The sequence below is a fragment of the Streptomyces sp. NPDC094448 genome, from assembly GCF_044763775.1.
Lineage (GTDB): Bacteria > Actinomycetota > Actinomycetes > Streptomycetales > Streptomycetaceae > Streptomyces.
Window position 1 is genome coordinate 85087 of record NZ_JBIWGU010000016.1, and the last position, 80972, is coordinate 166058.

The 80972-nt window shown below is 73.3% G+C and carries 70 protein-coding genes and 2 pseudogenes; 35 read left to right on the plus strand and 37 right to left on the minus strand.

The window, feature by feature from the left end; all coding sequences use genetic code 11:
- Positions 1 to 166: 166 nt before the first annotated feature.
- The 3 genes from ACIQ9E_RS27175 to ACIQ9E_RS27185 form a co-directional block, all read right to left on the minus strand.
- On the minus strand, positions 167 to 1321 hold the full coding sequence (locus ACIQ9E_RS27175; RefSeq protein ID WP_403711391.1) for a chitinase: 1155 nt from the start codon (positions 1319 to 1321) through the stop codon (positions 167 to 169).
- 257 nt (positions 1322 to 1578) lie between these two features.
- The gene (locus tag ACIQ9E_RS27180; RefSeq protein ID WP_403711393.1) at positions 1579 to 2781 is read right to left on the minus strand and encodes an alpha/beta hydrolase family protein; all 1203 of its coding nucleotides are present in this window, start codon (positions 2779 to 2781) and stop codon (positions 1579 to 1581) included.
- A 248-nt stretch (positions 2782 to 3029) separates the two neighbouring features.
- Positions 3030 to 3845: an SAM-dependent methyltransferase gene (locus ACIQ9E_RS27185; protein ID WP_403711395.1), complete on the minus strand. Its 816-nt coding sequence runs from the start codon at positions 3843 to 3845 to the stop codon at positions 3030 to 3032.
- A 264-nt stretch (positions 3846 to 4109) separates the two neighbouring features.
- Here ACIQ9E_RS27185 and ACIQ9E_RS27190 point away from each other — a divergent pair, with 264 nt between their 5' ends.
- A complete protein-coding gene (locus tag ACIQ9E_RS27190) occupies positions 4110 to 6329 on the plus strand; it encodes an NADP-dependent isocitrate dehydrogenase (RefSeq protein WP_403711397.1) in 2220 nt (739 codons plus the stop codon).
- A 464-nt stretch (positions 6330 to 6793) separates the two neighbouring features.
- Here the strand turns inward: ACIQ9E_RS27190 and ACIQ9E_RS27195 are convergent, their stop codons facing one another.
- From ACIQ9E_RS27195 to ACIQ9E_RS27210, 4 genes are all read right to left on the minus strand, one after another.
- Positions 6794 to 7819 carry a hypothetical protein gene (locus ACIQ9E_RS27195; RefSeq protein WP_403711399.1) on the minus strand — a complete coding sequence of 342 codons (1026 nt, stop codon included), beginning with the start codon at positions 7817 to 7819 and terminating at the stop codon, positions 6794 to 6796.
- A 181-nt stretch (positions 7820 to 8000) separates the two neighbouring features.
- Complete coding sequence (locus ACIQ9E_RS27200) at positions 8001 to 8867, minus strand: F510_1955 family glycosylhydrolase (RefSeq protein WP_403711401.1); 867 nt, start codon at positions 8865 to 8867, stop codon at positions 8001 to 8003.
- Between the two features lie 83 nt (positions 8868 to 8950).
- Positions 8951 to 9682, minus strand: coding sequence for a DUF305 domain-containing protein (locus ACIQ9E_RS27205; protein WP_403711403.1), 732 nt, complete (start codon positions 9680 to 9682; stop codon positions 8951 to 8953).
- 110 nt (positions 9683 to 9792) lie between these two features.
- Positions 9793 to 10230, minus strand: coding sequence for a DUF6153 family protein (locus tag ACIQ9E_RS27210; RefSeq protein WP_403711405.1), 438 nt, complete (start codon positions 10228 to 10230; stop codon positions 9793 to 9795).
- Positions 10231 to 10340: 110 nt separating this feature from the next.
- Between ACIQ9E_RS27210 and ACIQ9E_RS27215 the strand changes: the two genes are divergently transcribed.
- From ACIQ9E_RS27215 to ACIQ9E_RS27225, 3 genes are read left to right on the plus strand one after another with little or no spacing between them, the layout of a single operon-like run.
- Complete coding sequence (locus ACIQ9E_RS27215) at positions 10341 to 10955, plus strand: hypothetical protein (RefSeq protein WP_403711407.1); 615 nt, start codon at positions 10341 to 10343, stop codon at positions 10953 to 10955.
- 44 nt (positions 10956 to 10999) lie between these two features.
- A complete protein-coding gene (locus ACIQ9E_RS27220; protein ID WP_403711409.1) occupies positions 11000 to 11368 on the plus strand; it encodes a BlaI/MecI/CopY family transcriptional regulator in 369 nt (122 codons plus the stop codon).
- A complete protein-coding gene (locus tag ACIQ9E_RS27225) occupies positions 11365 to 12267 on the plus strand; it encodes a M56 family metallopeptidase (protein ID WP_403711411.1) in 903 nt (300 codons plus the stop codon). Before ACIQ9E_RS27220 ends, ACIQ9E_RS27225 begins: the two co-directional genes overlap by 4 nt.
- A 310-nt stretch (positions 12268 to 12577) precedes the next feature.
- On the opposite strand, the gene ACIQ9E_RS27230 is transcribed toward ACIQ9E_RS27225, so the two are convergent.
- Positions 12578 to 13018, minus strand: a complete 441-nt coding sequence (locus ACIQ9E_RS27230) for an ATP-binding protein (protein ID WP_403711413.1) — start codon at positions 13016 to 13018, stop codon at positions 12578 to 12580.
- 381 nt (positions 13019 to 13399) lie between these two features.
- Here ACIQ9E_RS27230 and ACIQ9E_RS27235 point away from each other — a divergent pair, with 381 nt between their 5' ends.
- The 3 genes from ACIQ9E_RS27235 to ACIQ9E_RS27245 all read left to right on the plus strand — a co-directional run bounded on the left by ACIQ9E_RS27235 (position 13400) and on the right by ACIQ9E_RS27245 (position 15514).
- A complete protein-coding gene (locus ACIQ9E_RS27235; protein ID WP_403711415.1) occupies positions 13400 to 14233 on the plus strand; it encodes a helix-turn-helix domain-containing protein in 834 nt (277 codons plus the stop codon).
- Positions 14230 to 14460 carry a DUF397 domain-containing protein gene (locus ACIQ9E_RS27240; protein ID WP_403711417.1) on the plus strand — a complete coding sequence of 77 codons (231 nt, stop codon included), beginning with the start codon at positions 14230 to 14232 and terminating at the stop codon, positions 14458 to 14460. The genes ACIQ9E_RS27235 and ACIQ9E_RS27240 overlap by 4 nt, the downstream gene beginning before the upstream one ends.
- A gap of 250 nt (positions 14461 to 14710) precedes the next feature.
- The gene (locus ACIQ9E_RS27245; RefSeq protein WP_403711419.1) at positions 14711 to 15514 is read left to right on the plus strand and encodes an SAM-dependent methyltransferase; all 804 of its coding nucleotides are present in this window, start codon (positions 14711 to 14713) and stop codon (positions 15512 to 15514) included.
- 121 nt (positions 15515 to 15635) lie between these two features.
- Here ACIQ9E_RS27245 and ACIQ9E_RS27250 read toward each other — a convergent pair whose 3' ends face one another.
- A complete protein-coding gene (locus ACIQ9E_RS27250) occupies positions 15636 to 16325 on the minus strand; it encodes an HAD family hydrolase (protein ID WP_403711421.1) in 690 nt (229 codons plus the stop codon).
- Between the two features lie 384 nt (positions 16326 to 16709).
- Between ACIQ9E_RS27250 and ACIQ9E_RS27255 the strand changes: the two genes are divergently transcribed.
- Positions 16710 to 17759, plus strand: coding sequence for a lactonase family protein (locus ACIQ9E_RS27255; protein WP_403711423.1), 1050 nt, complete (start codon positions 16710 to 16712; stop codon positions 17757 to 17759).
- Positions 17760 to 17941: 182 nt separating this feature from the next.
- Here ACIQ9E_RS27255 and ACIQ9E_RS27260 read toward each other — a convergent pair whose 3' ends face one another.
- From ACIQ9E_RS27260 to ACIQ9E_RS27280, 5 genes are all read right to left on the minus strand, one after another.
- Positions 17942 to 18985, minus strand: coding sequence for a sirohydrochlorin chelatase (locus ACIQ9E_RS27260; RefSeq protein WP_403711426.1), 1044 nt, complete (start codon positions 18983 to 18985; stop codon positions 17942 to 17944).
- A gap of 257 nt (positions 18986 to 19242) precedes the next feature.
- A complete protein-coding gene (locus tag ACIQ9E_RS27265) occupies positions 19243 to 20256 on the minus strand; it encodes an N-acetylglucosamine kinase (RefSeq protein ID WP_403711428.1) in 1014 nt (337 codons plus the stop codon).
- On the minus strand, positions 20253 to 20915 hold the full coding sequence (locus tag ACIQ9E_RS27270) for a uracil-DNA glycosylase (protein ID WP_403711430.1): 663 nt from the start codon (positions 20913 to 20915) through the stop codon (positions 20253 to 20255). Before ACIQ9E_RS27270 ends, ACIQ9E_RS27265 begins: the two co-directional genes overlap by 4 nt.
- 388 nt (positions 20916 to 21303) lie before the next feature.
- Positions 21304 to 22692: an FAD-dependent oxidoreductase gene (locus ACIQ9E_RS27275; RefSeq protein ID WP_403711432.1), complete on the minus strand. Its 1389-nt coding sequence runs from the start codon at positions 22690 to 22692 to the stop codon at positions 21304 to 21306.
- Between the two features lie 108 nt (positions 22693 to 22800).
- Positions 22801 to 23499 (minus strand): DUF305 domain-containing protein, encoded by a 699-nt coding sequence (locus ACIQ9E_RS27280; protein WP_403711434.1) that lies wholly within the window; start codon positions 23497 to 23499, stop codon positions 22801 to 22803.
- A gap of 175 nt (positions 23500 to 23674) precedes the next feature.
- Here ACIQ9E_RS27280 and ACIQ9E_RS27285 point away from each other — a divergent pair, with 175 nt between their 5' ends.
- Positions 23675 to 25219 (plus strand): LVIVD repeat-containing protein, encoded by a 1545-nt coding sequence (locus tag ACIQ9E_RS27285; RefSeq protein WP_403711436.1) that lies wholly within the window; start codon positions 23675 to 23677, stop codon positions 25217 to 25219.
- A gap of 67 nt (positions 25220 to 25286) precedes the next feature.
- Here ACIQ9E_RS27285 and ACIQ9E_RS27290 read toward each other — a convergent pair whose 3' ends face one another.
- From ACIQ9E_RS27290 to ACIQ9E_RS27305, 4 genes are all read right to left on the minus strand, one after another.
- Positions 25287 to 25907 (minus strand): TetR/AcrR family transcriptional regulator, encoded by a 621-nt coding sequence (locus ACIQ9E_RS27290; protein WP_403711438.1) that lies wholly within the window; start codon positions 25905 to 25907, stop codon positions 25287 to 25289.
- A 129-nt stretch (positions 25908 to 26036) separates the two neighbouring features.
- Positions 26037 to 26765 carry a phosphatase PAP2 family protein gene (locus ACIQ9E_RS27295; RefSeq protein WP_403711440.1) on the minus strand — a complete coding sequence of 243 codons (729 nt, stop codon included), beginning with the start codon at positions 26763 to 26765 and terminating at the stop codon, positions 26037 to 26039.
- A gap of 169 nt (positions 26766 to 26934) precedes the next feature.
- The gene (locus ACIQ9E_RS27300) at positions 26935 to 27870 is read right to left on the minus strand and encodes a M56 family metallopeptidase (protein WP_403711442.1); all 936 of its coding nucleotides are present in this window, start codon (positions 27868 to 27870) and stop codon (positions 26935 to 26937) included.
- A 101-nt stretch (positions 27871 to 27971) separates the two neighbouring features.
- Positions 27972 to 28523, minus strand: a complete 552-nt coding sequence (locus tag ACIQ9E_RS27305; RefSeq protein WP_403711444.1) for a DUF5134 domain-containing protein — start codon at positions 28521 to 28523, stop codon at positions 27972 to 27974.
- A 210-nt stretch (positions 28524 to 28733) separates the two neighbouring features.
- Between ACIQ9E_RS27305 and ACIQ9E_RS27310 the strand changes: the two genes are divergently transcribed.
- Complete coding sequence (locus ACIQ9E_RS27310; protein ID WP_403711446.1) at positions 28734 to 29288, plus strand: GNAT family N-acetyltransferase; 555 nt, start codon at positions 28734 to 28736, stop codon at positions 29286 to 29288.
- A gap of 60 nt (positions 29289 to 29348) precedes the next feature.
- Here ACIQ9E_RS27310 and ACIQ9E_RS27315 read toward each other — a convergent pair whose 3' ends face one another.
- Complete coding sequence (locus ACIQ9E_RS27315; RefSeq protein WP_403711571.1) at positions 29349 to 29999, minus strand: glycerophosphodiester phosphodiesterase; 651 nt, start codon at positions 29997 to 29999, stop codon at positions 29349 to 29351.
- 334 nt (positions 30000 to 30333) lie between these two features.
- Between ACIQ9E_RS27315 and ACIQ9E_RS27320 the strand changes: the two genes are divergently transcribed.
- The 5 genes from ACIQ9E_RS27320 (at position 30334) to ACIQ9E_RS27340 (ending at position 34960) form a co-directional block, all read left to right on the plus strand.
- A complete protein-coding gene (locus tag ACIQ9E_RS27320) occupies positions 30334 to 31749 on the plus strand; it encodes a DUF6421 family protein (RefSeq protein WP_403711448.1) in 1416 nt (471 codons plus the stop codon).
- A 26-nt stretch (positions 31750 to 31775) separates the two neighbouring features.
- The gene (locus ACIQ9E_RS27325) at positions 31776 to 32528 is read left to right on the plus strand and encodes an SDR family NAD(P)-dependent oxidoreductase (protein WP_403711573.1); all 753 of its coding nucleotides are present in this window, start codon (positions 31776 to 31778) and stop codon (positions 32526 to 32528) included.
- Positions 32507 to 33595 (plus strand): threonine aldolase family protein, encoded by a 1089-nt coding sequence (locus ACIQ9E_RS27330; protein ID WP_403711450.1) that lies wholly within the window; start codon positions 32507 to 32509, stop codon positions 33593 to 33595. The genes ACIQ9E_RS27325 and ACIQ9E_RS27330 overlap by 22 nt, the downstream gene beginning before the upstream one ends.
- Before the next feature lie 79 nt (positions 33596 to 33674).
- Complete coding sequence (locus tag ACIQ9E_RS27335; protein WP_403711452.1) at positions 33675 to 34253, plus strand: transglutaminase domain-containing protein; 579 nt, start codon at positions 33675 to 33677, stop codon at positions 34251 to 34253.
- An 11-nt stretch (positions 34254 to 34264) separates the two neighbouring features.
- Positions 34265 to 34960: a B3/4 domain-containing protein gene (locus tag ACIQ9E_RS27340; RefSeq protein ID WP_403711454.1), complete on the plus strand. Its 696-nt coding sequence runs from the start codon at positions 34265 to 34267 to the stop codon at positions 34958 to 34960.
- Between the two features lie 67 nt (positions 34961 to 35027).
- Here ACIQ9E_RS27340 and ACIQ9E_RS27345 read toward each other — a convergent pair whose 3' ends face one another.
- On the minus strand, positions 35028 to 35756 hold the full coding sequence (locus ACIQ9E_RS27345) for a lysophospholipid acyltransferase family protein (protein ID WP_403711456.1): 729 nt from the start codon (positions 35754 to 35756) through the stop codon (positions 35028 to 35030).
- Between the two features lie 521 nt (positions 35757 to 36277).
- Here ACIQ9E_RS27345 and ACIQ9E_RS27350 point away from each other — a divergent pair.
- The 3 genes from ACIQ9E_RS27350 (at position 36278) to ACIQ9E_RS27360 (ending at position 39679) form a co-directional block, all read left to right on the plus strand.
- Positions 36278 to 37066, plus strand: coding sequence for an electron transfer flavoprotein subunit beta/FixA family protein (locus tag ACIQ9E_RS27350; protein ID WP_403711458.1), 789 nt, complete (start codon positions 36278 to 36280; stop codon positions 37064 to 37066).
- Between the two features lie 66 nt (positions 37067 to 37132).
- Entirely contained in the window at positions 37133 to 38095 is a 963-nt protein-coding gene (locus ACIQ9E_RS27355; RefSeq protein ID WP_403711460.1) for an electron transfer flavoprotein subunit alpha/FixB family protein, read from the plus strand.
- A gap of 279 nt (positions 38096 to 38374) precedes the next feature.
- Positions 38375 to 39679, plus strand: coding sequence for a DUF6986 family protein (locus ACIQ9E_RS27360; RefSeq protein ID WP_403711462.1), 1305 nt, complete (start codon positions 38375 to 38377; stop codon positions 39677 to 39679).
- An 88-nt stretch (positions 39680 to 39767) separates the two neighbouring features.
- On the opposite strand, the gene ACIQ9E_RS27365 is transcribed toward ACIQ9E_RS27360, so the two are convergent.
- Together ACIQ9E_RS27365 and ACIQ9E_RS27370 are read right to left on the minus strand one after the other, a co-directional pair.
- Positions 39768 to 40043, minus strand: a complete 276-nt coding sequence (locus ACIQ9E_RS27365) for a hypothetical protein (RefSeq protein WP_403711464.1) — start codon at positions 40041 to 40043, stop codon at positions 39768 to 39770.
- 374 nt (positions 40044 to 40417) lie between these two features.
- Positions 40418 to 41395, minus strand: coding sequence for a LacI family DNA-binding transcriptional regulator (locus tag ACIQ9E_RS27370; protein WP_403711575.1), 978 nt, complete (start codon positions 41393 to 41395; stop codon positions 40418 to 40420).
- A 216-nt stretch (positions 41396 to 41611) separates the two neighbouring features.
- Here ACIQ9E_RS27370 and ACIQ9E_RS27375 point away from each other — a divergent pair, with 216 nt between their 5' ends.
- On the plus strand, positions 41612 to 42571 hold the full coding sequence (locus ACIQ9E_RS27375) for an ROK family protein (RefSeq protein WP_403711466.1): 960 nt from the start codon (positions 41612 to 41614) through the stop codon (positions 42569 to 42571).
- Positions 42572 to 42835: 264 nt separating this feature from the next.
- On the plus strand, positions 42836 to 43996 hold the full coding sequence (locus tag ACIQ9E_RS27380; protein WP_403711468.1) for an NUDIX domain-containing protein: 1161 nt from the start codon (positions 42836 to 42838) through the stop codon (positions 43994 to 43996).
- A gap of 76 nt (positions 43997 to 44072) precedes the next feature.
- Here ACIQ9E_RS27380 and ACIQ9E_RS27385 read toward each other — a convergent pair whose 3' ends face one another.
- Both ACIQ9E_RS27385 and ACIQ9E_RS27390 read right to left on the minus strand, forming a co-directional pair.
- Positions 44073 to 44471, minus strand: a complete 399-nt coding sequence (locus tag ACIQ9E_RS27385) for a DUF4440 domain-containing protein (protein WP_403711470.1) — start codon at positions 44469 to 44471, stop codon at positions 44073 to 44075.
- A 33-nt stretch (positions 44472 to 44504) separates the two neighbouring features.
- Positions 44505 to 44993 (minus strand): MBL fold metallo-hydrolase, encoded by a 489-nt coding sequence (locus ACIQ9E_RS27390; protein ID WP_403711472.1) that lies wholly within the window; start codon positions 44991 to 44993, stop codon positions 44505 to 44507.
- A gap of 224 nt (positions 44994 to 45217) precedes the next feature.
- Between ACIQ9E_RS27390 and ACIQ9E_RS27395 the strand changes: the two are divergent.
- Positions 45218 to 45721 (plus strand): annotated as a pseudogene (locus ACIQ9E_RS27395) (Uma2 family endonuclease); the annotation flags it as partial.
- A 140-nt stretch (positions 45722 to 45861) separates the two neighbouring features.
- Here ACIQ9E_RS27395 and ACIQ9E_RS27400 read toward each other — a convergent pair.
- On the minus strand, positions 45862 to 47220 hold the full coding sequence (locus ACIQ9E_RS27400; protein WP_403711474.1) for a dipeptidase: 1359 nt from the start codon (positions 47218 to 47220) through the stop codon (positions 45862 to 45864).
- A gap of 94 nt (positions 47221 to 47314) precedes the next feature.
- On the opposite strand from ACIQ9E_RS27400, the gene ACIQ9E_RS27405 reads away from it, so the two are divergent.
- Positions 47315 to 48697, plus strand: a complete 1383-nt coding sequence (locus ACIQ9E_RS27405; RefSeq protein ID WP_403711476.1) for a geranylgeranyl reductase family protein — start codon at positions 47315 to 47317, stop codon at positions 48695 to 48697.
- A 276-nt stretch (positions 48698 to 48973) separates the two neighbouring features.
- On the opposite strand, the gene ACIQ9E_RS27410 is transcribed toward ACIQ9E_RS27405, so the two are convergent.
- A complete protein-coding gene (locus ACIQ9E_RS27410; protein ID WP_403711577.1) occupies positions 48974 to 49366 on the minus strand; it encodes a nitroreductase family deazaflavin-dependent oxidoreductase in 393 nt (130 codons plus the stop codon).
- A gap of 490 nt (positions 49367 to 49856) precedes the next feature.
- Between ACIQ9E_RS27410 and ACIQ9E_RS27415 the strand changes: the two genes are divergently transcribed.
- The 5 genes from ACIQ9E_RS27415 to ACIQ9E_RS27435 all read left to right on the plus strand — a co-directional run bounded on the left by ACIQ9E_RS27415 (position 49857) and on the right by ACIQ9E_RS27435 (position 55006).
- Positions 49857 to 50555 carry a TetR/AcrR family transcriptional regulator gene (locus ACIQ9E_RS27415; protein WP_403711478.1) on the plus strand — a complete coding sequence of 233 codons (699 nt, stop codon included), beginning with the start codon at positions 49857 to 49859 and terminating at the stop codon, positions 50553 to 50555.
- Positions 50556 to 50679: 124 nt separating this feature from the next.
- Positions 50680 to 51918 carry a sensor histidine kinase gene (locus ACIQ9E_RS27420; protein ID WP_403711480.1) on the plus strand — a complete coding sequence of 413 codons (1239 nt, stop codon included), beginning with the start codon at positions 50680 to 50682 and terminating at the stop codon, positions 51916 to 51918.
- Positions 51919 to 51988: 70 nt separating this feature from the next.
- Entirely contained in the window at positions 51989 to 52657 is a 669-nt protein-coding gene (locus ACIQ9E_RS27425; protein WP_403711482.1) for a response regulator, read from the plus strand.
- A gap of 181 nt (positions 52658 to 52838) precedes the next feature.
- Positions 52839 to 54053 carry an ROK family protein gene (locus tag ACIQ9E_RS27430; RefSeq protein ID WP_403711484.1) on the plus strand — a complete coding sequence of 405 codons (1215 nt, stop codon included), beginning with the start codon at positions 52839 to 52841 and terminating at the stop codon, positions 54051 to 54053.
- Positions 54054 to 54127: 74 nt separating this feature from the next.
- Positions 54128 to 55006 carry a YhjD/YihY/BrkB family envelope integrity protein gene (locus tag ACIQ9E_RS27435; protein WP_403711486.1) on the plus strand — a complete coding sequence of 293 codons (879 nt, stop codon included), beginning with the start codon at positions 54128 to 54130 and terminating at the stop codon, positions 55004 to 55006.
- Positions 55007 to 55101: 95 nt separating this feature from the next.
- Here the strand turns inward: ACIQ9E_RS27435 and ACIQ9E_RS27440 are convergent.
- Positions 55102 to 55494 (minus strand): annotated as a pseudogene (locus ACIQ9E_RS27440) (ATP-binding protein); the annotation flags it as partial.
- A gap of 215 nt (positions 55495 to 55709) precedes the next feature.
- A complete protein-coding gene (locus ACIQ9E_RS27445; RefSeq protein ID WP_403711488.1) occupies positions 55710 to 56033 on the minus strand; it encodes a hypothetical protein in 324 nt (107 codons plus the stop codon).
- A gap of 269 nt (positions 56034 to 56302) precedes the next feature.
- Here ACIQ9E_RS27445 and ACIQ9E_RS27450 point away from each other — a divergent pair, with 269 nt between their 5' ends.
- Complete coding sequence (locus tag ACIQ9E_RS27450) at positions 56303 to 57484, plus strand: PLP-dependent cysteine synthase family protein (RefSeq protein WP_403711490.1); 1182 nt, start codon at positions 56303 to 56305, stop codon at positions 57482 to 57484.
- A gap of 57 nt (positions 57485 to 57541) precedes the next feature.
- Here the strand turns inward: ACIQ9E_RS27450 and ACIQ9E_RS27455 are convergent, their stop codons facing one another.
- Positions 57542 to 59527, minus strand: a complete 1986-nt coding sequence (locus ACIQ9E_RS27455; protein WP_403711492.1) for a hypothetical protein — start codon at positions 59525 to 59527, stop codon at positions 57542 to 57544.
- Between the two features lie 181 nt (positions 59528 to 59708).
- Positions 59709 to 60140: an SRPBCC family protein gene (locus ACIQ9E_RS27460; protein WP_403711494.1), complete on the minus strand. Its 432-nt coding sequence runs from the start codon at positions 60138 to 60140 to the stop codon at positions 59709 to 59711.
- 391 nt (positions 60141 to 60531) lie between these two features.
- On the opposite strand from ACIQ9E_RS27460, the gene ACIQ9E_RS27465 reads away from it, so the two are divergent.
- On the plus strand, positions 60532 to 63099 hold the full coding sequence (locus tag ACIQ9E_RS27465; RefSeq protein ID WP_403711496.1) for a hypothetical protein: 2568 nt from the start codon (positions 60532 to 60534) through the stop codon (positions 63097 to 63099).
- Here ACIQ9E_RS27465 and ACIQ9E_RS27470 read toward each other — a convergent pair.
- Together ACIQ9E_RS27470 and ACIQ9E_RS27475 are read right to left on the minus strand one after the other, a co-directional pair.
- Positions 63059 to 65482, minus strand: coding sequence for a right-handed parallel beta-helix repeat-containing protein (locus ACIQ9E_RS27470; RefSeq protein ID WP_403711498.1), 2424 nt, complete (start codon positions 65480 to 65482; stop codon positions 63059 to 63061). The genes ACIQ9E_RS27465 and ACIQ9E_RS27470 overlap by 41 nt on opposite strands.
- A gap of 272 nt (positions 65483 to 65754) precedes the next feature.
- The gene (locus tag ACIQ9E_RS27475) at positions 65755 to 66231 is read right to left on the minus strand and encodes a DUF6643 family protein (RefSeq protein WP_403711500.1); all 477 of its coding nucleotides are present in this window, start codon (positions 66229 to 66231) and stop codon (positions 65755 to 65757) included.
- A gap of 252 nt (positions 66232 to 66483) precedes the next feature.
- Between ACIQ9E_RS27475 and ACIQ9E_RS27480 the strand changes: the two genes are divergently transcribed.
- The gene (locus tag ACIQ9E_RS27480; RefSeq protein ID WP_403711502.1) at positions 66484 to 67767 is read left to right on the plus strand and encodes a TerD family protein; all 1284 of its coding nucleotides are present in this window, start codon (positions 66484 to 66486) and stop codon (positions 67765 to 67767) included.
- A gap of 13 nt (positions 67768 to 67780) precedes the next feature.
- Here ACIQ9E_RS27480 and ACIQ9E_RS27485 read toward each other — a convergent pair whose 3' ends face one another.
- The gene (locus ACIQ9E_RS27485; protein ID WP_403711504.1) at positions 67781 to 68962 is read right to left on the minus strand and encodes a glycosyltransferase; all 1182 of its coding nucleotides are present in this window, start codon (positions 68960 to 68962) and stop codon (positions 67781 to 67783) included.
- Between ACIQ9E_RS27485 and ACIQ9E_RS27490 the strand changes: the two genes are divergently transcribed.
- The 3 genes from ACIQ9E_RS27490 (at position 68961) to ACIQ9E_RS27500 (ending at position 71035) form a co-directional block, all read left to right on the plus strand.
- The gene (locus ACIQ9E_RS27490; protein ID WP_403711506.1) at positions 68961 to 69797 is read left to right on the plus strand and encodes a glutamate racemase; all 837 of its coding nucleotides are present in this window, start codon (positions 68961 to 68963) and stop codon (positions 69795 to 69797) included. The two genes, ACIQ9E_RS27485 and ACIQ9E_RS27490, sit on opposite strands and share 2 nt — an antisense overlap.
- Positions 69798 to 69892: 95 nt before the next feature.
- Entirely contained in the window at positions 69893 to 70468 is a 576-nt protein-coding gene (locus ACIQ9E_RS27495; protein ID WP_403711508.1) for a hypothetical protein, read from the plus strand.
- A gap of 138 nt (positions 70469 to 70606) precedes the next feature.
- On the plus strand, positions 70607 to 71035 hold the full coding sequence (locus ACIQ9E_RS27500) for a hypothetical protein (RefSeq protein WP_403711510.1): 429 nt from the start codon (positions 70607 to 70609) through the stop codon (positions 71033 to 71035).
- A gap of 17 nt (positions 71036 to 71052) precedes the next feature.
- Here ACIQ9E_RS27500 and ACIQ9E_RS27505 read toward each other — a convergent pair whose 3' ends face one another.
- Positions 71053 to 72111, minus strand: coding sequence for an O-antigen ligase family protein (locus ACIQ9E_RS27505; RefSeq protein ID WP_403711512.1), 1059 nt, complete (start codon positions 72109 to 72111; stop codon positions 71053 to 71055).
- Positions 72112 to 72250: 139 nt separating this feature from the next.
- Between ACIQ9E_RS27505 and lnt the strand changes: the two genes are divergently transcribed.
- Positions 72251 to 73843, plus strand: coding sequence for an apolipoprotein N-acyltransferase (gene lnt, locus ACIQ9E_RS27510; protein ID WP_403711514.1), 1593 nt, complete (start codon positions 72251 to 72253; stop codon positions 73841 to 73843).
- Positions 73844 to 73992: 149 nt separating this feature from the next.
- Here lnt and ACIQ9E_RS27515 read toward each other — a convergent pair whose 3' ends face one another.
- The 3 genes from ACIQ9E_RS27515 to ACIQ9E_RS27525 all read right to left on the minus strand — a co-directional run bounded on the left by ACIQ9E_RS27515 (position 73993) and on the right by ACIQ9E_RS27525 (position 78027).
- Positions 73993 to 75423 carry an MFS transporter gene (locus ACIQ9E_RS27515; RefSeq protein WP_403711516.1) on the minus strand — a complete coding sequence of 477 codons (1431 nt, stop codon included), beginning with the start codon at positions 75421 to 75423 and terminating at the stop codon, positions 73993 to 73995.
- Between the two features lie 802 nt (positions 75424 to 76225).
- Positions 76226 to 76777 carry a hypothetical protein gene (locus ACIQ9E_RS27520; RefSeq protein ID WP_403711518.1) on the minus strand — a complete coding sequence of 184 codons (552 nt, stop codon included), beginning with the start codon at positions 76775 to 76777 and terminating at the stop codon, positions 76226 to 76228.
- Positions 76778 to 77103: 326 nt separating this feature from the next.
- Entirely contained in the window at positions 77104 to 78027 is a 924-nt protein-coding gene (locus tag ACIQ9E_RS27525; protein ID WP_403711520.1) for a MurR/RpiR family transcriptional regulator, read from the minus strand.
- Between the two features lie 263 nt (positions 78028 to 78290).
- On the opposite strand from ACIQ9E_RS27525, the gene ACIQ9E_RS27530 reads away from it, so the two are divergent.
- Positions 78291 to 80846 carry a SpoIIE family protein phosphatase gene (locus tag ACIQ9E_RS27530; protein ID WP_403711522.1) on the plus strand — a complete coding sequence of 852 codons (2556 nt, stop codon included), beginning with the start codon at positions 78291 to 78293 and terminating at the stop codon, positions 80844 to 80846.
- Positions 80847 to 80972: the final 126 nt, after the last annotated feature.

An 80972-nucleotide genomic window follows, 5' to 3' on the forward strand; every position in this document is an offset into this window, starting at 1 on the left:
CTGGCCCCGCGCGCCCTCCGGGGGGTTGGGGGGGGGTGGTTGGGGGGGGGGGGGGGGCCCGGCCGGGGGCCGGGGCCGGGCCCCCCCCCCCGGCCCCCCCCCCCCCCCCGGGGGGGCGGGCCCCGCCCGGCCGGTGCCGGGCGCCGGGGAGCCGGACGCGGCCGGATCAGCGTCCCTGGAGCGACTTCACGTTGTTGCCGAAGGTCCAGTTGCGCGAGCCGTCCCAGTTGATGGACCAGGTCATCAGGCCCTTGAGGGCGCCGCTGTAGCTGTTCCACGCCTGGGCGACCAGCGGCGGGGGCATATAGCCGCCGCCCGCGCCCGCCTGGGCCGGCAGGCCGGGCACCTGCTTGTCGTACGGGACCCGGATCGTGGTGCCCTGGATCACCAGGCCCTGGTTGAGGCAGTCGGTCTGGGCGCGGAACCCGGCGACCGTACCGGCCTGGTAGGAGTCGCCGGAGCAGCCGTAGAACGACCCGTTGTAGTACTGCATGTTGAGCCACCACAGGCGGCCGTTGTCCGCGTACTTCTTGATGATGGGCAGATACGCGCCCCAGATGGAGCCGTAGATCACGCTGCCGCCGGTCACATACGCGGTCTCGGGGGCCATCGTCAGGCCGAAGTTCGACGGCATCCGGGCCAGCACGCCGTCGATGATGCGGATGAGGTTGGACTGGGAGGCCGAGAGCTGGTTGATATTGCCGCTGCCGACCAGACCGGTCTCGATGTCGATGTCGATACCGTCGAAGTTGTACCGCTGGAGGATCGGTACGACGGTGGCGACGAACCGGTCCGCGACCGCCGTCGAGCTGAGGTCGATGCCCGCGGTCGCGCCGCCGATGGAGAGCAGGATGGTCAGCCCGTTCGCCTTGGCCGCGCACATCTCGGCCGGGGTGGCGACCTTCACCGTCCGGTCCATGCCGTCCTCCCACAGCACGGTCCCGTCCGAGAGGATCACGGGGAAGGCGGCGTTGATGACGTTGTAGCCGCTGGCGGTGATCCGGGAGTCGGTGATGGGGATCCAGCCGAGGGGCGGGTGGACGCCGTTGGAGGCGCCGTCCCAGTTCTCCCAGTAGCCGTGGAGGACCTTGCCCGCGGGCTTGGACTTCACGGCACACGTCTCGGCCGCGGCGCGCGGTGGTGCCGCGGCGGGGTCGGCGACGGGCCGGTCCGCGGCCCGGTCGGCGAGCTGCGAGGAGAGTTCGAGCGGTGCGGCGGGTGGTGCGGCGGCCTGCCCTGGGGAGGCGGAGGCCAGGAACAGCGGGACGGCGAGGGCCGCGGCGAGGCCTGCCCCGAGAAGCCGGGATCTACGTGCTGCCATGCGTGTTCCCTTCCTGTCTTCACAGGCTCCCGGTGGTCGCCGGCCCGGGGGCCGGCCGGCCGGAGGCGGGACGCGCGGGCGGGGAAGTGGGGGGACACCGGTGGGACACGCTCACCTCCTGGGACTGTGGGGGGCCTGGAGACGTACGTGGGGGTGATGCGCCACAACGTAAGTTGGTCCAGACCATCCGTCAAGAGGTCTGGACCAAAAGGGAGTTGACGGAGTCGGCGAGCGGGCCCCGTGCCCGCGCTCCGGGGTTACGGCAGATGGTGGAATTTCACCTCGGGGTCGGCCGGCCCGGGGCCCGCCAGCAGCGGCTGCGGCTTCCTCTTCAGATGAAGGTCGAAGAAGGCCGCGGCATAGGTGCGCACCACCGCCACGGCACGTCCGGCGGGCAGCGGCGCCCGCGGCAGCCCGAAATGATCTTCGATCAGCGGGAAGTCCGCGAACGCGCCGTGATCGGTACCTGCCACGGTCAGCCAGCGCTTCCAGCCGTCCAGCGTCGGCCACATCCGGTCCCATGAGGTGTCGATCCCACCGGGCCGGTGCACGTGGTCGTCGGTGCCCAACATCATGAACGGACGGCCGTCCAGCCCGGTGGGCGGCAGATCGTCCCAGAACGCCCCGTCCATATTGATCCCGGCCAGCACCCGGCGGTCGTGCACCATCGCGGTGGCCGCCGAGGCCCCGCCGATGGAGTGCCCGGCCATGCCGATCCGCTTGCGGTCGATCATCCCGGAGTGCCTCCACACCGGATGGCGGCCGGTGATCCGGTCGAGGACATAGGACACGTCCTTCGCCCGGGTCGCGGTGACCACCGAGTCGGGCACCCCGTCCACATCGAGTGCCGTACAGGCCTTGCAGGTCAGCAGGCGCCCGCCGGGGACGGAGAGCCCGAACGACTCGTAGGCGTGGTCGACGGAGACGGTCACATAGCCGCGGCTCGCCAGATCCTCCGCGAGCGCGGTCATCGTGTACCGGGGGACGCTGAACCCGGGGGAGACGACCACCAGCGGGAAGCGCCCCCGGGCGGGCCGGGCGCCCGGCCTGCTGTGGGTCCGGGTGGCGGCCAGCAGCTCCGCGGGCACCGCCGTATCGAAACCGATCCCCTTGAGCAGGGCGCGGGCCTCGTCCACGGTGCCGTACGCCGTGGTCCGGGCGCCGGGCGGGCCCGGCCGGGCCGCCGGATAGTGGACGGTCGCCATCAGCTCCCGGGCATCGGCGCCGGGCTCCCAGGGGTCCTTCCGCGAACGGTCGACGAGATGGTGGACGGAGCTGCCGACGGCGTACTGCCCGGTCGGCCGCGGCAGTTCGAGCGCGCTGGACCGGGGAGTGCCGGCGGCCGCCCCGGGGCCGGCCGGGGCCTCCGGCAAGGCTTGGGCCGGGGCCGTCACGGCGACGGGCAGGGCCAGGGCGCAGGCGAGGACGGCGATCACGGCCGTCCGGGTCGCTGAGATCATGCGAACGACCGTAGGGCGGTGCGGGGCACCCGGCGTCACCCTTCAGGAGGTGATCCGGACCCCCGGCCTCAGCCGCAAGGCGGGGAATGCGGTGCATCCGGCCGAAGGCCGCGCGTTTCGCGCCACCCGGGCGCCGCGGCCCGGACTCACCGGGACCGCGGACTCACCGGGACCGGTGACTCACCGGGACCGCGGACGGGCCTCCGGGGAGGGGCGGGACCAGCGGCCGCTCCTCCCCGGGGACGGCCCTACGGCTTGCGGGCCACTCCGCAGTAGGCGTCGACCGACTCGGCCGCCGCACCCTCCGCCGGGCGCCAGTCGGTCACCCGCACCACGCCCGGGTCCACCAGCTCCAGACCGTCGAAGAAGGCGGTGATCTCGGCGACGCTGCGCACGTAGTAGGGGACGGCGCCGCTCTTGTTGTACGCCTCCGACGCGGCGACCATCCCCGGACTGGTCGCCGTCGAGTCGCTGATCACCAGATGGCTGCCCGACGGCAGTCCCGCCATCAGCCCGGCCACCAGTTCCCTGGCCCGCCCGTGGTCGCCGACGTGCCCGAGCACATTGAGCAGCATCAGCGCCACCGGCCGGGACAGGTCGAGGGTCTCACCGGCCTGGTCGAGGATCCGGGCCGGGTTGTAGAGGTCGGCGTCGATGTACGAGGTACGGCCCTCGGGCGTGCTGGTGAGCAGCGCCCGGGCGTGGGCGAGCACCAGCGGGTCGTTGTCGACGTAGACGATCCGGGCGTCCGGAGCGGTGCGCTGGGCGACCTCGTGGGTGTTGTCCGCGGTCGGCAGACCGGTGCCGATGTCGAGGAAGTCACGGATGCCCTGCTCGGCCGCGAGATAGCGCACCGCGCGCCCCAGGAAGAGCCGGCTGGTGCGGGCCACGTCCACCAGCCCCGGGAAGATCTCCTTGATCTCGTCGCCGATCTCCCGGTCGACCTCGTAGTTGTCCTTGCCGCCCACGAAGTAGTTCCAGAAGCGCGCCGAATGCGGCTTGCCCGTGTCGATCCGCGAGCGGATGTCGTCGGCGGACGCGGGCCGGGGATCGGATTCGGACATCAGAGCGCCTCCTCGGGCTGGCCAAAACCTTTGCTTGATCAGTGAATCATGAACGTGATCATCAGGGGAGACCGTGGAGCGCCCGAGGTGGAACGGGCGGCGGACCGCGGCGGGCCTCCGCGCCGCACCGGGAGGCACCACCGGGTTCCGGCCGGTTCGGGCCGGTGCGGCCGGCGTCATAAGGGCCTCTGTCGAGCAGGGCTCCCGTACGAGATATCTTGATGTCAAGCAATGTTGCAGACGTGGAGTGGAGCGGAGCACCCGGTGACTGACTCGACCATCATCTACACGCACACCGACGAGGCCCCGGCCTTGGCGACGTATTCCTTCCTGCCCGTGATCGAGGCGTACGCCTCGACCGCCGGAGTCGCCGTCGAGAGTCGTGATATCTCGCTGGCCGGGCGGATCATCGCCTCCTTCCCGGAGCACCTGGAGGAGGGGCAGCGTATCGACGACGCCCTCGCGGAGCTGGGCGAGCTGGCGAAGACCCCCGGCGCCAACATCATCAAGCTGCCGAACGTCTCGGCGTCCATCCCGCAGCTCAAGGCCGCGATCGCCGAGCTCCAGGGCCAGGGCTACGCGCTGCCGGGCTACCCGGACGACCCGAAGACCGACGAGGAGCGCGAGGTCCGCGCCCGCTACGACAAGATCAAGGGCAGCGCCGTCAACCCCGTGCTGCGCGAGGGCAACTCCGACCGCCGCGCCCCGGCGTCCGTGAAGAACTACGCCAAGGCCCACCCGCACCGGATGGGCGCCTGGTCCACGGACTCGAAGACCAACGTCGCCCATATGACCGCCGACGACTTCCGCTCCACCGAGCGGTCCGCCGTCGTCGCGGACGCCGGTGACCTGCGGATCGAGCTGGTCGCCGAGGACGGCACCACCACCGTGCTGCGCGAGGCCGTCCCCGTGCTCGCCGGCGAGATCGTCGACGCCTCCGTGATGCGCGTCGCCGCGCTGCGGGAGTTCCTGGCGGCCCAGGTCGCCCGCGCCAAGGCCGAGGGCGTGCTGTTCTCCCTCCACCTCAAGGCCACGATGATGAAGGTCTCCGACCCCATCGTCTTCGGCCACGCGGTCCGCGCCTTCTTCCCGAAGACCTTCGCCGAGCACGGCGCCGCGCTCGCCGCCGCCGGCCTCAGCCCCAACGACGGCCTCGGGGGCATCCTCAAGGGTCTGGAGACCCTGCCCGGCGGTGACGCGATCAAGGCGTCCTTCGACGCCGAGCTGGCCGAGGGCCCCGCCCTGGCGATGGTCGACTCCGACCGCGGCATCACCAACCTGCACGTGCCCAGCGATGTCATCGTCGACGCCTCCATGCCCGCGATGATCCGTACCTCCGGCCATATGTGGGGCCCCGACGGCCGCGAGGCCGACACCCTCGCCGTCCTCCCGGACAGCAGCTACGCCGGTATCTACCAGGTCGCCATCGAGGACTGCCGCGCCCACGGCGCCTACGACCCGGCCACCATGGGCTCCGTGCCGAACGTCGGTCTGATGGCCCAGAAGGCCGAGGAGTACGGCAGCCACGACAAGACCTTCGAAATCGCCGCCGCGGGCACCGTCCGCGTGGTCGACGCCTCCGGCACCGCCGTGCTGGAGCAGCAGGTTGCCCCCGGCGACATCTTCCGCATGTGCCAGACCAAGGACCTGCCGGTCCAGGACTGGGTGAAGCTCGCCGTCAGCCGCGCCCGCGCCACCGGCGACCCGGCCGTCTTCTGGCTGGACGAGACCCGCGCCCACGACGCGCAGCTCATCGAGAAGGTCAAGGCGTACCTCCCGGAGCACGACACCGACGGCCTCGTCATCGAGATCAAGGCCCCGGTCGACGCCATCCGCTTCTCCCTGGAGCGGATCCGCCGCGGCGAGAACACCATCTCCGTCACCGGCAACGTCCTGCGCGACTACCTGACGGACCTGTTCCCGATCCTGGAGCTGGGCACCAGCGCCAAGATGCTCTCCGTGGTCCCGCTGATGGCGGGCGGCGGCCTGTTCGAGACCGGCGCCGGCGGCTCCGCGCCCAAGCACGTCCAGCAGCTCGTCAAGGAGAACTACCTCCGCTGGGACAGCCTGGGCGAGTTCCTCGCGCTGGCCGTCAGCTTCGAGCACCTGGCGGCCACCACGGGCAACGCCCGCGCCAAGGTGCTGGGCGAGACCCTCGACCGCGCCACCGGCACCTTCCTCAACGAGGACAAGTCGCCGACCCGCCGCCTCGGCGGAATCGACAACCGCGGCAGCCACTTCTACCTGGCCCTCTACTGGGCCCAGGAGCTGGCCGCGCAGACCGACGACGTCCGGCTGGCCGAGGCGTTCGCGGCGCTCGCCAAGACGCTGACCGAGCAGGAGGAGGCCATCGTTGCCGAGCTGATCGCGGTCCAGGGCACGGCGGTCGACATCGGCGGCTACTACCAGCCCGACCCGGCGAAGGCCGCGGCCGTGATGCGCCCGTCCGCCACGTTCAACCAGGCGATCGCCTCCCTGGGCTGATCCCGCAGGCCCGGCCCGCAGGCCCGGCCCGCAGGCCCGGCCCGGTACCCCCTCCGCCCCGTCCGGCACCTCCGCCGGGCGGGGCGGAGCCCGTGGTACGGCACCCCGCGTCCGTACCGGCCCGGGAGCCGGGGGCGCCGGGCCCGCTCAGCCGGCGGCCGAGGGCATCGGCGAAGGCGTCACGGGCGGCGGGACCGGGTACGGGGGAGGACGTTCCGCCTGGTCTGCGGGGGTGAGCTGGTGTCACCCCGGCAGGCTGGGCGGAACCCCAGAAAACTGGGATGGGAACGCCCGAAGTGCGCACCTACTTTGGTATCCGTGCGGGCGGCCCCTTCCGGCAGCTGACGGACCGCCCCCGGGCGGGCCCGCGCATCACGGGGGGCATGTCCGCCCCGGCCGTACCGCAGGGGTCCCGGAGAATCGGGAGACTCCGGGACCCGCGGTACGGCCCGGGGCGTCCGGCCCTACGGACTGCCTCCCCCGGCTCCGCCGGAGGTTCCGCGTCCATCGCTGTCGCTGTCGCCGCCGGTCCGGTTCCGGCGGGACCGGTGCCGTGACTGCCACCACGCACCCATGGCCACCGACGCCAGCGCCAGCGCCATCGTCACCACCGGCCAGTGGGAGTGTTCGATCCGTACCCCCACCACCAGCACGATCACCGTCAGCACCGCCGGCAGCAGCATCGACACCACGGCCTTGGCGTACGCGGCGGTCAGCCCGGGTGCCGTCCGGCCGGCGTGGCGCGGGGCCGGTTCGCTGAAGTAGAACAGCGCGGCACGGTCCGCGAGCCGCCCCGTCGCCCAGTGGTAGCTGAGCGCCATATACGGCAGCCACACCAGCGGTGCCACCAGACCCACGGCGAACACCGCCGTCACCAGCAGGACCTTCGCCACCGCCACGGCCGTGGCGCGCAGCCTGCCGCGGTCCGGTCTCCGGGACCCGGGTGGGGAGACCAGCCCCAGGAGCCTGGCCATCCGGACGGTGACGGCCCGCAGCGCCGCGGGCCGCAGCAGCGCCCGGCGCGGAACCGTACGCTCCGCAAGGTCCCGGTCCAGGGAGACCAGGGCCCTCCGCGCGGCGCCGGTGTCCGGATGCACCCCCATCAGCACCAGCAGTTCGGCCGCCCGCTCGGGCGAGGTCGGGTCACGGCCGTCGAGCCCGGCGAGTTCGAGGACGGTACGGGCCTGATTGAGCAGCGCCGCGCAGAACGCCACCGGCACCAGCAGCAGAAACGGCCCGCCGACGAAGGCGCCCTCCGCGACCGTGTTCCGCCGCCCCCGGGCCACGACCAGGGCCCGCAGCTCCGCGGGCCCGGCATCCGGATGCTGCTCCCGCACCCGGGCCACCGCCCGGTCCGCCGCGGGCCCCATATGGCGCAGCGCGAACCAGGCGAGGTGCTCGGGCAGATGCTCCGGATCGGCGAGTCCGGCGCGCAGCAGGGAACGCGGCAGCCCCGGTCCGGGCCCGGCACCGGTCCGCGGCTCAGCCATCGGGCACCTCGCCGCGGCCCCCGGCGGCCCGCGGGTCCGCTGCGGTCATGGGGCCTCCGGTCCGTCCGCCGCGAGGAGAGTGGGGGTGCGGGTCCCAGTCAACGACGGACGGGTACGGGACGCATCCCGAACACGCCGCGGGGCCGCCCGGACGGGCCGGGCGGCCCCGCGCCCCGGTACGTCAGTGGCCACCGCCCGAGGTGACGTCGAGCCGCTTGGTGAAGGCGCCGCCGCCGTCCACCGACTCGTACACCCCGTCCTGTGTCGCCACGACCAGCCTCCGGGCGTCGACCGCGGTGAGTGCCTGCGGCCCGCCGCCGGGCGCGGTGCCGGTCGGCCGCCAGGTCTTCCCGCCGTCGGCGCTGACACTGACCTTCCCGGCCGGGTCGACGCCGTACAGCGACTTCTCGTCGGCCCAGTCGAGGAAGGCCATCACGGTTCCGCTCCCGGCCGTGAACGTCTTCCCGCCGTCGGTGCTGCGGGAGATCCCGGATTCGGTGGTGGCCAGCACAGTGCCGGGGTCGGCCGGGCTGACGGCGATATCGAGCGCCTTCAGAGGGCTCCGCTTCTCCCAGTCGGTGCCGTCCTTGCTGACCCGCAGCAGACCGTTGGTGCTGTCGTAGCCGTAGATGGTGTCGTGGGCGTGGTCGAGGGAGTGGAAGTCGACCTCGCCGGTCAGAGAGCGGTCCCGCCAGCTGCGGCCGGTGTCCGTGCTTTCGATCAGTCCGAGGTTGGCGGGGGCGTCCCGGCCGGGCGCGGGGTGGCCGCTGGCGAGGAAGGTGCCGCCCTTGCCGAGGGCGAAGCCCATGAAGTCGTCCTTGCGGTCGCCGACGAGCAGGGGGCGGCCCCCGGCGCCGGGCGTGTAGATGCCGTTGTGGGTGGCGACGTACAGCTTGCCGTCGCCGGGGTGCACCTCGACCCCGTGGATATGGCTGATGGCGGACGGGCCCTGCCCGTCCTTGCCCTGCCCGTCCGCACCGGAACAGGCGGTGAGGGTGAGCGCGAGGACGGCGCCGACGGCGGACAGGGCGGCGGTGTGCTTGTTCATGGGGTCCTGATCTGGGAGTGAGGGGGGAGAGGAGAGGCGGGCGGGCCGGGTGCCGGGCCCGGCGGCCCGGCACCCGGCCTGTCTCAGAGCCGCTTCAGGATCTTCGTGAAGGCGTCGATCTCGGCCTGCTGGGCCCGGATCACCTCACCGGCCAGTGCCTTCGCCGTCGCGTTGCGGCCGTTCTTCCGCTCGTCCTCGGCCATGGTGATCGCACCCTTGTGGTGCTCGATCATGAGCTGGGCGAACTTCCGGTCGAAGTCCGTGCCCTTCGCCGCCTTGAGGGCGGCCATCTCGGCCTCCGACATCATTCCGGCCATTCCGGTCGAATCGCCGGATGATCCGGAGCCGTGGTCCATTCCCGGCATGGAGCCGCCCGACTCGGGTTTGCCCCAGGCCTTGAGCCAGGACTTCATCGTGCGGATCTCGGGGTCCTGGGCGCCGGAGATCACCCGGGCGAGCTTGATGATCTCGGTGTCCTGTGCCCGGCCGTCGGCCAGCGCGGACATCTCCAGCGCCTGCTGGTGGTGGGGGATCATCGCCTGGGCGAACGTCACGTCGGTGTCGTTGAAGGCGCCGGGCGCCGGGCCGGCGCCGCCGGCCGGGGCGGCGGACGCCGAAGCGGAGTCCTTCGCGCCGTGGTCCATGCCGCTCATATCGTCGTCCTTGCCGCAGGCGGCGAGGAGCAGGCCCGCCGCGAGGACGGCGGAGACGGCGGCGGTACGGCGGACGGCCCGGCGCCGCGGACGGCCGCCCGGGCCGGACGCGGAACCGGCCCCGGACGGGGCGGGGGTACGGGTGTGGTCGAAGCCCTGCATGTCACAACCTCGTGCTGTCTGTTCGATGCTGCGGTGGTGTCCGTACGGGCCGTGGGGGCTCCGCACGCGGCGTCTGCGGGCACGGCGAAGCGGCCCGCGGCGGGGACGGCCTAAAGACGCAGGATCGACAGGGAGGCGAGATCGGGGGCGCGCGGCGGCGGGCCGCGGCGGGGTGCGACGAGGAGGCCGCGCAGCCTCACCGGCCGTTCGGTACGGCGGCCGAGGGCCGCCCGCAGGAGCGCGGCGAGCAGCACGCCGCCCAGAACGGCGACGCAGAGGGCGAGCATGTCCATCGACATGCCCGGGTCGGGTTCGGTGGAGCCGCCGTGGCCGCTGTGCGGCCGGTCGGGCGCGGCGGCCCGGTCCGGCTCCGCGACGGAGGGACCGTGGACCGGGGCCGCCACGGCGGCCGTTGCGTCCGCCCGGGACGTAGCCGAGCCGCTGTCCGGATGGCCCACTGTGTGCATGGCGAACACGCCCAGCGCGAGCACGACCAGCAGCAGATGCCCCCAGGCACCCGCAGCCCTGATCGCCCTGCCCGCACTCACCACGTCCACCTCCGGCCCCGACGATACCGAAGGCCGTCCCCGACTGCCGCCGCCCCCCACTTTCTACTAAGCTTCTTCGCATTGCCGGTGGAAGGGTGGAGGAGAGGACGATGGGCGTACGGGCCTGGGCGCCACGGCAGTGGCTGGTTGCGGCGGTGGTCGCGGTGATCGCCGCGGCCGTCGTCGGGGTGCCGACCGGTGTCGTCCCCTCCCCGCTGTACGCGCGGATGACGCCGGTGCTCTGGTGGAACTACCCGGTGTGGATCGTGAGTTCCGTCCTGATGGGCCTGCTGGCCGCCACCTACGCCGCCGGGCCGGGCCGGGCCCGGAAGGGCGCCGGGGCGCGGGAGGGCGCCGGGGCGCGGGAGGCGTCCGGTGCGGATCCCGCCCGGACCGGGCCGCGGGGCGCCCGCGCGATCGCGGCGGGCGCGCTGTCGGTGTTCGCCGTCGGCTGCCCGGTCTGCAACCAACTGGTCGTCCTGGCGCTCGGGACGAGCGGCGCGATGTCCTACTGGGCCCCGGCGCAGCCGGTGCTGGCGGTCGCCTCGGTCGCCCTGCTCGCGCATGCGCTGGTCGGACGGCTGCGCACCGCGGACGCCTGCCCGGTGCCCGCCGGTCCCGCGCCCGCCCCGCCCCCGGCCGCGGATGCCGCGGACGGCACCGCGGACGGCGGGACGGACACCCCGGGGGCCGCCGGTACGACGACTACGATGAGCAGCCACTGAGGACGGGGACGGGGGCGTCGGTGCCGCCGGCGAGAGGAGCGGGCGTGCGACAGTTGGGTGATCTGGAGGCGGAGATCATGGACCGCCTCTGGAACTGGGGTCGTCCGGCCACCGCCCGCGAGGTGCGCGACGATCTCAACCGCAAGCGGCCCATCGCGTACAGCACCGTCAAGACGGTCGCCGACATCCTCTTCACCAAGGGCATGCTGGAGCGCGAGAAGGAGGGCCGGGCCTGGGTCTACCGGGCCACCTGTACCCGCCAGCAGTACACGGCCGCCCGGATGCAGGACGCGCTGGACGGCAATCCCGACCCGGCCGGTGTGCTGCTGAGCTTCGTGGAACAGATCTCCGCCGACGAGGTGCAGGCGCTGCGCTCCGCGCTGCGCGCCGCCAAACGGCGGAGCGGTTCGTGACGACGGGCCTCGCCCTGGCGGCGTACGCCGTCCTGGTCGGCGCCGTCCTGCCCTACGCGCTCTCCGGCGCCCGCTGGACCCATCGCGCCCCCACCGCGGCCGTGCTGGCCTGGCAGGGGCTGAGCCTCACCTTCGTCGTCGCCGTGGCCCTCGCCGTCTACCATCTCGTCCTCGCCGAACAGCACGTCCACGAGGGAATCGCCGGGCTGCTCGGCACCTGCGGGCCGGCCGCCGGCGCGCCGCCCGGTGCCGTCCCGGCCGGTGCCGCGGACATCGGGCTGCTGCTGGCGCCCGCCGCGATCGTGCTGCTGCCGCTCGGCTGGCTGGCCGCCACCTCCTGGCAGGCCCGGCGCGAACGGCAGCGCCACGCCGGACTGCTCGCCGTGATCGGCGCCGAGGCGGCGGACCACGGGGCGACGGTCGTCGAGCACGACGCGCCCGCGGTCTACTGTCTGCCCGGACGCGAACGCCGCGTCGTCGTCACCCGGGGCGCGCTGGACCTCCTGACCGAGGAGCAGCTGCGCGCCGTACTCGCCCATGAGCAGGCCCATCTCCGGGGCCGCCACCATCTGCCGCAGATCGCGGCGAAGGCCTTCGCGCGGGCCTTTCCCGGGCTCCCGCTGGCCCGCCTGGCACAGGAACAGACCGCGCTGCTGCTGGAGATGATCGCGGACGACCGGGCGCTGCGCTCCCACTCCCGCGATGCCCTGGCGACCGCCATGTGCGAGGTCGCGGCGGGCCGCGCGCCGCGTTCCGCGCTGGGCGCCGGAGGCACCGGCGCCCTGATCCGGCTGCGCCGCATCCTCACCCCGGAGGCCCGCCCGCGCCGGGTGACCCGGGCCGGGGTCCTCCTCGCCTCCGCGGCGGCCCCGCTCCTGCCGCTGCTGGTGGCCTGCTGACGGCGGCGGGGGATCCCCGCCGGGCCCTTGTGTCCACGCCGGGTGAGCGGCGGCCCGCTGCGGCGCGGTCCCGACGGTCCCCGGTCCGGGAGCCCTCCCGCTTCCTGTTGGCCGGGCACGGGGCAGTGCGGCCCGGGAGGGCTCCCGGTGGCGAGGTGCCATCGCGAGCATATCGTTAATCCGCTTAGTGCTATAGCTGAGGGGGTGGCCGCGGAGGCGTATCACCACATCTCCACATCGTGCGCGGTCATCGCGCCACAACGGCGGCCGAGTCGTGCGGCGCCGGGCCGGGAAACCGCGGCCCGCGGTTTCAGTGGGCCGCGACGACCGCCCAGACCACCGAACCCGGGCCGTGGTCCCGGCGCCGCATCCCCCAGTCCTTCGACAGGCACTCCACCAACTGGAGCCCCCGCCCGCACTCTTCCTCCGGGGACGGCCGGCGGGACCTGATCAGGGAGTGCGATCCACCCCGGTCCTCCACCTCTATGCGGACCGCGCCCTCCTCCAGCCGGACCCGGCACCGGAACTGGATTCCGGCGGAGTGCCGGACGGCGTTGGTCGCCAACTCGCTGATCAGCAAGGTCACGGAGTGCCGCACATCGTCGCAGTGGACCCGGCTGTCGAGGTACGTCTCGGTGAGCCGCCGGGCGATGGAGACCGAGCGGTGATCCGCCGGGAGGTCGAACAAACACGTACGGACGGTGCTGTCGTCCGGCTGCTGCCGGGGAGGGAGGTCGGCGGCGATCGTCACGGGCAGTCCTATCGGTGGGGGCACGCCCGGCCCGAGCGGTGACCGGAAGGGACGGGCGGGCGCCGGTTGCCGTGGCGCGGTGCCTTCGCGCGCACTCGCGAAGGGGTCAGAGGGACCGCCGGGTGCCGGGCCCCGGTTGTGGTCGAGAACCGGGGCGTCGCCGCGCCTCGTGCACAGCGGCCGGTCTGCCGCGTGAGCCGAGTCACTGCGCCAACTATGTACCGGGTCAGGAAAGTTGGCAAGAACACTCTGCACGGTGCACTGTCGTGTGTGTGTCCTGTGCAGGCTCCTGGACGCATGGCACACTGCTGTGGATGATCCGGTGTTCGAAAGGGGCCCCGTACCGTGAGTGAGCCGAGATCAGCGCCCACGGTTCTGCAGATGGTCCTGGGCAGGCGTCTGCTGCAACTGCGCCAGGCCGCGGGCCTGTCGGCGCAGGACGTGGGCAAACGGCTGCGTCAGTCCCACACCACCATCACCCGCATGGAGCGGGCCGAGGTCACCTTGAAGTGGCTGACCGTGAAGGCGCTGCTGGAGATGTACGGCGTCGGGGAGGACGAGACGGCGGAGTTCCTGGAGCTGACGGATCAGGCCAATGTCTCCGGCTGGTGGCAGGGTTACCGCGATGTGCTGCCCAACTGGTTCGGTGTCCACGTCAGTCTGGAGAGCGGCGCGACACAGGTCCGCTCGTACGAACCCCATGTGGTGCCGGGCCTGCTCCAGACCCCGGAGTACGCGCGGTGCGTCCTGAGCCTCGGACTGCCCCGGGTCACCACCGAGGTGGTGGAGCGCCAGATCGCCCTCCGCCGGGAGAGGCAGACGCTCCTGACCAGAGCGGAACCCGAACCGCCGCATTTCTGGGCCGTGGTCGACGAAACGGTTCTGCGCCGTCCGGTCGGACCGCCGGACGTCATGCGCGGCCAGGTCGAGCATCTGCTCGCGGTGGCCCATCTGCCCTCCGTGACCTTCCAGATCGCCCCCTTCCGGGCCGGACTGCACCCCGGGGGCTTCGGCCCTTTCTCGGTCTTCAGGTTCGAGATTCCCGAACTGCCGGACGTCGTCGGCATCGACAGCCTCAGCCGCGCGACGTACAGCGAGGACCCCGCCGAGGTCGCCCTCTACCGGGAGGCCCTCGACCAGATGAGCACGTACGCACTGTCGAGAAAGGACACGCTGCGCCTCCTCGACGTCATTCGCAAGGAGCTTGACCCATGAGCCACGTCAGCCACGCGGACCTCACGCTGGGAACCTCAGCGTGGACCAAGCCCTGGAGCGGCAGCAACGGGGGCAACTGCGTCGAGGTGAAGCAGCTGGGGAACGGATATGTGGCGGTACGGCAGTCCCAGGACCCCGACGGACCGGCACTGATCTTCACCGCGCAGGACATCGCCGAGGTGGTACGCGGCGCGAAGGCCGGCGAGGCGGACTTCCTGCTCTCCTGAGCCGGCCCGGGCCGAGGCCCGGCCCCGGGCCCGTACGGATGCGCGGCGTACGGCCCGGGGCACCGGGCGACGGCGCGCCGCCACGGGCCCGGTGTGCCGTATGCGGCTTCGCGGACACGGGATCCACCGGCACCGCGGCACCGGCACGAACCGGGTGCGAGCGGTTCCGGAAGCAGTACGGGTACCGGTACGGAACGACCGGTACCGGAACACCAGCACGGGTACGGAACGACCAGCGGAGGACACCTTCATGACCGACCCCGGGGACGACTACACCGCCATCGACACGGCGAAGGCCCATTCGGCCCGGATCTACGACTACATCCTGGGCGGCAAGGACCACTATCCCGTGGACGCCGCCGCGGCCGAGCAGGTACTGAAGGTCCTTCCGGGGGCCCGTCAGGCGGCCCACGCCAACCGGGGCTTCATGCGCCGCGCCGCCCGGCTGCTGGCCCGCAGGGGACTGCGCCAGTTCCTCGACATCGGTACGGGCATCCCGACCCGGCCCAATCTGCACCAGGTCGTCCAGGAGGTGGTCCCCGACGCGCGGATCGCCTACGTGGACTACGATCCGGTCGTGCTGCGCCATGCGGAGGCCCTGCTGCGCGGTACACCCGCCGGGCGCACCGAATACCTCCAGGCCGATGTCCGGGAGCCGGAGAAGATACTGGCCGGGGCGCGCGAGGTGCTCGACTTCGACGAGCCCGTGGTGGTGTCGACGATCGCCCTGCTCCACTTCGTCGGCGACGACGCCGATCCCCGCGGCCTGCTGGAGACGCTGCTGGAGCCGCTGGCCCCGGGCAGTGCCCTGATGCTCTCGCACGGTACGGCGGATTTCGACCCCGCCACCATGGCGGGCATCGTGGAGATCTACCGCGCCAACGGGGTGCTGCTGCGGATGCGGTCGCACGCCGAGATCGGTGAACTGGTCGCGGGGCTCGACCTGCTGGAGCCGGGCCTGGTGCCGCTGGAGAAGTGGCCGCACGAGCCCGAGGAAGAGGCCCTCGACACGGCGGGTACCCCGGTCTACACCTGCGTGGGGTTCAAACGCTGACCCCGGAGCGCGCCGCGGCCCGCCGCCGCGGCGCGCCTTCCGGTCCGTGCCCGGCCCGTGGTGCTCCGACCGCTGCTGTCCCGGCGCGCCCCGCGGCCCGGGACCGCTGCCGCTTCGCCGTCTACGCCCGGCTGCCGAGCACCCAGTCGAAGGCCGCCCGCGCGGTGAACTCCTGCCGGCCGCCCGCGTACAGCAGATCCGCCGCCGCGAACGCCGGGTCGTCCGCGGTCGCCGCCACGTACGGGATCGCGATGCACCGCATCCCGGCGGCGCGGGCAGCGGCGGCCCCGGGCGGCGCGTCCTCCAGCACCACGCAGTCGCCGGGGACCGCCCCCAACCGCCGTGCCGCCTCCAGGAACACATCCGGTGCCGGCTTGCCCCGCGGGACCTCGTCCGCCGAGACGACCGTCGGGAAGAACACGTCGAGTCCGGTGCCGGAGAGCACCGCCGCGATGCTCTCCGGCGACGACCCCGAGGCCACGGCCATCGGCACCCCCCGCTCCCGCAGCAGCTCCACGAACTCCCGCATCTGCGGGAAGACCGCCGTCGACGCCCGGGCCAGCTCCAGATAGTGCCGGTTCTTGCCCGCGAGCAGTTCGTCGAGGGATGCGGAAAGCCCGTGCTCCTCGCGTAGCGCCGCCAGGGTGTCGCGGGTGCTGATGCCGATGAAATCGGTGTGCCGCTCCCAGTCGAAGTCCGTGACGCCGTACTCGGCGAGCAGCCGCCGTCCCGCCTCGTAGTAGTTGGGCTCGCTGTCCACCAGCGTGCCGTCCAGGTCGAAGATCACCGACGGGGTACGTGTAAGGCTCATGCACCCAGCATGCCAGTGCGTCCGCCCTTCCGCGGAACGATTTCCCCGCCCGCCCCGGCGGCCCTGTGCATCCCGTACGGCGCGAGGGCGGGCGCCCGGCGACGGCCGCGCGCCCCGGGCGTACCCCGCGCCACCGCCCCGCCGTACGCCGGTGACCAGCAGCCGGGCATCCGTACCCGTCGTCCGGGGGAAAACCGGTCGCCGCCCGGGGGATAGCCGGACCCCGTTGCCGGGTAGCCACTGCGGAATCCGCCGGGACCACTGTCTCCTGCGGTGAACCGGGCACGGACCCTTGTACAGACACTTGGTCTAGACCGCTGCTACCGTCTGCCCCGGCAGCCGGTGATGAGCCGACCGACAGTGATCAGCGTGGGAGGAAGCGCCGTGGGCGACAGCAGGGCCGGACGGGCATTCATCGGATCGTTCACCTCGGCGGGCGGGCGGGGCGTTATCGCCGCGGACGTCGACGCCGAGACCGGTGCGCTGACCGAGACCGGATCCAGCGACGCGATCGCCGACCCCTCCTATCTGGCCCTCGGCCAGGCGGCCGGCGGCCCGGTGCTGTACGCGGTCTCCGAGACCGCGGAGGGCGCCGTGGCGGCCTTCGACATCCTGGGCGCGGCGCCGAAGGCGCTGGGCGGGCCGGTCCCGGTCTGCGGCGCCGGGCCCACCCATCTCACGGCCGCCGCCGGCCATCTGCTGACCGCGAACTACGGCTCCGGCAGTGTCAGTGTGCTGCCGGTCGGCGACGACGGCCGCCCCGCCGCCGTCAGCGGCGTCCTCCAGTACGACGGCACCGGCCCCGACCCCGACCGCCAGCGCGGCCCCCACGCCCACCAGATCCTGCCCGACCCCGGGGGCCGCTGGGTCCTGGACGTCGACCTCGGCACCGACTCGGTGCACGTCTGCGCCCTCGACCGCACCTCGGGCGAGCTGGTGGAGCACGGTACGACCGCTCTGCGCCCCGGCACCGGACCCCGCCACCTGGCCTTCCACCCGGCGGGAACCCACGCCTACGTCCTCAACGAGCTGGAGCCCACGCTCACCGTCTGCCGCTGGGACGGGGAGACGGGCGTCCTCGAAGCGGTGGGCGAGGTCCCCGTACTGCCGGAGGGCACCGAAGGGCGCTCCTACCCCTCCGAGGTCGTGGTGGCGCCCGGCGGGGACCGGCTCTGGGTCGCCAACCGCGGCCACGACAGCATCTCCGTACTGGACATCGGCCCCGACCGGGAGCGGCTCCGGCTGGTCACCACCGTGCCCTGCGGCGGAAACTGGCCGCGCGATCTGGCCCTCGACCCCACCGGGCGGCGGCTCTACGCCGCCAATGAACGCTCCGGCGACGTCACCTGGTTCGACCTCGACCCGGAGACGGGTGTACCACGGCGGGCGGGCTCCCTGGACGCCCCCGCGGCCTCCTGCATCGTCTTCGCCTGAACAGCGCCCGGGACGGCCCCGGAACGGACGGCCGGGACACGCCGACGGCCCTCGGGCCCGCAAGCGCCGGCCGCCGGTACGGAACGCCGGCGCGCCGGGCGCCGGAGGCGGCGCCGGGCCCCGGCGCGCCGCACGGTCCGGACCCCGGGACGCAACACACCCGGGCCCGGACCGCCCGTGGTTCAGCGGACCGGAGCACCCTGCGGCGCGGGCGTGATGCCGAGGGTGGTGGTGTACTGCGACAGCACCAGCTTGCCGATCGCCGGGTACGCGCCCAGCCCCTCGGCCGCGGGAGCGCCCGCCTCCTTCAGACCGGCGTCCAGCAGTCCGTCGGGCAGTTCGGGGCCGATCAGATACGGGGCCAGGGCGAGCTGCGTCGAACCGGAACCGCGCAGCTGCTCCGCGACCGCGGCGACCGAACCCTCCTGGTCGAGCGCGGCGGCCATCACGGGCACCGCGAGCCGGGCGGCCAGCAGCATGCCGGTGATCCCGGCGGCGCGTACCGCCTCGTCACCCCCCACGGTGGCGAGGACGATGCCGTCGGCGGCCGTGGCCACCGTGAACAGCCGGGCCCGGTCGGCGCGGGCCAGCCCCGCCTCGGAGAGCCGTACGTGCACGGCCTCGGCCAGCAGCGGATGCGGACCCAGCACATCGGCCAGGCCCACCGGTACCGCGCTCCGTTCGACCGCTGCCCGGATCCGCCCCATCAGGACCGCGTCGGGGCCCACCAGCAGCGGTACCACCACGGCCGCCGGACCCTCGGGCTCCGCGACCTCGCGGCCCGCGGCCCGCGCGAACTCGTACCGCTCGGCACGGACCGCAGCGACCCCGGCGAGCACCGTCGCCAGATCCGGGCCGCCGATGTCCGAAGCCTCCGGGGCGGGCGTGTCGGCGGGCTCTCCGGTCTCGTTCGCGACCGGCCCGTCCGCGGCCTCGTCGCCGGCGGTCGTCTCCGCGGATCCGGCGTCGCCCAGGGGCTCCCCGGGGGCGTGGCCGTCGAGGTAGCCGATGCCGACATCGAGGCCGGGGAGTTCGGAACGGGCGATGCTTATGATCTCTTCGGCCAGCGCCCTGACCGCGGGCGTCGGGGCACCGGGTACGGCGAGCACCAGCGCGGGCGCGCCTTCGGGAGCCGCCACGGGCTCCGGGCGGCGGTGCCGACCGGACTGGCGGGGACGCGGCATTCGTACAGGCAGGCCGGGTGCGGGCCCAGTGGGGGAGCTCATGGCGCCGCATGCTACTGGTTTTACCCCCGGGCCTGTTCGGGGAGGGGGGTGTCAGACGTCATCTGTCCGTATTTATCCGATGAGTTTGGCGCGTCTCGTCTGTCCCGGTCTGTCGCCTCGGGGTCCCCGTGTTCCCCGTGTTCCCCGGGTGTCCCGCACCGGGGCGAGCGGACGGCTGCCCCGGTCCGTACACTCCTCCGGGCGTGCCGCACAGGTGTGCGGACGCGCCGGACGGCCGGGCCCGCTCCGGCGTGCCGTCACACCCCGCCGTCCGCCCCGGTGAGGTACAGCATCGCCGGATCGCCCGGGAGTTGCAGCGAACCGGTGGCCAGGGCGGCGGCGATCGCCAGGGCACCCGACAGCGGATCGCCCGCGGGCGGTACCAGCCGGGCCCGTGGCAGACGGTCCGTCAGCTCAGCGTGCAGGGGTACGAGGAGGGGGTCCCCGATCCGCAACAGCCCGCCCGTCAGTGCGATCACCGCATCCCGGCCCGTCTCCCGGGGGCATACCGCCTCCGCGGCGTCGGCGATCCGGCGCGCCGCCTCCGCGAGGATCCCGGCCGCCACCGCGTCGCCCTCCGCCGCGCACCGGGCGACCTCGGGGGCGAACGACGCCAGCACCGCCGGGCGGTCCGTCCGCGGGTACAACCGCCCCGGAAGCCCGGCGGGCGGACCGAACGCGCGCTCCGCCGCGGCCAGCAGCGCCGTGGAGCCGTCCCGCCGCCCGTCATGGGCCCGGAGTGCGGCCTCCAGCCCGGCGCGGCCCAGCCATGCCCCGCCGCCGCAGTCGCCCAGCAGATGACCCCAGCCGTCGGCGCGCCGCCACTCCGTCAGATCCGTGCCGACCGCGACCATCCCGGTGCCCGCGGCGACGACCGCCCCCGGCCGCTGCCCGAGCGCACCGGCGTAGGCGGTCACGGCGTCGGCGGCGAGCGCCAGACCACGGATCCCGAGGGCCGCTTCGAGCGCGCCGGGCAGCTCCGCCCGCAACTGCCCGCCGAGCGTGGCCATGCCCGCGGCCCCCACCGCGACCGCGGCCACCGGCCGGATGCCGCCCGTACCGCCACGGCCCAGGAGTCCGTGGACCATCGGCAGCAACTGCTCCAGCAGCTGCCGGGCGTCGATCCCCGCCTCCCCGGTGCGCACCGGGGTACGGGACACGACGGTCTCCGCCGGGCCCGGGCCCCGGTCCGTCACCTCCGCCAGGGCCACCCGCAGCCCCGAGCCGCCGGAGTCGACCCCGACGACCCAGGACCCGGCGGCGCAGGTCACGGCAGCTTCCACTCGACCGGAGTCGACCCCTGCTGCTCCAGCAGCTCGTTGGCCCGGCTGAACGGCCGGGAGCCGAAGAAGCCCCGGTCCGCCGACATGGGGGAGGGATGCGCCGACTCGATGGCCGGCAGGCTGCCGAGCAGCGGGCGCAGATTGCGCGCGTCCCGCCCCCACAGGATCGACACCAGCGGCTTGCCCCGGTCCACCAGGGCCCGGATCGCCTGTTCGGTGACCTCTTCCCAGCCCTTCCCGCGATGCGCGGCCGGCTTGCGGGGCGCGGTGGTCAGCGACCGGTTCAGCAGCAGCACGCCCTGCTCCGCCCACGGGGTGAGATCGCCGTTCGACGGCCGGGGATGGCCCAGGTCCTGGTGCATCTCCCAGAAGATGTTGTCCAGGCTCTTGGGTACCGGCTGGACGTCCGGCGCCACGGAGAAGCTCAGCCCCACCGCGTGCCCCGGGGTCGGATAGGGGTCCTGGCCGACGATCAGGACGCGTACATCGTCGAAGGGCTGCTGGAAGGCCCGCAGGACATGCGCGCCCGCCGGGAGGTACGTTCTTCCCTCGGCGACCTCCGTCCGCAGGAAGTCCCCCATCGCGGCGATACGGTCCGCCACCGGCTCCAGGGCCTTGGCCCAGCCCGGTTCCACAATTTCGTTCAAAGGCCGTCGTGCAGTCACGGTTCGTCACTCTACTGGTCGAATCACGGCTGTCCCCAGATCCTGTGCCGATTGCCTCCGGTCCCTGCGACAGCCGTCCCGCCGGGCCCGTGGCATCCGCTGCTCAGTCCACGGCCACCGCCCTCGCCCGGAGCACGTCCGGCAGGAAGACCCCCGCGGCGGGCGGTACTCCGGTCATGTCCCCACACCTCCCGACGTCTTCGTCCTGGATACGGAGACCAGTCTGCACCCGCCCACCGACAACGGCCCCGGGCATCGCGTCCTCCCGGGCCGGAAGGGGCGCCGCGCCCCCGGCGGCGGCAGGGGTACCGGTGCGGACGGGTGCACGGGCACCCGGGTGCCGCGGACCGGAGCCGGGCGCCCCGCCCGGTCAGTTCGCCGCGCGCCCGGGGCGGTCCGCCCCGTCCGCCGCCGCCAGCAGCCCTTCCCAGTCGGGGATCTTCACCGACCGCCGCCCCAGCGAAGCGCCCAGGGCGGTCTCCGCCTCCTCGATGGCGAGCCACCCGGGCCACGGCACGGGGCGGTGGCCGGCTGCCCGCAGCAGGGCCACCGGGTCCTCCTCGGCCGGCCGCCGGGCGGCCAGCGCGGGGGCGTCCGCGAGCAGCGACTCCACGGTCTCGCGGGCGCACGGCCGGTTGGTGCCGATGACGCCCGTCGGACCGCGTTTGATCCACCCCGCCACGTACTCGCCGGGCGACGGCAGCCCGTCGCGGAGCACCCGCCCGGCGGTGTGCGGGACCGTGCCCGCGCGATCGTCGAACGGCAGCCCCGGCAGCGGTTCGCCCCGGTAGCCCACGGCCCGCAGCACCAGCTGGGCCGGGATGTCCTCGTAGCGGTCCGTACCCCGGACTCCGCCTGCGCCGTCCGGGGCGGTCCGTTCGAACCGTACGGCGGCGACCCGGCCGTCCCGTTCCAGCAGCTCCACCGGGCGGAGGAAGAACCGCAGGGCGATCCGCCGCCCCGCCTCCCGGGCCCCGTCCGCCGCCCAGCCGCGCAGCACCTCCAGATTCCGCCGCTGGACCACGGGGAGCCCGGCCGCCGCGGCCGGGGAGCCGTATACGGGGTCCAGCGCCAGCTCCGCCGGATCGACGACCGCCGCCGCCGACGGCAGCGCCCCCAGCTCCCGCAGCTCCTTGGTGGTGAACCGGGCCTGGGACGGGCCGCGCCTGCCCACCATGTGCACCTCTCGCACGGAGCTGACGGCGAGAGCCCCCAGCGCCCCCTGCGGCACATCGGTGGGGCGCAGCTCGTCGGCGCCCCGGGCGAGGATCCGGGCCACGTCGACGGCGACATTGCCGACCCCGATCACGACGGCGCTGCGGGCGGTGAGCGCCCGGCCGGTGAAATCACCGGCCGGTGCGTCGGGATGGGCGCTGTACCAGGAGACGAAGTCGGTCGCGGAGTGGCTGCCGGGCAGCTCCTCGCCCGGGATGCCGAGCCTGCGGTCCCGGGACGCGCCGACGCAGTACACGACGGCGTGGTACAGCTCCAGCAGGTCTGCGGGCGCCAGGCCCGGCGCCCCGGCCTCCAGATTCCCGAGGAAGGTGATCCGCTCGTCGGTGAGCACGCCCCGGAGGTTGTGCTGCAGTGACTTGATCTTCTCGTGGTCGGGGGCGACCCCGTAGCGCACCAGTCCGTAGGGGCAGGGCAGCCGGTCCAGGACGTGTACCCGGACTCCGGGCACCCGGGTCTGCCGGACCAGCCCCTGCGCGGTGTAGACCCCGCTGGGGCCCGATCCGACGACGGCGATACGAAGCACGCGCGCGCTCCTTCCCGCAGGGGCTTCCAGCATGGCACCGCCGGACGTCCCCCGGGAGCCCCGGCGCCGGGAAGGCCGTGCCTCCCGGCCACCGTGCGGACCGGCGGGTCACATCTTGCGCATCCGGCCGATCTCCGCCGACTGCTGCGAGATGACGTCGTTGGCCATCTCCTGGACCAGGGTGTTCCGGCCGTCCGAGAGGGCGTCGGCGGCCATGCTGACCGCACCGTCGTGATGGGTGATCATCAGCTTCAGGAAGAGCTGGTCGAAGGCCTTGCCCTTCGCCGCCCGCAACTGCGCCAACTGGGCGTCGGTCGCCATTCCGGGCATCGTCGCCGGGTCGCCGTGGCCGTGACCGTGTCCGCCGCTGCCCTTCGGGCGCTTGTCGGCGAATCGCTTCAGCCAGCCGTTCATCGCGTCGATCTCCGGCTTCTGCGCCGCCGAGATCCGGTCCGCCACGCCCTTGACCTGCTTGGACTCGGCCCGCTCCGGTACCAGGGCGGTCATCGTGAGCGCCTGGGCGTGGTGCACGACCATCATCTCGACATAGGAGAAGTCGGCGGCGTTGGGGCTGTCGTCGGGCAGGGCCTTCGCCGCCTGTTCGGGCGAGAGGGTCTTCGCCGGTTCGCCCGGCTTGCCCGGTGCCACGACGGAACCGGTCGCCGTGCCCGAACCGGCCGGTTTCTTCGCCGCGTCGGAGCCACCGCCGTCCGACTCGCAGGCACTCAGGGCGAGTACGGCGGCCAGGACGGTCGCCGCGAGGAGAACGGGTCTGCGGCTGCCCGCTGCCGGACGGTGGGTGAACACGGGGACCTCCAGGGGTTCGGGGTGGTGCGGGGGGTCGTTCCGGAACAGTTCCCCGACCTAATGATCAAAAACTTTCATGACGTGTGTGTTTCCATCTATTGAAATGCGCATGCTAGGCACAATACTTCCGTGGTGTCTGAACCGTTCGAAGCGAACGGAGACGAGGGAGGACGCAGTGACCCTGTTGCACACCACACGAGTGCGGCGCAGACGTCTGGGCGTGGCGGCGGCCGCGGCCGGGCTGATGGCGGCTCTGCTGACGGCGGCACCCGCCGCCGCCACACCCGACCCCGGGGACGCCCCCGTTCACCAGAAGGAGACCACGAACAGCCAGGAGGCCGAGCTTCGTTCGGCCATCCGGAGCGGTGACATACCCGGCGTGGACGAGATCGTCCGCAGCTCCAACGTCGAGCATCTGGCGAATATCCCCAAGGACACCCTCAAGGGTACGAACTCGGACATCGCGTTCCAGGGGAAGTACGCCTACGCCGGTAACTACGACGGGTTCCGGATCTTCGACATATCCAACCCGAGGTCCCCGAAGACCGTCGCCCAGGTGCTCTGCCCGGGCAGCCAGAACGACATCTCCGTCTCCGGGAACCTGCTCATCCTGTCCACCGACTCCTCGCGCAGCGACAACTCGTGCAACAGCACGTCGCAGTCGCAGGCCATCAAGGCCTCGTGGGAGGGCATCAAGGTCTTCGACATCAGCGACAAGCGCAACCCGAAGTACGTCGCCGCCGTCGAGACCGCCTGCGGTTCGCACACCAACACCCTGGTGCCGGACGGCCGCAACCTCTACGTGTACGTCTCCTCGTACTCGCCGAACGCGGCCTACCCCGACTGCCAGCCGCCGCACGACGGCATCTCGGTCGTCAAGGTGCCCTACAAGGCGCCCCAGCAGGCGAAGCTCGTCGGTTTCCCGGTGCTCTTCCCCGGTGAGGGCCCGGACGGCGGCGGCAACCCCGGTGGTCCGACCAACCCGGGCGTCTCCAAGACGACCGGCTGCCACGACATCACCGTGCTGCCGTCGAAGGACCTCGCGGCCGGTGCCTGCATGGGTGACGGCATCATCTTCTCCATCAAGGACCCGGAGAAGCCGAAGGTCATCGACCGTGTCCAGGACAATGTGAACTTCGCGTTCTGGCACTCGGCCACCTTCAACCAGGACACGGACAAGGTCGTCTTCACGGACGAGCTGGGCGGCGGCGGCTCGGCCACCTGCAACGCGGAGATCGGCCCCAACCGCGGCGCGAACGGCATCTACGACCTCGTCGGCAAGGGCGACAAGCGCAAGCTCGTCTTCCGCAGCTACTACAAGATCCCGCGCCACCAGGCCGGCAACGAGAACTGCGTGGCCCACAACGGGTCGATCATCCCGGTCAAGGGCCGCGACATCATGGTCCAGTCCTGGTACCAGGGCGGTGTCTCCTTCTGGGACTTCACCGACTCGTCGAAGCCGAAGGAGATCGGCTACTTCGAGCGCGGACCGCTCTCGGCCACCGACTTCATCGGCGGGGGTACCTGGTCGGCGTACTACTACAACGGCTACGTCTACTCCAACGACATGGTCAAGGGCCTGGACGTCCTGAAGATCAACGACAGGCGTACGGACCCGGCGAAGAAGATCAGGCTGGACGAGCTGAACGTCCAGACCCAGCCGGACTACTTCGACGATGACGACGACGATGACGACGACGACCACGGCCACGACGACTGAACTCTGACGGTCGAACTCCGCTGACCACCGGGGCCCGTAACCGCGGGCCCCGGTGATCGAAGAGAGGTCAGGGGGTGTCCCGCCGGGGCGGCCGCGCATCCGGCGGGACACCCAGTCCCCACTCCAGCCCGTAGCGCTGGAACAGTTCCGACCGCAGCAGCTCGGCCGCCATCGGCGCGCCCGGCAGCACGATCGCGAAGACCGCGCCCATCAACTGGGCCCGCAGCAGCCGGTAGTCGACCCCGACCGCCGTCGAGCCGTACCGCTCCACGGCACCGCTCAGCAGCACCGCGAGCCGCTGCTGTTCGGGACACTGGACGAAACCCTCCGCCTGTAGCACCCCCGACATATGCGCCCGCATCAGTACGGGACGGTCCACGGCCAGCCCGATGACAGCGTCGATGGCCCGCGCCAGCAGCTCCCGGCCGTCCTCCGTACGCGGTTCGCGCAGGAGCGCCGCCTCCAGCGTCCGGTGCATCAGCCGGTGCACCGCCGACTGGAGCAACTGGTGCTTGCCGGGGAAGTAGTAGGAGACCAGACCCCGGGCCGAACCGGCCCGGTCCGCGATATCGGCCAGCGTCGTGGTCTCGTAACCTCGTTCGCCGACCAGCTCGACCGTGGCCTCCAGCAGTCTTTCGCGCGAGCGTCGGCGCAGCTCTTCATTGACCGACGCGCTCCGCGGGCTCATGCAGGACTCCTGCGTTGACTGGCTCTCGGCCAATATACTCAGCGCAGCCCGCCGGACGGCCGTGAGGTCACCGCCGGAGGGGGCCGGACCGGGCGACACGGGGGATCGCCCGGCCCGGTCGCCGTACCGTCAGCCCGCGCGTCCCGCACCGCCGTCGACGGCATCCGACGAGCCGCGGGTACGGCTCTTGATCCGCTCCTCGACCCAGGGGTAGGCCGCCACGGCGAGCAGCGCCCAGCCGGTCCCCATCAGCCAGCCCGCGAGGACATCGGTGGGCCAGTGCACCCCGAGATAGAGCCGGGTCAGCCCGACTCCGACGACCGAGACCGCTGCGGCGGTCACCGCGGCCGTCCAGGCCCGGCCCCGGAGGCCGTGCCGCCGCAGCAGCCACAGCAGCAGAACGCAGACCACGGCCGCGACCATGGCATGCCCGGACGGGAACGCGGCGAAGTGCGCCGAATCCACCGGGTCGGGCCACTGCGGCCGCTTCCGTCCGACGCCGGCCTTCAGCGACTGCTGGATTCCCCAGCCGATGAGCACGGCCGCCGTGGTGTACAGGCTCAGCAGCCGTTCGCGGCGGAACCAGAGCCCGAGCACGGCCGCCGCGATCAGCAGCCGCATGGTCCAGGGGTCCCAGACCCAGTCCGTCAGGATCCGGTTGACCTGGACCAGATCGGGTTCTCGTACCGCCCGGCGGTGCAGGGCGCGGGCCACCGACCGGTCGAAGGAGAGCAGGGGCGACCAGGCGGCGGCGACCAGCCAGAGCAGTACGGCCGAGAGGGCGGCCAGAACGAGACCGGTGCGGCCCGCCGCGCGCTCACCGGGCCCGGCAGCCGGCCGGGCAGGTCCGGGAGGCACGGAGGTACCGGAGGAGCCGGACGGGCCTGGGGGTGCAGATCCGGGGAAAGGCATGGGAACGATCTTCCCCGGCGGACGCCGCCACGGCCATCCCGGGGCCCGGATTCCGGCCGTCGGGTGCGGTGTCCGCCGCCGCCTCCGGGCGCGGTACCGGCGCCCGGAGGCAGGTTCAGCCGAGGGCCCGCAGGCCCGGGACGAACGCGACCAGGACGGGGACCACCGGCACCAGGGCCGCGGCGGCGGTCAGCTTCAGCCGGTGCACCGGAGCGAGCCGGGGGGCCGCCGCCAGCAGCCGGTTCACCCGCTGGGGGAGATGGGCGTGGTGCGGCGGGCAGGGCCCGAACACCCCCCGCTCCTCGTTGAGTTCGACCAGGGCCAGCGCGATCGTCAGCCTGCCGAACCGCTTGGAGGCCATATCGTCGGCGGACAGCTCCACCAGCCGGTGCATCTCGTCGCGGAACACCGCGAAGACCGGAATCCGGGAGAATCCGGCGGCCAGTGCCCCGGAGATGTGCAGCAGCCAGTCGTGCCGGGCGCGGGCATGGCCCTGCTCGTGCGCCAGCACGGCATCGAGCTGCCGGCCCTTCAGCCTCCGCAACGCGGCTGTGGTGATGACCAGTTGGGGTGCCGAACCGGGCAGCCACCAGGCGTCGGGGCGCTCGCCCTCCAGCACCACGAGCCGCTCGCCCGCGGTCTCCTCGCCGGGCATCAGCGGAGCCCGTACCAGCAGATCCCGGCGGCGGCGCCGGCGCTGTGCGCGGGCGGTGCGGATCTCCCGGGTCAGCATCGCGGCCGACCAGAGGCCGCCGCAGGCCAGGATCACGGCGAGCCCGGCCGCCCACGGCCCGCCGACCCCGAGGGCGTAGGCCTCCACCACGGCCTGCGGCGCGGGGGCGAAGACATGTCCCCTGACGAGCTGCCAGGCGGCGGCGGCGCTGAAGGTCATCGACAGGGCGAACGACAGCAGCACCGCCGCGACCACGCACTGCCACACCCAGAGGGCGACGATCGGTTCGCGTTCCGACCAGTGGGCCCTTGCCACCAGCCTGGGCGCCAGAACAGCGGCCAACGCGCCGAGCAACAGCAGCACCAGGGAGACCAGCATGCCCCAACCCTATCCAGCGCCCGGCACCGGCGGGACGGCCCCGGACGGCAAGAGTGACGCACGCCACGGTTTCTCCGCCGTTCCCGTCCGCCCGCCGCCGGTCACAGGGCGATCAGCATGGCCAGCATTCCGAGGGCCATCACCAGCCGGCAGGCCGGAACCAGTTCCGGTACCGGCCCGCCCGCCGGTCCGGGCCCCGGACCGGCGGAAGGGGCGAGCCGGGCGCCGGAGCGGAGCACGTACACCGCGTAGTAGACGAGCAGGAGAGCGGTCAGCAGGGGGATGCCGGACGGGGACGCCGAGCCGTGTCCGGAGTGGCCCGCGGCGGGCGGGTCCGCCATCAGGACCGCCATGTACGCCATCGCCAGCGAGCCCACGGCGTGGTGGAGGTGGTGGCCGCCGCGCCGGACCGCCGCCAGGGCCGGCAGCGCCGCTCCGCCGAAGACCGCTGCACCGGCGGCCCAGGTCCAGCCCGGGGGGTCCAGAACGGCGGCGGGCACCGCCATGGCCGCCATCCCGAACCCCATCAGGGCCTCGCCGCCCGCCGCCCGGCGGGCCCCACCGGAACAGGAGCGCATCCGGGCCAGGCAGTATGCGCCGGTTGCTGCCGACAGGGCGGCGAGCAGCCAGCCGGACACCACCGGTCCGTGCACGGGGCACCTCCCCTGGGGACGGCCGCGGGCCCCGGGCGGCCATCGGGCCGGACGGGATCTCGCCGGTCTCGACCGGAGGATGCCCGGCCGCCGTGGCGCACACCCGAGCGCACAGGGGTGCGCGGGGAGCGCGGCCCCGGGCGCGGCGCGTACGCTGACGCGCACCTCGTAACCGGCCATCTTCAGCAATGAGACGGGAGAGACCACTCCATGAGCACCGCACCACCTCGCCCCTCCGGTGACCTGACCTACCGCGATGCCGCCGATGCCGATGTTCCCGCCCTGGTGGTACTGGTCCAGTCCGCCTACCGCGGCGACGGGAACGAACGCGGCTGGACCACCGAGTCCCATCTCATCGGCGGCCGGCGGATCGACGAGAGCGGTATCCGGGAAGTGATGACGGCCGAGAACAGCAGGCTGATCGTCGTCACGGGCGACGACGGCGACGTCGTCGCCTGCTTCCAGCTCGAACGGCGTGCCGACCGGGCCTACTTCGGCCTCTTCGCGGTCCGCCCGGGACTCCAGGGCAACGGCCTGGGGCGCCGGGTGATCGGCGAGGCCGAGCGGCTGGCGGTACAGAGCTGGGGAGCGACCGCGATGGAGATGACGGTGATCTCCGTACGCGCCGACCTGATCGCCTGGTACGAGCGCCGGGGCTACCGGCGTACGGGCAGCCTCTCGCCGTTCCCGTACGGCAGCGAGCGCCACGGTACGCCGAAGCGCGACGACCTGGTCTTCGAGCAGCTCGTCAAGGATCTGGGCTGACGGAGCGGCCGGGCGGGAGCCGTCCCCGCCCGGCCGTGTGCCCCGCCCGGCAAGGCGGCGCTACGCCGTGAACCTGCCGGTGCGCCGGATCTCGGGGAAGTCGGTCGTGACACCGTCGAGCTCCAGCGCGCGGGCCAGCCTGAGCTGGGTCTGGGTGTTCACCACCCAGCCCAGCACCCGCAGCCCCTCGCCGTGCGCCCGCTCCGTGGTCTCCAGGGTGAGCCGCCGGATGTTCAGGGCCAGCCAGTCCGCCCCGACCGCCTTCGCCCGGTCCACGACGTCCCCGCCCCAGCGGCTCGCGATCAGCACCGTCCGTACCCCGGGCACCAGGGCCGCGATCTCCGCGACGGCGTCGTCGTGGAAGGAGGAGACCGTGACCCGCCGGACCAGATCGCGGCGGAGCAGCACATCGGCGAGGGCGCGAGCCGCCGCGATGTCCTTGATCTCGGCCTGGAGCGGGCACTGCACCGCATCCACCACCTCTTCGAAGACCGGCACCCGCTCCCCGCCGCCCGCGTCCAGCTCCCGCAGCTCGGCGAGGGTCTTCTCGGCCACGGGCCCGGTGCCGTCGGTCGTACGGTCCACGTCCTCGTCGTGCATGACGACGAGCGCGCCGTCCTTGCTCAGATGGAGGTCCAGCTCGACGGCGTCCATTCCGGACCGTTCCGCCCGGATGAAGGAGCGCAGGGTGTTCTCCGGCGCCACGCCCATGACTCCGCGATGACCGATGGTGAGGAACGACAAGATTCTCTCCGCTTCCGTCGACGGCGGCTCCCGCGCAACTGCCCCACGGGCAGCGGCGGCCCGGCAGGGCGCAGCCTAATGGTCCGTACCCCGGAGGGGACCGTCCGTGCACGCATCAGTCCCCCGTACCCCTCCTGTGGGTGTTCAGGCCGACGGAAGTCGGCGTTCGTCCGGTCACGGGCTGTAAACCTTCCGGTGATCGTGAAATCGTGCAGGATAATTTGCTTAGGGGTCACTTGTCTCAAAGAAGGTGGCCTGGATACGGTGTCTTGACGCGAGGTTCTCCTGTGAAGGAAGTGGCATGACGGAAATTCTTGTGCAGGACGCTGCCGTAGCGACCGGATCCACCGCGGAGCGGGTGATCGACCACCCGGCCTGGCCGCGGCTCAAGAGCGCCGTCGAGGAGATCCGCCCCTGGCAGTCGAAGGACGGTTCCCTCGACTTCGACGCCGAGGGCGCCCCCAGCCGGGCCGACGCCGAGAGCGCCGTGGAGCGGATAGCCGGCGCGGTGGCGGAGCTGTCCCCGCTGCTGCCGCACGACGCCGACTACCACCGCGCGCTCACCGCGGACCTGCGCAAGTGGTCCGACGACGCCTTCGGCGTCCCGGACTTCCTCGACTCCCTGCTGGCCTTCCAGCCCGCCGCGCACCGCGCCGACGGCCTCCAGCACCTCGTGGTCTTCCCCATGTACACCCAGAACGGCAACCCGGACCGCAATCTGGAGGCCGTCGTCCTGCGCATGGTGTGGCCCGAGTGGCTCGCCGAGCTGGAGCGCACCCGCTACGACAACCCGCTGTTCTGCGGTATCACCTTCGAGGACTTCACCGCCGGATACGACACCAACTCCGCCGTCCTCTTCCCCGAGACCATCGCCGTCCGCGAGGCCCCCGAGCGGTTCACCTGGGGCGGGATCTTCTGCGACCGGGAAGCCGCGCGCTTCCGCGCCGTGACCAACGAGGCCGTTTCCGTACTCGGCCTGGACCTGCCCGGCGACATCCGGGCCATGGTCGAGGACCAGCAGCGCTGCCAGGAGGCCTTCGTCCTGTGGGACATGGTCCACGACCGCACCCACAGCCACGGCGATCTGCCGTTCGACCCCTTTATGATCAAGCAGCGCCAGCCGTTCTGGATGTACGGACTGGAGGAGCTGCGCTGCGACCTCACCGCCTTCAAGGAGGCCGTGCGGCTGGAGGCCGACGGCTTCCCGCAGGGCCGTGACGTCCAGTTCGCCGTCCTCTTCGACCGAATGTTCCGCTTCCCCGTCACCGGCGAGCGCGTCCGCAACTACGACGGACTCGGCGGCCAGCTCCTCTTCGCCTACCTCCACCAGCACGATGTGCTGCGCTGGACCGACAACACCCTGAAGATCGACTGGGAGCGGGCGCCGCAGATCACCAACCAGCTCTGCGCCGAGATCGAGAAGCTCTACCGCGACGGTATCGACCGCCCCAAGCTGGTCCACTGGTTCGCCGCGTACGAGCTGGTCTCCACCTACCTCGCCCCCCACCCCGGCTCCCGCTGGGCCAAGGGCCCCGACGCCCTCGACCTGTCCCAGCCGCCGCGTAAGCTCGTCGACGACGTGCTTCCGGACGAGTTTCCGCTCAGCATGTTCTATGAGGCGCTGTCCAAGAAGCTCAAGCGCGTGATCGCCACCACCAAGGGGATCACCGCGAACGGTCCGGTGGCCGACGGCACCGCGTCCGGGGCAGCCGCGTGACCATCCGTACCGAGGAGGCGACCGAGATGAAGAACTCCAACGGCCCGCTGGAAGGGGCCGTCGTCGCGGTCGCCGGCGCGGCGGGCCCCGCCGGGCGCGCCACCCTGCTCCGCCTCGCGGAGGCGGGCGCCACCGTCGTCGGAGCCGACGCCGACCCCGAGCGCCTCGCCGCCGCCGTCGACGCCGCCCGCTACGCCCACGGCGGCGCCACCGTCACCGGTGACACGGTCGACCTGCTCGATCTCGATGCCACCCGCGAGTGGGCCGTCAAGACCGAGAAGGAGTTCGGCCGGATCGACGGGCTGGTGCATCTCGTCGGCGGCTGGCGCGGCAGCGCCTCCTTCGCCGAGACCAAGCTCTCCGACTGGGACCTGCTGGAGAAGCTGCTGATCCGCACCGTCCAGCACACCTCCCTCGCCTTCCAGGACGGGCTGCTCCGCAGCGACCGCGGCCGCTATCTGCTGATCAGCGCCGCCGGAGCGAGTGCCCCCACCGCGGGCAACGCCGCCTACGCCGCCTCCAAGGCGGCCGCCGAGGCCTGGACCCTTGCCCTGGCCGACGCCTTCCGCAAGGCGGGGGGCGAGGACGGTCCCAGGACGGCGGCTGCGATCCTGGTGGTGAAGGCTCTGGTGCACGACGCCATGCGCGCCGAGCGCCCGAACGCGAAGTTCGCGGGCTTCACGGACGTCTCGGAACTGGCCGATGCCATCGCCGGAGTCTGGGACCGGCCCGCCGGTGAAGTGAATGGACAGCGCCTGTGGCTGACGCCCCGCCCGTGAAGACCCACCCGACGGCCGCCCGGCGCCATCACGACCCCGCGGTACGGGGCTTCGCCAGCGACAACTACGCGGGCGTCCACCCCGAGGTGCTCGCCGCCGTCGCCCTCGCCAACGGAGGACACCAGGTCTCCTACGGCGAGGACGACTACACCGACCACCTCCAGCGCATCATGCACAGCCACTTCGGCCCCACCGCCGAAGCCTTCCCGGTCTTCAACGGCACCGGCGCCAACGTCACGGCCCTCCAGGCCATGACCGACCGCTGGGGCGCGGTGATCTGCGCCGAGAGCGCCCATATCAACGTCGACGAGGGCGGCGCGCCCGAGCGTATGGGCGGACTGAAGCTGCTGACCGTACCGACCCCGGACGGCAAGCTCACCCCCGAGCTGATCGACCGGCAGGCCTGGGGCTGGGAGGACGAGCACCGGGCGATGCCCCAGGTCGTGTCCATCACCCAGAACACCGAACTGGGCACGGTCTACACCGCCGGCGAGATCCGCGAGATCGTCGAACACGCCCACGAGCGGGGGATGAAGGTCCACCTCGACGGCGCCCGCATATCCAACGCGGCCGCTTCGCTCGACGTCCCCATGCGGACCTTCACCAACGCCGTCGGCGTCGACGTGGTCACCTTCGGCGGCACCAAGAACGGCATGATGTTCGGCGAGGCGGTCATCGTCCTCGACCCGGGCGCCGTCAGCCATATGAAGCACATACGCAAGATGTCCATGCAGCTCGCGTCGAAGATGCGCTTCGTCTCCGTCCAGCTGGAGGCACTGCTCGCCCGCGATCTGTGGCTGCGCAACGCCCGCCACTCCAACGCCATGGCCCGGCGGCTCGCCGACGGCGTCCGGCAGGTCGACGGCGTCGAGATCCTCTACCCGGTGCAGGCCAACGCCGTCTTCGCCCGGCTCCCGCACGAGGTGACCGTCCGGCTCCAGGCCCGCTTCCGCTTCTACTTCTGGGACGAGGCCGCGGGCGATGTCCGCTGGATGTGCTCCTTCGACACCACCGAAGAGGACGTCGACACCTTCGTCCAGGCACTGAAGGAAGAGATGGCCCGCTAGCGGACCAGGAATCCTGCATGAATATGCGGCCGACCGGAAATCCATTGACCCGGTCGGCCGCTCTTCCTATCGTCGAGGCATGCAACTCATCCAGCAGACGGACGATATCGCCGCCTATCTGGCCGCCGACGACACCATCGACCACGGCCACCCGCTGGTCCGGGAGACCGCCGCCCGTCTGCGGCGCGACGCCCCCGGCGCCCACGCCTACGCCCGAGCCGCCTTCGAGTTCGTCCGCGACACCGTGACGCACTCCATCGACGCCGACGACCCCCGGGTCACCCGGCGCGCTTCCGAGGTCCTGGAGCAGCGCACCGGCATCTGCTACGCCAAGGCCCACGCCCTGGCCGCCCTGCTGCGCGCCGAATCGATTCCCGCCGCCCTCTGCTACCAGAACCTCGGCGTTCTGCACGGACTGGTGGCGCTGAAGCTGCCGGGGCGCGAGAACTGGTCCCGGATCGACCCCCGGGGCAACAAGCCCGGCGTGGACGCGCAGTTCTCCCTCGACGAGGAGCGGCTGGCCTTTCCTGTCGACCCCGAGTCCAATGAAGAGGACTATCCGATGCTATATGCTGCACCACATCCGGCGGTGCTCGCCGTGCTCAGGTCGGCACCCGACCGCGAAACCCTCTGCAAGACGCTCCCCACTGCACTGTGACGAGGAACCGCATGGCGCTCACGCTCACCGTCGCCGACGAGGTCACCGCCCTGGCCCCCGGCTTCACCCACCTTGCGATCGAGGCGTACGGGCTGGTCAACGGCCCCAGCGACGACCACAGTTCCGCGCTCCTCGACGATGCCGCGCGCCGCCTCGCCGGCCGTCTGGGCGGGCGCGCCCCGCACGAGGACCCGCATATGGCCGCCTGGCGCGAGGTCTACACCGCCTTCGGCGCCAAACCGTCCCGGACCCGCAACTCCGCCGAGGCGCTCGCCAAACGTGCCCTCGCCGACGGCGGACTGCCCCGGATCAACCGTCTCGTCGACGTCTACAACGCCATCAGCGTCGCCCATCTGATCCCCGTCGGCGGCGAGGACCTCGACCGGATCAGCGGCGGTATGCGTCTGGTGCGCGCCACGGGCGACGAGCCGTTCACGACCGTCGCGGCGGGCGCGGAGACCGTCGAGCATCCGGAGCCCGGCGAAGTCGTGTGGTGCGACGGCGAGGGCGTCACCTGCCGCCGCTGGAACTGGCGGCAGGGGCCGCGCACCCGCCTCACGGAGGAGTCGGTGAACGCCCTCTTCCTGCTGGAGTCCCTCGCGCCGATGGCCGGCGGCGAACTCCGGGCCGCGGCCGCCGAACTTGCCGAATCCCTGGAGAAGCTGAGCCCCGGCGCCCGGATCACGGTCCGCGAACCGGGCCGCTGACCTCCGATCCGTACCGGGACCGGAGACTTCTCCGCCGGTCCCGGTACGGATACGCGGGGGGCGCGGTTCAGCGTGCCTCGCGCACCTGTACCTCGGCCGGGGTGGGTGCGGTACCCCCGAGATGGGCCGGCACCCACCAGGTGTCCGCAGCGTCCTTCGGCCGTACGGGATAGGCCCGCTGGGCCGATTCGAGCAGCTCCTGCACCCGGTCGCGCAACCGCCGTGTGATCGCCCCCGCGTACTGGTCCGTGGGGGCTTCCACCGGCTCGCCCACCCGGATGGTGATCGGGATGTGGCTGCGCTTCAGATTGCGCGGACGGCCCTTCGTCCACAGCCGCTGCGTCCCCCACAGCGCCACCGGGATCAGCGGAACCCCGGCCTCCTGGGCGAGGCGCGCGGCGCCGGACTTGAACGACTTCAGGGCGAACGACTGGGAGATCGTGGCCTCCGGGAACACCCCGACGATCTCACCCGAGCGCAGGGCGTCGAGAGCGTGGCGGTAGGCGTCCTCGCCTTTGGCCCGGTCGACGGGGATGTGCTTCATCCCGCGCATCAGGGGGCCGCCGATCCGGTGCCGGAAGACCGACTCCTTCGCCATAAAGCGGACCAGCCGCTTCTGGGGGAGCGCGGCCAGGCCCGCGAAGATGAAGTCCAGGTAGCCGATGTGATTGCTCACCAGCACGGCCCCACCCGTCTTCGGGATGTTCTGCGCCCCCTGGATGTCGATCTTCAGGTCCAGGGCTTTGAACAGGACGCAGGCGGCGCCGACGATCGGCCGGTAGACGAGCTCAGCCATCCGGAGAGGACCCTTCTGTCGTGCCCGGGGAGGGGTCTCCGGGTGGAAGTTACGCAGCCGTAGGTTTTAGGGCGCTGGGCAGATCGTGCCCCATACGGGCCGGTCTGGCCAGTCCCGGCGTGTCCGCCCTGCGAGATTCTCATCACGCCCGGGTGGTCGGTCCATTGACTCATACCGGTATTTCCCGGCATGCGGTGGGCCGCCCATGGGCATCCGTGGCTGGCGCGCGGCATCCGGGAGGCGGGGGAGTGCCTCCGCCGGGCCGGGGGAGGTGCGGGGAAAGGGTGGAGAGAGTCCTGGGAAGGCGTTGGGAGGACGTTGGGAAGGTCACAGTGCCAAGCGCTTGCTCAGGGGTAGGGTGAGGAGCGTACTGGTGAGTAATATCTGGTCCGGAGCGTCGCTCGCCGAGGGCCGGAAACCCCGCCTCGGGGCACCTATGCTGCCTGGCAGAACGAACCACCCCCCGGCACGGCGCGCACGGGGACACCACGGAAGTGGCCACTGCAAGGAGGAGAGCCGGCGTGAGCTTGAGGATCGTTGTCTGTGTGAAGTACGTGCCCGATGCGAGTGGCGATCGTGGGTTCGCGGATGATCTGACGGTGGATCGTGAGGGTGTGGACGGTCTGTTGTCGGAGCTGGACGAGTATGCGGTGGAGCAGGCGCTGCGGATCTCGGAGGCGGCTGGTGGGGATGCGTCGGTGACGGTGTTGACGGTGGGTCCGGAGGATGCGCGGGAGGCGGTGCGCAAGGCGCTGTCGATGGGTGCGGACTCGGGGGTCCATGTCGAGGACGACGGTGTGCACGGTTCGGATGTGATGGGGACGTCGCTGGTGGTGGCGTCGGCGGTGGAGAAGGCCGGGTTCGATCTGGTGGTGTGCGGGATGGCGTCGACGGACGGGGTGATGGGGGTGCTCCCGGCGCTGCTGGCGGAGCGGCTGGGGGTGGCGCAGCTGAGTCTGCTGTCGGAGGTGTCGGTGGCGGGTGGTGTGGTGTCGGGGCGTCGTGATGGGGATGTGGCGTCGGAGGTGGTGGAGGCGGAGCTGCCGGCGGTGGTGTCGGTGACCGATCAGTCCGGCGAGGCGCGCTACCCCTCGTTCAAGGGGATCATGGCGGCGAAGAAGAAGAAGGTGGAGTCCTGGGATCTGGAGGAGCTGGGTCTGGACGCGGGGCTGGTGGGTGCGGCGGGGGCGTGGACTGCGGTGGACGGGGTGGAGGCGCGGGCCGCGCGCAGTGCGGGGACGGTGGTGACGGACGAGGGTGAGGGAGGCGTTCGGGTGGCGGAGTTCCTGGCGTCCCGCAAGTTCGTCTGACCCTCTTCTGCGTTCTTCGTTCCTCTCTTTCCTCATCTTTCCTCGTCTTCTTCTGGAGTGTGTGTCATGGCGGATGTTCTGGTTGTTGTCGATCATGTGGAGGGGTCGGTCCGGAAGCCGACGCTGGAGTTGCTGACGGTGGCGCGGCGGCTGGGTGCGCCGGTGGCGGTGGCGCTGGGTGCGGGTGCCGGGGGGACGGCCGGGGTGCTGGGCTCTCATGGTGCTTCCCGGGTTCTGGTGTCCGAGGCGCCGGAGTTCGCGGATGTCCTGGTGGTGCCGAGGGTGGATGCGGTGCAGCGGGCTGTGGAGCTGGTGGGGCCGGTGGCGGTGCTGTTCGTGTCGTCGGGGGAGAACAAGGAGGTCGCCGCCCGGCTGGCGTTGCGGCTGGGGTCGGGTGTGATCACGGACGCGGTGGACGTGGAGGCGGGTGAGGGGGGTCCGGTGGCGGTGCAGTCGGCGTTCGCCGCCTCGTACACCACCCGCTCCCGGGTGACCCGCGGGATCCCCGTCATCACGGTGAAGCCGAACAGCGCGCCGGTGGAGGCTGTGGAGGGTGCGGGGGTGGTGGAGGAGCTGGCGGTGGACTTCGCGGGCTCGGCCCGTGGGGCGCGGGTGGTGTCGCGGTCGGCGCGGGAGTCGACGGGGCGTCCGGAGCTGACGGAGGCGGCGATCGTGGTCTCCGGTGGCCGGGGGCTGGGCTCGGGTGAGAACTTCGCACTGATCGAGGCGCTCGCGGACGCGCTGGGCGGTGCGGTGGGCGCGTCGCGCGCGGCGGTGGACGCGGGCTGGTATCCGCACGCCCACCAGGTCGGGCAGACCGGTAAGAGCGTCTCGCCCCAGCTGTACATCGCTTCGGGTATCTCGGGCGCGATCCAGCACCGGGCGGGTATGCAGACGTCGAAGACGATCGTGGCGATCAACAAGGACCCCGAGGCACCGATCTTCGACCTCGTCGACTACGGCGTCGTCGGCGACCTCCACACCGTCGTCCCCCAACTCACCGAAGAGGTGACCGCCCGCAAGGGCTGAGCCCCCGCCGCCCCCGGTGGCACGGGCTGTGCGAACCGGCCGGGGGGGGGGCGCGGGGGGGCCGGGGGGGGGCCCCCCCGCCGGCGCGCGCCCCCCCCCCCCCCCCGCCGGGGGGGCGGGGGGGGGCCCCCGGGGGGGGCCCCCCCCCCCGCCCCCCCGGCGCCCCCCCCCGGCCGGTTCCGGACGCCGTGCCCACCGTTGACGGAGATCACGATCGCCGACTAGCTTCGCCATGCGGATTATCCATTCCGTTCGGCGGAAATTGGGAGGCGTGCAGCGATGGGTCAGCAGAAGCGGTTGCCAACCACTCTCGACGCGGAGGTCCGTGCGGCCGTCGGTGCCTTCCTCGCGCCGGTGGACGCCGAACTCGCCCGCCGCTACCCCGGTGATCCGGGCACCCGGCAGCCCGTGCACACCGTCTACGTGCCCGCCGAATCCTTCACCGCGGACACCGTCCGGGAGTGGGGCGACGCGGCCCTCACGGCCCTCGACGACCACGCCCCGGACCCGGGTTCCTTCGCCGCCGTGCTCGGTCTGCCGGAAGCTCTCGCCGGGCCGGTGTACGAACGGATGCGGGCCAAGCTGGAGCGGGAGCCGGTCGAGGATCTGCGTATCGACTTCGAGGACGGCTACGGCGGCCGTACGGACTCCGACGAGGACCGGCACGCCGCCCGTGCCGCGAGGCTCGTCGCCGATACCTACGGGAGCGCCGGCACCCCTCCGTACATCGGTATCCGGATGAAGTGCATGGAGGCCGCCGTACGCGACCGGGGCATCCGTACCCTCGACGTCTTCCTCACCGGCCTCCTCGAACGCGGCGGACTGCCCGACGGCCTGCTACTGACCCTCCCCAAGGTGACCTACGCCGAACAGGTCGCCGCGACGGCCCGGTTGCTCACCGCCTTCGAAGAGGCCCACGGGATCGAAGCGGGCCGGATCGGCTTTGAGATACAGATAGAGACCAGCCAGGCGATCCTCGCCGCCGACGGCACCGCGACCGTCGCCCGGATGATCGCCGCCGCCGAGGGGCGCGCCACCGGACTGCACTACGGCACCTTCGACTACAGCGCCTGCCTCGGTGTGAGCGCGGCCCACCAGTCGAGCGACCATCCGGCGGCCGACCATGCCAAGGCCGTGATGCAGGTGGCCGCCGCGGGGACCGGGGTACGGGTGTCGGACGGTTCCACCAATGTGCTCCCCGTCGGCCCCGCCGCACAGGTCCACGAGGCCTGGCGCATCCACTACGGCCTCACCCGCCGGGCCCTGGCCCGCGCCTACTACCAGGGCTGGGACATGCACCCCGGGCAGCTGCCCACCCGCTACGCCGCCGTGTTCGCCTTCTACCGGGAGGGCCTGGACAAGGCCGCCGCCCGGCTGGCCGCGTACGCGAACCGGACCGCCGGCGATGTGATGGACGAGCCCGCCACGGCCCGGGCCCTGAGCGGCTATCTCCTCCGCGGTCTGGACTGCGGCGCCCTCGACCCGGCCGAGGTCACCGGGCTCACCGGACTGACCCGCACCGACCTGGAATCCTTCGCTCCGCCGCGCGGTGCGGCTCCCGCGGGGGTCGCACCGCGCGCCTAGGGACCCCCTGGACGAATACGCGGCGCCCGCGGCCGGAGACCGGCCGCGGGCGCTTCGTGCTGCTGGAGCTTGTGGTGCTGCCGGGGTGTCAGGGCCGCCAGATGTGCAGGTCGTACAGCTGGGTGGTGGCATTCAAAGAGCAGGTGAAGTAGGAGGCGCCGCTCCACATGACGAACCACTGGCCCGCCCAGGCGCACTCGCCGTAGCTGAGGTACTCGCCGCGGGGCTGCCAGCTCTTCGTGCCGACCGCCGACTCCGCCACTGCGCCCTGAGGGGCGGCCTGGGCCGTCGGAGCGGTCATGAGTCCGGCGCCGGCCACGGCCGCCGCGACGGCGATACCGGCGAACACCTTGCGAATAGACATGAGGTTGAGCCCTCCCTCGTCGTCCTTGCCGCCGGGGTCCCCGCCCCGGTGGCGAGAAGAAGCGTGTCCTTCCAAACCGGCTGAATCAACGGGAAGCGCACATTCCATAATTGATTGGCTGATATATGGATGATCCGGCCGATAATGTGCGTGTGATGTGAAGGCGGAGGGGATTTACTCGTGTCGTCGATGTCCCTGCCGCAGCCACAGCCGTCATGACGGCGGGGCAAGGGGGTCCGGTTCCGGATAGGTCCGGACCTTTTACGGCGCAGGCCTGTCCGGACGGATCGGTACGGCGTGGCCGGTACGGCCGGGATCGCCGCGGGCAGGGCTCCGCCCGGACCCGGCCACCCCGGGTCCGGCGGTCAAGGGGGCTACTGGGGCGGAATCTCGCCCGAGCCGCGGGCGATCAGCCTGGTCGCCAGCGTCGTATGGGCCGGTGCTTCGTCGAAGCCGTCCAGCCGCCGGAACAGCCGCTCCGCGGCCGTACGGCCCAGCAGGGCCGCATCCTGCGCGATGACCGTGATGCCGAGCAGATCGGCGAGTTCGATATCGTCGAAACCGACCAGCGCGACCGGCCGGTCCCGCCCCGCCAGGGCGCGTACCACCGTCACCATGATCCGGTTGTTGCCCGCGAAGAGCGCCGTGACCGGCTCCGGGCCGTCCAGCATCTCCCCGACCGCCCCGCGCACCCGCTCGGGCGCCGTCGACCCCAGGGAGATCCACGACGGATGGACCGGAAGCTCCGCGTCCTCCATCGCCGCACGGTAGCCGCGCAGCCGCTCCACCGCGGTGTGGATCCGCGGCTGGTCGCCGATGAACCCGATCCGGCGGTGACCGTGGGCGATCAGCTGCGCCACCCCTGCCCGGGCGCCGCCGCGGCTGTCGGAGAGGACCGCGTCCGCGTCGATGAGCCCCGGCGGGCGGTCGACGAAGACGGTGGCGATCCCCGCTTTGATCTCCGGCTCCAGATAGCGGTGGTCGTTCCCCGCCGGAATGACGATCAGGCCGTCCACCCGCCGGGCGCACAGGGCGAGCGCCAACTCCTGCTCGCGCTCCGGGTCCTCGGCGCTCGAACCGTTGATGAGCAGGGCGCCGTGCGCGCGGGCCACCTCCTCGACCGCCCGGCTCAGGGGCCCGTAGAACGGATCGGCGAGATCCTCCAGCACCAGGCCCACGGAGGCCGTCCGCCCCTTGCGCAGTACCCGCGCGCTGTCGTTGCGGCGGAAACCGAGCGACTCGATGGCCTCCTGGACCCGGCGTTCGGTATCGGCCGTGACGCCCGGCTCCCCGTTGACCACCCGGGAGACCGTTTTCAGTCCGACTCCGGCGCGCGCCGCCACGTCCTTCATCGTCGGCCGGTTGCCGTAGCGGGACTCGGTGCCACGGCGGCGGCCGGACAGCCGGGGGGAACGGTCGATATCGGCCACGTGTGTCGTCCCGTCGTCATACGGCGTGGTGAGGAATGCTGCGATGAGCATAGAACCTGGACAACGTTGTCAGAGCAGGGAAGACTGGGCCGCAGCCGCGGACGCGGCGGACGGCCGGGGGAACGGGGTTCCAGAACGATGCAGACGCAGCTCGTCGCCGCTCTCGATATCGGCGGGACCAAGATCGCCGGAGCACTGGTGGACGGCCGCGGCCGCATCCGGCTGCGGGCCCAGCGCGCCACCCCGGCCCGGGAGGACGGCGAGACCGTGATGCGCGCGGTGACCGAGGTGCTGGCCGAACTCTCCGCCGCCCCCCAGTGGACCCGGATCTCGGCCGTCGGTATCGGCAGTGCCGGACCGGTCGACGCGTCGGCGGGTACGGTCAGCCCGGTCAATGTCCCGGCCTGGCGGGACTTCCCGCTGGTCGCGCGGGTACGCCGGGCCACCGGCGGGCTGCCGGTCGGGCTCGTCGGCGACGGAGTGGCGATGACGGCCGCCGAACACTGGCAGGGCGCGGCCCGCGGGCACGACAACGCCCTCTGCCTGGTCGTCTCCACCGGGGTCGGCGGCGGGTTGGTCCTCGACGGCCGGGTCCACCCCGGGCCCACGGGCAACGCCGGTCATATCGGCCATATCAGTGTGGACTTCGACGGCGAACCGTGTCCGTGCGGCGGCCGCGGCTGTGTCGAGGGGATCGCCAGCGGCCCGAATATCGCCCGGCGTGCCTTGGACGGAGGCTGGCGGCCCGGCCCCGACGGCGACGCCTCGGCCGCCGCCGTGGCGGCGGCCGCCCGGGCGGGGCACCCCGTCGCCCGTGCCTCCTTCGAGCGGGCCGCCCGGGCGCTGGCGGCGGGCATCTCGGCCACCGCGGTCCTCGTCGAGATCGACATCGCGGTCGTCGGCGGGGGAGTGGCGGGCGCCGGTGACGTCCTCTTCACCCCGCTGCGCCGGAGCCTGCGCGACTACGCCACGCTCTCCTTCGTCCGCCGCCTCACCGTCGTCCCGGCGCTGACCGGCACCGATGCCGGGCTGGTCGGCGCCGCCGCGGCCGTGGTGGCCCCGGCGGCTGGAACGGCGGGCGTCGCCGACGCGGTGTGACCCCGATACGGCCGGGCCCCGCGGGTGCCCGGCCGAATGCCGGCGTTCCCTGCGGTGTGCCGCGGCCGCCCCGGGGCAGGGTCTGCTCCGGGGACCCTTACGTAGGGTGAGACCGCCCACGGCGCCCGCGCGGACGCCCCGGGAGGGACCCGGACGCCCGGACACCCGGACACACTTCGGCGGGTGACGGCCATGGGTGCCCTCCGCGGGTTACGCGGCCGGGCGTTGCGGGCAATCCACTGTGGGCTAGGAAGAGGGGGAACCGTGATCGTCTGGATCAACGGTGCGTTCGGAGCAGGCAAAACGACCACCGCAGGCGAACTGGTCGATCTGATCCCGAACAGCACGCTGTACGACCCCGAGGTCATCGCCGCGGAACTGCGCCTGCTGCTTCCGCCGAAGGCGCTCGACGAGGTGGGGGACATCCAGGACCTGCCGATCTGGCGACGGCTCGTGGTGGACACGGCCGCCGCCATGCTGGCGCAGCTGGGCGGGGTGCTGGTGGTGCCGATGACACTGCTGCGCCAGGAGTACCGGGACGAGATCTTCGGGGGGTTCGCGGCCCGCCGTATTCCGGTGCGCCAGGTGCTGTTGAGGCCTGATGAAACGATACTGCGCGCCCGGATGGCGTCGCGTGACGGGCGGGAGCGCCCACTGTTCCGGGTGAGCGGTGCGCACGGCGCGAGCGGTGCGCACGCTACGGCCGTCGCGAGCGGTGCGAACGGGGCAGGTGTGGCAGCTGCGGCAGGTGTTCCGGGTGGTGCGGTGGGCCCGACGACGGCGGAACCCGAGGGCCGCGGCCGCTGGGCGTACGACCCTGTCGAGCCGTACCGCGCGGCGCTGGAGTGGCTCGTAGCCGATGCCTTCGTCGTCGACAACGGCCCGCTCGACCCCCGCCGCACGGCGCACCGCATCGCCGAGGCCCTGCGCACCGGGGAGGCTCCCGTCTGCGAGATCGTGCAGACGCCGGAGCCGACGACCGAGACCCTGGCCGCCGGGGTGCTCCTCTTCGACGACCGGGACCGGGTGCTGCTGGTCGATCCGACGTACAAGCCGGGATGGGAGTTCCCGGGCGGTGTGGTGGAGCCGGGGGAGGCGCCCGCGCGTGCCGGGATGCGCGAGGTCACCGAGGAGTTGGGGATCGTGCTCGACCGGGTGCCCGGATTGCTGGTCGTCGACTGGGAGCCACCGCGTCCGCCCGGCTACGGCGGTCTGCGGCTGTTGTTCGACGGGGGCCGGCTGGACAGCGCCGAGGCCGCGCGGATCAGACTCCCGGGCGAGGAACTGCGGTGCTGGCGCTTCGTCGCGGAGCGCGAGGCGGCACAGCTGCTGCCGCCGAACCGGTACGAGCGGCTCCGCTGGGCGCTGCGGGCCAGGGAGCGTGGGGTCGTCCTCAACCTGGAAGCAGGAGTTCCGGTCGGCTGAGACCGGTTCCGGCCCGCCGGTCCGCGTGGACCGGCGGGGTCCGGGCGGACGTCACGCCGCCCACCCGCGTCCCCGGTCATGGAGAGTCCGCGGTGCCGGGCGGCACGACGGTCCCCTGGTGGTAGTAGAGGCGCCACCCGCCCCCGCCTTCCTGCCTCCGCCAGATCGAACTGTGCCGGGACCGCCGCTCCCCGAGGGCGACCTCGTACGTCACATGCACGATGCCCGGCGCCGGCGCGGTCCCGCTCATACCGGAGGGCCGGTACCGGGGACCGTTCTCGGACGCGCCCGGCGCCCCGGCCAGTTCGGACAGCATCGCCTCGCGGTCCCACCGCCGGCCCGAGGCGCCCACCTCCACGAACTCCGGGTCCAGCAGCCGTCCGGCGGCCTCCCGGTCCGACCTCACCCGGGGGCTCAGGAGTTCCAGCTCGCCCGCGATCGCCTCGGCCACGCCGTCCGTCGTCTCTCCGCTCATCGGACCATCCTGGCCCATGTCTTCCGGGGCCCCTCACTCCGCCGCGGCCGCCTCCTTCGCGGCCGCGCGCAGTACGGCCGCGGTGTCCTCGGTCACGGGATCCCCATGGCCGCAACAGACCGTCTCCGGGGCCGACGCGGCGAGCCGGCTCATCGATGCCTTCGCCCGCGCCCGGTCGGTGTTGAACACACCCAGGATGACCCGCCGCTCCACCGCGGCGATCGCGTCTCCGGTGAACAGCCCGCCGTGCCGGGGCAGATGGATCCCCATGGAGCCGTCGGTGTGCCCCGGGGCGTGCACCACCACTGCTCCGTCGCCGAAGCCGAGGTCGTGGGTCAGCACGATCCGGCGGAGCAGGGCGGGGTCCCGGCCGACGGCCCGGATACCCTTCTCGACGGCCGGCGCGGCTCCGGCGTGGCCGGAGTCGACGAGGGTCAGCCCGTCGTCGTCGTACCAGAGATACGCCTGGCCGATCGGGAAGCGGAACATCGTGAGGCGGGGCCGTGCGTCAACGATGTCCATGGCCCGATCCTGGACACGCCCCACCCACCGCGTCCCCCGAATACGCCGAGCGCGATCTCCGCCCGGCGCTGAGTCGTTCCGGGGGCCGGGGAACCCGGCGCGGGCAGGGACGGCGCATCACCCGAGCGGGTGGGGATTCCCGCGACGGGCGGCATGGCAGTCTGGGCCGGGTCACACTGGCATTGTCTGGTGAGGAGGCGCGAGGAGTGAGCGTTGCCAGTTTTATGGATCATCACGGCCCCTGGACCGTCGACGATGTCCTGGCCCTGCCCGAGGACCGCTCGGTGCGCTACGAGCTGCTGGGGGAATCCCTCGTGGTGTCCCCCGCTCCCGGGCTGCGCCATCAACGCGCGAGCTACCGGCTCCATATCGCACTCGACGCGGCGGCACAGGCCGCCGAAGCGTCCGTGGAGGTCCTGGAGGCGATCAACGTCACCCTCCCCTCCGGACTCGTCGTCCCGGACATCGTCGTCGCCGATGCGGGTGCCACGGTGGACGACGCCGTCAGCATCGACGCCGAAGCCGTCCAGTTGATCGTCGAACTGGTCTCACCCGGCAACCGGACCATGGACCGCAAACTCAAACCGCTGCTCTACGCCGAGGCCGGGATCCCCCACTACTGGCGGCTCGAATTCGACCCCGCGCCCCGTCTGATCGTCGGTGAACTCGACCATGGTCGCTACGTCGAGCGGACGACCGCACTGCCAGGGGTGGTCACCAGGATCGACCACCCCTTCCCCATGAAGATCGACCCGGCGGGAATCGCCCCGCCAGTAGCTCACGGCGGGACCGGCGCCTGGGAACGGCCCCGCCCCGGAGGACGGGGCCGGGCCCGCGGCGCCAGGGCCGGCCGCTCGCCTCCCAGGAGCTACCGCGACGCCGCGTACTTCCGCAGGAACAGCGCCTCGGCCACCGCCATGCGCTCCATCTCCTCCGGGGACACCGACTCGTTCACCGCGTGGATCTGCGCCGCCGGGTCGCTCAGCCCGATCAGCAGGATCTCGGCGTCCGGGTAGAGGCCCGCCAGCGTGCCGCAGAGCGGGATCGAACCGCCCATCCCCGACGTCTGCATCTCCTGGCCCGGATACGCCACCCGCATGGCGTCCGCCATCGCCGCGTACGCCGGGCTGCCGGTGTCCGCCCGGAACGGCTGCCCCTGGCCGACCTGCTCCACCGACACCCGCGCACCCCATGGCGTGTGCTTCTCCAGATGCGCCGTCAGCAGTTCCGTGGCCGCCACCGCGTCCTGCCCCGGCGGTACCCGCAGACTGACCGTCGCCCGCGCGCTCGCCTGCACCGACGGTGTGGCACCGACGACCGGCGGGCAGTCGATGCCCAGCACCGTCACCGCGGGCCGCGCCCACACCCGGTCGGCCACGGCACCGGAACCGATCAGCCCCACCCCGTCGAGCACCTTCGCGTCCTCGCGGAAGGCGTCCTCGGGATAGGCCAGACCGTCCCAGGTCTGATCGGCGGTCAGCCCGTCGACCGTCGTCGAACCGTCCTCGGACCGCAGCGAGTCCAGTACGCGGATGAGCGCGGCCAGCGCGTCCGGCGCGGCCCCGCCGAACTGACCCGAATGAAGGTTTCCGGCCAGTGTGTCGATGCGGACCCGCAGCATGGTCATCCCGCGCAGGGTGGCCGTCACCGTCGGCAGCCCCGTCCGGAAGTTACCGGTGTCGCCGATCACCACGGCGTCCGCCGCCAACAGCCCGGGATGCTGCTCGGCGTACCGTTCGAGACCGCCGGTGCCCTGCTCCTCCGAGCCTTCCACGATCACCTTCACATGCACCGGCACCCCGCCGTCCGCCTTGAGGGCGCGCAGCGCGAGCAGATGCATCAGGAAGCCGCCCTTGCAGTCGGCTGCGCCGCGCCCGTACCAGCGGCCGTCGCGTTCCGTCAGCTCGAACGGCGGGGAGACCCAGCCTGCGGGGTCCAGCGGCGGCTGGACGTCGTAGTGCGCATAGAGCAGGACCGTCGGCGCACCCTCCGGGCCCGGCAGATACCCGTACACCGAATCGGTGCCGTCCGGAGTGAGGAACACCGAGACGTCCGTGAAGCCCTCGGCGCGCAGCGCATCCGCGCACCAGCCCGCGGCACCCTCGCACTCGCTCCTGGGGAACTGCTCGGGATCCGCCACCGAGGCGAACGCCACGAGTTCCGCCAGCTCGGTACGGGCCCGGGGCATGAGCCCCGCGACGGTCTCGGCGATCCGGCGGTCGGACATGGGCACGCTCCTGGGGGCTGCGACGTTGAGGGTAGGTGTACGGCGAACGCGCGGTCGATCCTGCCACAGCGGGCGGGGACGGCCGCGCCGTAGGATGCCGTGCGAGAGCAGCGGGCACGCGTCGGATCGGGAGCATAACCACATCGTGAGCAGCGAGAACGGTGTCACCGGGGCAGGATCGGAAGCACAGGGCCGGAGCGGCCCGGTGTGGGACGTGGTGGTGGTCGGCGCGGGGCCGGCCGGAGCGTCCGCGGCCTATGCCGCGGCGGTGGCGGGCCGCCGGGTCCTCCTGCTGGAGAAGGCCGAACTCCCCCGCTACAAGACCTGCGGCGGCGGCATCATCGGCCCGTCGCGCGACAGCCTGCCGCCCGGCTTCGAACTGCCGTTCCGCGACCGGGTGCACGCGGTGACGTTCACACTCAACGGCAGACTGTCGCGGACCCGCCGGTCGAAGAGGATGCTCTTCGGGCTGATCAACCGGCCCGAGTTCGACGCCCTGCTCGTCGAGCACGCCGAGAAGGCGGGCGCCGTCCTCCGGACGGGTGTCGCAGTCTCCCGGGTGGAGCAGCACGGCGCGGCCGTGCCGGACCGGCGGACGGTGGCCGTGGTCACCACCGCCGGGGAAACGATCCTGGCGCACGCGGTCGTCGGCGCGGACGGCAGTGCCAGCCGGATAGGGAAACATGTCGGCGTCAAGCTCGACCAGGTCGACCTGGGGCTCGAAGCCGAGATCCCGGTCCCCGAATCGGTCGCCGAGGACTGGGCCGGCCGGGTCCTGATCGACTGGGGCCCGATGCCCGGCAGTTACGGCTGGGTGTTCCCCAAGGGGCGGACGCTCACCGTCGGGGTCATCGCGGCGCGCGGCGAGGGCTCCGCGACCAAGCGGTATCTGGAGGACTTCATCGCCCGTCTGGGGCTCGCCGGGTTCGAACCGTCGATCTCCTCCGGCCATCTCACCCGCTGCCGCAGCGACGACTCTCCGCTCTCCCGCGGCCGGGTCCTGGTCTGCGGCGACGCGGCCGGTCTGCTGGAGCCGTGGACCCGTGAGGGCATCTCCTTCGCCCTGCGGTCGGGGCGGCTCGCGGGGGAGTGGGCGGTCCGGATCGCGGAGGCCCACGACGCCGTCGACGCCCGGCGGCAGGCGTTGAACTACGCCTTCGCCGTCAAGGCGGGACTCGGGGTCGAGATGGCCGTCGGGCGGCGGATGCTCGGCGTCTTCGAGCGCCGCCCCGGTCTGGTCCACGCGGCCCTCACCGGGCTGCGCCCGGCCTGGCGGGCCTTCACCGACATCACGCGCGGCTCCGCGACCCTGGCCGGACTGGTCCGGGGCAGCGGGGTGGCCCGCAGGGCGCTGGAGGCACTGGACCGCAGGATGGGCGACCCGGGCCGCACCACCGACCGGGGCGCGGCGGACTCCCCGGACTCGCCGGACTCCCCGGACCGCGGTTCCGACGACAAGGAGCCGTCGACGACGTAAGCCGGTGCCGGGCCCGCCCCGCCCGGCCGTGCCCGGCCGACGGCGGTGCCTGCGGCCGGGCCCGGCCCGTTCCCCGGCCCCGGGGCGCGCACTCCGCCCGGCCGCCTCCCCGGCAGGGACCTGCCTCGCTGCCGGGACCGCCCGGCAGCGAGGTGCGGGCCCGCCCCCTCCGCCCCGGGAGGGGCTCCCCCTGCCGCAGTCCCCGGCGTCGTGTTTCCTCCACTCCCGGTACGGCAGTCGGCCCGCCCCGCTCGTGGTGGCACCGCCACTCACCCGTCACCCCTCGACGGTGATCCGGAAGACCGGATGCCGGTCCGCCGCGGCCAGCAGCTCCTCGTCCGCCGACGACGCGGTCACCCCGTCGAAGAACCGGCCGACCTCCCAGCCCCACCGCTCCAGATAGGCCCGGAGCACGGCGGGCTTCTCGGCGTCGGCCAGCTCCACCGCAGTGAAGTGCCGAACCTTCCGGCCCAGCGTGAGCCGTCCGCCGCCGGCCGCCCGCATATTGCGCACCCACTGGGAGTGGCCGCGCGCCGAGACCAGATACTCGCCGCCCTCGAACCCCAGGGGGTTGACCGGGATGCTCCGCCACTCGCCGCTGCTGCGCCCGAGGACCGACAGTTCGGCCGTCCCCATCAGGCTCACTCCACGCCGGGCCAACCGGCCCACGAGATTCCCGAAGGCCCGGTCGAAGCGGCCCGGGCGGACATAGCGGGCGTTCGCGCCGGACCGCGAAGCCCGGGGCGCGCCCGGCTCGTCCGACTGCGGGGCCGGGGGAGACTGGTGCGTCTGGTGCGTCTGGTGCGTCTGGTGCGTCTGGTGCGTCTGGTGCGTCTGGTGCGTCTGGTGCGTCTGGTGCGTCTGGTGCGTCTGGTGCGTCTGAGGTGCCTGAGGGGTCTGAAGGTTCTGGTGGGTCCCAGTGGGCTGTACGGGTGACATCGTCGGCTCCTGAGTCGAAAGGGCGAACAGGTGAGGGGAGGGGGTGGACGGCGGGCCATGGGCCGGTTCACCGGCCCTTCGCCGCACCCCGAGGGGGAAGTGGCGCTCCTTTTCAAGAGCGGTGCTCTCTCCTGGGATCAGTGTCCACGGATGGCCGCTCTAAAGCAAGAGCGGTGCTCTCGAAATTGGTCACCGCTCTGAATCATGGAAGACTTCCCGTATGACCACGATCCGCGGGGCCAGGGACCGGGCCCGAGCCGAAGTGACCGCTGCCATCAAGGACGCCGCACGACGACAGGTCGCCTCGGAGGGGGCCACCAAACTGTCGCTGCGCGCCGTCGCCCGGGAGCTGGGCATGGTCTCCTCAGCCCTCTACCGCTACTTCCCGAGCCGCGACGAACTGCTGACCGCCCTGATCATCGACGCCTACGACGCGCTCGGCGAGGCCGCCGAATCCGCGCTCGCCGCCGCCCCCGCCACGGCCGTGCCCACCGACCGCTGGGCAGCCGTCTGCACCGCCGTCCGCGTCTGGGCCCTCGCCCACCCTCATGAATACGCCCTCATCTACGGCTCGCCGGTCCCCGGCTACACCGCGCCCCAGGACACCGTCGGCCCCGCCGCCCGCGTCGGCGCGGTGATGATCTCCATCCTCCGGGACGCCCGGTCCACCGGCCGGCTCGCCCTGCCGCCCCTCGACGCGTCCCTGGCCGCCGAGGGCGACCGGCTCGCCGCCGATCTCGCCCCCGATCTGCCGCCCGCGGTCGTGGTGGCCCTGGTCGCCGCCTGGGCGCAGCTCTTCGGACTCCTCTCCTTCGAAGTGTTCGGACAGTTCAACGGGATCGTCGACGAGCGGGACGCCTTCTACGCCCGCGCCGTCGACCGGCTCGGCTACGAAGCCGGACTGATCCGCAGGCCCTGACCGGCCGCCCGCGACCCCCCTGACCGGCCGCCCGCGCCCCCCGGCGCCGTACTGCCGTGGGAGTACCACCGGGCACGACACCCGGGTGACGCGCGGCCCCGGCGGCGCGTCTACGGTGGCCCGCATGGATGAAAAGGCCCCTCCCACCTGCGGCCTTCCCTTCCCGGGCGGTACCGGCGAACCGCCCTGGGCCCGGATCTGGGAACGCCGCCGCGCCGCTGCCGTACTGCCGTGGCCCTCGACACTGCTCGTCGCCCTGTTCGTCGCCATCGGCACGGGCTTCGCCGAAGCCAAGGGACACCCCGAGATCCGGGAACAGCTCGACGCGCTCGGCCGGACGCTGATGCTGCTCCCCCCGGTCTTTCTGCTGCTGCGCCTGCGGTGGCCCGTCCCCGCGCTGATCGGCACGACCGCGGCCACCCTCCTCTACCTGGGCGCGGGCTACCCGTACGGCCCGGCACTGCTGCCGATGGTCGTCGCCGTCTTCTCCGCGGCCGTGGCCGGCCACCGGCGCGCCGCCTGGTGGGCGGCCGGAGTGTTCTGGACCGGCCACGTACTGCTCTCGCACTGGCTGTACGCGTATCTGCCGCCCGACGGCGACACCGCGGTGCCCTGGGCCAAGGAACTGGTCGTCGCCGCCTGGACGGCCGCGGTCCTCGCGGGCTCCGAACTGCTGCGGGTCCGCCGGGCCGAATGGGCCCGAGCCGCCGCCGAACGCGCCGCCGCGGCCCGCCGCCGCGCCGACGAGGAGCGCCTGCTGATCGCCCGGGAACTGCACGACGTCCTGGCGCACTCCCTGTCCGTCATCCATGTGCAGGCGGGCGTGGGGCTCGCCCTGCTCGACCGCGACACCGAGCAGGCGAGGACCGCGCTCACCGCGATCAAAGCGGCCAGCAAGGAAGCCCTCGGTGAGGTCCGTCAGGTACTGGACAACCTGCGCGCCCCCGGTGACGCGCCCCGCGCCCCGGCGCCCGGACTCGACCGGCTGCCCGAACTGGTCGAGCAGGCCGCCGGCGCGGGACTGACCGTCACCGTCGACCGGGCGGGTCCGCCCGCCGCCCTGCCGCCCGGAACCGATCTCGCGGCGTTCCGGATCGTCCAGGAGGCGCTGACCAATGTGGTCCGCCACTCCGGTTCCCGTACCGCCGCGGTCCGGATCTCGTACGAAACGGTCCGGCTGTCGCTCCGCATCGACGACGCCGGACCGGCCACCGGATCCGACGCGGGCGGCAGCGGCAACGGCCTGGCCGGTATGCGGGAACGGGCCGCCGGTCTCGGTGGCACCATCGAGGCGGGCCACCGGCCGGACGGCGGATTCACCGTCCGCGCCCGGCTGCCCCTCACACCCAAGGAGACTCCGTGACCCCTTCGACCGCGCCCCGGACACCTCCGGGCCGCACGGGCACGGCCGCCGCAGCGTACGGAGGAGACATATGACGGTCCGGGTTCTGCTCGCCGATGATCAGCTGCTGGTCCGGGCCGGTTTCCGGGCGCTGCTCGACGCCCAGGAGGACATCGAGGTCGCGGGCGAGGCGGCCGACGGCGCGGAGGCCGTCCGGCGGGTGGGCGAAGTACGGCCGGACGTCGTCCTGATGGATATCCGGATGCCCGTGCTCGACGGTCTCGCCGCGACCCGCAGGATCACCGGGGATCCCCGGCTGGCCGACGTGAAGGTGGTCATGCTGACCACCTTCGAACTGGACGAGTACGTCTTCGAGGCGATCCGCTCCGGAGCCTCCGGCTTTCTGGTGAAGGACACCGAGCCGGACGAACTGCTGCGCGCCGTCCGTGCCGTGGTCGCCGGGGACGCCCTGCTCTCCCCGGGCGTGACGCGCAGGCTGATCGCCGAGTTCGCGGCCCGTTCCAAGGCACCCGCGGACGACGGCCTCCTCGCGGGCCTCACCGAACGCGAGCGGGAGGTGATGGCCCTGGTCGGCATCGGCCTGTCGAACGAGGAGATAGCCCGGCGGCTCGTCGTCAGCCCGCTCACCGCCAAGACCCATGTGAGCCGCACGATGGTCAAACTCGGCGCCCGCGACCGGGCGCAGCTGGTCGTCCTCGCCTACGAATCGGGTCTGGTCCGACCCGGCTGGCTGGGCTGACCCCCGCCGCCCAAAGGCCCCGGCGGTCCCCCCTCGTATCGGTACGGCCCGCGGGACCCGTTCCCGCCAGCCTCCTTCCGCGCCCGCGGCGACCGGACCGGATCCGCCCACCGTACGGCCGCTCCCGCCCCGGCCCGTACGGGCGCCGAAGGACCCGCCGGAGCGTGGCAGACTCGGCTCCATGAACGGCAAGGCGGCGAACACCAGATCGCGACTGGAGAGGGGCCGCAGCGCACTCGGCCCCGCACTGGAACTCGTGCACACGGGACGGGCGCCCACCCGTGCCGTTCTCACCGCCGAACTGGGCGTCACCCGTGCCACCGCGGGTGCCGTCGCCGCCGAGCTGGAGGCCCTCGGCCTGATCCGGGTCGACTCCCGCCCCGCCGCCGCGACCGGCTCCCAGGGCCGGCCCTCGCACCGGTTGTCCGTCGACGACGCGGGCCCCGTGGTCCTCGCCGCCCAGGTCCACGCCGACGGCTTCCGCGCCGCACTGGTCGGACTCGGCGGCCGGATCGTCGCCACCGCCCCGGGCTGTCTGACCCCGGCCGCCGACCCCGGTCAGGTCATCGGTGCCGTCGTCGACGCCGGAGCGGAGCTGCTGCGGGCGAGCGGACGGCGCTGCGCCGGCGCGGGACTCGCCGTACCGTCGGCCGTCGCGGAGCCCGACGGCACCGCCCTCAACCCGCTGCACATCGCCTGGCCCGCGGGCTCACCGGTCCGCCAGATCTTCGCCGAGCACATCAGGGCCGCCGGAATCGAAGGCCCCGCTTTCACCGGGAACGATGTCAACCTCGCCGCGCTGGCCGAGTACCGGCACGGCGGCGGACGCGGCGCCCGGCATCTGCTGTGCGTCGCCACCGGACACCGGGGCGTCGGCGGTGCCCTCGTCCTGGACGGCCGGCTGCACACCGGCAGCTCCGGACTGGCCCTCGAAGTCGGCCATCTCACCGTCAATCCCGAGGGCCGCCCCTGCCACTGCGGCGGCCGCGGCTGCCTCGACGTGGAAACCGATCCGCTCGCCTTCCTCACCGCCGCCGGACGTCCGCCCGGCCCCGCAGTCTCCCTCCTCGCCCAGTCCGAACACCTGCTCGCCACGGAGTACGGCGACCCCGCGGTCCGGGCCGCCGGCGAGGAGCTGATCGACCGTCTGGGGCTCGGCCTGGCCGGGTTGGTGAACATCCTCAACCCCGACCGGATCGTCCTCGGCGGACTGCACCGCGCCCTGCTCGCCGCCGACCCGGGCCGGCTGCGGTCCGTGGTCGCCGACCGCAGTCTGTGGGGCCGCAGCGGCGGCGTACCGATCCTCCCCTGCACCCTGGACCACAACACCCTGGTCGGCGCGGCGGAACTGGCCTGGCAGCCGGTGCTCGACGATCCGCTGCACGCCCTGGCCTGACCCGGGCCCTCGCGCGCCACCCGTCCGGGGGCACGGGAAGCGGCCCGGCGCCCGTGAGCGGGTAGGCGACGACCATGACCCTCCCGTCTTCCGGCGCGCGGCCGCCCGGTACCACGGACCGTTTCCGGCGACTGCACGACGCCGTCGCCGCCTCGCCCGCCGGGCTCGGCTGGAACCGGGCCCGCGAGATGGAACTGCTCCACCGGGCCATGGGCTTCGCCGCCCTCGGGTTCCTCACCCTGGTCCCTCTGCTGGTGGTGGTGGCCGCCGCGGACCCGGCCAGCGGCCAGGGCTTCGCCCGCTGGCTGGGCCAGGCGCTCGGGGTATCCGCCGCCTCCCAGCAGCAGGTCGAGGAGTTGTTCGCGCCCCCGGGCACCGCCCTCCAGCGCACGACGGCCTTCGGTCTCGCGGCCCTCGCCGTCTTCGGACTCACCTTCGGCTCCGCGGTCCAGACGGGGTACGAGAAGGTCTGGGACCTGCCCACGGCCCGCTGGCACACGATGTGGCGCCATGTCGTCTTTCTCGCCCTGCTGGTCTTCGCGCTGCTGCTGTTCGTCAACACCCCCGCTTTCGGCCGCAGCGTCCCCGGGACCATCGGCACCGCCGTCGCCGATGTCCTCGGCACGTTCGTCTTCTTCTGGGTCGCCCAGCGGCTGCTGCTGGGCGGCCGGGTCCGCTGGGGCGCGCTGCTCCCCGGGGCGGTCGCCACCGCCCTGTTCATACTGGGCCTGCGGATCTTCTCCCAGCTCGTGTTCTCCCCGCTGATCGCCTCGAACGCCGTCACCTACGGCCCCTTCGGCACCGTTCTGGTGCTCCAGTCATGGCTGGTCGGGGTGGGGGTGGTGGTCTACGGCGGCGCGCTCGTCGGACGGCTCGTCCACGAGGAGCGGGTCCGCCGGAGGCTGGAGCGGACCGTACTGCCCGGCTTCGACGGCCCGGAACCCGGCGGCTGACGGCAGCCGCCGGGCGGGGTGCGCCGCCGCCCGCCGGAGTGTTCCGTACGTCAGGGGGAGCCGGCCCGCTCCGGCTCGCGTACCTCCGTGCCGGGCGCCGTCAGGGTGAACCAGACGTCCTTGCCTCCCGCGCCCCGCGGCCGTACGCCCCAGGTGTCGCTGACGGCCGCTATCAGCCCGAGCCCCCGGCCCGAGGTGGCGAGCGGATCGGCCTCCGAGGCCGTCGGCAGCCGGGGGTCGTGGTCGCGGACCGAGACCGTGAGCCGGTCGGGGAACAGCTCGACGTCCACGGTGCAGTGCTTGTCGGGCTCGGCGTGCCGGAGGACGTTGGTCAGCAGCTCGGTCACCCCGAGCGCCGCCTGGTCGATGAGCGGATCCAACTGCCAGTGGCGCAGTTGCGCCGAGATGATTCTGCGGACCTGGCCGATCCGCGACGGCACGGCTTGGAGCTCCACCGTGCAATGCCTGTTGCTGGGCTCTGTGATCACGGCTGCGACTCCCCGAAATGAGGTCCGGAAGAAGACGGAGGATCGGATCCGAACGGACCGGCGGCTGTCGGCCCGATGGCGGCCGCTGGTTCACAGCGTCACCGCCGATTCACCCTGAGTGAGGTGAATCCAGCGTGGCCGACCCGCCCGGCGCCCGCAACTCGGCGCCGTGCCGTCCGGTCCCGGAGCCGGTGCTCCGGACGCAGCCGCCGGGATCAGTCCCCGGTGCCCCCGGCCCTGCGGACCGCCTTCAGGAAACGTCCCGTGAGCTTCCCGGCGTCGGCCTGCTCGTCCCGCTGACCCATCGTCAGCCGGTACCGCTTGCCGTTGACCGTCAGTGCGGTGCTCGATTCGTCGGAGAACCAGGCCTTGCCCGCCCGCACCGCCCGCACCGGGGCGCTGTCGATCACCCGGCCGTAGCTCGTCAGCAGTTGCAGCCTGCCGTCCTTGATGAGGACCTGTCCGGCCTTGGTGAGCGAGCGGGGCCACCGCTCGATCCGTACACCAGTGGCCCGGAATTCGGGCTCCGCCATGGCCATTGGGCCCCTCCTCCCCATCGTTCGCGTCGTCTGGAGGCAGTCTGCAACACCTCGGGTCGCTCGCACCAGTAGAGCAGGCGGAAGAGGCGCCCGGCGAGGGCGTCCGAGGGGGCGTTCGGCCCACAAGGAACACCTATGGATGCCCCAAGCGAAGGTTTACGCAGGTGGCGGGCTTACTGTGACGGCAGGGGCGCAAGCGGCCGGGGTCACCGGAGGGGTGAGCGCGTCCCTCCGAGTGAGCACCGACACACGAACGGGCGGACGGCGGAATGAACACGGACGGCGGGACGGACCGCGACGGGCGGCGGACTGACGGTGTGCCACGGGACCCGGCGGCCCCGTCGGGAGCCCCGGCGGCGACGGACGACGTGGACCGCAGCGATACCGCGTACCGGAGCTGGCTGAAGGAGGCCGTCCGCAAGGTCCAGGCCGATGCCAACCGGTCGGCCGATACGCACCTCCTGCGCTTCCCGCTCCCCGAGGAGTGGAACATCGACCTCTATCTGAAGGACGAGTCGACCCACCCCACCGGCAGCCTCAAGCACCGGCTGGCCCGCTCCCTCTTCCTCTACGGGCTCTGCAACGGGTGGATCCGGCCCGGCAAACCCGTCATCGAGGCCTCCAGCGGCTCCACCGCCGTCTCCGAGGCCTACTTCGCCAAGCTCATCGGCGTACCGTTCGTCGCCGTCATGCCCCGCACCACCAGCGCCGAGAAGATCCGGCTGATCGAGTTCCACGGCGGACAGTGCCACTTCGTCGACGATCCGCGCCGGATGTACGAGGAGTCCGCGGCCCTCGCCGAGCGGACCGGTGGCCACTACATGGACCAGTTCACCTACGCCGAACGCGCCACCGACTGGCGCGGCAACAACAACATCGCGGAGTCGATCTACCAGCAGCTCCGGCTGGAGCGCTATCCCGAACCCGCGTGGATCGTGGCGACCGCGGGGACCGGCGGCACCTCCGCGACCATCGCCCGCTACGTCCACTACATGCAGTACGACACCCGGATCTGCGTCCCCGACCCGGAGAACTCCTGTTTCTTCGACGGCTGGACCCGGAACGACCCGGAGGCCTCCAGCGCCCACGGCTCCCGTATCGAGGGCATCGGCAGGCCCCGGATGGAGCCCAGCTTCCTGCCCCGCGCCGTCGACCGGATGATGAAGGTGCCGGACGCGGCCAGCGTGGCGGCCGTCCGCGCCCTGGACACGGCCATCGGCCGGAAGGCGGGCGGCTCCACCGGCACCGGGCTGTGGAGCGCACTGAAGATCGTCGGCGAGATGGTCGCCGACGGGCGGCGCGGCAGCGTCGTCACCCTGCTCTGCGATCCGGGCGACCGCTACCTCGACAAGTACTACTCCGACGACTGGCTGGCCGCGCAAGGAATCGACATCGAGCCCTACAGCGCCGCCGTCGACCGCTTCCTCACCACCGGTCACTGGCCCCACTGACCCGCTCGCCCCGGCGGTCCGTCGGCAGGGGACAAGGGCGGGCAGGCCGTGCGGGCTTCAGCCGTCCGCACCGCCGACGGGCCCGCCGAGGGGCGCCAGGGTGCCGCCCGTCCGCAGCTTCGCCGTGAGCCGTACGGCTCCCCCGGCCTCCTCCGGGAGGGACGCCGCCAGCGTCGTGCCACGGCCGGTCGCGACGGCCGCCCCCGACGCCGAGATCCCCGCGACCGCCCGGCTCCCGGCTGCCAGCAGATACTCCTTCCCGGCCGGGGACCGCCAGCGGACCCCCGCCAGCACATGCTGACCGAACCGGCTGCACGCCGCCGTGGACCGGGCCCGCGCGACCACCGTGCCCGGATCCGCCGGCGGCCGCCCCGGCGGTACGAACCGCACCAGCACCCGGCCCGGACCGCTCCAGGTATCCGCCCGGGTGCACAGCCACGCCGCCCGGCCCCCGCCGTCCGGCAGCGGCTGCTCGGCGAACGCCCACTGGTTCACGGCCCGTACACCCGCCCCGCGCAGCCCCGAGAGCAGGCACGCCCCCCGCGCCCACGCGGCCAGCGCCGGACCGCTCGTCGACTCCCGCGGCTGCCGGGCCGGTGCTCCCGCGCCCGGCGGCGGGGTGTACGTCAGATGCGCGGGTACGAGATCGCCCAGGTCCGTCACCAGAAAAGCGTGGTCCTCCACGATCCGGCCCGACGACCGCAACTCCAGCGCGGGCCACGCCGTACACGATTCCCCCGCCCGCACCGGGCCGGGCACGGCCGCCGTCACCCCGTCCGCCCCGACCGCCAGCCCCCGGGCCCCCTCCCGCGGCGCCAGCAGATCCCGTACCGCCGCCCGCGCCACCCAGGGCGCCAGCAGCAGCCGCGTACCACCGGCCGTCCGGCTCACGACCACCGAAGCCGCGGTCGTCACATCGGCGTCGTCGGTCCGGGCGAAGTCGAGGACCGCCGCACCCCGGCCGGTGAGCGGCTCGGCGTACCGCACCACCCGGCCGCCCTCGTGCAGCAGCACCACCGCGGCACCGTCGGTGTCACCGGCGTACAGCAGACGCGGCGGCAGGGCGGGCGGAGTGCGCACGGTGTCCGCGGTCACCGAAACCCGCACCGCGCCGCCCGGTGACGACCAGGCGTCCAGCGCCCGCCCGAGCAGCTCCCGGTCGTCCTTCCGGCCGCCCCGGGCGGGCCAGACCGAGAAGTCGACCCGCGAGGTGTCCGCCCAGGACTCCCCGTCGGCCCGGACCAGCCGGGCGGGATCCACCGCCCGGGCCCGGGAACTCGCCGACACCGAACCTGTCTTCGCGTCCGTACGGACCGGATCCCGCCCGCCGGCCGGAGTGCCCGCCGCCACCCCGGCCACCAGCAGGGCGCACAGCCCGGCGACCGCACCCGCCCGGATCCGGTTGCGGCGCCGCAGCAGATCGGTCGGCCGGGTCTGGACCACGCACGGATCGAACTCGGCGGCCCGCAGCAGCGATTCCACCCGGCCGCCACCGGACTCCCGCAACCGCGCCGCGGTCCGCAGCGCCGCGGCCGGATCCCCGACCCCGCACTCCGCGAGCAGCGCGTCCGCCGCCTCGTCGGAGAGCCCCTCCAGCACCACCAGGGCCAGCGCCGCCCGCGCGGGCCCCGCCACCGACGACAGCGCCTGGTCCAGCGCCAGCTCCTCCGCGCCCCCGGCGCTCGGGAACAGCCGCAGACCCATGACCCGGGGCAGCGGCGCCCGTACCCTCCGACGCCCGCGCAGGGCGCCCCGCAGCACCCGGTAGCGCACCCAGCGGTATCCGGCGGATTCCGTGCCGCCCCCGCCCGGCGGCGCTGCCTCGGCCCGGACCGTCCGCACCGGCAGCACCCCCTGCACCGTCGCATGCGCGGCGACCACCCGCCGATGACGCCCCAGCGAAGGCGGCAGGGTCAGATACGCCAGCCGGACCAGCCGGGGGTACTGCTCGACGAGGATCGCCTCCACCGCCTCGTCCCCGGGGCAACTGCCCGCTATGGCGTGGCGGTCGTGCGGACGGGGGGACTGACGGCGTGTCGGCATCGGGGCCGGCCCTTCCGGGGTGCGCGGACAGCTCACGGGCCCCGGCACCCTCGCGCCCGGCACGGATGCGGTGCGCACGGGGCGGACCCGCTCGCCCCGTCCAACGAGTGGATCATGGGACGGTCACACCGGTCACCGGCCCGCCGGAAGCACGCACGGCGGACGGAACGGGCCCCGGAGGCTACCCGGCGTTCCGCAGCAGCGTGTCCAGCGCCCGTCCGAACAGCACGCGCCCCACCCACGCGCTCACCCGGCCCGGAACGCCGCGCAGCCGTGCCTCCTCCGTCCACACCACCACCGACCCGGACCCCTCGGGGCGCACCTCGACCACGGCCCACCCCCGGATCACCCGGCCCCGTTTCACCAGCCGGAACCGGCCCGGCCCTGCCCCGGAGGGCGGTGACCACTCCACGATCTCCATGGGATCGTCGAACCCGGCCCGCCCCACCCCCGTCCGCACCGTGAACACCGTCCCCGGGCCCGGCGGTTCGGGCACCACGGACGTCAGTTGCGTCCACGGCATCAGCGCCGCATGGGCCCGCCAGTCGGTGACCCGCCGCCAGGCCTCCGCCGGGCCGTACGGGACCGTCCGCTCCAGCCGGAACGCGGTCACGGCGCGGCCCCCGGCCCGCCCGCCGCCGTGCCCCGGCGTACGGCCGGATCCGGGACCCCGAGCCCGCGGGGGAGTTCAACGGCCGCCGACCGGCCGTGCGGCCGCATCCCGTCGAGAGGCAGGTGCTGTCGTTCCGTCACCGCGGATCCGATCCCTTCGCCGCCGTCCGCGCCGCGACCAGCGCGGTCCGCCGTCCGGCCGCCGCCGTACGGCATTTCCGTACGAACACCCGGCCGAGAAATCCATCCTGTCACGATCCGTCCCGCGCGGGACGCTCCGACTCCGTGACCCCGGGACCGGGAGCTGCCAGAATCCGGGGCGCCGCACCGTGGCGCCCGCGCCGCGCCCCCGTACCCGTATCCCACCCGCCGTCCGAGAGCGAGCCGCCGACGTGTCCGCTGAACCCCCGCCCCCGAACGGCCCAGGGCCGGCGCTGGAACTGCTGGTGCACGGTGTCGGCGGAGCCACCCCGGAGAGCATGCTGGGGGATCCCCGCACCGTCCGGATGTCCGGTGACGACAAGGCCGCCGTCTTCCGCCGCGCCGACGACGTACACGCCGAATCGGACCCCGCGCGCCGCGACGGCGAGCCCGTCCCCGAGGCGTACTGCTGGTCCAACCTCACCTCCGGCAACAGCGCCCGCGCCCTCTGGCTGCTGCTCCTCCCCTTCATGGTCGCCAACCTCGCCCACTGGATGCGTCCGCGGGCCCGCGGCCGGACGCGGACGATGCGGCTCTACGGGGCGCTGGTACGGCTGGTCGCGCTCAGCCTGACCGTGCTGATGACGGCCGCCGCCTGCGAGGTGGCGCTCGATCTGGTCGCCTGGCAGTGCGCCGGGGCGACCGGATGCACGGAAGGCCGGCCGTGGCTCGGCTTCCTCGCGGCCGACCGCGGCGGCTGGTGGTCCCAGCCCGGCCGCCGTCTCGCGCTCGCCGCGCTGATCCCGGCCGCCCTCGTCGGACTCCTCTGGTACCTCTCCCACCGGACCTGGAGCGCCTACGAGTCCCAGCGCCCGCCGACCGGTGCCGATGTGCCCGACGGCCGTACCGGACCGGCCGACGACCAGGGGCCCGAGCGGGAACCCGAGGTCGAGGAGGAGACCGGCCATGCACCCGGCGGCCACGAGGACGCGTACGAGAACGGGCACGACGACCGGTACGAGGACGGCGGCCGCCCGCCCCGCACCGGACCGCCCGCACCGGTCCTCAGGCCCGCCCTCGGCCGCCCCGGGTTCTGGTACGGCCGCCGCCATGTCGCCCGGCTGCGCGCCGCCCATACCGCCGCCGGACTCCTCGTCGTCGCCGGGGCCGTCACCCTCGCCACCAGCCGCCACGACCGCGCCGGTGACGCCGGACTCCTCGCCCTGTGGGGCCGGGCTCTCGAAGCCGGTGTCGTCCTCGGTCTGACCACGGTGGTCTGGGTGGTCTTCCGCCGCGGCCGTACCGAACGCCGCTTCGACGCCCGCGCCGACCGGACCGCCGTCACCGCCCTGCCCGGTGCGGCGCTCGCCCTGCTCGCCCTCTCCCTGCTGTACGCCGCCCGGCCGCGCCCCGGCTGGGTGTCCGGCGGTGTCCTGCCCGGTACTTCGGCCTTCGGGGTGCTCGCCCTGGCCCAGAGCGGACTGACGCTGGCGCTCGCGGTGGTCGCCGTCGTCCTCCAGCGCCGCGCCCGGCACGCCCGCAGTGTCCTCGGCGGCCTGGGCGGCCCCGCGGTCACGGTCCTGGCCTGCGCCCTGGGCGGGGTGATGACCGGCGGTACGGCCCAGTGGGCGGCCGACCGGCTCGACGGTTCCGGGACCCCCGGGGCCGACGGCTCCGTCCCCGCCCCGCCGACCCTGCTGAGCTGGCAGGCGTCGGTGATCCCGGTCCTGCTGGTCCTGCTGCTCGTGCCCCTCCTCGCCCTCCTCCTGCGGACCTGGCTGACGGCCCGTCGGCTGGCACCCGAGGTCGAGGCGGAGTACGAGGCGGCGGAGGCCGGATGGACCACGCCCGGCGCGGCCCGGCTCGGGGACAACGGCTGGCGTCCCGACGCGGTCCGTACCCGGACCATCGCCCGGGTACGGGCCGCCGCCGGGATCACCGACACCGCCCCGCTCGCCGTCGGTGTGATCGCGGCGGCCACCGTCGTCCTCGGCGCCGCCGCCGTGGCCGGGGCCTGGCGCAGCGGCGATGTGCCGGGCCGGGCCTTCGACGGCGGCTTCGCCGAAGCCGTCGCGGAGACCGCCCAGTCCCTGGGGTCCTGGCTGATCGGTGCCGGTGCCATACTCTTCGTCGCCTGGGGGCGGCGCGCCTACCGGGATCCGTCGGCCCGGCGCACCGTCGGAATCCTCTGGGACGTGGGCACCTTCTGGCCGCGCGCCGCGCACCCCTTCGCACCCCCCTGCTATGCGGAACGCGCCGTACCGGACCTGACGTGGCGGATGTGCACCTGGACCGAGAGCACCCGGCACAACGGTGGACGGCTCGTCATCTCCGGCCACTCGCAGGGCAGTGTGCTCGCCGCGGCGGCGGTCTGGCAGCTGCCGCCCGAGGTCCGCGGCCGGGTCGCGCTGCTGACCTACGGTTCACCGCTGGAGCGGCTGTACGGGCGGTGGTTCCCCGCCTACTTCGGACCCGAGGCGCTCGCCCTGCTCCGGGACGAGGTGCACTGCTGGAGCAATCTCCACCGCCGCACCGACCCGATCGGCGGACCGGTGCTGGTGGCCGCCGGGGCCCGGCCCGCGCCCGACCGGCCGGCCCTGAAGGATCCCGTGGCCTACGGCAGGTCCGTCCGCCACCCGCTGCCCGAGCCGATCCTCGGGCACTCCGACTACCAGGCCGATCCGGAGTTCGCGGCCGCCCGTGCCGAACTGCTCCGGCTGATCCCGGGCGTACCGCGCCAGCCGGGACCGGCGGGGGAGCGGTCCGGGCGCGGCCGGGTCATACCGGTTCGGGCAGATCGTCCGGGTAGAGCAGGGTGAGGGCGTCGGTGTCGACCTCCGCCAGCTCCGCGACCCGGCCCGCGTGCCGTTCCACCATCGACTCGAAGGTCTGGCGCGCGGTCCGGCCGTTGCCGAACGCCGGGCCCTTGGGCAGTTGGACGAAGTAGCCGAGGAGGGCGTCGGCGGTGCCGTCCGCGAGCCGGTACTCGTGCTCGTCGGCCTGCCTGCGGACGATCCGCAGCAGCTCTTCCGCGTCGTAGTCCTGGAAGGTGATGGTCCGGGAGAACCGGGACGCCACACCGGGGTTGACCGCGAGGAACCGCTCCATCTCCGCGGTGTACCCGGCGACGATCACGACCACCGCGTCCCGGTGGTCCTCCATCAGCTTCACCAGCGTGTCGATGGCCTCCTTGCCGAAGTCCCGGCCGGAGTCCTCGGGGGAGAGGGCGTACGCCTCGTCGATGAAGAGGACCCCGCCGCGGGCCCGCTCGAAGGCCTCCTGGGTGCGGATCGCGGTCGAGCCGATGTGCTCGCCGACCAGGTCCACCCGGGAGACCTCGACGAGATGGCCGCGTTCGAGGACACCGAGGGCGGCGAGGATCTCGCCGTACAGCCGGGCCACGGTGGTCTTGCCGGTGCCCGGGGAGCCGGTGAAGACGAGATGGCGGCGGACGGACGCCGCCTTGAGCCCGGCCTCCCGGCGGCGGCGGCCCACCTCGATCATATTGATCAGCGAGCGGACCTCCCGCTTCACACTCTCCAGACCGACCAGGGCGTCGAGTTCGCCGAGGACCTCGTCGGAGACCCGGGGCACGGGCGCCGGTTCCACGGGCTGCGGAGGTACGGCCGGAGCGGGGACGGCCGTCAGCAGTCCCGGCGCACGGGCCACCGGCGCGGCGCCGGAGCCGGCCGGGGCCGCGGCAGCCGGAATCACCGCCGCGGGGGCCCGGACCGCCGATTCGTCGCCCGTGCAGTCCTCGACGGTCAGCAGCGCCGTCTCGGTGAACTCGTAGCCGCCGCGGGCGCACCGCTCGGTACGGCAGCGGCTCAGGGCCGTGCGGCAGCCCTCCATCACATGGAAGCCGTAACCCCCGCTGCCGGTGACCCGGGAGTCGCGGAAGGTGCCCCGGCCTTCGGCGGAGACGTAGAAACCGGCTTCGGCGGGTGCCGTGACCGCGCACCGCTCGATGACGGGATCCGCGCCCTTGGTGACGATCACCCCGGTCTGCGCCGTGTCGATCGTGCAGTTGTTGAGGGTGCCCCCGCTGCCGTGGTCGCGGAACCAGGCGCCGGTGGAAGCCTGCGTGATCCGGCAGTCGTCGAGCTGTGCCGTCGCGCCGTCGCTGACGGACACCGCCGTATTGCGGATCTGGGAGAGGTCGCTGTCGACCACGTCCGCCCGGGAGCCGCGGTCCAGGACGAACAGGGCGTCCGGTACGTCGTGCACCCGGCAGGAGTCCAGTACCGCGGTCGCACCGTCGCTGATCCACACCGCGGGATAGTCGCCGGTGCTGTCGTATATCTCGCACTGGTTGGCGTCGACCCGGGTGCCCGGGTCCCAGACGGAGAGACCGTTGCGGCCGAACCGGCGGACCGTCGAGCGGGTGAGCGTGAGCACCGAACGCGACCGCAGGTCGATGCCGTTCTCCGGGACGTCGTGGATATCGCAGTCGGAGAGCGTCAGTACGGCGTCGGTGTCGAGCGTGACACCGTCACCGGAGGTACGGTGCACCCGGGAGCCGTCGAGATGTGCCGCCGCCCGGCCCGTCACCTGCACGCCGGCGCCCCTGACCTCGTACACCTCGCAGTCGACGGCCTCCAGCACACTGCCGTCACCGGTGACGCTCAGCCCGGCGTCGGAGGCGTGGTGGATCCGGCAGCGTTCCAGCCGGGGACGCCCGCCGTCCCGTACCGAGACACCGGACCGGCCGGCCGCGACGATCTCGCACTCCTCGAACACCCCGCCCCCGCCGTCCAGTACGGCGATCCCGACCCCCGCGGGATTGTCGACGGCGACCCGGCGCACCGTGGGGCGGGCCCCGTTCCGCACCTCGATACCGGCCGCCGAGCGGGTGGAGATCCGCAGATCCGAAAGCTCCGGCGTACCGTCCTCGACCAGCAGCGCGGGCGCGGTCGGATCCTGCCCCTCCACATACAGGTCCCGTACGGTCGCGGCGGCCCGTACGGTCAGCGGCACACCGTCGGCGGGCGCGATCCGCACCGAACCGACGGAGCCCTCGGGACCGCGCAGGGTGACGGCCCGCTGCACCACCAGGTTCTCGCGGTAGGTGCCCGGTGCCACGGTGAGGACGTCACCGTCCCCCGCGGCCTCCAAAGCGGCCGTGAGCGACGCGTACTCGCCGGTGCGCCGCCGCCAGCGAGACGTGCCGGTGTGGGTCACCTGGACCGTGCCCTCTGCCATGGTGCTGCTCTGCCCCCACCTCGTGGTGTGCGCACCGCGCCCGGCGACCCCGGAATCGCAGCGCCTTCAGGACCCGCCGCAGCGGGTCGCACCACCGTAGCGTGCGCCGGTGACAGCAGTTGACGAATCACCAGGCCAGCAGTGTGTTTGTCGAGCGGGCAGAGACGAGCATCACGCCGGAAGGCGGCAGGCAGCCGTACCGGGGGCACCGCGGCGGGGCGGTGCCCCCCGGCACGACCGCCCGCCGCCGGTGCTCCGGCACCGTCCCGGGATCAGTACCCCTGACCGCCGGGGTACGGGCGCTGCTGCTGGTACTGGGGTGGGTAGCCCGCCGGGCCGCCGGGCTGCGGGGGAGCGGGCCGGGGCGGCGCCGGACGCATCGCCTCGTAGCCGGCCGGCGCGGGACGGTGCTGCTGGGGCACGCCCGGACCCGGATAACCCCGCGGGGGCACCGGCTGTTGCTGGGGTGCGTAGGGAGCCGCCGCCTGCTGGAGATGCTGCGGACTCTGGTGGCCGTATCCGTACGCCGGGGCGGGCTGACCCGCCGAAGGACCCGCCGGAAGGGCGGGAAGCGCCGCCGGAAGCGCCGGCAGATAGCCGCTGCTGCCGGTGTCGTAGGCGGAAGGCACTCGGATCGGGGCGATCTGAGGCGTGCCCCGCTCCGCGACCAGGGAGTCGTAGATAGGGGTGTCGGCGAAAGAGGGTGCGGAGTAGTAACCGCCGCCGTAGGAGGAGCGGGGGGAGGTCATGGCTCATAAGTTAAGGCCTGTCCTGTCGGTTGGGGAGTCCGGACAGGGGGTTGTTTCGCGGCACGCCACGGGTCGTGGCTCGCCAATGTGAGCGAATGCGGGAAAATCGGTCGCGCGACAACGCAAGGATCCTGTAAAGGACGAGTTGAGGGCGGGTTACTGACGGGTCGGACCGGGTGCTGCGGGGCACGGGAGTAGGTTGGCGGCCGGTGTACGGTCCTGGACCCCGAACTCATGGGATGGGGGAGCTTCATGTCCATGCTCAAAGGTGCCAATACTCCGGTGACCGCGCGGCGCGTACGCGTCGAGCTGTCCTGGAGCACCGGCCCCTCGGTGCCCGAAGTCGACGTCTCGGCACTGCTGCTCGACACCGGTTCGGGCCGGGTCCGCTCCGACCGCGACTTCGTCTTCTGCAACCAGCCCGAACACGCCTCGGGCGCCGTCCGCCACGAAGGGCGGCGGACCGGCCCCGGGACGGCCACCGATGCCGTGGCCGTCGACCTCGACCGGGTGGAACCGGGCGTCGGGCGGATCGTCCTCGCGGCCTCCGCCGACGACGGGTCCTTCGGCCGGGTCCCCGGCCTCTCCGTCCGGGTCGTCGACGCCGCGTCGGGTACGGAACTCGCCCGCTACGACAGCACCGACGCCACCGTCGAGACCGCTCTGCTCGCCGGTGAGCTGTACCGGCGTCAGGGCGCCTGGAAGTTCCGGGCCGTAGGACAGGGGTACCGCACCGGCCTCGCTGGGCTGGCCGCGGACTTCGGGATCACTGTGGACGCCGCCCGGCCCGCGGCCCCGGCGCCTCCGGCCCCCACCCGCACCCCGGCGCCCGCGCCCGTACCGCCGCCGCAGCGGCCCGCCCCCGCTCCCTCCGCCCCGCCCGCTCCCCCCTCCACCCCCGTACGGCTCTCCAAGGTCACCCTCACCAAGGAGGCGCCCACCGTCTCCCTGACCAAACAGGGCGGCACCTCCGGCGCGCTGAAGGTCAATCTGAGCTGGCAGGTCCGCAAGCAGTTCAAGGGCTGGGGCGCCAAACTCGGCCGCGCCATCGCCCTCCACGGCGACCTCGACCTCGATCTGTGCGCCCTGTACGAACTCACCGACGGCAGCAAGGGGGTCGTCCAGGCGCTCGGCAACGCCTTCGGCTCCCTGCACCGGCCCCCGTGGATCCACCTCGACGGCGACGACCGCACCGGAGGCAGCTCCGGCGAGAACCTCACCGTCAATCTCGACCACCGCCACGACTTCCGGCGCATCCTCGTCTTCGTCACCGTCTACGAGGGCGCCCGCAGCTTCGCCGATCTCGACGCCACCGTCACCCTGCGGCCGCAGCACGGCGCCCCCGTCGACTTCTCCCTCGGCGAGTGCACCGTTCCGTCGACCGTCTGCGCCCTGGCCCTGATCACCAACACCGGTTCGGACCTGGTCGTCCAGCGCGAGGCCAGCTTCCTCGTCCCGCAGCGCGGTGTCAGCCCCCAGCGGACCGTGGACCACGCCTACGGCTGGGGAATGAACTGGACCCCCGGCCGCAAATGATCCCCGGCAGGCACTAACCCCCTTCGGGCGCGGTCCCGGGGCGGGCGTACACCCGGCCCTTCCAGGCCGCGCCCCGGCCCCGGTAGTGCTGGACCGCCGAGTCCACCGTCATCCCCAGATAGAGCAGTGCGGTCGGCGGGAGCGCCAGCGCCAGCAGCGGCGAGCACCGGTAGTACCGCAGCATCGGCAGATAGGTGACGATCATGATCGCCTTGGCCGCGCCGCCCGCCGCCGCGGCGAGCGGATCCCCGCCGGCGATCCCCGCGGCCAGCGCCACCGACGGCACCGCGTACACCAGCAGCAGCCCCGGCACCGTGCCCGCCAGCAGCAGCGGGCTGTACCGCAGTTGGGCGTACGCGCTCCGGGCCACCATCCGCCACAGGTCCGCGAGCCGGGGATAGGGCCGTACGCTGACCACACCCCCGGCCAGCCCCAGCCAGATCCGGCCCCCCGACCGCTTCACGGCCCGCGCCAGCGACACATCGTCGATGACCGCGCCCCGGACCGCGTCCGGCAGCCCCGCCCGGTCCACCGCGGCCGTACTCAGCAGCACACAGCCGCCCGCCGCCGCGGCCGTCCGCGCCGCGGGCCGGTTGACCCACCGGAAGGGGTAGAGCTGGCAGAAGAACCAGACGAACGCGGGGACGACGAGCCGCTCCCAGAACCCCGCGATCCGCAGCCGCGCCATCTGGGACACCAGATCGAGCCCGTTCGACCGGGCCGCGGCCACCAGGGTCCGCAGACTGTCCGGGGCGTGGGCGATATCCGCGTCCGTCAGCAGCAGGTACCCGGGATCCGCGTCCCCCGAGCGGGCCTGCGCGATCCCGTGCCGCAGCGCCCACAGCTTCCCCGTCCAGCCCGGTTCCGGTTCACCCGGACGGAGCACCCGGAGCGGCAGTCCGCCGTGCTCCTCGGCCAGGGCCAGGGCCAGCGCGCCCGTACCGTCCGTACTGCCGTCGTCGACCAGGACGATCGACGCCCGCCCCGGATACTCCTGCGCCAGCAGCGACGGCAGACTCGCCCGCAGCACCCCGGCCTCGTCCCTGGCCGGGACGACGACCACCGCATCCGGCCACTCCCGCGGCTCCGGATGCGGCGGAAGCCGCTGGTCCGTACGCCAGAACAGACCCTGTCCCAGCAGCAGCCACACCCAGACGAGCAGGGACACCACGGCGATCGCGGAGAGGACGCTCATGCGCCGAAGTCTGCCGCACCGCACGGGCTCCGCACGGCCCGTCGACTATGGTGACCGGGTGAAGATCGCGCTCATGGACTCCGGAATCGGCCTGCTCGCCGCGGCCGCCGCCGTACGCAGGCAGAGGCCGGACGCCGAGCTGGTGCTCTCCTCCGACCCCGACGGACTGCCCTGGGGCCCCCGCACTCCCGAGGACGTCACCCGGCGTGCCCTCGCCACCGCCAGGGCCGCCCTCGCCCACGGTCCGCAGGCCCTGATCGTGGCCTGCAACACCGCGTCCGTGCACGCCCTGCCCGCGATCCGCGCCGCACTGGAGCCCGCGGTCCCGGTCATCGGCACCGTACCCGCGATCAAGCCCGCCGCCGCGGGCGGCGGCTCCGTCGCCATCTGGGCCACCCCCGCCACCACCGGCAGCCCCTACCAGCGCGGTCTGATCCGCGACTTCGCGGGCGCCGCGGCCGTCACCGAGGTGCCCTGCCCCGGGCTCGCCGACGCGGTCCAGTGGGCCGACGGCCCCGGTATCGAGCGGGCCGTGGCCGCGGCCGCCGCCCGCACCCCCGGCGACGTCACCGACATCGTCCTCGGCTGCACCCACTACGAACTGGTCGCGGACCGTATCAGCGCCGCCGTGGGCCGCCCCGTCGCCCTCCACGGCTCCGCCGGAGCGGTCGCCGCCCAGACGCTTCGCCGGATCGGAGCAACGGACGCGCCCGGCGCCGTACCGGCCGGGCCGCCCGCCGTCGTCCTCAGCGGCCGGGCCGCCGACACGCTGCCGCCCGAGGCGCTGGGGTACGCCGAGGCCCGGCTGCTGTTCGCCGCCGTCCCCACGCGCTGAGCTGCGCAACGGCCCCGCCCCGCGGTGCCGGACCCCGATGCGGCCCGGCCCTCGGCTCCGCTGCCGCCGAGCCCCGCGCCGGTTACCCTGCTCGCATGAGGGACCATTTCCCCGGCCCGCCCGCCCGGCCGGACGCCGCGGACCGGCCCACCGCCGAGCCCGCCGTCTGGACCGGCCGCGCGACCAACCGCGTCCAGTGGCTGCTCGCCGTCGCGGGCGCCGCCTGTCTCGCGCTCGGCATCGAACTGGCCGTGCTGGGCGACTGGACGTCCGGTGTGATCGCCCTGTCCATGTCCGTCGTCGGCTGTGTGACCGCCGGACTGCTGATGCTCTACGGCACCCTCCCCTTCGTCCACGTCGCGGTCAGGGTCGACAGCCAGGCCGTCGAGATCCGCTGCGGCCATATCGGCCTGCCGCGCCGCCGGATCCCCCTCGCCCATGTCGTCAGCGCGGAGGTCGATCCCCGGGTCACCCCCCGCCAGTGGGGCGGCTGGGGCTACCGCTGGCGCCCCGAACAGGGCACCGCGATCGTCGTCCGCCGTGGCGAGGGCATCGTGGTGACCCTCGGCGACGGCCGGATGTTCACGGTCACCGTCGACGACGCCGAGGCCGCGGTCCGCGCCATCCGCGACCGACTGGCACTCCACCCGGGCACTCCCGCCACCGCCTGACGCCCCCGGGGCGCCACCGGCACCGGCGGACACCGGGGCCGGAGGGCACCCCGGCCGGGGAGGTACTCAGATCCGGGGCCGCGGATCTGAGTATCCGAACGCTGTCCCCGCCACCGGCCGGGAGGGAAGCTGACAACCATGCAGAACATCCCGCGAGACGAGAAGACCCCCGTCGACCACGTCCTGACCGCACTCGCCCTGGCCGGGGCGGCCGCGCTGCTGTGGGCCGGCTGGCTGGGCTGGGACCAGCAGCGGGACGTACAGCCCGACGGTTCCGAGACCGGCCCGTACCAGGCGTGGCAGATCATCGGGCTCGTCGTCACCCTGCTGGCCCCGGTGTACTGGGCGGCCTCCCGCCGGTACGTCAACGCGACGGTGTTCGGCATCACCGCCGGACTGACCGGAGCCGCCTGCTACGACTGGTCCGACGATGCCAGCGGGCTCTTCGCCATCGGCGTGGTCATGATCATGATGGGCAGCCTGGGCGTGACCGGCCTGGTCGCCGCTGCCGTCGCTTCCCGGGCCCGCCGCACCGGACGGGCCGGCGGACCTGCCACCGGCGGCTGATCCCGCCGGGCGGCCGCTCAGCGGGCCGACGGGTCCGGAGTCCGGGCCCCCGCGGCGGTCCTGACCTCCGCGGGCACCGGAATGACACGGGCCGTGGCCAGTCCCGCCAGCAGCCCCGCGCCCGCCGTCACCGGGGCGAAGCTCAGTGCGTTCCCCAGTACGGCCAGGACCGCCAGCGCCGTCAGTGCCGCCGCCGCGCAGAGCACCACGGGCGTCGGACGCGGAGAGCGCCACAGTCCGTACAGCAGCCAGCCGAACGCCCCCGCCAGCAGCGCCGCACCCACCACACCCTGCTCGGCCGCCTGCTGGAACAGGGCCGAATGCGGCTTGCCGTCCGAACCCGGGGTCTGCTGCGCCGTGGCGCTGAGGTTCTCGAACCGGTCCGGGCCGACACCCCGCACGGGCTCCGCCTCGACCAGCGCGACCGCGTCCCGCCACAGCGCCACCCGGTTCTCCGTCAGCAGCGCCCGCAGCCCCTCGGCCGGTCCGTCCGGCAGCGCGTCCTGCGCCACCGCCCAGGACACTCCCGCCGCCACCAGGGCGACCAGCACGAACCCCGCGAGCGCCGCGGTACGCCGACGGGCCCTGCTCACCGCCGCGGCACAGAGCACCACCGCGGCCGCGGCCGTGGCCCCCGCCGCCGATCCCAGCACGACCGCCGTCACCACCACCGCGAGCGCCAGCGCCCTCAGGGCCGCCCGCGCCCCGGGCCGCCGGGCCGCCGCCGCGGCACAGCAGGCCGCCCCGGCGCTGACCGCGAGCAGCGCGGCCGCCGCCCCCGCGTCACCCGGCTCCACGGTGGACCGGGCGTTGACCCCCGGCACCCCCTCCGGCGAGGCCACCGCCAGCGCCAGCACGGCGAGCGATGCGGCCGTGGCCGTGGCGACCGGTACCAGAGCCCCGGAGATCCGGCCGCAGGCGTAACCCGCCGCGACGGCGACGACCGCGAGCAGTACGCCCTCCGGACCGGACTCCCGTCCCGCCGCGCTGATCAGCGCCCAGCCGACGGCTGCGCCCAGGACCGCGGCCCCCAACCCGTCCGCGGCGCCCGCGCGCTCCACCTGCGCAGCCCTCATGATGCCGACCCCCCGAACCGAGCCACGGCAGTCCCCGTCGTCTGCCGCGTTCACCGTAGTGGCGGGCCCGGCCCGCGAGCCAGCCCCGGCCGCCCGGGGCCAGGAAGGGGTCATACCCCCCTCCCGTAGACTCGCCGCTGTGACCGCCACCCTCACCCCCGCCGACACTTCCGGCCCCGGCCCCGCGAAGCCCCGACCGCTGACGCGCGTGATCCGGCCGGGTGCCGCCGTGGCGGCCGGGCTGCTGCTGTATCTGAGCTTCCCGCCGCGCCCCCTCTGGTGGCTGGCGCTGCCCGCGTTCGCCCTGCTCGGCTGGGTGCTGCGGGGCCGCCGGCTGCGGGTGGCCTTCGGTCTGGGCCAGCTCACCGGGCTGGCGTTCCTGCTGCCGCTGCTGATCTGGACCGGCGAGGACGTCGGTCCGGTGCCGTGGATCGCGCTGGCGGCCGTGGAAGCCGTGTTCATCGCGGCCACCTGCCTCGGCATCGGCGCCGTGTCCAGGCTGCCGGGCTGGCCGGTGTGGGCCGCCGCCGTGTGGATCCTCGGCGAGGCGCTCCGGGCCCGGGTGCCGTTCGGCGGCTTCCCCTGGGGGAAGATCGCGTTCGGTCAGGCCGACGGGGTCTTCCTGCCGCTCGCGGCCCTCGGCGGGACACCGGTACTGGGCTTCGCCGTCGTCCTGTGCGGTTTCGGCCTGTACGAGACCGGGCGGCGCGTCGTCGCCTACCGGCGCGGCGGCGGACTGCCGCGCGGACCGATGGCGGCCGCGCTGCTCGCCCTGCTGGTCCCCGCAACGGCCGCGGTCGCCGCCCGCCCCCTGGTGGACGCGTCCGCCGAGGACGGGACGGTCACCGTCGCCGCGATCCAGGGCAATGTTCCGCGGCTCGGACTCGACTTCAACGCCCAGCGGCGCGCGGTCCTCGACAACCATGTGCGCCGCACGGAGCAGCTGGCCGCGGATGTGAAGGCGGGCCGCGAGCCGCAGCCCGACTTCGTCCTGTGGCCGGAGAACTCCTCCGATATCGACCCCTACGCCAACCCCGACGCGCGCATGGTGATCGACCGCGCGGTGCAGGCGATCGGCGTGCCGACCGTCGTCGGCGCGGTCATCACCCCGGAGACCGGGAAACTGCGGAACACCCTCATCGAGTGGGACCCGGAACGCGGACCGGTCAACACCTACGACAAGCGGCACGTCCAGCCGTTCGGGGAGTACATTCCGATGCGCTCCTTCGTCCGGCTGTTCAGCAAGGACGTGGACCGGGTGCGCAGGGACTTCGGCCCCGGCGACAAGGTCGGCGTCTTCGATCTCGCGGGGACCAAGGTCGGTCTCGTCACCTGTTTCGAGGCGGCCTTCGACGATATGGCCCGGGACACCGTCGTGAACGGCGCCCAGCTCATCTCGGTCCCCAGCAACAACGCCACCTTCGGCCGCAGTGAGATGACCTACCAGCAGCTCGCCATGGACCGGGTGCGGGCCGTCGAGCACGGACGGTCCGTGGTCGTGCCCGTCACCAGCGGAGTCAGCGCGGTCATCATGCCGGACGGCCGGATCGTGGAGAAGACGAAGCTGTTCACCCCCGGCGCCCTGGTCGCGGAGGTGCCGCTGCGCTCCTCCCTCACCCCCGCGACCCGCGCCGGCGCCTGGCCCGAACTGCTGCTGGTGCTGGTCGCCGCGGGCGGTCTCGGCTGGGCCGCCACGGCCGCCGTCCGGGCCCGGCGGGCGCGGGGCGAGTAGGACGGGAGCAGTTCCTCGACCGTACGCGGAGACCCCGCCCGGCGCCGGTGGCGCGGGCGGGGTCTCGGATTTTTCGGACTTTCCGGGGCGCTCGGCCGGTTGCTCTCCTGGAGTGTGCGCTCTGGTGGTGCGGGGCTACAGCGGCTCAATCACCCCCCACTCCCCACCGGCTGCCGGTCCTCGGCCGCCGCCGCGGCCGGTTTGCCGCCGCGCATCAGCAGGCCCGTGAGCAGAGCGCCGGCCGCGGCCACGGCCGCCGCGCCGATGAAGGCGGCGCTGAAACCGTCGGTCAGGGCGGGCAGATCGCCCAGCTTCCCGGCGCCCTGGGAGGTGGCGACCGCGGTGAGCGCCGCCAGACCCAGGGCCGAGCCCACCTGGTAGGTGGTGTTGACGATGCCGGAGGCGAGTCCGGCCTCCTCCTGCCGGGCCCCGGAGATGGCCGCCATCATCGCCGGGATGTAGGCGAGGGACATACCGACCGCGGCGACCAGCGAAGCGGGCAGTACGTCGACCGCGAAGGAACCGGTCGGCTCCACGGCCGAGAGCCAGAGCAGCCCGGCCGCCAGGACCAGCAGTCCGCCGGAGATCAGCGGCTTGGCGCCCCACCGGCCCAGCAGCTTCGCCGTGATCAGGGTCATGAAGACCATCAGCAGGGCCGTCATCGGCAGCAGCGCGGCGCCACTGGCGAAGGCCCCGTAGCCCAGGACCTGCTGGAGGTAGAGGTTGAGGAAGTACCACATCGGGATCCAGGCCGCGCCGAGCAGGGCCATTCCGAGGTTGGAGATGCCGAGACCGGGGGTCCGCCAGATCGCCAGGGGCATCAGGGGCGTCCGTACCGACTTCTGGATCACCAGGAAGAGGCCGAGCAGTACGGCGGCGCCGATGAGCTGGAGCACGGTGGCTGTGGCGCCCCAGCCGATCTCCGGCGCCCGCACCACGGCGAAGACGGCGAGTGCCAGACCGGCGGTGACGGCGGCGGCGCCGAGGACGTCGACGGCTCCGCGGCGGGGCGCGGCGGCGGGCAGCAGACCGGTGGCGGCCAGGGTGGCGAGACCGATGGGCACATAGATGATGAAGATCCACGGCCAGCTCAGCCACTCGGTGAAGACACCGCCGAGGAAGACTCCGGCGGTACCGCCGGCCGGTGCCGCGGCGCCGTACAGCGCCATGGCCTTGCCCAGCTCTTTCGGGCTGTGTCCGAAGAGCATCATCAGCAGGGTCATCGACGCGGGGGCGATCAGCGCCCCGCCCACGCCCTGGACGGCGCGGCCGGCGATCTCGACCCAGGCGGTGGTCGCGGCGGCCGCGACCACGGATCCGGCGATCAGCACCACCCAGCCGCCGACGAAGATCCGGCGGGCGCCCAGCAGGTCCGACAGCCGCCCGCCGAGCAGCAGCAGCCCGCCGAAGGCGATCACATAGGCGTTGAAGACCCAGCTGAGGTCCTCGGGGGAGAAGCCGAGGTCGCGCTGCATCTCGGGGAGCGCCACCCCGATGATCGAAGTGTCCATGATCACCATGAACTGCGCGGTGGCCAGCACCAGAAGTGCCCACCAGCGCCGTGGGTTGACGGTTGACATCGCCCGTCCCCTCCTCTGAAGATTCCATACCCCTTGGGGGTATCCCCTGGGGCGAGAAGGAATATACCCCCGAGGGGTATTTGGAGCGCAAGGGGGTGCGGCGATCTTTCTCGCGGAGGATTTCCGGGCAGCGGTACGGCGCCGGCCGGGGGCGGGTGCCTTGCCGTGGGCCGGGGGCAGCTCGTGCGGCCCCGGCCGTGGGAGGGGTTCGGCCGTGGTGGCCGTGGTGGCCGTGGTGGCCGTGGTGGCCGTGGTGGTCGTGGCGGCCGTGCGGCCCCGCGGGCGAGACGGCTCGGATCGTGTCCGCAAAGCGGCGTCGTCCGCCCGAAGGGCGGGGCCCCCGGCTTCCCCGGCCCTGCGGCTGGGCCCCACCAGGCTTGCGGCCCGGGGGGATCCCCGCCGCGCCCGGAGGGCTGCGGGGGACCCGGGGAATCCCGACAACGCCGGCGCACGCCCCCTGGGCTACCGCCCGGGGGGACCCCCAACGGGCTACCGCCCGGGGGGACTCCCAGCGGGCTGCTGCCCGGGGGACCCCGAGCAGGCTTACCGCCCCGGAGGTCCCCACCCCTGCCCGACGGGCGCAGGGGGAGAGCGTCCGTGCCGGGCATCGGGCGGGGACTTCGCGGGTCCGGCCTTCGGGCCCGGCCTCACGGTTCCGTAGGCGCAGAGGCCGGTGCGGCCGGTCGTACGGCCCTGTTCGGGCGCGGGGTCCGGGCGGCGGGCCGGGCCCCGCGCCCGTGCCGGCCACCGGATCCGTGCGGGGTCAGGACTTGCGGTGTACGGCTGCGGCGCCGCGCGGTGCTCAGCCGTTGCGGCCGTACGGCTCCGGCGCGTGCGCGAGCAGCGCCCGGGTCACCAGCCGCACGCCGCGCGCGAGCCTGCCGAGCTGCTCCAGCTCCGCCGCGTACATCAGGATCGTGCTCTCGACGATCCGGTCGGATACGCCCAGCGGGGGCAGTTCGGCCCGGGAGGTCCGCAGGGCGGCCCGGACCGCGCCGATCTCGTGCTGGAGCTGCCACTGGGCATGGCGGGCCAGTACGACGGGGTGCCGGGCCAGGGTGGGATAGCCGGCGTAGCGCGCCGGAACGAGGGTGCGCAGCCAGAGGGTGGCGGTCTGTTCCCAGCCCGGGTTGCCGGGGGCGGTGACCTGGAGCGGCCAGTCCGCCGCGGCCGCGCGGGAGTTGCGGGGGGTCGCCGTCGCCCCGGGGGAGGTGTCCCCGGCCTCGGGCCGGGGGCTCCGGGGTGTTCTGGCGGCCCCGGCCCAGGGGTAGGCCGAGGCCGCCGGGTGGGCTTCCGCAGGGGACGGAGGCCCTGACGGAACATCGCGGTGGCGACGCGAGGAGGAGTGCGTCATGGCGCGATGTCCGGCTCTATGCGGCGCTGTGCGCGCCGGGACCCGAGGGGTCGGCAGGGCCGGCGGGGCGTGAGTCTGTCTGCATGGTCGCGCGCGGCCGGCCTTCCTCGGGGCGTGGTTCGGTCACGGAGCGAATCGACTCGGTCGATCTCCGGACCACTTCAGGCAGTAAATATATATACCGTCGAGTATGCAAGGGTAAGAAAATTTTCATGCACATCGGGTGGTCCGAAGGGTGAACGGAAGGAGTGGTACGGGCCGGTAGGGGGGCTGCGGGTCCGGACTCCGGAGCACCGGCCGGAACTGCCGGGACCCGGCCGGATCCGTCAGTCGTCGAGGAAGAAGTCGTGCTGCTCCGCGGCGTGTTCGTAGCTCTCCAGCCGGGTCTGGGTGCGCTGCGGATCGGCGTCCGCCATGGCCTGGAGCAGGGCGGCGGAGAGTACGCCGGGCGCCGCGTAGGAGTCGAAGACCAGCCGTGAGCCGGTGGCGGCCACCAGGACCTCGTCCGCCTCGTCCGCGAGCGGACCGAGTGGCAGATCGGTGATCAGGGCGACCTTCAGCCCGGCGGTTCGGGCGGCGCGCATCGCGGCGAGCGTCTCGTTCGCGTGCCGCGGCATCGCGAAGGCGAGCACCCAGGCTCCGCCGGCCTCCCGGGACTGGAGTAGGGCGTCGTAGGCGACGCTCCCGCCGCGCGTCACGGTCCGCACATCGGGGTGGATCCGGCGGGCCGCGTAGGAGAAATATTCGGCGAGCGAGGCCGAGATCCGCAGACCGAGCACGGTCAGCGGGACCGACCGGGCCAGCGCCCGGCCCAGGTCGAGCATCCGGTCGGTATCGGCGAGCAGCCGCCGCAGATTCTCCAGGTTGTCGATCTCCGCGTCGACGGCGGCCTGGAGTTCGTTGCGGCGGATCTCCGCGCGGGCGTCGGGCATCCCGGCGATCGCGCTCAGCGCGATGGGCTGGAGGGCTTCCCGCAGGGCGGGGTAGCCGCTGAATCCGACGGACGCGGCGAACCGGGTGACCGAGGGCTGGCTGACGCCGACCCGGTCCGCCAGATCGGTGATCGACAGAAAGGCCGCCTCGGTGAGGTGGTCGGTGATGTACTGCGCGATCCGCCGCTGGCCCGGGGAGAGCCGGTGGCCGCCGAAGAGGGCGAGAACCCGGTCCGCCGGGGCCGGCGCGGCGTCCGGTTCGCCCCCTCCCGGCGTGATCGCAGACGCCTGTGCGCGTGCCTGCTGATCTGATGGCACCGGTGTCACTCCTTCTCGTCCCGCTCCTGTTCAACATAGCCCAGTCGGCGGGCCGGGCCGAGGGGGCCCGGCCCGGCCGTCTCGTATACCGGACAGTAGGTGGACGGTCCCGGTGGACCGGAACTCCCTTGACGGCAAGGGTGTTTGCGCGAGAACCGGCCTTCTCCGCGGGCGGCGGACCGGCGGGAAGAACGCTGGTTCTCCCGGCGGCGGCCGAGATCCGCCGAACGTGGTGACCCGGAGCGGCCACGGCCGCGAAGGAGATGCGCTCCGCCGGGGCCGGGGCGCATCCTGGCTGTGTGACCTCGAACGGCGCGACCGGGGACACCCCGCCGCAGCGGCACGGGGCGACACCTGCACCATCGAAGGGCGGCGGGGCGGTGCCGGGCGAGCTGGAGCTGCTGCTGGCCGAAGCCGCCGTGGGGGCCACCGAAGCGGTCGGCGGATTCGCGGGCGGGGTCTATCTGCCCTCCCGTACGACGGAGGGCCTCCTCCGGCTGGCCGTCATGGCCGGACTGCCCACCCGGCTCTTCCGGCCCTGGTGGCGGGTGCACGAGAACCGCCCCTTCCCCGTCGCCGCGGCCCATCGGACGGGACGGGCCGTCCATCTGCCGGACGCCGAGGACGCCATGCGCCGTTTTCCGCAGCTCATGGTCAGCCTGCCGTTCCCGTTCAGCGCGCTCTACGTCCCGGTCGTCGCGGGCCCCGACCGGTTCGGCGTCCTCGGCGTACTGCGCAGCCCCACCCCGGGCCGCCCCGTCGGCCGGGGCGACCGGCAGCGGATGCAGCGCGCCGCCGACCGCCTCGCCGCCGACCTCGGGGCGCTGCAGGCCGGCGGGACCGCGATCGACTGGGACGCCGAACCCCTTCCCGTACAGCTGCCGTCCCTGACCGCGCCCCCGGTCCGGATCGGCCACTTCGACTGGGACCTCGACACCGGAAAGGTCACCGGGGACGAGTCGTTCCGCCGGATCCTCGGCCACACCCCGGCGGACTTCCCCGGCACGGCCGAGGCCCTTGCCGACCGGCTCGCGCCGGAGGACGCGGCCGGGCTGAGGGCCGTCGCCCGGCAGACCGCGGCCGCGGGCCCCACGGCCTCCCGGCGGATCCGGCTGCGCGGCGCCGACGGCCGGGCGTATCTGGTCGAACTCTCCGGCGGCCCGCCGCGCCGCGACCGGGCCCCCGAAGGCCCGTCCGTGCTCCACGGCTCCCTCGTCGACCTCGGCCCCGGCCCGGTCCTCACCGAATCCGGCGACCGGCTGCCGCGCGCCCTGCTCTCCCTCGACCGGCTCGGCCGGGTCACCCATCTCAACCACACCGCCGAGACCCTCCTCGGCCGGGGGTGGCCCAAGCTGACGGGCCGGGTGCTGTGGGAGGCGCTGCCGTGGCTTGCGGACCCCGCGTACGAGGACCATCTGCGGGCCGCCCTGATGTCCCCCGCCCCCGTCTCGTTCACCGCCCGCAGGGACGACGAGACCTGGCTGGAGGTCGGTCTGTACTCCGGCCACGACGGGGTGACCGTCACGCTCCTGCCCGCCGAACACCCCATGGGCGGGCGCCGGACCCGCCCACCGGCCGCCCCGGTTCCCGGCGGCCCCTTCGCCGCCCTGACCAGCCAGTCCACCGGGCTCTACCGGCCCGTCGCCCTCGCCATCGCCCTCACCGAGGCGGTCACGGCGCGCCAGGTGTCGGCCGTCGTCACCGACGAACTGCTGCCCGCCTTCGGCGGCCGCCAGCTCGCCATCTACCTGCTCCACGAGCGGCATCTCTTCCTGGCCTGGGAGACCGGCTTCCCCCACGGCTTCCTGGACCGCTTCGACGGTGTCGGCCTCGATGCCAGGCTGCCCGGCGTCGAGACCCTGACCACCGGCCGCCCCCTCTTCTTCGAATCCATGGAACAGCTCGCCGCCGCCTATCCCGGTATCCCCCTCGACGCCCATGTCGGCGCGCGTGCCTTCCTGCCGCTGATCGCGTCGGGCCGGCCCGTCGGCAGCTGCATCCTCGGCTTCGACCAGCCGCGGGCCTTCAGCGCCGAGGAGCGCACCGTGCTCGTCGCGCTCGCCGGGCTGATCGCCCAGGCCCTGGAGCGGGCCCGGCGGTACGACACCGAGTCCGCGCTCGCCCGGGGACTCCAGGACGCCCTGCTGCCGCACCGGCTCCCGGTCCTCGACCAGGTCGAGACCGTCGGCCGCTACCTCCCCGGCACCCAGGGCATGGACGTGGGCGGCGACTGGTACGACGTCGTCGAGACGGGCGGCCGGATCGCCCTGGTGATCGGGGACGTCCAGGGCCACGGGGTGGCCGCGGCTGCCACCATGGGCCAGCTGCGCAGCGCCCTGCGGGCCTTCGCGCTCAGCGGACCCGACCCCCGGGAGGTGCTGGGCCGTACCAACCGGCTGCTCATCGACCTCGACCCGGGACAGTTCGCGAGCTGTGTCTATCTGCTCGTCGATCCGCAGACCGGAGCGGTGCAGGCGGTACGGGCGGGACATCCCCAGCCGCTGCTGCGTCACCCGGACGGCCGTACCGAGGTGCTCGACCTCGCGGGCGGTGTGGTTCTCGGGGTCGACCCGGCCGCGGCGTACCCCGTCACCGAACTGACGCTGGAGCCGGGGGCGGTGCTCGCGCTCTACACGGACGGGCTGGTGGAACAGGCGGGTGCCGATATCGACTCGGGCGTCGAACGGCTGCGCGCCTCGCTGGCCGGCGGGGAGCGGGAACCGCTGGCGGAGACCGCGAACCGGCTGATCAGGGAGGCCCGTCGGGCCGAGGACCGGCCCGACGATATCGCGCTGCTGCTGGCGACCCGCTGGGAGTAGCCCGCGGGGCGGGGGGGGGGGGGGGGGGGGGCCCCCCCCCGCCCGGGGGGGGCGGCGCCGCCGGGCCCCCCCGCGGCCCCCGAGGGGGCGGGCGCCGGGCGCGCCGCCCCCCCAAAAATATAAAAA

Excerpts from the sequence above, each read along its gene's own strand:
- ACIQ9E_RS27175 (WP_403711391.1), bottom strand. The coding sequence starts at position 1,321 with ATGGCAGCACGTAGATCCCGGCTTCTCGGGGCAGGCCTCGCCGCGGCC.
- ACIQ9E_RS27180 (WP_403711393.1), bottom strand. The coding sequence starts at position 2,781 with ATGATCTCAGCGACCCGGACGGCCGTGATCGCCGTCCTCGCCTGCGCC.
- ACIQ9E_RS27185 (WP_403711395.1), bottom strand. The coding sequence starts at position 3,845 with ATGTCCGAATCCGATCCCCGGCCCGCGTCCGCCGACGACATCCGCTCG.
- ACIQ9E_RS27195 (WP_403711399.1), bottom strand. The coding sequence starts at position 7,819 with ATGGCTGAGCCGCGGACCGGTGCCGGGCCCGGACCGGGGCTGCCGCGT.
- ACIQ9E_RS27200 (WP_403711401.1), bottom strand. The coding sequence starts at position 8,867 with ATGAACAAGCACACCGCCGCCCTGTCCGCCGTCGGCGCCGTCCTCGCG.
- ACIQ9E_RS27205 (WP_403711403.1), bottom strand. The coding sequence starts at position 9,682 with ATGCAGGGCTTCGACCACACCCGTACCCCCGCCCCGTCCGGGGCCGGT.
- ACIQ9E_RS27215 (WP_403711407.1), top strand. The coding sequence starts at position 10,341 with ATGGGCGTACGGGCCTGGGCGCCACGGCAGTGGCTGGTTGCGGCGGTG.
- ACIQ9E_RS27235 (WP_403711415.1), top strand. The coding sequence starts at position 13,400 with ATGGTCCTGGGCAGGCGTCTGCTGCAACTGCGCCAGGCCGCGGGCCTG.
- ACIQ9E_RS27240 (WP_403711417.1), top strand. The coding sequence starts at position 14,230 with ATGAGCCACGTCAGCCACGCGGACCTCACGCTGGGAACCTCAGCGTGG.
- ACIQ9E_RS27245 (WP_403711419.1), top strand. The coding sequence starts at position 14,711 with ATGACCGACCCCGGGGACGACTACACCGCCATCGACACGGCGAAGGCC.
- ACIQ9E_RS27250 (WP_403711421.1), bottom strand. The coding sequence starts at position 16,325 with ATGAGCCTTACACGTACCCCGTCGGTGATCTTCGACCTGGACGGCACG.
- ACIQ9E_RS27260 (WP_403711426.1), bottom strand. The coding sequence starts at position 18,985 with ATGAGCTCCCCCACTGGGCCCGCACCCGGCCTGCCTGTACGAATGCCG.
- ACIQ9E_RS27290 (WP_403711438.1), bottom strand. The coding sequence starts at position 25,907 with ATGAGCCCGCGGAGCGCGTCGGTCAATGAAGAGCTGCGCCGACGCTCG.
- ACIQ9E_RS27300 (WP_403711442.1), bottom strand. The coding sequence starts at position 27,870 with ATGCTGGTCTCCCTGGTGCTGCTGTTGCTCGGCGCGTTGGCCGCTGTT.
- ACIQ9E_RS27310 (WP_403711446.1), top strand. The coding sequence starts at position 28,734 with ATGAGCACCGCACCACCTCGCCCCTCCGGTGACCTGACCTACCGCGAT.
- ACIQ9E_RS27315 (WP_403711571.1), bottom strand. The coding sequence starts at position 29,999 with ATGGGCGTGGCGCCGGAGAACACCCTGCGCTCCTTCATCCGGGCGGAA.
- ACIQ9E_RS27320 (WP_403711448.1), top strand. The coding sequence starts at position 30,334 with ATGACGGAAATTCTTGTGCAGGACGCTGCCGTAGCGACCGGATCCACC.
- ACIQ9E_RS27325 (WP_403711573.1), top strand. The coding sequence starts at position 31,776 with ATGAAGAACTCCAACGGCCCGCTGGAAGGGGCCGTCGTCGCGGTCGCC.
- ACIQ9E_RS27335 (WP_403711452.1), top strand. The coding sequence starts at position 33,675 with ATGCAACTCATCCAGCAGACGGACGATATCGCCGCCTATCTGGCCGCC.
- ACIQ9E_RS27340 (WP_403711454.1), top strand. The coding sequence starts at position 34,265 with ATGGCGCTCACGCTCACCGTCGCCGACGAGGTCACCGCCCTGGCCCCC.
- ACIQ9E_RS27345 (WP_403711456.1), bottom strand. The coding sequence starts at position 35,756 with ATGGCTGAGCTCGTCTACCGGCCGATCGTCGGCGCCGCCTGCGTCCTG.
- ACIQ9E_RS27355 (WP_403711460.1), top strand. The coding sequence starts at position 37,133 with ATGGCGGATGTTCTGGTTGTTGTCGATCATGTGGAGGGGTCGGTCCGG.
- ACIQ9E_RS27360 (WP_403711462.1), top strand. The coding sequence starts at position 38,375 with ATGGGTCAGCAGAAGCGGTTGCCAACCACTCTCGACGCGGAGGTCCGT.
- ACIQ9E_RS27365 (WP_403711464.1), bottom strand. The coding sequence starts at position 40,043 with ATGTCTATTCGCAAGGTGTTCGCCGGTATCGCCGTCGCGGCGGCCGTG.
- ACIQ9E_RS27370 (WP_403711575.1), bottom strand. The coding sequence starts at position 41,395 with ATGAAGGACGTGGCGGCGCGCGCCGGAGTCGGACTGAAAACGGTCTCC.
- ACIQ9E_RS27375 (WP_403711466.1), top strand. The coding sequence starts at position 41,612 with ATGCAGACGCAGCTCGTCGCCGCTCTCGATATCGGCGGGACCAAGATC.
- ACIQ9E_RS27385 (WP_403711470.1), bottom strand. The coding sequence starts at position 44,471 with ATGAGCGGAGAGACGACGGACGGCGTGGCCGAGGCGATCGCGGGCGAG.
- ACIQ9E_RS27390 (WP_403711472.1), bottom strand. The coding sequence starts at position 44,993 with ATGGACATCGTTGACGCACGGCCCCGCCTCACGATGTTCCGCTTCCCG.
- ACIQ9E_RS27400 (WP_403711474.1), bottom strand. The coding sequence starts at position 47,220 with ATGTCCGACCGCCGGATCGCCGAGACCGTCGCGGGGCTCATGCCCCGG.
- ACIQ9E_RS27405 (WP_403711476.1), top strand. The coding sequence starts at position 47,315 with ATGCCGTGCGAGAGCAGCGGGCACGCGTCGGATCGGGAGCATAACCAC.
- ACIQ9E_RS27415 (WP_403711478.1), top strand. The coding sequence starts at position 49,857 with ATGACCACGATCCGCGGGGCCAGGGACCGGGCCCGAGCCGAAGTGACC.
- ACIQ9E_RS27420 (WP_403711480.1), top strand. The coding sequence starts at position 50,680 with ATGGATGAAAAGGCCCCTCCCACCTGCGGCCTTCCCTTCCCGGGCGGT.
- ACIQ9E_RS27425 (WP_403711482.1), top strand. The coding sequence starts at position 51,989 with ATGACGGTCCGGGTTCTGCTCGCCGATGATCAGCTGCTGGTCCGGGCC.
- ACIQ9E_RS27430 (WP_403711484.1), top strand. The coding sequence starts at position 52,839 with ATGAACGGCAAGGCGGCGAACACCAGATCGCGACTGGAGAGGGGCCGC.
- ACIQ9E_RS27435 (WP_403711486.1), top strand. The coding sequence starts at position 54,128 with ATGACCCTCCCGTCTTCCGGCGCGCGGCCGCCCGGTACCACGGACCGT.
- ACIQ9E_RS27445 (WP_403711488.1), bottom strand. The coding sequence starts at position 56,033 with ATGGCCATGGCGGAGCCCGAATTCCGGGCCACTGGTGTACGGATCGAG.
- ACIQ9E_RS27450 (WP_403711490.1), top strand. The coding sequence starts at position 56,303 with ATGAACACGGACGGCGGGACGGACCGCGACGGGCGGCGGACTGACGGT.
- ACIQ9E_RS27455 (WP_403711492.1), bottom strand. The coding sequence starts at position 59,527 with ATGCCGACACGCCGTCAGTCCCCCCGTCCGCACGACCGCCACGCCATA.
- ACIQ9E_RS27470 (WP_403711498.1), bottom strand. The coding sequence starts at position 65,482 with ATGGCAGAGGGCACGGTCCAGGTGACCCACACCGGCACGTCTCGCTGG.
- ACIQ9E_RS27475 (WP_403711500.1), bottom strand. The coding sequence starts at position 66,231 with ATGACCTCCCCCCGCTCCTCCTACGGCGGCGGTTACTACTCCGCACCC.
- ACIQ9E_RS27480 (WP_403711502.1), top strand. The coding sequence starts at position 66,484 with ATGTCCATGCTCAAAGGTGCCAATACTCCGGTGACCGCGCGGCGCGTA.
- ACIQ9E_RS27490 (WP_403711506.1), top strand. The coding sequence starts at position 68,961 with ATGCGCCGAAGTCTGCCGCACCGCACGGGCTCCGCACGGCCCGTCGAC.
- ACIQ9E_RS27485 (WP_403711504.1), bottom strand. The coding sequence starts at position 68,962 with ATGAGCGTCCTCTCCGCGATCGCCGTGGTGTCCCTGCTCGTCTGGGTG.
- ACIQ9E_RS27495 (WP_403711508.1), top strand. The coding sequence starts at position 69,893 with ATGAGGGACCATTTCCCCGGCCCGCCCGCCCGGCCGGACGCCGCGGAC.
- ACIQ9E_RS27500 (WP_403711510.1), top strand. The coding sequence starts at position 70,607 with ATGCAGAACATCCCGCGAGACGAGAAGACCCCCGTCGACCACGTCCTG.
- ACIQ9E_RS27505 (WP_403711512.1), bottom strand. The coding sequence starts at position 72,111 with ATGAGGGCTGCGCAGGTGGAGCGCGCGGGCGCCGCGGACGGGTTGGGG.
- ACIQ9E_RS27515 (WP_403711516.1), bottom strand. The coding sequence starts at position 75,423 with ATGTCAACCGTCAACCCACGGCGCTGGTGGGCACTTCTGGTGCTGGCC.
- ACIQ9E_RS27520 (WP_403711518.1), bottom strand. The coding sequence starts at position 76,777 with ATGACGCACTCCTCCTCGCGTCGCCACCGCGATGTTCCGTCAGGGCCT.
- ACIQ9E_RS27530 (WP_403711522.1), top strand. The coding sequence starts at position 78,291 with ATGCGCTCCGCCGGGGCCGGGGCGCATCCTGGCTGTGTGACCTCGAAC.